Below are 115,343 nucleotides of genomic sequence, written 5' to 3'. Positions count from 1 at the left end.
TAATAATCAAGTTTATGAAAATTATTTTGTAACCGCTATAGCATATATCTAGATTAGTTGTAAATTGAACTATATTCAATCGTAAATATTTTTAAAAAGAGTAATATATTGCTGTTTAATCTGAGAATATTTTATTTACCGCCATCACTGTTGTTTCTCTTCTATAGCTATTAGGAGATACGCCAGTTACCTTTTTAAACACTTTACTAAAGTAATTACTCGAGCTAAATCCAACCTCATGAGCTATCCATTCTATGTTTTTTTCATTCATGGATAAAAACGTAAGCGCTTTATTAATTCTTTTTTTTGCTAGGTAGTTAATAGGTGTATCATTCATGTACTTTTTAAACTCTCTTGTAAAATGATATTTTGATAAATCAGTAACTTCTACAATATCGTCCAAAGAAATATCATTTTTATAATTCTTTTCAATAAATTGAATAGCCTTAGCTATAGAAAGAGGATAGTTGTTAAGTTCCTGCTGACCATATTCTAAGTACTCTATGTATTTCATCATAAACGTATAAGCACTTGCAGAAGCTTCATACCCATGGTTAATACCTAGTGTTTCGACTTTTTCAATTGTTTCTAATATATATTGTATAGGAGCCGAGTGAATGGATAACTTAAATACGTGTCCATAATTATCAAAAATATGCTGTGATAACTTTTCGACCTCTTTACCATATGTCGTGAAATAAAGAAATTCCCATTCGCTTGAATGTTTAGGTAAATAATATCTATGATCACTCGGCACACGAACAAAGAAAGCTTCACCCGGTTTTATACTATGTGTGCGTCCATTTATACTTAAAGCACCTTCACCTTTTAAAGTATATTGAAAAATATAGACATCTCTCTCTCCTCTATGTAAACCATGCCAATGATAGTCATGTTCTTTACGTAGCTCATATCCAACAGAGTTCAATCCAGCTATTTTATTTTGATAGTCTCCTTTAAATTTAAAACCATAAGCATTATGTTTAAACGTCTTTTCCATAGTAATCCTCCCAAATTTCTTATAACTTTATATATTCGAAATCATGAAACTAATAATTAGTATAATAAAATAAGCGTCTGAGACATAACAATTGTAGGGAGTTGCGTCTCTAACGGGCTAGTTATTTCAGTCTTGCACGTTACATTTTCTGATGGGCTAGTGTTTACAAACAAGCACGTTAGAATGAAGCTCGCTGGGGTGGTACTAGGAATTTTCATACAAAATGAGATTTCTGTCCTACTCCCATATAAATAAATTCTCCTAATCCGTTAATAAAAATCTAACGGATTAGGAGAATCATTTTGAGCTAGGGATTTCTCTCCCGCTCCTTTATTATTTCATTACTAAATTTTAAGTTCGTTCTGTTAGTTGACCATCTACCATTTCAAATACTTTATCACAATATTTTGTAAGTCGTTGGTCATGTGTCACGATAATACCTAATTTATTTAATTCTTTAGTTTCTTTTCTTAAAATTTCCATTACTTCAATCGCATTTTCAGTATCTAAAGATGCTGTTGGTTCATCTGCTAGTATAACAGATGGTTTAGTATATAATGCTTTAGCAATCGCTACTCTTTGTTTCTGTCCACCTGATATTTCGCTCGGTAATTGATTTAAAATTTTATCTAAGCCTAATTGTTTTAATAAGCGATCTAGTTCATCTTTTGACATGACATCTTTTTTCACTTTTTTCAAAAGCTCAAATTGCTGGTTTATAGTTAAAAACGGTATTAAATTACTCGTCTGTAAGATAAAACCTATTTCTCTTAATCTTAATTTTGATAAAGCTTTTTCGTTAAAATGATTAATTTCTTTCCCATTTAATAAAACTTTTCCTTCAGTAGGTAATTGCAGCGCACCTGCCATCGTTAACAATGTACTTTTACCTGATCCAGAAGGACCGATTATTGCTACGAGTTCACCTTTTTCTAAACTGAAGTTTGTTGACTTTACTGCTTCAATAGTATCATTACCGTCTTTAAATGATTTCGTAACATTTTCAAATGATAACATCTAAGTCCCTCCTATCCTATAACTTTTAATGGTTCTACTTTTCTAATGCTTAATACTGAGAATAAGCTACCTAAAATTGCTACGATTATTAATACAATTGCATATAGAAGCATCGTTAAATAATCAAATTTAATCGGGACTATCTCAGGTAGAAATGTTCCTGTTAGCACTGTTAAACCAAAACCAATTATTGTACCGATTAGTGCGATAATGATAGTTTGACTCATCACTGAACGTGCTAAGAAACCATTTGTAATACCTTGTGCTTTTAATACACCAAATAAGTTTTTCTTTTGTAATGTAATAATGTATAAGAAAATACCAATTACCATTGCTGAAATTGCAAATAAGAATACAATCATAAATGATAGTGTTAGATTTTGTTCTTTATAACCTGGTAATTTCGTAATAAATGATTCAATTTCATTTACTTCTAAATCATTATTTAATTTAACGTCTTTCCAATTTTTATCTTTAACAACAAGAGCATTAATATTATCACCTTTAAGCATTGGGTTAAGCTTTTCAATCGTATCATTGTTTGTAAATAATACAGGTGAAGCGTTAAATTTTGCACTTTCAGAGAAACCTACTATTTCAAGTTTTTCATCACTATTTGATAATGTAAGTTCATCACCGATTTTAAAGCCTTTCGTTTTTAAAGTGTGATCTGCTACAACTTCATTATCTTTTTTAAATAACTTCCCCTTTTCTAATTTGGGCATAAGGAAACCTTTAGAATCTATACCAAACACCGTAGCATTTTCTTTATGCTCTCCATTTGATGTAATGACAGCAGTTTGTTTCAAGCCTTCGCTATTTTCAAATTTACCATCAACTTTATCTGTATCAATAGAAGATTGAGCAATTGTTTGGTTAGCATCTTTATTCAATACAATTGCATTTGCTTTCCATATATCAATACCTTCTCTGTTCATATTCATTAAACCGTTTGCCAAACCTGACAATAAAAACAGTAAATAACTAATCATAATTAGTACGCCAATAATTAAACCGAATTTCAATTTATTTCGACGCATTTCGTTCCATGCTAAGAACATTCCGTCAACTCCTCCATAAGTAAAAAAATAATCCAATAACAATTATAGCATTTTCATATGGCAATTAATTAAAAGACGTAATATTGTAAAAAAATAAACTATACTGTATAATTGAGAATAATTATCAATTAAGGAGGTACTATATTGACTTTAAAAGAAATATGTATCGTAGGTACACCTCACATTAGACTCGACCAAGGTTCTGATACTTTCAAAGAATCATACGAGAAATACATAGAAGAATCTTCGATTATTATAAAGAAAATTGCACATTATTCACCCGACCTCATCACGATTGAATGGGATATGAGAGAGTCACTTCGCTTAAAGAAAGAATTTAAACAAATAATTAACCAACAACTTCCTCACCTATTAAACGAGCATCATTTCATAGCTATGCCTTTAGCACATCGACTAGGCTTATCTGAAGTGTTGCCAATAGATTTTAATCAAATGCAAACACGTAAAATTCGCGCAAGTTTTGCTGACGAATATTTAGAAAATGCAGACGAAAAACTATATCAATATATGAATAATGCAAAAAATGAGCACCAACTTTCCAAAAATCAACCCACTACATTATATGAAAAATTAACAGAACACAAAGAAGGACCTATACCTTTAGAGCAAGTATTTGCAATTCGTTCATTAGCAGATAGTCCAGGAATAGCTTTTGCATTAGAATGGTCTGAAAGAAATCACATCATGGCGACAAACATTATCAAAGCAGCATTAAATCATGAAAGAACTATAGTATTTACAGGTATGAGCCACGTTAGATTTTTAGAATTCATTATTGAATCAACTGGATTATTTAAAGTAATCCCTTCACAAGACATACTAAAATAGGAGAATAAAATGAAAAAATTAATCATATTTCTAGCACTTTGTTTAGTATTAGCGGCATGTAGTCAAAGTAATGAAAATAAAGCTCAAAGTAATGATAAAAAAGAAACTGTTAAAATAAAACAAAAGTATGAACTACGCGGTAAATATAAAGATGGCCGAGATGCAGAGAATAAAGAAGAAGAAGTAACCGTGCCCAAAAATCCACAAAAAATCGTAACATTTGATTATGGAGCTGCAGATATTATTAAATCACTTGATAAAGAAAACAGTGTCGCCGGTATCTCAATAGGTTCAAGCACTTCGATGTTACCTGAAGAACTTAAAAACTTCACAGATGATAAATATAAAAATGTTGGGGAATTAGGAAAACCAAATTTTGAAAAAATCGCTGAAATCGATCCAGATTTAATTATATTTTCTAACAGAACAGCAAGTAGCGAAACTTTAAAAGAATTTAAAAAAGCCGCACCTGACGCAGCCTTAGTTTATATAGGATCAGACGACAATAATGTAGTAAAATCAGTCAATGACAACACGAAAAAATTAGGTAAAATCTTAGATAAAGAAGATAAAGCAACAGAATTAACAAATCAATTAACCAATGAAGAAACTAAGGCTAAAAACCAAGCGAAAAAAGTCGATGATTCCATTATGTTATTACTTGTAAGCCAAGGAGAATTATCTACATACGGACCAGGCGGAAGATTCGGCGGTTTATTATACGATCAACTAGGATTTAAACCAGCAGATAAAGATATAAAACCAAACCCACACGGACAACCCGTTAGCTTTGAATACGTCTCGTCTAAAAAACCAGAAGTTATATTTGCGATGGATAGAGATGAAGCCACTGACGGGAAAGGAACGAGCGAGAAAGTGTTATCAAATGATGTATTAAAAAGCGTACCCGCAGTTAAAGACGATAATATCATCAATCTAGACGCAAAATCATGGTACTTCTCATCAGGCGGTATCAAATCAACAATCAAACAAATACAAGAAATACAAAACATCGCGAAAAAATTACAAGAATGATAAGAAGAAGAAACGACTAATCCAAGTTGGATTAGTCGTTTTTTACTTTTATTAAATATATACTTTTATTATCTAACTACATTTGTATCTGTGAATATATCTAATTCATCTCTACTAGTTGTAGAAAACTCGGAAATAACTGCACCTTTTGAACCTGCTTGAAACCAGTGTTTCGTATTAGAAGGTATAGTATATTGTTCTCCTGGATGAAGTTGGATTTCATGAAAAACTGTATAAAAATCCTCTTTACCTTGCGGGATAGTGGCTCTAATATGATTAGGATTACTTTCTCCTTCAACATATAAAAATACTTTCCCTTTTCTACACCTAAATGTTTCGATTTTTCCAGGTTCATTGACAAGATTTGGATGAATATGTTCAGGACAAGTCTGATGAGGTAATAAGACCATTTCTTTTGCACAATAACCATTTTCATTAATATAAACAATTAAATTTAATCCTTCAATTTCAATATTATTTAGTCCAAAATCTGCAAATTCAATATTTTTAATTTCTTTTTCAGTAAATACTATATTCGAATTTTCAAATTGATATCTCACTTGCTTTTCATATTCTTGATTCATTATTATCACCTTTTATGAAATTTTAAGATCATCCCATGAAACGTCTTCTTCTTCTTTCTTTTCCTTAATTACGATTTCTTCATTTACATCAACACGTTTTTTTAAGATTAAAATTGTGATTGCTGTTGCCAATGATCCAATTAGTAAAGCGAATATAAAACTTAAAGGTTTTGTCATAGTAGGTAGTGCAAACATTCCTGATGCTGGAATATGACTATCTGCTCCCCATAACATGCTTAATCCACCACCTATTGCTCCACCAATCCCAGTTGCGATAATATTTCTACCTAAATCATTAAGTACAATCGGGAAACAACCTTCTGTTATTTGACAAATCCCCATAGGAAACGCTGTTTTTAAAGTAGTAATTTCTTGTTTGTTGAAAATATTTTTCTTCACTAACTTTCCTAAAAAGTATGCAATAGTTAAACCAAACGGAGTAACCATTGAAGCGAGTATTAGTACTGTTACAGGTTCATAAATACCTTCCGAAAATAAAGCGAATACAAAAGCAAATACAACTTTATTTATAGGACCCCCGTAATCTATGGATGATAATACACCTATAACAGCTCCATATAAGAATAATGATGATGTATTCAAATTACCAAGATACGTAGTAATCAGCTCTGTAAACCAAGTAATTGGTGTTCCAACAACATAATACATGATGACACCAGCTATGAAGGTACTAAGGAATGGGAATACAAGGGTTGGCATTAAACCTTCCATCCAATTTGGAACTTTAATATAAGTTGTTAAAAGTATTACTACAACACCCGCAATATAGCCACTAACAATCCCTCCTAAAAATCCTGCTTCTATACCTGATGCAACCATTCCAACAATTAATCCAGGAGCAATCCCCGGCTTATCGGCTATTGAATATGCTATTGCAGTAGAAACAATCATAGGCAATAAACTCAAACCATATCCACCCATGGTTGTCATTGCATCAGAGAACTTAAATCCATTTTTAAAGTTCTCAATTTCTTCACCACCAGTTAAATTACCTATAGCTAATAAAAAACCAGATGCTACAATAATTGGTAAAAAGAAAGATATTGCAGTCATCAAATGTTGTTTAAACCCTATTTCTTTGAGTATCATAAATTATCAAACCCCTCTATTGATTTAAATCGTCAATTCTTCTAATTTTTCAACTAATTTTGTCGGAGATTTAACAACTAAACTTGTGGGTACTTCAACTACTTTTTTCCCTTCAAATCTTTCGCGGCCACCTATTTTAATATCTGCTGCTATTAATACTACATCTGCATTATCTATATCTTTTTGTTCTAATTCATCTTGTGTCCCCGATAAACCTTGAGTTTCTAAACTAATCACATGCCCTCTATCTTCAGCTACATTGGTCAATTTCTCTTTCGCTATATAAGTGTGTGCAATTCCAGCTGTACATGCCGCAATACCTACAATATTCATAATTTTTCACTCCTTAATATAAATTAGCTTTATCAACTGAATTGAATAAATTTATTTTTTCTACAGCTATTTTCTTAGTTTCTTCTATACAAGAAGGAAATAAAACATTTGGTTCTCTTGCTTCGTTATCTTCCCCTTCAAGTACTTCACGCAACTTATTTGTGAATGCAATTTTGATATCACTTGATATATTGATTTTATTTATACCTAATTTGACTGCTTCTTGTATTTCATTATCAGGATTACTAGATCCTCCATGCAGTACTAATGGAATATCTGTCAAATCACTGGTTTTTTTCAATATATCTAGTTTTAATTCGGGCTTCATATTTTTGGGATATATACCGTGTGCAGTTCCTATAGCAATTGCTAAACTATCCACTCCCGTTCTTTCTAAAAACTCTTGAGCGGTAGAAGGATCCGTATATATAACTTCAGAGACGCCCCCTTCTACAGTATTACCAGTGTCACCAATCGTTCCTAATTCCGCTTCAACCGATACACCGACTGGATGCGCGATACTAACTACTTTTTTAGTCACTTCTATATTTTCTTCAAACGATAAATGAGAGGCGTCAATCATTACCGAAGTAAAACCAAGTTGAATCGCATGTATAACTTGTTCATAACTTGCACCATGATCTAAATGTATACAGACTGGAACATTGCTGTTGTTTGCAAAATACTTCACTTGTGCTACAAAGCTATCTGTTAAAAATTTTAATTCATCTGGATGAATAGCAATCATTACAGGTGATTTTGTTTCTTCACATGCCTGCATAACTGCATCAAGTAATTGTCCTGAACCTGCATTAAAAGCTGGAACTGCGAATTTATTTTCATTTGCTACCTTTAAAATTTCTTTACCACTGATTAACATATATATATCTCCTTATGAATTAATGATTAAATCGTATAACTCTTCTTTATTTTCAATGTTTTTTAACTGTTTTATAAATGTTTCCCTTGCCAATAATGTAGCTACCTTTTGTAACAAGACTATGTGTGTTGTGGTTGCGTCTGTATCTTTTACAGCAAATAAAATGACTACTTTAACGTCTTGGTCATCTAAAGTCTCCCATTCAATTTCATCTTTAAGAACTGCTATGGCTACAGTTGTTTCATCTACGGATATAGACTTGCCATGAGGAATGGCAATACCATCTCCTATACCTGTTACGCCTTCTTTTTCTCTCAAATAAATATCATTTAGAAACGATTGATAATCGTTAATATATTTTTTTTCTTGTAGCAATAAACAAAGTTCTTTTAAAATTGTATCTTTATCAGTTGCTTGACTATTTATAATCATTAAGTCTTTATTTATAATTTTTTTAAAATTAATTGTATCTTCCATTTAGTTCAGCTCCTTTAATGAATAATCAATCAGATCTATGTCTTTATCAGAAAGTACAGGGCTAATACAAATAACTGGTTTTTCAAAATGCTTATTTTCTACTCTTATCGTAGAAAAAATAATATCCACTTCTTCATCAATAAATTCACTATTTTTTTGCATTTGTCTATGACTCATAGTAGAAACGATTTTCAAATTAGGGAAACTGTTTTTTAGCCTAATTTGTAGTAATTCTGAAGTACCGATACCAGTTGAACATACAAGTAACACTTTTTTTCTATGTTCCTTTTCTAATTTGTATTTTTCAAAATATAAAGAAATATACCCCACTTCTGCTTCATCTATATCTCCATATTCATTTAAATTTTTATTAATTTTATTAGAAATTTCTAACACTTTTAAAAATGTTTCTTTATATTCTAAGATCAATTCTTTTAACATATTGTTCTCAAGTTTAATTCCCATTCTTATTCTTCCTATCATAGGTAAGATATGATTATATAAGTCTTGATATAATTTTTCATTTTCATTTACTTCTTCTTTATTTATATCAAAAAACCGAGATACAAATTCTATTGTTATCTTATTCGCGTTAAGCTTGTCTTTTTTTATGTACTCTTTTTTTTCAATATTTAAAGAATACAAATTTTGAAATATAAAAAATGATTCTAGTTCATGCAGATCATAGCAAAGGTGTTTACTTAAATTTCGAGTTAAAATATCTGCAATAGTTTTTATTTCTTTATTTCGATTCATTTTATTTTTTTCTTCTTCATCCAATGCATCTTGATTTTCCAACTGATTAACTCTACCTTCTCGATATCTCTTTAAGACCATATATAAATGTGTGAAGATGCTGACATCATATGGATAATAAAGATTTACCTCTAAGTTTTCTTCAATTAAAGATATTTGCTTATCTAAAAAATGTTTATCAGAAGCATTTATATCTAATCCTAAATCCCCAAGCACTTGATTTTTATTAATAGTAAGTAATATCGAATTTATTGCTCTTCTAATATCTATCTCTTCACCTTTTACATATAATAAATTATGCATGTTGTAGACATCGATATTAAATTCATTTAAATATTCAATAATACTTCTGATGCGCCTTTCTTCAGTACTTTCACTCATATAACTATCACAAAAAATATGATTCTTCCTTAACTTTTTGGGATGTTGAAAAAGTAAGGTTAACATTGTCTCTAGTAAAAAATTTTCTTCTTTAATTGTTACAATTGAGTAAATATTTTTATCAATATAAAATTTATTAATTTTATAACCTTTACCAGTTTCTGACTCTATCATCCTTTCTCCATATTGATCTTTGGTAATTTCATTAATTTTTTTAACAAGTCTATAAATCGTTTTAGAAGACACCAATAATTTATCGGATATTTCATTTGCAGCAACAAAATCATAAAAGTTCAAATAATTAATTACTTGTTCTTCCTTGGAACTAAATAACATATCATCACCCCCCGATATGTAATATTATACTTAATTTGTAATCGTTTACACTTCAATCTATGTCCTTAACTATGGACAATCATTATTTGTTAAAAGTTTCTAATTTACTAGCTTATCTATAATAGCAATATTAGAAAGTGATAACACCACAGTTTTTAGCAATTATTACTTAGTGTTTTTCAATAATTTAATTGAGGTTATTAATAAAAAGGCAATTAAGGGGAGCGACATGTTATTGTTAAAGACATGTTTTATGAGTTGTGACAATAAGACTATCCTTATTGACACGTTTTGCGAGTTGTGACAATATGCCTACCCTTGTTGACACGTTTTGCGAGTTGTGACAATATGCCTACCCTTGTTGACACGTTTTATGAGTTGTGAAAATATGGCTACCTTTGTTGACACGTTTCGTAAGTTATGACAATAAGACTATCCTTGTTGACACGTTTTACAAGTTGTGACAATATGGCTATCCTTGTTGACACGTTTTACGAGTTATGACAATATGGATACCCTTGTTGACACGTTTTGCGAGTTGTGACAATATAGCTACCCTTGTTGACACGTTTTGCGAGTTGTGACAATAAGGACATTACACCTGATATAATTCATCGTATTAAAAATAAAAACAAAAATAAACGAGTCCGAGACATAAATAGTAGTCTCGGACTCGTTCCTTATTAATACAATGCTAATGGTTCTTTAGTTGTTGGCGGCGGGAATTCTGAATCGATTTTTTGAATGTCTTCTTCGGTTAAATGAATATTACTGGCTCCCATATTATTTTCAATATGAAGTTTGTTAGATGATTTAGGTATAGCTAGTGTATGACCATCTCTAATATTCCATGCTAACAATATTTGAAATACGTCAACTTCATATTTTCTAGACAATTCTAGAAGAACAGAACTTTTAGTTAAATTTTTACCTAGTTTATCTCCTCTAGCTATAGGTGCATATGATATTAAGGCAATGTTATTTTCTCGCATAAAAGGTTTTAAATCATATTCTATTCCTCGATCACCTATATTATATCTAACTTGGTTAGCTACACATTCATGACCATTAGGTAAACTAAGTAAATGTTTCACATCGCTCGTATCAAAATTTGATACGCCCCATTCTTTTATTTTCCCTAACTTTTTCGCTTCTTCAAATGCGCTAATTGTTTCTTCTAAAGGATACTGGCTTTTCCAATGTAATAAATATAAATCAATATAATCTGTACGTAATCTTTTTAAGCTGTTATCTATACTGGTTAAAACTTTATCCTTTGATGCATTTTGAGGATGCACTTTTGAGATAATATATAATTTTTCTCTATCATAAGATTCTATTGCTTCACCTATTAACTCTTCTGATGCGCCATCGCCATACATTTCAGCCGTATCAATAACATTTGCACCTTGATTTATAGCGAATTGAATAGCATCTATCTCATCTTGATGATTATTTGAATCGTCGCCCATTTTCCAAGTTCCTAATCCAATCGGTTCTATACTCATATCTTTTATATTTACCATAACTACACCTCATTTTGTATAATATGCATTAGTTTCATACTTTAATGGTAAATGTTTTAGTGTATTATTACAAATACCTGTTTTACATAAAGAGTAATGCTTATAGAGCATAGTTAGCAATTTGCTTAATCGTTATTTAACTTTGGATAATCTATTACTCTCGTTATATCAATAAGATCTTGAGAGCCCATGTTTTCTTCTGTTATATTTTCCATTTGTTTTAAAATAGCGTTTCTTTTTTCTATTTCTTCATCATTTTTAGGATATAAAATTGATGAACCATCATTTTCTACAGCATTTTGGTTTATCTCTGCAAATGGTTTCATATATTTTTCGTAAGCAATAAAAGCATCTTTAATACTATTGTTGTTCTCTAATTCATCAGCTAAAATATATGCTCCTATCATTGCTAAACTTGAACCTTGTCCTGTTAAGAAGGATGGTGCATGTGCTGCATCTCCAACTAATACTGCTCGATTTTCCGCCCATTGATCCATAATAATTTGAGTTGTCGTATCAAAATATATATCTTCAGTTTGTTCTAATGTTTCTAAAAGATTTGGAGCTATACCACCTACGTCTTTAAATTTATCTTTGACTAATTTTTTGTGACCTTCTATATCTCTATGGTTTACAGAAGGTTCTTCTTCATCACTAAAGATTAAAAACGCATGTACTGATTCTTTGTTTTCAGTAGCATACATGATAGCTGTTCTGCCTGGTTCAGAATAAATCATACCTTCTTTATACATATCTAAATAGTTCTCTACTGTAAATCCAGTAAAACAATGTCCTAAATAATTTGTGAATTGGCTTTCTTCGCCAAATGTTAATTTTCTTGTATTAGAATGTATACCATCTGCTCCAACTACTAAATCATAGCTGCCTTGCTTTCCACTTTCTAATTCAATTTCAACTCCATCATCTAAATGGTTCATTGTTTTAATAGAATCATTAAAAATGAGGTTTATATCATTTTCTTCAACACATTTATACAAAGCTGTTGTTAAATCACCTCTTGGTATTTCAATATCTTCGTTAGCTTTCATAGTAGCATCTGTAAATTGCGAGATTACACTATTGTCATTATCAAGAATTTTAAATTTCATATTGTTTAAATTTTGAGCTTTTAATTCATCATATATGCCCATCATTTTAACGATATTAATGGCACTACCTCTCACATCTATAGGGTAACCTCCACCTCTAATTTTTGATGCTTTTTCAACGATTGTTACCTCAAAACCTTTTTTATTTAGCCAATATGCTGAAGTAAGTCCTGCAATGCTAGCGCCAGAAACTAATATTTTTAATTTTTTCATGTTTCATCATCCTTTATTATTAATTGACACTCAGTGCCACTAATTAAAATATAACTTATTTGGCACTTAGTGTCAAAACAAAAAGATTATGCTATAATGTTGTTAAAAGTGTTGGAGGACAATTAAATGAAAGAAGATACTAGAAAGCAAATACTTGAAATTGCAGATAAATTATTCGAAGAAAACGGATATGATAAAACAAGTATGGATAAAATTGCTAAAGAATCAGGTGTTTCAAGACGTACACTTTTTAGATATTTTGAATCGAAAAGCGAAATTTTGTTTCTAAGCAATAACGATTTATTAAAAAACACTTTAGATGAATTTTTAGATGGAAGTTATACATTGGAAAGTATTACGCAAAAATTAATTAATGTATTAGATAATGCATCACACGAAGATAAAGTGAATTATATGGAATCAATGAAGAGACTTAAAACAGAACCAGATTTCCAATCTCAAATACTATATAAAATATTAAAAATACTACCACAATTTCCTTCAAGCGAGTCAGACTCCTCGGATGTATTAAAAGGCGCACTATTCGGAAATATACTCGTAGCTTGGTCTAAAATCATTGAAAATCCTACAGTTGATTCATTAGATTTAATAAAAGAACAAATAATTGAATTTCAAAAAAGGTTTTTAGAAAACTAAATAACCCCAATCAAATGGATTGGGGTACACCTATATATTTGACTTTAAACGTGATTTTTCTACTGCTAAATTTTTGATTAATAAAACTAATAAAGAAATTAAAATTGTAATAATAATAGTGACGAATATGGCACTGAGGGCATAGTAACTACCTATTAAATGATACTTTTTAATAATATTTTCTATTACACTTATTATTGGTAAATGAATAATGTACATAGTAAAACTGCATTTACTCAGTGTTTTAATAAAAGCATTTTCTTTATTAAAATATTTATAGAACAACTTGAAAATAACTAACATGATACTCACACCGAATAAAGCTTCCCAAAATGAATACAATATAGAAGCTGATGATAAACCACCTGAAAATGAAAAGTCAGATATACCGATAATTACTGCGGCTAAATATATTGGCAAACTTAATAAGATATAAAAAATACTTGATTTCCATTTAGTATTTTTTATTTTTTCTAATAAATTAAACTTAAATGCAACAATCCCTAACATGAAAGCAATTAAATATTGCGGCAGATCCCCTATACTTGGTGTGAATTTTAATAACCAATCGTAAATCACTGTACTGATTAATGGTTCTCCTCCAATTAAAGGCATAAATACTCTCCAAACAAAGAGAACAAGTGTATATAAAATAATAAAAGAAATTATATTTAATTTTAATATTGGTATTTTAAAATTTGTGTATTTTTTAAATAATACATATCCGAGATTAAATATAAACAACATAGCAATAAACCATAAAGGACCTATATTCATACTCTTGAAAAATACATTTATATCGTATGTTTTGTTAAATATAAAATATTCACTTATAGGTTGAATTTGGCTAAGAATAATAAAATAAAAAATAATAGGTAATACTAATTTTTTAAAACGCTTCTTTAAAAATAGTTGACTACCCTTCCGATTATATGAGTTTTCAACAAATAACCCTGAGATTAAAAAGAATCCACCCATAAAAAATGCTTGGTTAAAACTAACGATTAGAGAACTAATCCCTTTTATAGATTCATTGACCTCCCCAGATAATACATAGCTCATTAAAGAATGATGAGTGATAACAAGCATTGCGAAAAATAATTTGATATTATCTAGGTATGTTATATGCTTTTGCATAAACTACCTCCTTCAAAAGTACACACTAACTTTAATACAGTTGTATTAAAAATTCAATAAGTTTATAATATTAATCGAGGTGAAAAATAATTAATAAAAAATCTGAACAAAAGAAAAAAGAAATTAGTAATGTAATAATAAAGCTTATATATAGGGATGGATTAGATACTGTAAGCTTTAGAAAAATATCTAATGAATCAGGATGGTCATTAGGATCTATTCAAAATTTCTTTGGAAATCAACAAAGTTTATTAATTTTTATTTTTAAAATAATCAGTGAAAATGGCCAAAAAAGAATGGAAAAACAAAATTTATTTGTAAATAAAATAGATTTTGAAGAATTTATAAATTTTGCATTACAACTGTTACCTTTAGACAAAGAAAGAGAAATTGAATTTGTAGCGTGGACAGCGCTAGTAAATAAATCGTTATCCAATGAAGATATGAGGAAAGTCGCTCACGACAATTTATTAAAAAATTACGAAGGTATAAAACAAGTTTTTAAATTAATGGTCGACTCTGGTATTTTCAAAGCAACTTTAGATATCAATAAATCGACTAACGAGTTTTACTCATTTTTAGAAGGCTTATCACAGCATAGCTTATTATTACGTGACTATTATAATTATAAATTGTTAAAGGATCTTGTTGAAAAGTTTGTAGAATCTAATTATTTGGACAAAGACTTAAATAATTAGACTAGTGAAATCATAAAAAATTTATCATGTTAAAAAATCTTTAAAATTTCCCTACTTTCTAACCACTATCACTACACAAAGGTACGATTTTTAATACTATGTATTATTATTTTGCCTTCTACCATATGAATACTGAGTGGTTTAATATGCTATATATCATAAAGCATTAAATTAAGAGAGGGATTAATAATGGATGAAACTATAAATTTATTACAGAATCACAGTTCAGTACGAAAGTTTTAAAATAAACCTTTAACTGATGAACAAGTAAACCATATTTTTAAATCTGCTAATCAAGCGTCATCGTTTAAGTTTGCTTCAAGCTGTTTCTATTATAAGAATCACTGATGAGGATACAAGAAAGGCTATTATGGAATTAAGTGGCCCTCAAAGTTATATTCAAGAAGCTTATGAATTCTGGATATTTGTTTCAGATTTCAATCGAAATCATCAAATTGCACCAAATGTTGATATAACTTATACAGAATTTTTACAAATAGGTGCTGTAGATGTTGGTCTAATGGCTCAAAATGCTATGATTGCAGCTGAATCAATGGGATTAGGTGGCGTTTATATCGGTGGAGTAAGATTAAATATTGAAAAACTATCAGAATTACTCGAACTTCCTAAGTATGTTATTCCATTAGTTGGTCTATGCATTGGTTATCCTGCTGAAGAAAAAGCACCGTTGAAAACTAGGTTACCAAAAGAAGTTGTAATGCATCATAATAAATATGAAGAATTCAGCTTAGAAGATATAGAAGATTACGATCAAGAAATGAAGAAATATTATGAGAACAGACCAATAAGAACGTCCTTTACAGCTAAAAAAGTTAAAGGTTGGAGCGACCATATTGACGATCACTTGGAAAGAAGTATTCAACCGAATATGTTGAGTTACCTTAACAAGCAAGGATATGCTGTAAAGTAAGTTTTTAAAGATCAACAATAAAAAGAGCCTTAAATTTAAGGCTCTTTTTATTGTTACTCTTATATAGTTATTTAACACGTTTAACGACATTACCGGTTATTATTAAAATAATCCCAATTACACATCCAATTATTACAGGAATAGAAAAAGATTCTTCAAGGAATAATATATTAATTAAGCCCCATATAAAGAAAATCACTATAATAGGAACGCCATAAAACAAGAACTTTTTAGATAACTTTTCTATCTTCATTTATAAATAACCTCATGACAAAATTTTTATACAGCTAAAAACTCTAAACGTTGTCTTTCATGTTTATCAATTACAATTTGTGAAACATCAACGCCCAATTCGATTAAGTTTTTAATGTTTTGAGCTACGAACTCATCACTGCCTACAATATAAAATAGGTCATTCTCTTCTGGTTTAATACTATTCACTTCTTCATAGTATGCTTGTCTACTATCCAAAAATGTTGAAGTAAATTTTTTATCTGGAACAGATTTAAATATATCATTAAATAAAAATTCTGAAGATGAATCAACGTTTATAGAATGTATTTTATGAACGCCTTCATTATCTTCTAAATACTTAAGTACTAACGGTCTAAACGTTGCTAACCCTACTCCTGAAGATAATAAGTAGACATTTTTATTTTCTCTCTTTAATGGAACGTTAGAATGCGTTTTAAAAATCGCTACTTCATGGCCAACATCTAAATTTCTTAAAATTTGTTTGAACTCAGAACATTGCTCTCGTATTCTCGTAGTAATCCCGATTGTGTTCTCATTAGGTACAGTGGATATGGACATATGTCTCACCAAACTCTTATTTGGTTTTTCACCTTCATTGAACCCTTTCAAACCAAAGTGCGTATGTGCGCCTTCTTCCCAAGTAAACCCTTCTGGACAATCCAGCAAATAAGTCTTAATTTCCGACGTTTCATCTATAATTTTATTTATTTTAGTCCAATATATCTGCATTAATATATCCTCCTGTTCATTTATATCTATCTACTCAATATACCTTAGATGATAATGATTATCAATTAAATTGAATAGATATTTAAATATACTTATAAAAATTATTAGGGTAAACTGATATATAAGGAGAAGGTGATTGGATGATAACGCGCGAAGAAATTTTTGATTTTGTTAAGGATAAATATAATATAAAGCCAGATTACCCTTGGGAAAAGTATTCTAATTATGCTGCTTTGAGGCATAAAGATAATAAAAAATGGTTCGGTTTAGTTATGGATATTACTTCTGATAAAATCGCTTTAAATACTGATGAACATATTGATGTTATTAATCTTAAAGTTAGAAAAGAGTTTATAGGCCCTTTAAGAAAAAAAGAAGGATTTTATCGTGCTTATCACATGGATAAATCTAATTGGATTACGATTAATTTGGAAGAGATAAATACAATTAATGAAATTAAAGGTTTAATTGCTGAAAGTTATGAATTAACGACATAAAGTTTTAACTAAATAAACAAGAGCCTGGGCTAAGCCCAAGCTCTTGTTTATTTAAATTATTAATTATACTTCGTTACAATCAAAATGTTTTTGTTAGGATTTTTCTTTTCAATCACTTTATAATATTTATCAGTAGATTTTGAATAGTATTTATAAACACCATCAGAAAGTTCATCGACCTTCTTAGCATCTTTCTGCATAAATTCTTTTGGCGATACATCATCATTTGATTTGTTGATAACTTTTATAATAGTATTGCTTTCACCTAAAATATATTTTGTTTGTGTTTCTTCGTCATAATAAGCGCCTTGTTCTTTATAATCACTTAAAGTAAGGTCTCCATATACAACGTTTTCTTGTTGTTTAGGTTCTTCTTTTTCTTCAGATTTAGAATCTGTCTTACTTACTTTTTCTTCTTTATTAGAATCTTGATTCTCTTGTTCACTCTTATCATTGCTTTCTGAAGTACTACATGAAGCTAATAACAATAACGCTATTAACGTAGTAAAATAAAGTTTTTTCATCTACAACACCTTTTATTATTATTTATTCTGCAGTTTCTCCGCCGTCTACTGGAAGATTAACACCGGTAATAAATGAAGATTGTTCTGAACATAACCAGACAGCCGCGTTTGCTTGTTCATTTGGTACGCCCATGCGTCCCATTGGAATACCCGCTTCAAATGCTTTCGCTTGTTCTTCAGCATTTTTACTCCAAGTTTCAACTGCTGAAGTTCTTGTCATACCTGGGCAAATTGAATTAATACGTATATTTTGCTTACCAAATTCTAAAGCAGCGCTTTTAGTTAAACCGTTCACTCCATGTTTAGCTGAGATGTATGGTGATAAACCAGGTGTACCAACTAAACCTCCCGTAGAAGCTGTATTGACGATAGCTCCTCCACCAGACTCAAGCATAGCAGGTATTTCATATTTTAAACATAAAAATGTTCCTGTCAATGTAACATCTATCGCACGTTGCCATTGTTCTGTTTTAATTTCTGTTACTGGAGCTGTTGGTGCCCCAATTCCAGCATTATTGTGTGCCCAATCTAATCGACCAAATTGTTCAACAGTTTCGTTTACTAAGTTTTTAACATCTTCTTCTTCAGCAACATTACATTTAATAAATTGAGCTGTTCCACCTTGTTCTTCAATTAATCTAACCGTTTCATTTCCACCCGCTTCAGAAATATCCGAAACGACTACAGTAGCACCAGCTTTCGCAAAGGCTAACGCGCTTGCTCTACCAATACCGTCTCCTGCACCAGTTACAATTCCGACTTTATTTGTCATTAAGTTTTCCATTATTTACCCCTCTATCTCTATATTTTTAATATAATTTAATACTGCCGCCGTCTACCATAACTGTTTGTCCTGTAACGTATTGAGAATCACTACTAGCTAAAAATACTGCTACTGGGCCAATATCTTTTTCTACATCTCCAAATTTTTGTAACGGGATACCTTTGACGACTTGGTTATAATATTCTGGATTTTCTTTTCTCCATTGATCAACGCCTTCAGAATATGCAATAGGAGAAATGATATTCGCATTAATTCCAAATTCTCCAAATTCATTTGCAATAACACGCGTCATACCTCTAATAGCTTCTTTAGCTACAACATAAGCACCTTGATTTTTATCTCCTTTAACAGCTGCTCCTGAACCGAAGTTGATGATATTCCCTTTTGTTTCTTTTAAATGAGGTATCACCATTTGACATAAATAGAATGACGCATAAAATCCTGTATTTAAAGATAGCTCTAAATCTTCTTCTGTAATATCTAAAAAACTGCTCATTCTTGATGCATGTGCGTTATTTACTAATATATCAATTTGACCGTATGTTTGAATTGTAAGATCTACACACGCTTGTAATGAAGCTTTATCACTTAAATCTGTTTTAATAAATAAAGTTTCATAACCTTGATTATTTAATTCTTCGCTTAATGCTTGTCCTTTTTCTTCAGCAATGTCCGCAATAACAACCTTTGCATTTTCTTTAACATAAGCACGTACAATACCAGAGCCTATGCCACCTGCTCCACCTGTTACAATTGCAATTTTATTATCTAATTTAGTCATATAAATCACCCTTCTATTTAGAATTCCAATATCCTTTTTCAACTAGTACTTCTTTATTTTTGAAAGCTAAAATAATAGAAATAATATTTACAATAAACAATATAATGATAATGATTAGGCCTAATGTATAACTGCCTGATACATCGTATATAAATCCATAAGCTGGTAAAGCAACAATTGATGCTAACGCCAAACCGATTGATGAAGATGAATAAATTTGACTGTAATCTTTACTTCCAAATAGCGATGAAGCCATAGCAGGCGCTATCGTTCCAATTGAAGCGGTAAACATGCCAAATAGGAATAATGCAATTGTTACTACAACTACTAAATCAGGAAGGCTAATTAATAACACACTTGCTAACAAGCCTAATGTCATAGCTAGTAGCCCAACTTTTTTAGCACCAATTTTGTCTGTTAAATAACCAAAAATAAGCGATCCAACAAAGACACCTGCCATAAGTGCAGACATCATAGCACCTGCAACACTAACTTTTTGACCATGGTTAACGAGATATGTTGGGACATGCATAGTAAAACTTGAGATTGCAGTAATAATAAAGAAAAATAGTCCCAACAAGAAGAAAGCTGGTGTTTTTTTAGCAATACTGTAATCAATACCTTCTACCACTTGTTGTTGTTCATTTTCGTTACTGTCATCACTTAAATCGCCATAAGCTTTCGTATTTTTATCTTTAGGGAAATTACGAATTAATAACAGAATGATAGGTGCAACAATAATCATTACCCCTAAACCAGTAATTAAGTATGCCGTTCTCCAACCAAACTGGCTAATTAAAGCACCTACTATAGGTTGTGCGAAGACACCGAGTAATCCACCAATGGCTGATAAAATACCAAGAGCAAGTCCTTTTCCTTTGCTAAACCATCTTTCAATTAAAATAGGGCCACCTATCACTGTAATAAAGACGCCCCCGATAGCAAGAGGAATAGACAATACGTACCAGCCCCATACAGAATTCATTACTCCGAATAAAGCGAACGAGCCTGCTTGTAGAATAATTGCAATAAACAACACGATACGCGCACTATATTTAGATAATATCTTTCCTCCAAACGGAAGGAATAATAATGTCACTATTGAAGAAATACTTAAATAAATCGTTAAACTTCCCATACCTACATCTAAATCTTTAGCTACAGGGGATAAGAATAAACCAGATGAATTATTCAGTGCTGATTTACCTAACCCTACAGCAACACAGAGTCCAATTAATATTAACCAAGCAAAATGTATCTTTCTTTTATTCATTTAGTACACTCCAATAATTTTATTTGTCGTCTTTATTTAATTGTTTTACACGTTCATATAGTTTTCTTTGAATATTTAATAATTGTTCAACTTCTTCAGTATTTAAGACAGAATAAACTTCATTCCTCATATTTTGCCCCTGATGTTGAGCTTCATCAAGCACTTCTAATCCTTTCTCTGTAATCGTAATTAAAATCACGCGACGATCATCCTCTTGATGTTCTCTTAAAATATAACCTTCTCTTAATAGGTTATTGGTTAATTTTGTAATTGCTCCAGATGTATAACCTAAAGATTGTGCAAGAGATGATGGTCGTTGAGGACCCTCTTCTTTTAATTTTGATAACGCTAAAATTTGAGAGATGTTAACGTTCAGCCCAAATTTCTTCATAAAGAGCGTCATTGTAGCATCGTTAAATAATTCAGCATTATGAATAAGTTCAAAAAAATTGTTATTTTCCATACATATTCCTTTCTTTAATCAAATTATAGTGATAGTATACCAGTAAAAGGTTTACCGGTAAACCAATTAAGGAGTGGAAGAAAAAATGAAAAGATTAGAAAACAAAGTAGTAGTTATTACAGGTGCGGCACAAGGCATGGGTAAAACGCATGCTGAGAAAGTTTTAAGTGAAGGTGGAAAAGTTGTTATTACTGATATCAATGAAGAACTTGGGAATAATGTTGCACAAGAATTAGGAGAAAATGCTATATTTATTCGACATGATGTTTCCAACGAAGATGACTGGAAAAACGTAATAGATACAGTGGTTGATAAATGGGGACGCATTGATGTGTTAGTGAATAACGCTGGTATTACGACTAATACATCGCTAGAAGAATTAACTTTGGATTCTTACATGAAAATCGTTAATATTAATCAAGTATCTGTATTTTTAGGCATGAAAACTGTAGCTCCAATTATGAAAGCTCAAAAAGAAGGTTCAATTATCAATATTTCATCTATGAATGGATTAGTTGGCGGCGCAATAGGTTACACAGATACTAAATTCGCAGTAAGAGGTATGACAAAAGCAGCATCAAGAGATTTATCACCTCATAACATCCGAGTAAATTCAGTACATCCAGGTGTTATTCAGACGCCGATGTTAGAATTAGAAGAAGTTAAAGAACAAGTAGAACAATTCAAAAAGACGATTCCAATGAGACGGGTTGCTCAAACTGAAGAAGTTTCAAATATGATTGTCTTCCTTGCTTCAGACGAATCAAGTTATTCCACAGGATCTGAGTTTGTAATCGACGGTGGAATTACAGCTTTATAACGGTAAATATAATCTCATTAAGTAATATAATTAAACTTGTAGATGAAAATCGACGTAATACTTACGTTCGAATTGATTATTCTACAAGTTTTTATTTATTATTTGCAGTTGTTATTTCTTTAATATTTTGTATAATTGAGAAGTGTTATCAATTAGAAATGAAGGAGAACGAAATATGAGAAAATACATAACTCTTGTCGTTTGTGCACTTTTACTATTAACTGCATGTAGTAATAATGACAATAAAGCAGCAAAAAGTGAGAAAGAAACAGTAACAATCAAGAAAACATTTGAATATAAAGAAAAGAACCAAGATCACAATCGAGGTAAGAAAAAGACTGAAACTGTGACAATTCCTAAAAATCCTAAGAATGTAATTGTTATGGACTATGGCGCACTGGATATTATGCAAGATTTAAATTTAGAAGACCATATCACAGCAATACCTAAAGGAGAAAACGGTAGCTTTTTACCAGACTATTTATCAACATTTAAAGATAAAAAGTATACAAATTTAGGCAATCCTGGAAGACCTAATTTCGAAAAAATTGCAGAAAAAGATCCTGATTTAATTTTGATTTCATTTAGACAAGCATATACTAAAAACTTAGAAGAATTTAAGAAAGCTGCACCAAACGCTAAAGTGTTGTATGTAAGTCCTGATGATGATCAATATATAGATTCTATTAAAGAAAATGCTACGAACATTGGAAAAATATTTGATAAAGAATCAGAAACTCAATCACTTATCAAAAAGCTCGATAAAAAAGTTTCATCAGTAAAAGAAGTCATCAATGACGACAAAGTTATGTTCACAAATGTAGATAATAAAGGTATTAAAACTTACGGCTCAACTGGTAGATACGGTGGATTTTTAAATGGAGATTTAGGAATTAAACATATCGATTCAAAAATGCCAGCCAACTCAAGCGGTCAAGTCGTTTCGTATGAATACATAGCTAAGAAAAACCCAGATAAAATCTTCTATATAAATAGAACAGATAAAGAAACTAAAGGCATACCACAAGAATTAAAAAATCCAGTTATCAAAAATGTAAACGCAATTAAAAATAACGACATTTTAGAGTTTGATGCTAACACATGGTTCTTCGGTGCAGGCGGTATCAATTCTACAATTAAACAATTAGATGATATTGAGAAAGCTTATAAATAAAATTAAAAAACTGCTCTCCATTAATAAGTTTTTATTGGAGAGCAGTTTTTCTACTACTTTAATAAATCCATTAAAAAGTTCGTAAAATATGTTTCTAAAAACGCAGCGATAATACTAAGTGGTAGTACTAATAATATGTATACTTTAGCTACTGTGACGATACTTTTTAAAATAGATACTTTTGTCTTTTTGTTTTTGCGAAATAAATTACTTATCGTTCTAATAATTGATTTATTAAGTAAATATAATGACGCAGCAAATACTGCGTAACTTAACAGCTCTATTACTGTATGAGGAATTGACGACCCTACACCTATTAATCCTAAATGTAAGTCGACCCTTATTAATAATGTAAAGACAAATCCAGTTAATATGGATGTTGATATTAAGTTTGCTGAATATAAGAATGGTATAGGAATAATTGATAATATTAACATTTGTAATGGCACTTTAAACCCATTATTTATAATATATTGCCAAACTTTCTCTAATCCTTCTGCCCGTTGTTTATCCTCAGGTAAACCTTGTATATTTTTTATTATTTCGATATTAGGATTCACAATATATGTAATAATTCCTGATATTAGCATAAGACTCATTGATATACTAAAAAATATTATAATCCTTTTAGTCATTGGTTTATCTAGAATTTTCAATGCTATCCACCTTTATTTTTATATTTATTTCTATTTAAACATAGTATTTTTCAAGTTTGTTAGACTGTCGGCAGACTGCTTTTAAGTTATGATGTTTCCGGGTATACAAAGAATAGTCGATTTAAAAGAGGTGAAAGAAATGAGTAATATTTCTTGTAAACGTGTATTAGCAACAGGAGTCGTTGGTGGATTACTCGCTGGAGCTGTGAAAATGGGCTGGGAATCTCTACTCCCTCCTTGTACTCCCGAACGTGAAGAAGAACCACCACCTGTAAAAATGATGAAACAATTTAATGTTCCAGAAAACGTACAAAATTTCACAGTCACTTATAATGAGAATGAAATACCTATCCCTGTAATGGGCATTCATTATGGTTTCTCTGTTGGAAACGCATTACTATATGGTTTAATAGCTGAAAAATGTAGCAAGATTACTTTCGGCAAAGGTATATTATTTGGTGTAGGTGTCCATGTTATATTCCATGAATTTGTATTACCAAAATTAAACTTAACACCAGCAAAAGAAGACTTACCTGCTGAAGAACATTTATCAGAATTACTCGGTCACATTATATGGATGAACACGATAGATATTGTAAGAAATTCAGTAAAATAAGCATTAAGAAGAGTCCGGACAAATACTTGTCTCGGACTCTTTCATTGTGTTAGCAGGAGCTGTATATATTGGAAATAGGATTATGTCCAGTTTTTCACCCCTTCTATCTTCTTGGAGCTGCCTTATGTTGCACGTGGGAGGCGTCTTGCAACATTCGAAGGCCTTATGTTGCACGTGGACCTTCTCTTGCAACTTTCAGGGGCTTTATGTTGCATGTGGATCTTCTCTTGCAACTTTCGGGGGTGCTATGTTGCACGTGCTCCTCGTCTTGCAACATTCGAGGGTAATATATTGCACGTGCTCCTCGTCTTGCAACATTCGAGGGTAATATATTGCACGTGCACCTCGTCTTGCAACATTCGCAACTTTATACCATATTTACTAAAACAAAAAAACTGAGACAATTTAACTGCCTCAGCCTCTTAATTATGAGCAAGGATTCAAATCCAAGCTCCAGTATTTACTTAGATTAATTTTTGCTTTGTGTTTTGTTTTTTATTTTCATTAAGAATCCGAATAGTCCTATACCCCACAATAAAAATAGAGGGTCCCATACCATCGCTTGGCCAAATGTAGTATAAAAATCATGATACTGGATAACTTGCAACAACTTTAACCATCCTACACCTGTATTTAAACCTCCATATATCATTAAAAATACTGAACCTATACATGATATATAGAATAAAATTTCATTATATGTTTTCAATAAATACAAAGGTGCTAATGTTGCTATTCCTTTAAATAAACCGACCACAATTAACATGAGGTTCATCCATATTCCCCACTGTGCATTAAATGTAAAAACCCAAGAACCGACTGATAATAATCCAGCTGTTCCTCCAAATGCCCAATACAACGAGAATAATGTATGTACCAGCCCACTAACAACGAAAATTGAAATAAATTTTTTCACTTTATCACCTATTTTGAACAAATATCGTCTTATTTGCTAAGCGACTTGCTTTCTAAATTTCAATAATTTGAATTGTATTTTGTATTTCTTGTTTTAAATCTTTAGAACGCCATTCTCTCTGATATCCTAAGCATGGACAAATAAAATTGACACCTTTTTCTTCTATATTATTACGAAAATGTACGTGTCCCATTATGCTATATTTTATCGGATACTTTTCATAAAATAAATCAAAATCTGATGTTCCTATAAACGCATTAAAATAATCAAATATTCTATGTGGCATAGGTACAGCAAATTGTTTGTGTGTGACGATGTGCGTCATCAAAATAATATTTTTGTCTTTAACTTTTTCTAAATCTCGTCTTACTGAATCTGCTGCTAGTTTAGACATTTCTAGATCAGACTTACCCCAATCTATTCTTTCTTTATCTAACCAAGTTGAGCCGTAATATTTTCTTCTTTCTAAACGCTCTAGGCTAAATTTTTCACTATCAGCAAAACTGTAATCATACCAACCACTATGACCTACAATCGCCCATTCCTCATTGATTATATATGGGTCTGCAATTATACTTTCTGGTTGTGATTTATAATACTCAAATATTTCATAAGAAGTCTTTTCTTCCGCTTCATTTTTCCAATAATCATGATTACCAGGAATAAATAACACTTCTATATTTGTTTGATGCTTAACATTTTGTATAAATGGCATTGTTTGCTGATAATGGTTAGAAATATCGCCTGCTATGAGTAACATATCTAGTTTCAATCGCTTCACTTCATCAATTAAAACATCTTCAAAATCTTTCGGGAAATAATGATTACTTCGATCGATATGCAAGTCAGAAATCGCACCAATTTTCATACTTATTACCTTACTTTCTATTGTATACCCTTTAACTTCAATCTTATATTAACATATAAATGTAAACTATCCTTTATAATAGAATTAATAATAATTATTGGAGGCATATAAATGGATATTCAAAAGTTTGAAGAATATTTAAAAATAGATTCTAAAAATTATAATCAAATTAATTTAGAAACTTTAAATCATTATATAACACGCTTTATGTACACTGTTCCTTTCGAAAATATTAGCGTACAAAATCAAAAACCTATTTCCGTTAATATCGATGACTTATATGAAAAGATTGTTATAAATCATCGTGGAGGATTTTGTTATGAAATGAACACTATATTTCAGTTTTACTTAGAACAAAAAGATTTTAGTATTACTTGCGCATCCGCTACTATACACACACCTGATGATGGATGGAGTAACGATGGTTCACACATGACAACTATCGTGCAATTAGATAGACCATATATAGCTGACGTAGGATTTGGAGACTTACCTATTAACGCATTACCCGTTCACCATGAATCTGAAAATATGACTGTCACTACTGTATCAGGTAGCTATCGTGCAATCTACGGAGAAAACGAAGAAATTCTTGTTCAAAAACTACAAGACGATAATTCTTGGAGAACTTCATATAAAGCTAAAAATATATCCAGACCATGGTCATATTTTGTAGAACATTTAGAATTTAATGAGCATAACCCAGAATCTATATTCGTACAAACATTGCTCATCACAATGGCTAAAACTTATGGCCGCGTTACAATGTCACAGGATCAACTAACGATAACTAAAGCTGATGGTAAAGAACAATCACCAGTAACACCACAAAATTACAAATCCATCTTGCAAAAATACTTCGGGTTAAATGTAACGATACAAACAATTGAAAATAAAGTATAAAAAAGGGAGTGGAACAGAATTCTCATTTTATTAAAAAGATTTCGTATCCCCACCCCGCCAAGGATGACTAGAGTTGAAAAAAGCTTGATGTAAGTGTATTTTTAACCCCGTCAGCTACTGCCATTATAATGAATGAGGCTGGGACATAATCAATGTCCCAGCCATTTTTATATCTATCGGATTAACCATTCGCCTTAATAAATCCAATCACTCAGCTTCTTTTATCAATACCATTCATTAAATGATTATTGTTTACTATTTTCTTCTTTCTTCAAAAATATCTTTAAATATGGAATAAACGGCAGAATTGTAAATGAAACGCATATTAATAAAACAAGTTTAATACTAACAAAATTTAATAATACTCCTGCAAGGCTTATTCCCACAAAAAGTACTGCATCATAAATAGGTAAAGTTATACTATGATAATCAGCGAGTTGACTCTCTGTTAACTTTTTGTGTAACAAAGTGTAATACGCAATAAAGCAAATAGTTTCAGGAATACCCGCCATTATTAAAACTATAAAACTTAATATAACTCCACTACTTGTATTCATATTTTCTGAGAAGATTAATAAACTTAACAATAAAGCTTCTAATACACTAGTCAATATGTAAATTAATTTAAGTTGTGAATCTTTAATTTTATTCGAAAGTGACACACTTAAACTGGCACCTATTAATGCACCAAACCCTTGTGCAGACAGGAATAATAGCCATAGATTTTCTCTATCCCCTAAACTATCTGCTAACCATAACAAGTATATTTTCAGTCCGCCAAATGTAATCATATATCCTAAGCCTGTAACAGTAAGCCCCATTATTAATTTATTATTTTTCATAAACATAAGGAAATCTATCAAAGTCTTATACACACTTTTTATATATTCTTTTATTTTTATATTTTTATAGTTGGATACAGTTTTCATATCACTTTGATCTTTAAATCCTTTTAATAAAAATACAGCTATTAAAATAAAAGCAAAAATGAAATACACTTCTGCTTTTAAACCTATGAATTTTAGTAGTAAGGCCGAGAGCAATGGACCTATAACTTTAGATAACCTGTTGACGCCTTGAATTAGCGAATTACCTAGCATGGCTAAATCTTCAGGAAAAGCTTGTGTTCTAAGAGTGAGAGAAGCCGGACCTCCAATAGCATCATTTATCCCCATCAACAAAACTAATATTAAAATAAGATATAAATTTGTAATATTAACTAAGATAATTAGAGCAACGCCATAACTTAACATACTTAAAATGGTAGCTTTTTTAGGCCCGATATTTTTTATGAATGTTCCTATAAAGGGTCCTAAAAAAATATTAGGTGACCAACGCAATCCTATAATAGCAGCTACTTGATTTCCTAAACCGTACACATGAGTAGCATAAATCGGTATGATTGTAATGCTTACCCATGAAGCTAGATGCCATATTGAAAAAGCAACGAAATAATTTTTAAAATCTTTATATTTAAATATTTTGTATAATTCTTTCATCGCGTATCACCTCATATGCTTTTTCAATAAACGTCACAATTTTTTCATTTCTATAATTTTCTTTAATGAATCAACTATACTATATTTACTTATTATATGTGTTTTTTCCTCAAAATTGCATAAAATAATCTCCTAACCCGCTTCTTAATATACAACGGGTTAGGAGATTTTTTATGAGAAAAGGATATGTCTCAGTCCTTATTTCTCTTTTATTTGTAATTCTTGTTCTTTCCACCATAATGCTTCTTCAGCATTTTTAACAACGTGGTTAAATTCTTTTTCATTTGATACAGTAGGATATGAGCCTTTTAAAGCTTTTCCTGAAGTTGTTTCAAATAATACAAGAATCGTTATGAAACCGATAAGACTGACAGCTGTTAAGTAATATGCTGGTGCTAGTGGGTTTTGAGTAACGTGCACTAACCATGTTGATACTAACGGTGTTGTACCACCAAATATTGATACTGATACGTTAAATGTAACAGCTAGTGTGCGGTAACGTACGTCTGTAAAGAAAATACTCGGTAATAAACTTGGCATAGAACCTTCATAAGTTGAAAGGAAGAATCCAAGTATTAAAATACCAAGCGATACAAACATTAACTGATTCATGCCCATAAAGTAAAAGGCTAGTAATGAAAATGCAGTTAATCCAAATGAACCGAATAAGACAACTTTCTTATTACCGATTTTATCACTTAGACGTCCGAATAAGAATGCTAGTGGAACCATTACAACCATAACGCTCGTAATAAGAACTGTACTTACAGTTGTTGAGATGCCAATAACTTCGTCTAAATATGATGGCATGTATGAAAGTAACATGTAGTTCGTGATATTAAAGAATGCCACTGTAATAAAGCATAAGATAATATCTTTTTTATGATTTTTAATAATCGATACAAATGATTCAGGTTCTTCTTCATTTTCTTCGATTTCATTTTCAAATATAGGTGTTTCGTCTAAATGTCTTCTTAAATAAAGACCAATTAATCCAAGTGGTGCGCCAAGAATAAATGGAATTCTCCAGCCCCACGCTAGCATTTGTGCATCAGATAAAGCAATAAACATACCACTCGCTAATAAAGAAGCAAGTATGTAACCTGCTAAAGTTCCAATTTCTAATCCACTGCCTAGTACACTTCTTCTGTTATCAGGAGATAATTCAGCAATATATACCATTGCACCGGCATATTCTCCACCAGTTGAAAACCCTTGAATAATTCTAGCAATTAACAAAAGAATAGGAGCCCATATACCAATTTGATCATATGTAGGTAAAAGACCGATTAATAAAGTTGAAGCAGCCATTAATATAATGGTTGTCGTCAATACTGTCTTACGACCAAGACGATCACCAATTCTACCAAATATGACGCCGCCTAACGGTCTCATTAAAAATGCAATCGCAAATGTTGCGAATGTAAATACTAATTTTAATTCATCGTTCTGTACGCCAGTAAAAAAGTTTTGGCTAATAATAATTGCTAAATAAGAATATAGACCGAAGTCAAACCATTCCATAGCATTACCTATACCTGTTGCGTAAACACTTTTCTTAGTTTGTTTCATATCAACAACATTAATTTTGTTTTTGTTAAATTTCATGTTTGATTAAACACCCTTTCGATATAGTTATGTATCTTAGCATATCGACAAATTAACACAACTGTAATATTACACTTATATACCTTGTCGTAAATTGTGAAAACCGCCACAAACGTTATAACTTATACCGATTGAAACTGGTCGACCAATGGTGTAAAATTATATTAATTTTCTCGAAATTTGTATTGATTTTCTATAGAAAGTTACTTTATTTATATAGTAAACAAATGTTATCTTTCCTAAAATTTGTATGATGAAAGAATAAATTAAACCGAAAAAATCATCTCCTTTGAACATAAAAAGTCCCTTTAAAAGTTAAGTGAAATTTAACTTTTAAAGGGATAGATTTTATAAAACTATTTAATTTCTATTTTTGTACCTTCTTCTATATTAGCAAGAGGCTTGTCTTCTAAATATAATGTTCCAGATTGTTCAGCTTCTATGCTCCCATCAAACTTTAAAGTAATATGACCTAAATCATTTAAGTTTTTATTAACAGCAGAGCCTACTTTTGTAATTTTATATTCATTATCATCTAAAAATAGCGTTTGTGATTCAGTTATTTCTCCATCTATCTCATTTATATCGATTATATAACAAAAATCGACTAACTCATCAGGTGCATTATCACCAAATAATATAACCATCTTTTCAGCTTCGAATGCTGATGCATCTTTTCCTATACGCTTTATTTCTGTCTTGTACATTATTTATGCACTCCTTCTTATTTATTTATATAATCCAAAGCTTGCCAGCCATGCTACAAATACCCGTGGTACACCGTTTAAGAAGCGTGAATACAGTACGGATGGCACACCGACTTCAATTGTTTTCGTTTCTGCTTCTGCTAAGCCTAGCCCTACTGGAATAAAATCAGCAGCATTTTGAGTATTGATTGCAAATAATGCCGGTAATGCTAAGTTTGGCGGTATATTCCCTTTACCAATTTCTACACCAATTAAAGTACCTAATACTTGTCCTATTACGCCACCAGGCCCTAACAACGGACTTAAAAATGGAAGTGAGCATATAAACCCAATTATAAGCAGACCCCAAATGTTACCTGCTAATGGTGACATAACTTTAGCAAATACATCTCCAATTCCAGATCCTTGAATAATACCGATCAATAATGCTACAAATCCCATGAATGGTAAGATTGTATGCAACATTGTATCTACTGCATCACGTGCAGCTTGATAGAAAGTATTAATAACTTTACCTGCTGCAAGACCAATTTTCGTTAATATAGATTTATTTTCTTGTTCTGCTCTTGTTTCCATAATTTTTTTATCTTTAGAATATGAAGCAGTTTCATTACTTTTTGCTTCTTCAGTTGAAGCAGTTGATTCCGCTGTTGTTTCATTAGAATCACTTTCTCCTGCTACGCTTACTTGATCTACATCCACATTCGAAACATAAATATCTTCTGTAATATGTTGTCTCAAAGGACCACTTTTACCTGTTGCCATAATATTTACAGTCGGGATACCTTTTTGAGGGTAAATACCACATCTCAAAGTACCACCGCAATCTATAACAGCAACCATAATTTCATCTTCAGGTACTGATGTTTCGAAACCATTAACAGGTGAGCCACCAGTAATTTCACAAATTTTATCTACTATTTCAGGTCTGTGACCACCTGTAACATACATAACTTTGTCTTTCTTGCCTTCTATTCCAATTTCTAAAGGGCCACCAAAGCCACCTGAACCTTTAACAATTCTAGCTTTTTTACTCATGTTGCTCACCTCATCCTTCTAATTTAACTTCTGTACTTAATTTTACTTTTTGTTGTTTTTCTACGTAACTAGTTGTAAAGTCAGTAACCCATCCACCAATAAAGTTCATAACTATACCAACAAGTAAATATCTTACTGCTAAATCCGTCATCGGTAATCCTAATTGTTGAACCCCGTTTGCGATACCTAAGAATATAAATAATTCTGCTGGGTTAATATGCGGAAACAGACCGTTACTCGTATGTGCGAACTGAGCTGCTGATGCAAAATAACTTGGTTTATACTTCTCTGGCATAAATCTTCCTAGAGAGTGGACCATCGGATTTGCTAACATAAATGAACCTAAAAATGGTAATACTAAATATCTTAAAAATGGGTTTTTAGATGATTTTTGTGCGATTATGTTAATTCTTTTTTCACCTATTAATTGGATTAATGTGTTCATCGCAATTAATAACATTAGTACTAAAGGTACAATTGTTGTCATCCAGTCTATAAATGTATCTGCGCCTGTTTGAAATAAATTGATAAAACCTTCTGCTAACTTAACTATGAAGTCCATGTTGATTTACTCCCTTCTTTTTTAAACATTCCATTAATTTTTTTAACTGCTTTCATCATTGGAGAAGGTATTTTTTCAATTTCTCCTCCAGATTGAATAATATTAAATGTGTGTTGAGCGTCTAAAATAGCTTTAATTAATAATTTGTTATACTTTTTTAAATCTGTATCTCTTAATTTCTGAATCTTATATCCTTCTAAACCTTTTAATTCCTTGAATTTAGAAAATACTGTGACACCTTGCATATAGCGTGCATCTTCTATTTCATTACGGTTATTAATTTGAAGAAGTACCAACGTACCCGATTTAAAAATAGCTGGTCTTCTTCCAATAGCAACGCGACCATTTTCTCGCAATTCCGTATAGTGTTTAGTGAAATTTTTAATTTGAAGCAAACCTAGCAAGTATTGAATTATAAATCCAACAGCTAATATGACAATCAATATGATGAAAAACATAGCTAACCCCTCATTTCCTTATTTAATATATGTGCAAGCGCTATGTAATCCGTATCTTTACTTATCTGATTGATAATATAACTATTGGTCGTAATAGCTAAAATCTCTTCATATAATCGGATTAGTACCGCTTCATTCACTTCAGTTTCTGGTGTCGCAACGAGCACAACTAGTTTTACCTTTTCACAATCATTCAATGGTTGGTTAATGATTGCTAATTTCAACCAAATACCATGAAAATAGTGACTAGTGTGTGGGAATCCCAGAAATCCTGTTACTGTTGATTTATGCTCTTCTCTCTCTAAAATTTTAGAAATAAAAGTATGATCAACTTTATTCTCATTAATCAGTTCATTTGATAAATACGCGATTACTTCTTCATACGCCATACTTTCATTAATTTGATAAACATCTTGTTCACTTAAAAAATCTACTATAATACTTTTGTTAAACAGCTTTTTATTGCTGACGTCTTTATAAATCATGAATTGTTCGATTTTAAGTTTTAACGCTTGTTCATCTAATATGTTGTCTATATAAATTATTCTGTTAAACAATCTATTTGTTTTAATGGTTGATACCGTTAAGTCATAATCATCAATTTGAAATTGATTTAACTCATTTTCACTAATTACATCAATCGTTATTTGATTACCAAATATTTTTTCTAATTGAACTCTCATTAATTTCGCACTACTCAAACCTTGGTTTGTTATAAATGCGACTGAATGAATTTCTTTAAATTTTTGTTCTAACTGCTGTAAATAGACACTGAAATAAATTGATAAAAATCCAAGTTCATTTAAAGGCACTTTAATATTGATTTCTTTTTCAATATTCGTAGCTAACACTTTAGAAAGCTCATATGCAAACGGATATCTGTACTCAACTTCATTAATAAAGTCATTTTGTATTCTAATATCAAATATCAACCTATTTATAAGGTATTTAATGTGAAGTTGTATATCCGTGCTAAATAATTCTTCATCTATTTTGATAGTGTAATAAAAATCAATATCATCAATCGTTTGTTGAATAATGCGATTTAAAATAGATTGATCATCTTCTGAAATGATTTCATCTAACAATGAAGCTCTTCTACCTATAATTTGAAATACGATTAGTAAAATTTCTAAATTTGGAAATGTTATTGAGTACTGATGACTTAAATATTCTTTAATTTCGCTTAAAGCTATAAAGTCTTCAGACTCAAACACTCTTTCATCGATTTGTACATTTTGTCTTATTTTATAATCATTTTCTATTCTTGATAAAACAACTTTAGTTGCAGTGATAAGTCGGTCAAACGTTGCGTGGTCTAAGTTATATTGTGTTTTCGTCTTATCGAGAATTGCATATATGGAATCTGGTAATGTGTAAGAACTATACTTTCTATTGAACAGTTCTATTAAAACTTTTCTCACTTCTAGTTCATTACCTTCTATACGTAAACCAACATTTTGAGTACCTTTAATGCTAACTCTATAATGTTCTAATTTAGTTTTAATACCATTAATGGTATTATTGACAACACTTTTACTTAGAAATAAATCTTCAGCTATATCATCTATTGTACAAACGCCGTTATAAAGCAAATAATGAAATATGTTTTCTTCACGTTCCTCTAATTCATCAAAATGATAATGAATATGAGATTCTAAATCTTTGAGTAAATTAAAAAATTTCTTTTCATCTGCTACTATCATTGAAATCGATTGATTTTGCTTAAATATACTAATAGAACCTTCAAAATAAGTTTGAAGTTGATTAATGTAATTCGTTAAAGTTCTTTGAGAAATAGAAAGTTTATGGGAAAGTTTATCAATTGAGATACTTTGCTTTTTAAGCGTTTCAACAATTAATAAATGTTTTTTATTTAATATCAATACTTTCCCTCCTTCCTCTATTTAAAGTTATCCTCGTGATTTACCACCTGAGATATTAATCGTTGTACCAGTAATATAACTTGATTTGTCTGAGCTTAAATAACAAACTAAATCAGCTACTTCTGACAACTTACCAACTCTACCTAAAGGAATAGATTTTGAATAATCACCATTCAATTTATCTACTGTCGTATTTCTACTATAAGCTAGTGCTTCTTCATATTGTTTAGTTCTTAGACCAGTTTCTTCTAAAATTCCTGGTGCTATAGCCACAACCTTAATGTTATGTTTCCCTAGCTCTTTAGCCCAACTTCTCGTAAATCCGATTAAAGCTGCTTTTGTAGCAGAATAAATACTTTGCCCTTCTGATCCTTCTTGGCCAGCTTCACTAGCAATATTTACGATAATTCCTTTATTTTGTTTCACAAAATGTCTACTTACTTCTTGGCTGAATAGAATTGGCCCTTTCAAGTTTACACCGAACATTAAATCTAAATCTTTCATATTAATTTCATACTCTGGCTTTTCGCCTTTAACATCTACTAATAATCTTGGTAAATTAATGCCAGCATTATTAATTAATACGTCTATGCGAGATTGTTCTTCAAAAATTGTATTCACTGTCTTTTCAACAGCTTCTTTATTCGTCACATCAGTCTCTATAAAATGATAATTCCCGTTATCAATTGGATTGTCTTTTAAATCTACATTATATACAACTGCACCATTTTCTAATAATGAATTTACAATTTGTCTACCGATACCAGAAGTACCACCTGTTACGATGATTACTTTTTCATTTATTTCTAACCAATTTTGAGCCATGACTTTTCCTCCTAATGAATGTTGTATATTCATTATAGGTTCAAACGCTTACATAATTAATTTTGTCTTTTGTGCACTTATAAGAAATTAAGAAAATAATACCTTAAATTCAAAAATTTCATAATATTTTTATAAAGTACTATAATTGATTATAGAGATTATGAAACGGAGGTTTTATATTATGAAGCATTATGACATGTTAGTAATTGGTTTTGGAAAAGCTGGCAAGACGCTTGCTAAAGATTTTGCTGGTCAAGGAAACCAGGTTGCTGTAGTTGAGCAAGATTCAAATATGTATGGTGGTACGTGTATTAATGTCGGATGTATACCTTCTAAAACGTTATTACATGAAGGTAATGAAAATCACACCTTCATTGAAGCAATTAATCGTAAAAAAGATGTCGTATCGGCATTAAATAAGAAAAATTTTGATAATCTAGATTCTGATGAAAATATTAAAGTTTATACTTATAAAGCACAGTTTAAAGATAATGAAACTGTCGATTTGTTAAATAAATCAAATAAAGTTGTTGAATCTATTCAAGCAGACCATATCATTATAAATACAGGTAGTCGCTCAAATATACCTGAAATAGAAGGAATTGAGCAAACTGAGAACATTTATGATTCTAAAGGTATTATGGAATTAAGTCATTTACCAGAACATCTCGTAATCGTTGGTGCAGGTTATATCGCATTAGAATTTGCGACTATTTTCTCAAGTCTCGGTAGTAAAGTTTCGATGATTCATAATCGTAAACATATATTAGGTACTGAAGATAAAGATGTAGCATCTCATATTTACGACCAGTTGTTGAACCAAGGTATAGAATTTATAGATGAAGCGGAAGTTCACGCATTTTCAACTGTAGACAATCGTCCTGTCGTCCATACTAACCAAGGTGATATTGTTGGCGATGCTGTCCTACTGGCGACTGGACGCAAACCAAACACTGATCTCGCATTAGAAAATACCGATATAAATATAGGCGATAAAGGTGAAATTAAAGTGAATTCTTCACTAGAAACTGCTGTAGAAAATATTTATGCAGTTGGTGATGTGAAAGGTGGCCCTCAATTCACTTACATTTCTTTAGATGATTACCGAATCGTTAAAGATCAAATTTCAGGAAATAAAAAGCGTTCAACTAAAAATAGAGGTCATGTTCCATATACAGTATTCTTAGATCCACCATTAGGACGTATCGGAATGACAGCTAGTAAAGCTAGAAAAGAAGGCTTCAATGTAAAAGAAGGTATGATTGAAGTTAAAAATATTCCTCGTCACAAAGTTAATAACGACGATAGAGGTATATTCAAAGCAGTAGTAGATGTAGATTCACAACAAATATTAGGCGCTAGTTTGTACGGCAGAGGATCTGAAGAAATTATTAACGTTCTTAAACTCGCTATGGATATGGATGTGCCTTATACAAGATTAAGAGATAATATTTATACGCACCCTACTATGGTCGAAGCATTTAACGATTTATTTGATATATAATAAAAAACTTTTGGTCAATAAAGGTCAAATTATTTGAAATGCACTTATATATCATTCACAATAAAGTTAAATATTATGATAGGAGTGATTTCATGTCTGAAGAAAAACAACAAGAAAAAGACATACTAACTGAAAAACTATTAGAAACACGTACGATCATTATAACTGGTGAAATTAATGATAAAGTTGCAAAAGAAGTCGGTAACCAACTTTTATTACTAGAAGCAATGGGAGATGAACCAATTACTTTATTCATTTCCAGTCAAGGTGGTCATGTCGATTCAGGTTATTATATTCATGACATGATTAATTTCGTGAAACCAGAAGTAAATATTATCGGTTCTGGTTGGGTAGTAAGCGCAGGCGTAATTATTTATCTAGCTAGTAAAAAAGAAAACAGATATAGCCTGCCAAACACGAGATTCATGATTCACCAACCTTCAGGTGGCGTACAAGGACAATCTGTAGAAATGGAAATTACAGCTAAAGAAATTATACGCACACGTCAAAAAATCAATGAATTAATCGCGAAAGAAACAGGACAGCCTATGGAAAGAGTCGAAAAAGATACAGGGCGCGACTACTGGTTAAGCACAAAAGAAGCTTATGATTACGGCTTTATCAATAAAATTATTAAATCACGCGATGAAATCGATAAATAAATATATTGTTATTAAATAAGAATCTCTCCATTAGGTTTAAGTCTGATGGAGAGATTTTTATAGATTTTATAAACTTATTTCTTCGAATCTATCAATTGTTTCAAAATGGAAAGTGGCCCTCTAGTTGAAATCGTTACGATATATTGTACAAGTTCTTCTATAGAAACACGATTTTCGTCGTGCACCCAATATTTAACCATAGACATTAAAGCACCTGATACATATCTTAAGTAATAATCGTCTGGTACACCATAAACTGTGTTATTTTCTCCAATTAAATAATTAATATTTGAGAGAATCATATCTGTAATACGTTCTTCGATTTTACTAGTTCTATCTAAGTTTAAAATAGCATGATAAAATTCTATATTTTCGCTAATGTGTATAATCACTTTTTTAATAACTTCATTAGAGAATATTTCAATGAATTCTTCTGCAGTTTTTTGAGCAAGATTTACTTTTCGGATGTCGACTAATTTTTTTAAATCTGCAATTTGTTCGTCTTCCATTTCTTCAAGGAGTGCGTATTTATCATCATAATTTAAGTAAAAGGTACCTCTATTAATGTCGGCTTTATCAGAAATCTGACGTATTGTAATACGTTCTATTTGGCTATCTTCTAATAATTGTATAAAAGCTTTCTTTACAGCCGCTTTACTTTTTCTTACTCGACGGTCTTCAGCCATTTCATTAATTCCTTCCATAGAAAAGTTTATTTGTTAAATATCATTATAATCAACACGATTATAATTAATCAACAGATTGTATATTAACAAAGAAAGAGTCCAGGACATAGATAATTGTCCTGGACTCTACTTTTGTATGGCAGTAGCTGACTGGACTGAAAATATGCTTATATCAAGCTTTTCAATTCTAGTCATCCTTGCTCGAGTGGGACTACGAAATCTTTTTAGCAAAATAATATTGCTGTTCCACTCCCTTATAATATTTCTTTTGCTGCTAGTACTGCTTCTTGTGTAATTTCATGACTGTTCACCCAAGTTTCATGTACTTCTGCACCGCGTTCTTTAAATATTTCAATCACTCGTTCACTTTGTTCTTGTGTAACGATTGGGTCTTGTTTACCCATTGATAGGAATACTTTAAAGTTTGATAAATCTTTTTGATTATCTTGTAAGTCTAAAGGATATAATGGTGCGAATAATAATGCTTTTTGGAAAGGTGTACTTTCTCTTAGTATTAAGTTAATCGCCATATTCGACCCGTTTGAAAAGCCTACTGGTATAACATCTTCTAAATTAAATTCATATTCTTTTGATGATTCTTTAATAAAGTCATATAATTCTTGACCTCTATACTCTAAATCTTCTAAGTCATAATCGCCTTCTGCACGTCTCTTGAAGTAACGCGCCATACCATTTTCGGATATTTCACCTTTTACACTCAACGCATTATAACTTGGATCAAGCATTTCTGCTAAAGGTAGTAAATCTCTCTCGTCTCCACCTGTTCCGTGTAATAAAAGAAATACAGGTTTGCCTTGTTCACCTTGTTTAAATATATGTTTCACTTCTAGTCAACTCCATTCACTTTATGGTCTTTCTATTGTAAATGTGCGCCCTATTTCAGCGTAATCATTACCTGCTAATCTACTTACTGCACTTAATTCATCTTTATTAATATAGCCATCGTTATAAATAGCATCATCAAAATGATAATGTTTTATTTCTAATAATATTAAATCAGATACAGATTTATCATCTTTTTTAATAGCCATTGTATCGTGTAATACAGCTTCAAAGCGTACCTTACTTTGTTTCAATCCTGGTACTGAGACACTTAACGATTCTACAGTATCAAATGTTGTACGCGTAAGTTCACTTTCATTTCTATTTAAAAGCGCAGCGGTTTCATTTGTATTTTCAACGTTTTCTGTATCTACAATGTGTACGACTGCTTCTTTTTGCTCCAATATATTTCGAGCCGTGTCTTTCGATTCTCCATTTACTCTTTGTACCGCTATAGATAGTATAGGAGGTTCTGAAGAAACAACGTTAAAGAAACTAAAGGGTGCAATGTTTAATATACCGTCTTCAGATTGTGTCGTAACTAATGCAATTGGTCTAGGTATAACAGACCCTATTAATAATTTATAGTTTTCTTTTTGCGTTAATTGTTCTGGACGTAACACTTTCATCAGAACCACTCCTTTTCTATTTAATTAGTCATGCTTTCTTGTCGTATCAAAATGTTTAATTTCAGATTCAATATATTCACGCTGAGACTCTAAGAATGGTGGTAACGCAAGACTTTCCCCTAATGTTTCATAAGGCTCGTCTCCCATAAATCCTGGGCCATCTGTAGAAATTTCTATTAGTATATGTCCAATTCTGGCATATAATGCTTCAAAGTAGAAACGATTAACATTTCCAGAGTTACCAATGCGTAGTTCTTTATATTTTTCTTCCCATGCTTTGATAGCTTCGTGATCTTTCACTCTAAATGATACGTGATGAACTTCACCGTACCCTTGTCTAGCTTCAGGTGTTTTGTCATCTTTTCTTAAAATAACTTGACCACCGTTACCACCTTCGCCAACTTCAAATAATGTTACATCTTCTTCTTCAACAATTGGTTTCATACCATATATTTGTTTCAATACAGATTTGAAATCGTCATAATAACTAACTGTAATTTCAATTGGTCCTAAGCCATATATCGCTTTATCTTCAGGAACTGGTCCATTTTTCCATGGTATGCCTGGTTCAACACCTTTATTTAATTCATCTGAGAATAATTGATATCTTTGACCGTCTTTCTCTTCAAATGGTAAAACTTTTTTACCAAACAGTTCTTGAATACCGTCATTTTTAACACCAAATTCTTCAAATCTCTCTAAATAATATTCTAAAGCTGCATCGTTTGGCACTCTGAAGCCTGCACGACTAATAGAATTTGTACCTCTTTGACCTTTAGGACTATTTGGGAAATCAAAGAATGTCATGTCTGTCCCTGGTGATCCTTGATCATCTGCGAAAAATGTATGGTACGTATATATATCATCTTGGTTTACTGTTTTTTTAACTAAACGCATTCCTAATACTTCTGTAAAGAATTCATAGTTTCTTACTGCATCATCTGTTATAGCAGTTACGTGATGGATTCCGATAAGTTCGTTATTACTCATTATAGATTCCTTCTTTCTTTATTTTTTATTTCGAATTCGAAATAATAACGCTAAAAAAAATTTGCGTGACTTACTCATTAGACATTGCGCTAATTTTTTTTAATGCTCTTCTTAATATAGCAAGTTCTTCATCATCTAAGATAGAAAAAGCATTCGCAATTGTTTCAGCATGCTTTGGAAAGATATTTTCCATTAACTTATGCCCTTCATCAGTTAATACTGCATACGTGATTCGTTTATCTTTCGTATCTTGACGACGTCTCACATAACCTTTCTTAACTAATTGATCAATGACATATGTTGTACTACTACTTGCTATTAAAATACGTTGTTTAACCTTTTGAATAGGCTGATCACCTTTATGAAATAACAGTTCCATTACGGCAAATTCAGTAATATTCAAACCATAGTTCTTCATGTCTTGCTTAACAATACGATCAATCGTATCATTCGAGCGTTTAATACCTACCAATGCCTTTAAAGATTCATCTGTTCTATTCATGTCATCACCTATCCACATATTATTTCGATTTCGAGATAATTGTAACGCGATTTTAGATGTAAGTCAACAGTTTTGAGTATATTAATTATACTAAGTATAAAAATGATAAATTAAAAGCCTGAGACACAGTATACGTCTCAGGCTGATTCAATATAATGGCAATAGCTGACTGGTATGAAGTTGCACTTATATCAAACTTTTTTCATACCTAGTCCCACTTCGCTTATTTTAAAACTTTAATTTATCTGGTCTATAGAACACTAATATAACCGCCGCAAATACGAAGAAACCTATCGCAACGTACATTGGGAAGTTGATATCTATATCGAACACTACTCCTGCTACTAACGGGCCAACTAAGTTACCGACGCTGGTTGCGGCAGAGTTTAAGCCACCCGCTGTTCCTTGATTTTTTCCGGCCAATTTCGAGAAGTAATTCGTCATTGATGGTCTTATTAAATCAAATCCTATAAATATAATAAAACTTACAAGCATAACGGATAAATAACTCGAAGCGAAAATAAATGCGAATAACACGATTACTGAATATATAAGTGAGAACAATGTAAGTCTAATTTCTCCAATTCTTCCTACGATTCTTTCAAATAGGAATAGTTGGAATATAACCCCTACAATAGCTCCACCTGTAATCGCAATAGAAATATCTTTCGGTTCGAACCCTACTTTTTCTGCTGTATATAATGAGAACATCGTCTCAGTTGAAGATAAACCGTAAGATAAAATCAACATCACAACGACAGGAACGACGAACAATTTATATGGGAATGGTTCTTTTACTTTCGGTTTGTCGACATCTTCTACTTCTTTTTCTTCTTTTAATAAAATAATAGAGAAGAGTAGCGCAATGATACCTAATACACCGGCAAAATAAAAAGGCATTCTATGCGATATTTCTGCTAAGAATCCTCCCACTCCTGGTCCAATAATAAATCCTGTGTTAATTACTGCTGACATGTAACTAAAGTTTCTTGCTCTATTTTCCGCGGTTGATAAGTCACCGATCATACCATTAACACCAGGCATTACAAACGCTGCACTAATACCACCTAACACTCTTGATAATAAAAGTATTGAAAAAGTATTCCCTACCGCAAAAATAAATTCTGATATGGAGAATAATAAAAGTCCAATAATGATGATGATTTTCTTACCAAACTTATCTGCAAATCTTCCTCCAAATGGAGAAGCAATCATTTGAAACAACGCAAACACTGCTACTAATAATCCTAAATCACTACCGTTCAAATCTAAATCGTACAATATTGTTGGTAGTACTGGGATAACAATACTAATACCTAAAAACATAAGAAATATATTAAAATATAAAATGTTTAACTTATTCTTCATATTAGACCTCCTTATTCATTACTTTATTAAATATTAAGTGATTTTCACTATATTCTAATCTATTTGTTTTCATTTTCATATCAAAAAACACCTTTAATATATTAAATTTAAAGTGTATAGTAACTATATAGTCAAGTGGAGGAATTCAATTTATGCAAAAAATTAATCATATACCTATAAGCGAGTTTGCAAGTCTAACAAATGTTAGCCGACAAACATTGATTTACTATGACAAAATAGGCTTATTTAAGCCGGATTTTAAAAATGAAAGTGGCTATCGTTATTACTCAGTTAAACAAATCGAGTTTATTAGTGTCATTACATTATTGAAAGAATTAGGTATGTCCTTAAAAGAAATTAAACAATATACACAAGACAAATCACCAGAACTTTTCCTAGATCTCATGCAACAACAAAAGAAAGTCATACAAGCACAGAAACAACAATTAAATTTTAATGAGCTCGTAATAAACGATAAAATCAAATCTATCAAAGATGCTATCCATACAGAATTCGATAAAATTGAACTTCACGATATAGAAAACACTACATTTTATATTAGTGATAACATCAATAATGTTTCCGAGCTAGATTTTCTAATGTCAATAAACCAATTTGTAGATGAGCTCAAGCATCACAATTTATTCTCTAGTCAGCCAATAGGCGTTGTGACAAAGAAAAATGAAATTTTAAATAAACAATATAATCAATATAGCTATCTTTATGTTGAAATACCCTCAAATAAAAGTGACTATACAAATACCATTACCCTAAACGGACAGTACTTAGTCGGGTATCATGTCGGTTTAGATCAAACAATTTATGAAACTTATCAAAAGATGTTTAACAAAATAGAAGAGTGGAATTTAGAGATCGGTCAATACGTTTTTGAAGAATATGTATTCGACTCAGTGATTAAAAATAATGAAAAAGAATATATTACGAAGATTATGATGGAAATTACTTAAGGGAGCCTGAGATGTTTATATGTCTCAGCTTTATTTTTAGATTTGGGTCAGAATAAAAGTTAGTTTGTGTATTTATGTAATAATTAATCCAATAAAATGTAGTCTAATTGGATTTTCCGCATCATTAATCCAATAAAAGGTGGTCTAATTGGATTTTCGACTTAATTAATCCAACAAATGCCACTCTATTTGGATTTTCGACTTAATTAATCCAACAAATGCCACTCTATTTGGATTTTCGACTTAATTAATCCAACAAATGCCACTCTATTTGGATTTTCCGCATCGTTAATCCAATAACAGTATCAATTCTTACTTTTACCAGTTCCATTCCAAAAAAGAGCTCAGGATTTATGTCCCAAGCTCTTCAGTTATTATAAATATTCACTCTTTCATTCTAGCTTTTATCATTATAGGGTATATCAAGAGCGCTGCTATTACACCAACTGCTCCTAATATATGAAATGTTTCATAAATATGATTCATTATCCATTCTACAAGTGGCATAATATCACCTAAAACAGACCAAATGAATACAATTACGCCAAGAGCGAATACACCTAATGCAGTTGGAATAATACCAACTCGATACATAATAGCTGCTAGTAAGAAACATACTCCTGCGATAAATAGTATAGCTAGGAAATCAATCCAAAAGTTATCTAACACACTCGCATTTGGTATTAAGTCTCCTGCTCTCAATAATACTACTGTACTTTTTGAAGAGTCTGTAATTAATCGAACGATATAGCTAACAACTTCTTGTACGATAAGCAATGCAACCATGAATATTAGGTAACTAGACCATACGCTAAAAATATATTGTTTTCTCGTTGCACCTAGTTCAATAGATGCTTTAAACGGATCGTGAAATAAGAACAATGGTAAGAATCCTAATATACCAAACACAGGACCTGATAATAGTGGTCTAAAGTCTTCTGGTTCTCCAAAATAACCAATAGCCACATAAAGCGCTGCTAGAAGTATAAGCACAACCGTGAATATATAAAGTTGAAGTTTCAGTTCCCTAAATACAATTGAAAATGAACCTTTAAAATTATTCATGATGGGCCTCCTTCGTCATCGTTATATTAACTAAATAATCTTGTATATTCGCTTTATCCACTTTAATATTTAAAGCTTCACATTGCTCTATCAATGAATCACTATACGAAACATCCACCATTACTTTATGCTGACTGAGTATTGTAGATTGTTCGATAATATCTTTGTCTGATACAACTTGTTTAATATCTTCTAACTTGCCAAGTAATACTGCACCTCTTGATTGGAAATACTCAATAGGTTCATGTAACTTAACATCACGATTAGAAATGATAATTAGCTTTTCACAAATTTTTTCTATTTCTTTAATATGATGAGACGCAATCATTATATATCTTGGGTCTTCATCATATGACTTTATTAATGCTTTAACGAATACCTTTCTCATATATGCATCTAAACCATTCGTGGGTTCATCTAACATTGTCACAGGTGCATGGCTCGCAATACCAATCACACCTTGTACCATAGACTGCATACCTTTAGAGAAAGTCTTAATTTTCTTCTTTCTTGGTAATTCAAATAAATCAATTAAATAATCCGCCTCTTCTTGATCCCAATTCGTATTAAACATCGCTGCAAACTTCATCGCCTCATTTACTGTCCATGATTTTCCAAAATAATGATTCTCTCGCAAATAAGTGATTTCTTCCGTTGCACTCGTATTGTTAAATGGCTTCTTATCCAATACAGATAGATGACCTGCGTCAGGACGCTCTTGCCCAGAAATTAATTTCATTAAAGTTGTTTTACCAGAACCATTACGTCCCCATAATCCAACAATCATAGGTTCGTCTTCTTGGAGTGATAAATGCTCTAGAATGTTTTCATCCTTATACTTAAATGACATATCTTGAATATCAATGATTGTCATAATCTTGTTCCACCCTTCTTATGAGTTCTTCTTTACTTATATTTAGTCTTTTAGCTTCTTTAACCATATTCTGGATATAAGAATTAGAGAATGCTTGCATTCTTGTATTTACAAGCTTGTCGCGCGCGTCTTCAGCTATAAATACACCAATACCTCTCTTCTTAACAACAATACCTTCATCAACCAACAGTGTAATACCTTTTTGAGCCGTCGCCCTATTGATATTATAAAAATTCGAAAGTTCTGTTGTAGAAGGTATTTGTTCACCTTCTGACAAAAGTCCTTCAACTAAATCATCTTTAATCATATCTGCAATTTGCAAAAATATAGGTGTTTCATCATTCAATGTAGGTTTCATATTCATTCTCCTTATCCTATAACATGATTGGTTGATTAGTTGTGTAATCAACTATAATACTTACCATGTTATTTGTCAATCAATTTTATGTATATTTACTCTCATAATACTGCAATATTCCCATTATATCAGTATTTTAAAGTTATGAAATTTTTATAAAAGGTTGGTTAGTCATCTTGTCGAAACAATAAACAGACTGAGACATAAATAATTGTTCCGGACTCTATTTTTGTATTGGCAGTAGTGGATTGGATGATTATGTTGCACGTGGACCTTCTCTTGCAACATTCGTTATCTTATTTACACAAACAAAAAAGCTGAGACAAATAAAAATTGTCTCAGCCTGTTTCATTACATTGGCAGTAGCCGATTAATACAATATTTTATTAATACCTTCTGCAAAATACGTTTCAAAAAAGTGGTGACGATGTATACCTTCAGGATGTGTTACAAAAGTTAAACGAGAATCAGGGTTAACTAACTTCTCTTCAAGAATTTCTACACCCTCTTTAGTACAAGGAACCATATTCTTTAATATATTTGGATACTCAGCACCCTCTAACTCACCGACATACCAATAAACATCCCGAGGATATTCAATATTATCAGCCTTTTTAAGAAAATCAATAAATCCCGGATACCACATTGAAGCAGACATTACTAAATACTTACCAAACAAATGTGGTCTTGTAACTAAAGCATAAATAGATAGTAATGCACCAAACGAACCGCCACCAATAGTTAAATACTCAGACTCATCAAAAATATGATACCTTTCCTTTAAGTAAGGGATTAATTCAAATTCCAGTAAATCTAAATACTGCTCAGCTTCCCCACCATAATGCTGTCCACTAACATCCTCAATCCAAGGCGTATATTCCCTATTACGCTCTACTGGTTCAACACCAACAAACATGACATTACTTGGATATTCTTCGACAAGCTTATCAAAAAGATATGAACCATCCTGTACAATAACAGTGTGAAAAGGCACAGGATCAGAATTATCATCTTCATAATGTTCAGGAAGTGCAATCGTTAATAAACGACCGTTCCATAAAATTTTTTGTACCTCTTGCAAACCCATCCACTCCTATCATTCTCAATATTATCAATTGAGAAATATTATCATTTATAACATCATAACATAAAATACTTTCATACGTTATAGCACAATCTCTTGCAGTTATCGTTTGCATATCAGTTATATTTATATCAAGATAAAACAAAATACTTTCATAAAAAAATACAATAGAAATAAGGAGCCAATAAAATGACTCAACATAATGAAATTATTAAATGCGCAGAAAAGTATCAATTGCATATCCAACCTCAAACAATCTCATTGAATGAATCAGGACTAGATTTCCAAGTTGCATTTGGAGAAGATGAACAAGGCGTAGAATGGGTTTTAAGACTACCAAGAAGACCTGACGTTTATAAGCGAACAAAATCCGAAAAACAAACGGTAGACTTCTTACAAAAGAACGTTTCATTTGAAGTACCAAAGTGGAAAGTACACGAAAAAGACCTTATCGCTTATCCAAAACTTACCGGTAAACCTGCAGCAACAATAGATCCGCAAATACAAAACTATGTATGGGAAATTGAACACAAACCAGTATCAGAAAACTTTGTTAACACATTAGCTGAAACACTCGTAGACTTGCACAACATACCAGAAGAAAACATTACCGCACATCATATAAATATCAAAACTATACAAGAAATTAGAAATGACTTTCAAAGAAGGATGAATAAAGTCAAAGAAACTTATGGCGTAGCAGATGAGTTATGGAACAGATGGCAACAATGGTTAGAAAACGATGAACTATGGCCACAACATGTAACCATGATACATGGAGACTTACACCCAGGACATATAATGGTAGATAACGAAGCAAACGTCACAGGACTCATAGATTGGACCGAAGCCACCCACTCCGATCCTTCAATGGACTTTATGGGACATCATCGTGTATTCGGCGACGAAGGATTAGAGCAACTTATAACAGCATACGATAAAGCTGGAGGAGAAACATGGCCACGAATGAAAGAACATATAATAGAACTCAATGGAGTATTCCCAATGTTTATCGCTGAGTTTGCTATGGAATCAGGAGAAGCGGCGTATGAGAAAATGGCATTGAAAGAGTTAGGTATGGAAGAGTAGAAGTTATAAAATAAGATATTTATAAAAAGCTCCCTTTATGAGTTATAAAGAGAGCTTTTTATATTGATTTCCGTTTTTAAATGCTGTTTGACCCTACTGAATCAAGCGTCTTATTGGTAGAATTGTTTGTATTTCTATATTTGTGTAATTCATAATGAGTTAAAGAATTTACATTTCCTACGAAATATTTTCCATATTTACTTAAATTAAAACAATAAACTACTTTTTAAATCATATTTATAAAATATTTAGAGACTTTAATTCTTTTACTATTCGTTCACTATTTTTATTATCATTAAATTCATTAATTTTTTTATATTTTTTCATAACATGTTGAGGTATTTCATAATTAGTTCTTATAGCATGATTTACTATGTCTACTAATTGTTCTCCCGAATATGCGATTTCACCTGGTGCGTTATATTCATTAACTGGTGGAATAGCCTTATAATTTTCAATTAAGTACTCTTTTTCTTCCCAATAAAATATTGGGTAAGCACCTCTATATATACTGTCATATATTGCTGAAGAATAATCTGTTATAAATATTATCGATTTAGTTAATGCCACACTCGGATTAGGCTCTATTATATTTTTATATTCTGGTAGATTATCAAATATAAATTCCGAAAACTTGTTATGAGGTACGACTAATAATCTATCTTTCAATCCAGCTCTTTCAAACTCTTTAATGACTTTAATTATAGATCTAAAGTAGCTTGTTTTAGTTATATCTCCAGAATATATTAATCGTTCTTCCCAATATCTATAGGTAGGCATATAAGCAATTTTATCTGCACCTTCATTTAATTTAATATTGTCAAATGTAGCTAGTCCGGTCTTAATTAAATCATCTTCTTCATAGCCCATTTTATAAAATTGTTCAGCTTCAAGATCTGATGATATAACATTTTTTATATTATTATACTTATTATAATTTTTATGGAAGCCATAGGCCATAGGATTATCTACTGGTTTAGCAAACATAATACCATGTTGTAAGAAAACACTTGGTGTATCCATTATTTTTTCTCTTAATGAATCTATGTATATTCTATCATTTATAATATGGTTAGGAAGTTCAGAAGAAATAAAATAATCAGATTCATATAATTTCAAATAATGTTTAAAACTATATTTTTTTAATAAATATTTCTCGTATTTTTTTTTCAATTCTCTAAAGTAACTTGCATTTTTATCTAGAATAAAATAATTCTCTGAGCTAATGTTAGTTTCTTCTTTTACTTTGTCAAATACCTTTATGGACGACTCTTCAGCTCTTTCACTTTTTTTCTCGAAATATAAATTAGTAGTTTTATTCTTTCTTTTTCTTGAAAGAACGCTTGCTAATTTTATTTTGAATTTATTGAATTTACTATACTCTTTTGAATATGGCATTGATGTTAGCGTTAAATTGCTGCCTAAGTTATTCCTTAACACTAGAACATTATCATTAAAAACAGTAATTTTTAAAGTTTTCATTGGTTTTGTCAAATTTGACAAAGCAACATTATGCAATACAAATTCATTATTACCACATAAAATATTCGTATGTATTCTATCTAACTTTTCTATTTCTTTGAAAGGTATTTTAGCTATGACAAATTGATTTAATATCTTTAAATTCTTAAATGGTCTTTTAAAAGAACTAACTTTAGTATTTTTATTTTGCAAATATATATCATCATACTTATGTTTAGCTTGGTAACCATTGTGTTTAAATCTTCCCATTAAAACAAAATGTCTTTTAGTTTTTAGAGGATATAAAAACGAAGTATATTGAGAAATCAGCTTAGGATTTGACCTTAAAACATGTACCCCTCTACTATTATTAAAAATAAAATATTTTTTACTATTGAAAGTAAAATATACTAAAATATGTTCTTTTTTGATACTTTTAGTCATTCTTAATTCTTTAATTATACTAGGAGACAAACCAATTTTGTTTACATTCAGAATGGCACTATCATTATTTTGATTATTTTGTACAAAAATATTGTTAGAATTAATTAAACTAATGGTAAAATCTTCGTGTTTATAGTGAATTTCATATAGAAATTTATTATAAGTTATTTCTTTTAGAAACCTATCGTAAGTGATAATAATTATTACATTATTAAACTTCAATTTAGCTAAACTAACGTACCTTTGTCTTTCCGAAGTTATTTGTATATTTAAACTTTCTTTATAAACAACAACTTTAGATTCATTTTTCTCAACAAATAAATCTTCTAAAACAAACAGCAAATGCTCCTCAAAATAAATCTCGCCAATATATCTTTCTGACACACTAAAATCCAAGTAATTATTATATATTATTTCATATTCGAATATATTATCCTTATTATTAGAAGAATCTATATAAATGTAACCATCTTTAGCATAAACTATTATATCCTTATCTATTTTAGCAATAATTTGATTGTTCATTTCTGTTATACATAACGCTTTTTTATTATTTGATGGTATTTCAACCAATCTATCTTCATTAACTTTAATATCGCTATATAAAATAGCATTCCCTTGTATTTCAAAATCAAATTTATTTGAAAATCTTTTTATTTTCAATGTTTTTCCTCCAATAATTTTATATTTATAAAAATAATACATTATTTTATTTGTCGAGATTATAAAAAGAACAACCCTCTATTAATTTTATTAACAGAGGGTTTATACGGGGTTCCTTACAAAAACATCTTACAATCATTCTGATTTTTTGTAAATATATTTTTTATAATTAAATTTAATATCGAATTTAATTATACGATTTTATATTTTTCTTCATTTAATTAAAGATTCAAAAGCAGATTAATTTATTCTTTTTCACATTCGATGTAATGTACAAATATTGGAACTAATATAGAACTTAAAAAATTCCCTCTTCCGACTAGTTATTATCAATATTAATATTAAACTACAAAATGTTAATTTTGTAAAATTGAATTTTTTCTTTTTTGTTTTAAAATTAATATAACTATAATTTAAAATATTTTCCTTTATTGATATACCATTAAATGTTAATATAACTATTATTAATATTACTTTCTTTAAATAATAAATTTATTAAAGCTGTATTATACATTAAAGCGTAATCCATCAAGTATTTTTACAATCTTAGTGTTATTAACACATTAAAAGGTCGTCAATATATAGTAGCTATAAGAATATAAAGATTTATACAATTTTTATCCCTTTAAATTTCTGTGTGAATTTACAGCTTATTTTGATAAAGAAACATATTTACTATTGTTATATAAAGTTACTAGTTATAGTGAATTATTAAAATATATTTTTGGAAATATAGAACTTCCAATTATTCATTTAAAATTCTTTTATTAAATATTTATTACAGAGGTAATTAAATTGTTAGTAGTTTACATATTTGTACTTAACTACTCAAAAAGAAATAAAAAAACTGATTACATACTTAGTATGTAATCAGTAAAATTCAAATTATTATGTTAGTGACAGTTACACTAATTTTTCAAATTGTAATTTCGTAAAAACTCTTCAACTACACCATCAAAATCTTCTACATCAAGCGAGAAATACAATTTCATTTTTGGTTCTGTCCCTGATGGTCTGACTGCGATGAATCCTTCTTCAAATATGAATTTAATTAAATCTGCTTGAGGTAAATCGATTTTACTTTGTTCGCCTGTTTCAATATTTGTTCTTTCTTGCTTAATATAGTTCTCTATAAATAAAGGCTTTAAATTTCCTACTTTAATTGTTGTAAGGCGATTGAAGTGGTCCATTATTTGTTTAATTTGTGCTTTGCCTTCCATCCCCTTAAAGGTTGGAGATAACGTCTTATCTTGATAATGGCCAAGCGTTTCATATATTGTTTCTAATACATCTTTAAACGTTTGATTCTCTTGTGTCAGCTGTTCTTTATATTTAATTAATAAAGCAGCTGTTTGAATGGCATCTTTATCTCTAGAAAAATCATTTAATAAATAGCCATGACTTTCTTCGAAAGCTAATACAAGTTTAGCTTCATCATTTTCTAACGCTTTAAGTTGTTCTGATATATATTTAAATCCAGTTAAGACATTAATTACATCTATATGTAAATGTTCCGCTAATTTCTCACTTAAAGCACTTGTTACAACAGATTTAATCATGTAAGATTTTGTACTTTGTAATTCATCATGTCTTAATTTCAGAAGTAACAATCCAATTTCATTACCATTAAAGTAACGGGTTGTACCGTCTTCATATCGTTCTACAATACCTAATCTATCTGCATCTGGATCCGTAGCTACGATTAAATTCGCACTCTCTTTATCAGCTAATTCCTTCCCTAAATCAAATGTATCTTCCATTTCTGGGTTAGCAATATTAACCGTTGGAAAATCGCTGTCTGGCTCTGACTGAGATGTTTCAATTACAAAATGATCATAAGATAAATCATGTAAAATACCAGAAAGTATTGGCAAGCTTGTACCATGTAAACTTGATAATACAGTTTTTGAGTTTTGAGTTTTGAATGTGCCAACTAAATCGCAGACTGCTTTTTTATAAGCTTCTGTCGTCTCATTTTCAAATGGTATAACGATATTGTTTTCTTTCAGTGTCTTTAAGTCATTCACTTTAATATTTAATGGGTCATTTACTTGATCAATATATTCACTGAGCTTTAATGATGGTTCTGTTAATAATTGTCCACCGTCGGCTCCGTATACTTTAATGCCATTATAGTTTTTAGGATTATGACTCGCTGTTATCATAATACCTGCGGTTGTATTTAAATGACGAACTGCAAATGATAATTCTGGTGTCGATTTATAAGTATCAGGTAATACCACTATCACACCATGAGTTCCGAGAACTTTAGCGATTTCTTCTGAAAATTCTTTTGATAAGTATCTTGTATCAAAGTGGATTACCACTGTTGGTTCATCTGAAATATCCTTTAAGTAATTTGCGAAACCTAAAGCAAATTTTTGTATCGTAAATTTATTTAACCTGCCTGGCCCAATACCGAAAGTACTTCTAATACCGGCTGTACCGAATGCCAATGTATCTTGAAATCCTTCATCTATTTCTTGTTCAGTGAGTTCATTATGAAACGATTCAACTAAACTCTCAGAAAGCTTATCTTCCCATGCTTGTTTCACAATCTCGCCGCCTTTCTACACTATGTAAGTAACTCTATTCTAACCTTTTCAATTATATTTGTCTTTAATATCTACTATGCATTGAATGTTTTTAATAGTATTTTTATATTGGCCTGTAACTTTATATTTCTTTAATTTTATTCACAATAGTTTCTCTTATATTTTGTTTCACTTCATACAGTCTTTCATAAGAATTTTCATATTTAGGTAATAATGCGAATTGATTATCTTTAAACTTGTTTAGCGTCGCAAATAATTCTTCTAAATTTGCCACTACTTCCCCTATTTCTTCATATCTAATTTGTTTTGAAGGTACATGATGAGAAGCATATTTATTGTACTGATAAAACACAACATTCTTTTTTTGAAACAGAAAGTCCACAGCTACAGATGAAAAGTCTGTAATAAGAAATTTACTCTTAGCAATTAAATCAGGTATTTCTACTTTAGTTGTACTTTGAAATTTCACATTTTCATCATTACCTGTTAGCTGTTCAGAATATTTTTCAAACTGAGGGTGCATTAATACATTTAATGTTAAATTATTATCTTTTAAGTAATTATAAAGTAACGGGTGATTAATAAAGTGATTTAACTTCTTGTAATATTCTGTCTGTAAAAATTGAGAGTGACTTAAATTTTGTAACCCTCTTTGCCAAGTAGGCATAAATAATATTTCATTACTCATTTTAGAAGTTTCAAGTAAATTATCATGACGTGCCATTCCTGTTATAAGGACTTCATTATCATTATATCCTAATGTTTCCATTATAATTTCTTTCTCATATTTGCTATTTGCAGTAATATAATCAACTTTATAATAGTTTTTACTTAAGTATGGCGATATATTGTGAATAATCATACCATGCTGGATCGAAATAACTTTTTTATTCAGTAGTTCTTGTTTATATATTTTCTTATAGAGGCTCTGATTAAATGGTGCCATTGTTTCTTCAAAGGTAAAGGATGTAATGTATTTATCAGCTACAAGCATTAATATTTTATGTTTAAATGATTTAAGATATATCGAATTTTTATACTTTCTTAATTTTTTTATTGCTGATGTTGCTTTTTTATCTATTAAATAATAAGCATCTAAGTCTGTTCTATTTTCCTGGATATATTTATATAAATAGTATGAATTATCGGAGGCACTATTAATCCTTTCACTTATTAACCATACTTCTTTTTTATTTTTAAATTTATACACTTTGGCACAAATCTTAAGTATATTTTTCTCAAAGTTAAATAGGTGTTCTTTAAGTTTTATTCGGGTGTCTCTAAATTTTTGTGTTTGTCTCCAAGCATTTGTTTGTTTAATATCTTGTGTTAAATCAACTGGTTGATCTAAATATTGTGCAGTTTTTTCTTTCCAATAACGTTCGCTTTTAATTAGGACTAATGCGCTTAATGCCACTTCATCATATCCTTTCATAACAAGCTGATAAAAGAAAGAATATGGCGTATAGTTTTCATTTTGAAATAGCCTATCATTTTTCAGAAACTTACGTAACGTGTCTAAATAAGCTTTTTGCATATCTTTTTCAACATTATGCTCAAAATATTTATTATCTATAGCAAAATCAATAAAACCCGTAAATTCTAAATCACTTTCGAATGCATTTAATACGTCTTGATATTTCACATGATTCATCAACATCATGTATAAATTCAAGAGATTTTCTTTATAATCATCATTTCTTACACTTTTACCCATATACTGCGATTCAACTAATATATAATCTTGGTTAAATAAATTCATTTTTGTATTTAAATAGGTATCTACTAATGAATTATTTTTCACTAGACTGCTCTCAATCATCAATGTTGAAAATACATCTCTATAATTACTTAAATTGTATTCATATTCTTCAATATCGTATTTATCCCTTAAAGTAAATTGGGATATTTTTATATTTTTTTCTTTCATTTCACTGATTGTTGTCGTAATTAATTGTTTTGATATAGAAAAATTAGGATTTGTATACACGATATAATCATAATGCTCAACGTCATCATAAATTTCAAATTCATCTTGAATAGTATCTACAATTATAGTTTTTTCAAAAATCTCATGATTTAATTGTTCATTAAATAAATCTACGTCTTTGTTCTTAATATCAAATAATACTTGTAGTAGTTTCATGTTGATCTCCTATTTAAACTTTCTCATTTTACTTAGTATTCTATACAACTTTATACTTTTACTTTTTTTAAACTGATTATATATTCTATAATTTCTCTCTAGATTTTTACCTTCATAAAAATATTTTCTTCTTGATGTTAATAGTTGTGCATATGATATTCCTAATTGATACTCTTCTTTTTGAATTAAATTAATAATTGGTATTTCATTTTGTAGATACATATTAAAAACTGCTTTATTATAATTCAAAATAATATTTCTTATTTCTTTAAATATAGTAATTTTCGTGTTTTCATCTAATTCTTTAAAATCTTCATCTAGCACTTTCCAAAATATTGATCTCAGAGCATTAATTTTAAAAAACTCTAAACATTCATCGTTATAATAAGAGCGACAAGTATTATATGCCTCTATATCATTGTATATAGATGGCTTTATAGCTTGGTGGGTTAATGATTTATTAGCGTCTTCTTCTCTATTTCTATATCTATAAACGATATCTGGCGTGTATGAGAAAGATTGAGCTTTTGTATACAGCAAAGTATCTACAAGTTTGTCTTCTCCATTTTTCATATCTTCTACAAACTTAATTTCGTTATCTAAGTAAAATGACGTTCTTATTAATTTAAGGACAACACCAATTTTCACTTGTGCAAAAAATGGTGTATCTAATAAATTTGTTGATTTATAAGTTTTCATTAACTTATGTTCTCTGAAAGTAGGGTGAAGAAATTCTGAACCATCTTCGTTTACAGAAACCATTCTCCCCATAGCAAAATCATCTTTTTCATCCATAATACTTAACAATACTTCATATGTATTTTCCTCAATCGTATCATCAGGATCCATAAAATGAATATAATCTCCCGTAGCCATTTCTACTCCAATATTTCTAGGTTTTCCAGGAGAACCTTGATTTACAGGAAGTTTATAATATATTAAATTAGTAAACTTGTGTTTATTTTCTTGTATTATGTTAGCAGTATTATCTGTAGAACAGTCATCTACTAATATGATTTCTAAATTTTCTTCACCAATGCTTTGGAATAACAAAGAATCTAGACATTCTTCTATATAATCCTCAACGTTGTAAATTGGTAAAATTACTGAGATTTTCATTTCTTTGCTCCCTTTTTCATAATTCTTCTGTATAACCTTTTAACTAGCGCATCATTTTTTACCCAAATTATTGTATTTGTTTCGATATCTTCAACTTTGAATCTGCATCCAAACAATAAGCATTTCAAAGGAACTTTAGCTATATATTTAGCCATGCATATATCTTCTAGAGGATGGCCTAATAATGTAACATCTCGTAATTCTTTAACAGTTGCAGTCGTAACTTTTTTCTTACCAAAATAAACGGAAACACAAGACCGGTAATCTAAACCACACATGTTTTTAGAGAAAGAAAATACCATTCTTTGAGTTCTCCAATTATATTCATTGATAACTAATTGAATATCCTTATAATGCTTAAAATAAGGAAACTTCACACCTTTCAAAGAATATAAATAGGCTTTATAAACATTCAAACAGCTTAAATTATCTATTATTTTCAAATCTATATACTTAAACACTTTTTTTGAATAAAATTCAAAAGACCTGTCAATATTTGTGTGCATTTCGTTAATATATTTCTGATTATGCTCTACTAAATAATCTAAATAATGTAATGCAATTAAATATTGAATATATGGTATTACACGACCATGTATAGCAATTGATTTTTGAATTAAAGAAAAATAATTTTCTTTAATATGATATGTGTAACGCTTTTCTGAAGACCATATTTTGCGACTTAGCGAAGTCTCATTATTACGGTCATAATAATAATGACTGTCCTTTAACAACCCATACTTTAGCTCACTTAAAATAATAGAGTTAAACATGTCTGCATCTTCCCAATAAGATAGGGATTCATTAAACTTTAACTGACCACTCTCAGACAACTCCGAACTAAAAACAATCCCACCAATATGGAAATGAATACACTTATAATCTCGCATAATATCAATAAAGTTCTGCGACCTCTGAAACCTATAATTCAGTACATGATCATATGTCTGTTCATTTCTTATAACCTTAATTGGTGTAATAGCTACTTTAATGTCTTTATGCTCACTGAAGAAATGCTTAGTAACTTTTACAAAATTTTCACTAATTAAATCAGAGTCATCAATAAAAGTAATCAAATCTGTATCTTTATCAATAGAATCTAATCCTTTATTTCTAGCAACACTAACACCCTTATTTTCTTGATGAATAACAATAATATTATCTAACTTTCCATAACCATCTAAAATATCCTTTGTACGGTCTGTACTACCATCATTTACAATGACAAGCTCATAACGTTGGTTCTCACAACCCTTTAAAATACTTTCAATTGTATTTCTTATCGTATCCTCAGCATTGTATACCGTAACTATAATTGAAATTTTCAAATCATCTTTCACATTAATTAACCATCCTATAATAGTTTTTTCATGTTGTGTTTATCTTAATAATCCAAATAACTTAACTTAATTATACATATTTCCTATTAATTTACAATTATATTTTCAGTTTATCTATATTTAAAAATAATTATATATTTTTAATATGTAATAGCATCTACTTCTTAATAAAAAAGCTCTAACCTTAGAAAGGCCAGAACTTTTTAAAATTGTTATTTTTACTTTCTGTTAGATAATCGTTTACATTACGTTTGCAATATATTAACATTTATATAATGTTATAAGGAGGTTCATTATGAAAAGAGTCATTACTTATGGTACATATGATTTGCTACATTACGGACATATAGAATTACTTAGAAGAGCTAAAGAATATGGCGATTATTTGATTGTGGCACTTTCTACAGACAATTTTAATAAATTAAAAGACAAAAAATCTTATTATAGTTATGAACAAAGAAAGATGATGTTAGAATCTATTCAATTCGTTGATCTTGTTATTCCTGAAAATGAGTGGGAACAAAAAGTAAAAGACGTTAAAGAATATAATGTAGATACATTTTTAATGGGTCATGATTGGGAAGGTGAGTTTGATTTCCTTAAAGACCTATGCGAAGTTATATATTTAAATCGAACAGAAGGCATTTCAACAACTCAAATCAAAAAAGAATTATATGGAGAAAGTTGATTAAACACAACACAAAAGCCCTGCACACGCTTCTATTCTAAATGCGTGTACAGGGCTTTTAATATTCCTTCTATTCACTTTTACTTTCTTTAATTTGCACTGATTCTTCATATGCGTAAACCGCTTCTTGGTAATTATTACTGCGCGGTAATATTTTCTTTTCGACTGCTTGGTTATATGCATCCATTTTTGTTTTTTCATCTTTTTTGCTATAGATAATTTCAGCTAAATCTTGTTGATTATTTATTTTCATTTCTGAATCTTGTTTTTCTTCCTTTTCCTCTTTCTTTTCTTTAGATGATTTAGCATCTTTCTTTTGTTCTGTAGCTTTATCATCTTTTTCATCGGTACCCATTTCCCCCGTTATCATTAAATAACCCGTAAATATTGTGAAACATATTACTAATATAACTGGTATCAGATTTTTCATTTGTATACCTCTTTCTCTAGTTTCTATTATCATTAATATTAAACTACAAAATATTGATATACAACTATAGTCAGTTACTTATATAATGATTACCAAAAAACGTTTAAGAGTCCGGGGCATAAATCCGTCTCGGACTCTTAAATTATATTGCATCTTTATTAATACTGTTATACCCTTCTGGATGCTTCTTATGAAATGCCCATGCTGTTTTTATAATTTCTTCTATATCTGTATATTTTGGTTTGAAGTTTAATTTTTCGACTGCTTTTTCTGTTGAAGCAATAAGTATACTTGGATCGCCTGCTCTTCTTTGTTCTACTTTGCATGGAATGTTATGACCTGTTACTTTTCTTGCTGCTTCAATAATTTCTAGAACGGAATACCCTTTTGAACTGCCTAAATTTATTGATTGGCTCTCGCCACCTTCATTTAAGTATTTCAACGCTTTTATATGTGCGTCCACCAAGTCTGATACGTGTAAGTAGTCCCTTATACATGTTCCGTCTTTTGTTGGATAGTTATTTCCGTATATAGCAATTTCTTTTCTTTTTCCTAATGCTACTTCTAATATTATCGGTATTAAATGTGTTTCTGGGTTATGGTCTTCGCCTATTGTTGCACCAGCTTTTGCACCGGCTACGTTAAAGTATCTTAATGCTATATACTTTAATCCATATGCTTTGTTTGCCCATTTAACCATCTTTTCCATTACTAATTTTGATTCACCGTATGGATTTGTTGGTTGTAATATCGTTTCTTCTTTAATAGGTACTTGCTCTACTTCGCCATACACTGCTGCAGTTGATGAAAATATTAATTTGTCGATTGAGTATTTTTTCATTATTTCGAGTAAAACCTGCATACCATACATATTATTATTAAAATATTTAAGTGGCTTTTTCATAGATTCGCCAACTAGTGAGTATGCACAGAAGTGCATGACTGCATGAACTTTCTCGTTTTTAAATACATTTTCCATAAACGCTATATTTCTACAGTCCCCTTCATAAAATTTAGCTTTATGATGTATGGCTTCTTTATGTCCTGTTTCTAAATTATCGACTACTACTACATCAAACCCTTCCTCAATTAATTGATCTACTGCATGAGATCCAATATATCCTGCACCACCTAGAACTAAAACTTTCATTTTCCCTTCCTCTTTTACTTTTTAGTTATATTGTTTTGCAAGTTTATTTATATGTTCAATAACAATACTCAATTGTTCTTCTGTCATATTTGAGCCTGACGGAAGACAAACCCCTGTTTCAAATAGTTTTTTCGAACTATCTTCTTTTTCAAATATGTAGTCATACCCTTCATACAATGGTTGCAAGTGCATCGGTTTCCACACTGGCCTCGCCTCAATATTATGTTGATGTAGGTATTCTATTAACGTTTCAACAGTAAATCCTGTCTTTTCTGAGTCTATCGTTAAGGCTGTTAGCCATCTATTAGATTTACTGTTCTCTAATTCTGGTTGGAATTGAAATCCTTCTATTTTATTTAATACGTCGTAATAAGTATCAAATATAGCTCTTCTTTGATTTACTCGTTCTTCTAATACTTCCATTTGGCCTCTACCTATACCTGCTGAAATATTACTTAGTCGATAATTATAACCTAACTCACTATGTTGATAATGCATGGCTTTATCTCGTGCTTGAGTCGCTAAATATAATGCATGCTCTATACTCTCTCCATTGCTTGAGACAAGCATGCCTCCACCGCTCGTTGTAATAATTTTATTCCCGTTGAATGAAAATATCGCGTAGTCTCCGAAGCTACCGCTTTTCTTACCTTTATATTCTGACCCTAACGACTCTGCTGCGTCTTCTATTAACTTTACGTTGTATTCTTCACACAACGCTTGAATTTCATCCATTTTGGCTGACTGTCCGTATAAATTCACAACTATAACTGCTTTAGGTCGTTTACCTACCTCATTATATTTTTCTAAAGCTTTGCGTAAAGCATGTGGCGACATATTCCACGTATCCATTTCAGAATCTATAAATACTGGTGTCGCTTTTTGATATAAAATAGGATTAGAAGTTGCGCAAAATGTTAAAGAAGAACAAAGCACAATATCTCCTTCACTTACTCCACATTCTATTAATGCTAAATGTAAAGCGAATGTCCCACTTCCAACTGCTAAAGCGTGTTCTACTTGGACATAATTTTTAACAGTGTTCTCGAATTCAGTTACATTTTCTCCAAGCGGTGCAATCCAATTTTGTTTGAAAGCACTTTCTATATATTTTTGTTCATTTCCTCCCATATGAGGCGATGATAAATATATTGTTTGATTCATTCTACCTACCTCCTAATAGGCTTTGCAGGTGTCCCAACTACTATTTGATGATTTTCGACATGATTTACCACTGTAGCGCCAGCCCCAATAATTGCGTCGTCGCCAATTTTTAATGCTGGTAATACTGTAGCGCTAGCACCTATTTGTGATGCTTCTCCAACTTCTACGCCTCCTGTTAGCGTTGAATTCGGTGAGATATGGACATAGTCTTTAATGACGTTATCATGCTCGATGATGGATCCTGTGTTGATAATGTTATGTTTACCAATTGATGTTTCTGCGTTTATAACACTATTTGCCATCACGACTGTCCCGTTCTCTATTTTCGCTGATGAACTAACAATCGCTGATGGATGTCTCAGAACAGGAAATTGTTCAATTGAAATTGCTAGTCTATTAAACAATCTCTTTCTTATATAATTATTACCTATAGCAATATGGAATAAATATTCCGCTTTATATAAATGAATATTTTTCAGATTATCGTATATTAAATTTTCTTCTTTGTGATATTCTGTTATGTCATCCGTTAAATAGCCTTTAAGCTCATATTCATCATTTAAATCAATTATTTCTTTAACTACTTTCGCCTGGCCGCCATTTCCTATTAACAGTATAGGTTTCATAGTGGATTACCTCTAAATTTCTCCATTGTTACATGGTTAGTAGCTGTAATATCTTTTCTTTTGATGACATTCATAATCGTCTTATATAAGATAAACATATCTAATTTAAATGATTGATTTTCCACATACCACACATCTAATTTGAATTTTTCTTCCCAAGATATAGTGTTACGACCATTCACCTGTGCCCATCCTGTTATACCAGGTTTTACGAGATGTCGCTTTCTTTGTTCTTCTGTATATAACGGTAAGTAGTCCATCAAGAGTGGTCTTGGTCCTACTAGACTTAAATCACCTTTTAATACATTAATTAATTGTGGTAGTTCGTCTATACTCGTTTTACGAATGAAATCCCCTGTCTTTGTCATTCTATCTTTATCAGTTAACAGCTCACCATTTAGGTCTCTTTCATCAGTCATTGTTCTAAATTTTAAAATCTCAAATGGCTTTTCATCTTTACCTGGTCTCGTTTGCTTAAAAAATATAGGTTTGCCAATCTTTTTGTTGATTACTATTGCAGTTCCTAAAATAACAGGAGCTGAAACTATTAAAGCAGAGAATGAGACCGTTATATCTAATGTTCTTTTTAACATTGAATCACGCCTTTGTTTATTTTGATAATACTTTATCGTATATACATTTCATTTGTTCTAGCACAGTAGTTTCGGAATATCTTTCTTTAATTTGTTCATTATTCAAGCCCATATTATGACGTAAATTTTTGTTCTGAATTAACGTTATAAACTTATCTATTAATTCTTCGTCATTATCTAATTCGATTGTGAAACCATTAATTCCGTTTTGTACTAAATCCATATTACCACGTATATGACTTACTATTAATGGCTTATGTAATGCCATGCCTTCTAATACACATCTCGGTAATCCTTCTTGAGTTGATAATAAAGCAACGATGTCTGACTGATAGATTATTTCTTTAATATCTTGTCTATATCCTGCAAATATAACGCCTTCAAGGTTGTGATTTGCCACATATTCTTTATATACTTCTCCCATTTCCCCACTACCGATGAGCACTAACTTTGCACGTGGACATTTATACGTAATCTTTTTCCAATTTTTAAGTAAGTATAGCTGATTTTTTCTTTTACTCATTTCTGCCACGTAACTGATGATGATATCATTTGAATCTAAGCCTAATTCCTCTCTAATACTCGTATGATTATCGATATTAACAGCATTATATTCACTTAAATTAACACCGATACCATTAATAAAATGAACATTTTCTTTATTAAAAAATTGTTGTGCGCTTTTATAATCTTCTTCGTTCATAACTGCTATTTCGTCTGTCAATTTAGCAGCAAACCTTTCCATGTTTTTATAAAGTGTATTTTTCACTACACTACCACCTTTATAAAAATGAAAGCCGTGAGCTGTATAAATTAATTTAGTATGCTTCAAATTTACGAGTCGAATCAAAAATGAAATAAATGGTGTATGTGTCGTAATTAAATCAAAATTATTTATTCTTAAAATACTTTTTAATTGAAAGTATGCCTTTATATTACTTAATTTAAATGGCGATCTTTCAATATCTATATCTATACATTTAACCCCTAAATTTTCGATAACATTTTTATTGCCATCATCCTTTGCTACCGCATATACTTCATGACCATTATTTAAAAAGTATTGCATATACGGAATATGAAAAGCTGCTAAATGTCTATAAACTGATGCACTAAACAGAATTTTCATGTCGTTTCTCTCCCATCTTACTAATTGCTAACACGATTAACGGTAACCAACCTAATATTCGAACTCTTGTAGCTGTACCTAGATTATCGTTAATTAAGCTAATTTCTAAAAACAATATAAAGGAAGCCACGATGATTATAATTTCACTTGTTGACATCGATTTAATATTTCTCATTAAATATATAAATATGATTAAAAACGGAATGCTCTCAGCATACATCAATACGAGCATAGCAACCGATTTAGCCTGCCAAATGAAAGGTCCAAATACAGATGATACAAAGGAGTAGAAATAATCTATGTAAAAATGAAATAAATCATCTTTAGCTAAATTAATATTGAGTTGCGAGCCCCCATTTAATGTTTCCATTCCGGTTTGTCGAAATAACAGTGCATCTGAAATAGACATATTAAATATCGGAAACTTATAATCTTTAATAAATACAAAACATAAATTCAGTATTACAAATAGTAACGTCAATATTATTTTTAAGTTCATTATTTTTTTCAAAAAATAAAGTACGTATACTACTAGTAGTGGTAATATCGCATAATCACGATATAAAAACAGCGGTATTAAATTTACAAGAAACAGCACATTGTAAATAAGTGAGTGCGTCTTTATATATTTTATTAACCAGCATAATCCCAATATATAAAACACGAGTATCCAATTGTCTCTATAAATAGATGTTGTTGATAATATCAATAACGATGGATAAATTAAGTTCAATAAAATGATTAAATATTGTTTACGATATTCAACTTTTTCAGTTAATAAATAAGATAAATACATCGTTACTAACGCTAATAAAACATTACCTATTTGGTTAAACATCTTTAATATAAATAGATTTCCTGTCCCAAATATTTTCAAAATACATCCTAAAATAGGTGTATGTATTGATGTATAAATATATGGTCTATTTTCAGCAAATTTCACCGCTTCTTGTGCATATAATGATCCATCTGAACCACCACCAAACAGTTTTGTGTTAAATCCATCTAAACCAATGTGAAGGCTATATAAATAGAATCCTGTATTCAAAGTAAATATGATTAACATAAATATTAAGAAGTAGATTATCAATTTTAACTGATTGCTTTTCATGTATAATCACCTACTTTTCTATTTATAAAAATCATTTTAATAACATACATGACTAGCTCTGTTATTAAAACTGCTAATATTGCGCCGAAGATACCTTGATATAACGTTAAGATAAAAGATAATGGTGCTATAATCAAGAAATAAAATAAATTAAACCTCATTTGTGCTTTATATAATTGGTACGTGAGATATACATTTTCTAAATTGATGTTTAAATACTGTATTAATGCGATTAATATGACAAATATGAATTCTTTCTTATAGCTCGCTATTTTTTCATTGAATATTATTCCGATTATTAAATCGCCATACAGTAAACTGATTACGAATATCGGTAGCACTAATAAGAAAATAAGCATATTTAATTTTTGATTGAGTTTCTTCACTTCTCTAAATCCTAATTTATGTCTCATTTCAGATTGCCCAGGTAATACTGCATTATTGATCGCTATAATGATGTAAGTTCCTGCTGTAATAAGATAAAATAATGAGCCGTAAACCCCTAATTGCTCCGCGTTTCCAATATACTGCAAGCTATATCTTGGTACATTGACGTTCATGCTTGTTAAAAAATGAGCGACACCAAGTGGAATTGTAAGTGCCAATAACTTCTTGGTATCAAAGTTTTTCATTAATTTAAAATCAATATATTTATTTAACTTTCTATATTCGATTACTAAGAACAATAAATGAATGGTAATAAGCGACATAAAAGCCATTACAATGTCTTCAAATATAAAATAAGTCATCATAAATAAAATAATAGTTAATGTTACTTTCCATAAATTAATGTAAAAAACTACGCGCATATTAGTCTTTTTCTGAAAATATGCATATATCATGTCTGAGATTGATTCAATTGCTTTCCAAATTACAATTGAATAAATGAAGCATTCATCTTTAAAAGGTAATGAAAAAAATTGTATTACGATAAATGATAGTAAAATATATAGAACTGTAAGCATAATTCTTAATGTATGATATTGGTTAAAGGTAAATTCATTTAAATAATCAGAATTGTAAGCAGACCTTAAATTCAATCTTGATAACAACAGTATTGGCGCTGTTATAGCCAAGCCTAAAGTCAACAATCCTACACTTTCTGTACTATCAAACTTGGATATCACAATTAAGATGACCAATTGTAATAATGTTATGAGAACAGTAGTTAAGATATTATAGATAACATTCATTTTTAAATTACTGATCATTTAGATGAACCCTCTTTATTATTAGCAAACGTAATAATCTCTTCAGCTTTACAACTTTTGTTATAAATTTTATCCATTAATGAAGTTAAAAGTCTTTTATCTGGCAAGTTCACCTTACCTCTGTATATTTTTTCATACACTTGTTCAGGATGAATTTCATCTTCATTTAACAACTCTTCAAAAAGTTTTTCTCCTGGTCTAACGCCACTAAATTCAATCCCAATATCATCTTCTTTATAACCACTTAATCTAATTAAGTTTTTAGCTAAATCGACTATTTTTACTGGTTTCCCCATATCTAGTACAAACACTTCTCCACCCGTTGCCAATGCACCCGCTTGTAGCACTAAACGTGATGCTTCTGGTATCGTCATAAAGTATCTTGTCATATCAGGATGTGTAACCGTTACTGGACCTCCTGCTTCGATTTGTTTTTTAAACAATGGTATAACTGAACCACGAGAACCTAATACATTTCCAAATCTGACTGCTACAAAATCGGTCGTACTTGATTCATGATTCATACTTTGGATAACCATTTCAGCTATACGTTTGGAAGCTCCCATTATGTTAGGTGGATTTACTGCTTTATCAGTTGATACCATTACAAATTTACTAACACTTGCTAACTTCGCCGCTTCAGCTGTATATTTCGTTCCCAATATATTATTTTTAATAGCTTCTTCTGGATTAAATTCCATCAATGGAACATGTTTATGTGCTGCTGCATGATAGACAACATAAGGTTTATAAGTCTTCATCACTTCCATCATACGCTCTTTATCTTGAACATCCGCAATAACGGGTACAACTTCTATCTTATCTTTATACATTTCTACTAACTCACGATGAATATGATATATACTATTCTCCCCGTGACCGAGTAAGACGATTCTTTCAGGATTAAATTTACATACTTGTCTAGAAATTTCAGAGCCAATAGAACCACCAGCGCCAGTAACAAGTATAGATTTATGTGTTAATTCTTGAGATATTAGCGCCATATCTAATTCAACAGGTTCACGACCTAATAGATCTTCAACTTCTACTTTCTTTAGTTGTTTCACTTCAACAACACCAGACATGACATTTTCGATGTTAGGCATAATAAGTACTTCCCTCTTCAACCCTTCGCATAAAATATTGATTTCTCTCAATCTCTGTCTTGAAAGCGTTGGTATAGCAATGATGATTTTCTTTATATTAAATCGTTTCACTAAATCCGGGATATCCTTTATGTATCCTTGAACTTTAATTCTGCCAACTATCGACATTTTTTGTTTATTCGGATCATCATCTACTACGAGTACGGGTTCCATACCCATATCAGGTGTATTAATCATTTGTCTAATAAGTAAAGAGCCGCCGTTTCCAGCTCCTACAATTAATGTAGGTAATTTCTCAAATTCTTTCTTCATAAATGACTTCCTAAATATTCTCCATGACAATCTTGAACCACCTATTAGCAATAAATGCATCATCCAAGTTATAAAATATAACCTTATAAACGGTGACTCTTGAGTCAATATCGGAACAAAAATTACAGTTGTTAAAATTGAACCTGTGACTGCTTTAACTATCAAAATAAGTTCTCCAACACTCGCATATTCCCAAGCACGATGGTATAAATCAAAGAGTTGTGCATAAACGTGATGTGATATAAGCAACACTATTGAAGAAAGTAAAAGCAATTTAATAGAATAATCCTCAAAAAATGGCTTTAAAATGTAATAACCTAAAAATACAGACAAAGTTACGATGATTGAGTCGATAATAAGTAAAATTGCTAGTCTTTGCTTTGATGTGATAAATTCCAATTTGCTTCACCGTTTTCTTCTTAAAATAAACCAAGGAATTTTTTTCTCTCATACTTTAATGGTTTTTGGATTAAAATCTTTTTGTTATTAATAATAGCTTCATTATTTGTTAATAAATCTTCTATATCGCTTTTTAGATATTTAATCTTTGGGGTTGTAAATAAATTATCAAACCCAAAAGGTCTCTTCTCTGCATGGTGTGCATCTGAAGCTATAAAATGTACCAATCGATGCTCAATCATCTCTATAGATATTTTTTGTACACTTTTCCCAAAATCTCCAGTTAGCGATGAGGCCGTTATTTGACTCAAAGCGCCTATATTTATAAGTTCGAACAACAAGTTAATATCTTTAGCAATAGCTTTATTTCGCTCTGGATGTGCAATAATAGGTACAAACCCTTTGTTTTGTATTTCATATATTAATCTTGTTGCGAAAGCTGGTATATGATCTGAAGGAAGCTCTATGAGTAAATATTTAGAGTAATGAAGACCTTGAATATCTTTATTTTCTATATCTGTTAATATGTCATCTGTAACGCGAATTTCTTGTCCAGGATATAAATCAATACTTAGTTGTTTAACTTCAGGATTTTCTTTTAATTCTTTTAATAAATTTTCTACTTTTGGGAATTCATTTTGATATCTCGGATGTAAGTGATGCGGTGTGACTATAATGCCTTCGATACCTTGTCGTTTTGCTTGCCTTAATAATTCAATCATCTCATCAATACTTCTAGGACCATCATCTACGCCTACTAATAAATGATTATGTATGTCTATAATCATTCTTCTTCACCATAATAACTATAAGTAGTTGAATCATTATCTTTTGTTGCTTTATTTAGAACAACACCTAATATTTTAGCGCCAGCTTTTTCAATTAATTCTTTACCTTTCTTAATTTCATTTCTATCATTTTTCCGAACATCAATTACATACACAACATACCTTGCAATTTCAGCAAATAATTGTGCATCTGTAACTGCATTAACTGGTGGCGTATCAATGAAAATATAATCATATTCTTCTTTTAGTTCTTCAATTATTGATATTAAATTTTCTGAACCTATTAATTCAGAAGGATTTGGAGGTATTGGTCCTGAAGTTATTAAATCTAAATAACCAATTTCAGTAGATTTTATTGATTGATGTATGTCTGAATTATTCACGATTAAATTTGAAAGTCCATCTAAATTAGAAGTATTAAATAAATAATGTTGAGTAGGCTTTCTCATGTCTCCATCAATCAATAACGTTTTATAACCAGCTTGAGCGCATGTAATAGCAACATTAGCAGAAACTGTAGATTTTCCTACATTTGCTTTTTCGGAAGTGAAAGTCACAACTTGTAAATTTTCATTAGCTACTGAAAACATAATATTCGTACGAATACTTTTGAATTTTTCACTAATTACCGACCGTGGTTTATCAAGCACAATTAAAGCATTATTTGCCTTGCTTCTTTTCATATTTTATTCCCCCCTTCGTTATTGGTTAAAATCTTGTATTGTCCCAAGAACTGGCAACCCAAGAATTTCTTCTACATCACTTTCCGTCTTTATACGTCTATCAAGTAGTTCTTTTAAGAAAGCAATAACTAAAGCAGAAATAACGCCTAAAAATGTAGCAATTACTCCATTAGTAAATGGTTTAGGAAACACTTTAACACCTGTACCCCCTGCGTTAGACAAAATAGAAACATTATCAACGCTCATTATCTTCTTAATATCTTTCTTAAATACATTTGCCACTTCATTTGCAATGATGCTTGCTTCTTCACTGTCCTCATTCTTAATCGCTATATTAAGAATTTGTGAATCAGCTTGATTACTAACCGTTAACATCGCTGAAATTTCTTCACTAGAATATCTGTCTTTTAAATTATGAGAAACTTTATCCAATATTCTAGGGCTTTTAATAATTTCAGAATATGTATTTATGAGTTGTAAATCAGATTGGACTTGTTGAGCAAATAATTTAGAGTCTGATTCCTTTTGATTAACCAATACTTGAGTTGAAGCAGAATACTTAGGCGTTAAAATAAAAAAAGTTATAGCCATGCTTAAAATAAATAAAGATATCGGTATAAAGAGTATCCATTTCCAATTCTTCTTTAAAATATTTAACACCTTACGCAAATCAATCGTTTCTTCCATACTAACCTCCATAAATTTTTATAATGTACTTTAATACAAATAGACATTTCACAATTTAAAAATCACATTAACTTATAAAAAAAGAATTATGCTTTCCATAATTATGCAATGTAATTCCATAAATTTCAATATTTTTACAATAATTTTATATAAAATATTCTTATGAATTTTATAATAAATCCAAACATAAAATTTATAATTGTATAATATTAATATACAATTCTTGTTAACCATAAATTACAAAATTTTGATGAATTTAAATAAAAAAATTCCTATTAGATTTAAAAATCTAATAGGAATTCTTATTCAAGTGAAGAATATTAAATTAAAGAGAACCATTTAAAAATTGTGCTTCTCCATTAAAGAAACTCCAGTTTTCATCTGTATTTTCTATTAAACTAAACATTATATCTTCTTTACGTATACCTACTTTGTCATGAAGTTCATTTACCACTTCGCTATAAAATGATAGTTTTTGTTTTTCTGTTCTCGGTCTTGTGATAATTGTAAAAACAATCACTTCATTTGTTCGTTCTACACCTAAACCTGTATCCAAAATTTGCATTTCATAATCTTCATGTTGATTAACTATTTGATATCTATCTCCTTCAGGTGCATCAAATGTCGATAACATTACTTCGTAAGAGATTTCTAATATTTGTTTAATTTCTTCTTTCGTTCTTCCTTTTATTAAATCAATTTTCATTAAAGGCATAATGTTTTCCTTCTCTCTATATAATTTTTATACACGATTATGAGATGTACATTTATGAATAATAGATTTAACAGTTTCTATTATAGCTTCTTTACTTGGATTTAAGATTTGTTGTGGATTAAACAATGACACGTCTTCATTAAGAGTTTGTCTTATTTGGTTACTCCAAGCTATATTGATTTCTGTATTAAAATTAATTTTTGCATGACCTAAATGTATTGCTTTTAATAAATCTTCGTCTGAAATACCTGAAGCACCGTGTAATACTAGAGGTATATCAATAGCCTTTTGTATTTCTTCCATTTCGGTAAATCCTAAATCTGGTTCTCCTTGGTACTTACCGTGTACTGATCCTAGGGCTGGTGCTAATGTATCTAATTTTGCTTCTTTAGCTAAATTAATACAATCATCCAAGTCTGCATATTTTACAGTACCAATAATGCCGTCTTCATTACCTCCTATTGCTCCAACTTCACCTTCTACGATGACGTTATTTTTATGTGCATAATCAACAACTTCTTTTGTTTGTTTAATATTTTCATCAATTGATAATTTTGATCCATCAAACATCACAGAGTCATATCCAGCATCTACTGCTTTTTTACAATTTTCTACAGTCAAACCATGATCTAAATGAATAATAACCGGTATCGTGATATCCATTGCTTTAATTTTATTTTTAATTGTTGAACATATAAATTGATAACCACCAAGAAATTCAATCACCTTATCAGTAGTTCCTAATATAATGGGGGAACGTGTTTCTTCAGCTGCCTTCAAAATACTTTCTATCCAAATTAACCCATTTACATTTATTTGAGGTATTGCATAATGTTCTTGCTTGGCTTTTTGTATAAATGAATTCATTTATTAGCGTTCCACCTTTCTTTCTATTTATATTCTTTTTGGTTGATTTGATATAAGCGATTCTTTACATTTCAAGGCGATTTGTTGTGCTTTATATCCATCTTCTATTGAACATAATACATCCGTGTCATTAAGAATTGCATCTATAAAGCCATCCATTTCTACTCTGTAAGCATCACTATATCTTTCTAAAAAGAAATAAGGAGGATTATCTCTTCTGATGCCATCTGTACGATGATAATTCAACGTTGAAGATTGTTCATTACCTACATCTATAGCGCCATTATCACCTAAAATTTCTATACGTTGATCATATCCGTAAACACTTCTTCTACAATTTTCAATCATAGCAATTGAACCGTTTTCGAATTTTAATGTAATCAATGCAGTATCTATATCATCGTATTCTGCAATTTCAGGATTCACTAGTGCCTCTCCAGTTGCATAAACTTCCACAATTTCCGACTGCATTATATACCTTGCCATATCAAAGTCGTGAATAGTCATATCCATAAATAATCCACCAGAACGTTTTATATATTCAATTGGAGGCGGCTCCGGATCTCTTGAAGTTATTCTTAATGTTTGAATTTGCCCTAATTCACCTTTGCTCAAAATATTTTGAAGTTGCTTAAAATTTTTATCAAATCTTCTATTAAAGCCCATTTGAAGTTTTATGTTAGATTTTTGTACCGCTTCAACTGCTTCTTCGGCTTCTTCTAAAGACAAGCTAATTGGTTTTTCACAAAAAATATGTTTACCTTTTGCCGATGCTTCCTTGATAATATCAACGTGCGTGTCTGTAGGTGAACAAATGACAATAGCATCTACTTCTGGGTCATTAATAATATCTTTATGATCTTTCGTTTTATTTTGAATACCCGATTTTTCAATCCATTCTGACATCTTGTCGCAATTTAAATCTGAAATCCATTTAATCTTTACATCTTTATGTGTTCGTAAATAATTAATGTGTAATTGGCCAATTCTACCAGCGCCAATCACTCCGAATGTTAGTGTCATAATTTTCCTCCTATTAAGCTAAACCAAGTGGTGAGAATAAGATATAAGTTCCGATTACAACAATTATGATAATACTGCCTACTATATATCTATATTTCCAAGGCGTAATATCTACTTTTGCGTAATTAACACTGAAATCAAACTCATCTGAAGGTTTTAATTTGTTAAATAACATTACTACAAATAAATCTATGAAGAATAATACGCTTAATACGTATAAATAATGTATATCTGTTAAAACAACTTTTGAAAGCGCATACACTACTATGTGTAAAATAAACATCACTTTAGCACCAAGATGTGATGTACGTTTAACGAAAAACCCTACAAGTATAAGAACTAATAATGGCATGTTATAAATACCATTAAATTCTTGTACTACAGCATATAGGCCTTGTGGAAATATCGAAATCATTGGCGCAATAATTACAACAATAATTCCTACAAGAACTGTTACTATTCTTCCTACTCTAGAAACTTGTTTATTTGTTGCTTCTTTATTAATAACGGATTTATAAAAATCAAGTGAGAATAATGTTGCTGTACTATTTAGTGATCCTACAAATGAACTTAAAATCGCACCAAAAATAACTGCACCAAATAATCCATAAGCCCAACCTGGTAATACTTCGTTAACTAACATAGGGTACGCATTATCAGGATTTGTAACTTTATCACCTAACATATTGAAAGCTAACACTCCTGGGAATACTAAGAATAAAGCTCCGAAGATTTTAAATACACCAACATACATCGCACCTTTTTGAGCTTCTTTTAAGTTTTTACCTGCTAATGCTTTTTGAACAATCATTTGGTTAGTACACCAGAAGAATAAGTTATTAAAGAACATCCCAAAGAACAATGTTGGCCAAGGTACGATATCTGAGTCTATTGCACCAATTGAATTTAATTTTTCAGGCGTGTTTTGAATAACTTTATCGAAACCTTTTAACATACTGCCATCACCAAATAGAATCAACCCTAAAATTGGTATAGCAAGCCCACCTATAATCAGTCCAACACCATATATAGAGTCACTGTGAGCACTTAATGAAAGTCCTCCAATGAATAAGTATAGAATTCCGAAGATACCTATAAACGTTGAAATTAATACAACTGCAGTCATATCACTTATATCTAACATTTCACTAATGTTAAATATTTTATTAAATACAAGTGCACCTGAATATAGAACAACTGGTAAGAAAGATACAACATATGTAAATATGAATAGTAATGATACCAGTCTCTTAGTAAAAGTATCGAATCTCATTTCAATAAAATCAGATATCGTATCTACACCATATCTAAAGTATCTTGGTAAAAACACAAGGGCTAATATTACAATTGCAACTGCTGCAGTTACTTCCCAAGCCATTACTTCCATACCTGCCATGAAACTTTGACCATTTTGTCCTACTATTTGTTCAGTAGATAGGTTGGTCATGATGATGGTAGAAGCAATTGTAAAACCAGTTAAACTTCTACCACCCATGAAGTAACCATCAGAGTTTTTCGTGTTAATTTTTCTACTTCTTAAAAACGCATATAACCCAACTAGTAGTATTACTACTATAAATGAAATTGCTGCAAACATACTCATGATAACTCTCTCCCCTTTGAAGCATAGATTACTCCTAATCTTTTATATTACTGAGTCGTTATTGATATTGAGACATATAATCTTTTGCTTTTTTAGCGTATATAAACGGATTTGCTAATGATGGATCTTGTTCAGCTTCAACAACTATCCATCCACTATAATTTGATTGATATATAAGGTTTAAGATAGGTTCAAAATCAATTACCCCGTCCCCTGGGACAGTGAACATACCTTTTCTAACACCATCTAAAAAGCATTGGTTATCTTTATCTACTGCTTCTGTAATTTCTTGTCTTACGTCTTTAAAGTGAATATGTTTAATTCTATCTTCGTATTTTTTAAAAATTTCTATAGGATCTTCTCCTGAAACGACAAGATGACCTGTATCAAATAAGAGAGAAACGTTATCTTTGTTTGTTCTTTCCATTAACTCATCAATTTCTTCTGTAGTTTGTACACCAGTCCCCATATGGTGATGGTATACAATTTCCATATCTTTTTCGTGAGCTAGTTTACCTAACTTTTCTAAACCTTCTATCAATAACTTCCATTCTTCCTCTGTGAAAACGGGTTTTTCTTTAAATAATGCTTTGTCTAATTTTCCTTGAATACTATTACCTTGCTCAGAGACTACAATAACTTTGGCTCCCATTTCATATAGGAAATCTCTATGTTTAATAAATGCCTCTTCCGTCACTTCATATGGCTCAGATGTTAAGTACAAGCTAATCCATGCACTAGCTACTGATAATCCTCTTGGTTCAAGGTAGGACTTTAACACTTCAGGGTCTCTTGGATATTTATTGCCTATTTCTGTGCCTTCATATCCTGCTAGCGCCATTTCACTTATACATTGTTCGAATGAATTGTTACTGCCTAGTTCTGGCAAATCATCATTCGTCCATGCTATTGGAGCGCATGCATAACGAATATCTCTAGTCATTCTGTTTCACCTCATAACGTAATAATGTTCTTAGTTTCAAATGATTCTTGCATGGCAATTGCGACTTGTGTACTTTTCAGACCATCTACACCTGTAACAGATGATTTTTCTTTATTTTTAATTGAGTTAACGAATGTATTCAATTCATTAATAAATGCAAATCTGAATCTTTCTGGGAAATGACCTGATGTAGGTCTTACAACACCATTTTTATCATATAAAGTTACTAGATTTTTTTCTGGTGCATTACCGATTCTAATCATGCCTTCAGTTCCAATTATTTCTGTTTCAACATGGTAACCATGGTGAGCATTTCTTCCCGCTAAAAAGTAGGCGATTGTTCCATCTTCTAGTTCTGATAAACATGCCCCTGTTTCTAATTCTTCACACTCAGAAAGTTCAGGTGCTGCGATGTTATTTCCTAGGGAATAAACAGTTTTAAATTCTGAACCAGTAAACCATCTCACTAAATCAATATCATGTATTGACATGTCTAAGAAAATACCACCACTTGCGCTGTTTTTAGCAAATTGTATAAAGCTATCTAAGCCTGCGCTCGGATCAATACCATAACAACGCATTGCTGTAATTTTTCCTAAACTACCACTATCTACCGCTTCTTTTGCATATAAATATGATTCATCAAATCTGCGCATGAATCCTAATTGGAATACTTTGTCTGGGTTGTCATTAATTTTATCTACTACTTGTCTAATGTTTTCTAACTCTAATCCGATTGGTTTTTCAGAGAAAACATGTAAACCTTTTTCGAGTGCTTGAGTGATTTGTACTGCATGAAATCCACTTGGAGAAACAATCACAACAGCATCTAATTCATCATTTTCAATCATTTCACTGTAAGATTTATAACAATTTTTAACGCCCAACTCTTCTTTTGCATACTCTAATTCTTTATCTACTACACTTGCGACTGCATATAATTCAGCATCATTAACATGATTCACAATATTTGATGCATGAACTTGGCCAAGTCTACCTAGTCCGACTTGACCTATTTTAATTTTCGTCATAGCTTTCGCCTCCGTTTTAATAATGTTTCGCTGTTTTCATTACTTTTTCTTTATTTGAAAATGCTTCTTGAATGGATGGCTTATCACTATACTCAGAAACACCTACATTCCAAAACGATTCATATCCATCTGTCATAGTTTTTGGTAATGTTTTAATTTCAATTAATGTAGATTTCGTTTCTTTTTTCGCTTGTTCTATAGCTTCTGCTAATGACTCCACATTATTTACTCTATAAGATATTGCGCCATAACCTTCAGCAACTTTTTTATAATCTATATTCAATATATCTCCGTTGTAATCTGTAAATTCAGTACAGAAACTTTCACTACCGTTATCCATTTGTAAATTGTTAATACAACCAAAACCACTGTTGTCGAATAAAATAATATTAATTTTATAGTTATATTGAAGTGCTGTTATTAATTCTGAATGCAACATTAGAAAACTTCCGTCTCCAACTAGTGCATACACTTCTTTATCTGGCTCAGAAATTTTAGCCCCAACTGCTGCACCTATTTCATATCCCATAGTTGAGTAACCATATTCCATGTTATAAGTGTTGAAAGCATCTGTTTCCCATAATCGTTCTAAATCACCAGGTAATGAACCTGCTGCTGCGACAATAATTGCATCCTTATCTAATGTTTTATTAACTTCTATTAATGCGTTCGTTTGTGGTAATTCAGTCTGCAATGTTTCCACGTATTTATTTATTTTTTCTTTATCAAAATGGTCAGCGATTTCAGGTATATAACTAGCATCATTTATATTAATTTCAGCTAATCTATCGCGTTCATTGTTCCATTGATTTTTAATATCGCGAACAGTATCCTCTGTATTAAATTGATGATTCTTCAATTTTTCCATTAATTTAGCTATAGATACCTTTGCATCACCAACTACTTGTGTCGCATCTAATTTGTATGCGTCTACTCTATTCACATTAATATTGATAAGTTTTGCAGAATCGAAATTTATAGCTGTCTTAGAACTCGTTGTAAAATCAGAGTATCTCGTACCAATGCCTACAATGACATCAGCATCTTTAGCATAAATGTTTGCTGCTAAGTTTCCTGTAACACCTAAACCACCTAAATTTAATGGATGAGAAGTTTCAATTGTTGATTTACCAGCTTGTGTTTCAGCCATAGGTATATTATGCTTTTCCATCAATTGTTTAATTTCTTCTTGAGCTTCTGAATATTTAGCACCGCCTCCAACTATTAATAAAGGCTTTTTAGCATCTTTAAGAATTTCAATAGCTGCTTCAATAGAACGTTTAGACGGTTCTAATCTATCTACATAATGTACACGTTTCTCAAAGAATGTCTCAGGAAAGTCAAATGCTTCTCCTTGTACATCTTGGCTTAAAGCTATCGTTACCGGCCCAGCTGTTTGTGGGTTTGTCATAACTTCAAATGCTCTAATTAAAGCTGACATAATTTGTTCCGGTCTCGTTATGCGATCAAAATATCTAGATAAAGGCTTCAGTGCATCGTTAGTTGTGATACCAATGCTTTGAGGATTTTCTATTTGTTGTAGCACTGGATCAGGTTGACGTGTAGCAAATGTATCACCAGGAAGGAATAAAACTGGAATATGATTAGCTGCTGCAGTACCAGCAGCGGTAACAAGATTGGCTGAACCTGGTCCAACAGAACTTGTTACAGCAAATATTCTCTTTCTTAAACTTTGCTTACTAAAACCAATTGCAGTATGAGCCATACCTTGTTCATTTTTACCTTGAATAATTTTTAAATCTTCTTGGTATTTTGATAGCCCTTCGCCCATACCAAGTACATTTCCATGTCCAAAAATATTCATTACACCTTCTACAAACTGTATCTCTTCTCCATCAACATAAATATATTGTTTCGTTAAAAACTTAACGATAGCTTCACCTGTCGTTAATCTCACTGTATTGACCATGTTTCAACACCACCTTATGATTGTTCTTTAATTAAGTTTTCTATTTTTTCTACAGTAGGCATTGCTTCTGACGAACTATGACTACTTACAACTATAGCTGCTGATGCCGCGCCATATTTCAGTGCTTCTTCTACAGTTTTGCCTTTTACGAGTGCGTATATAAATGCTGCTGCATATGAATCTCCAGCACCAAATGTTTTTACAACATTAGCTTTGAATGCTTTTCCTTCATAAACGTTACCTTCTTTATCAAATGCAAAAGAACCTTGCACACCATGTTTAATGACAACTAAATTTGGTGTTTTTTCAAATAATACGTTGCTAATTTCTTGATCTGAAATGTTTTGATAGCGTTCAACCATATCAAATTCATCTCTCGTACCAATAACAACATCTGATTGTTCAGCAATTAATTCATAGTAAATTGATGTTTCTTCTGTATTCGCCCAGCTATAAGGACGATAATCTAATTCAAAAATAACTTTTACATTATGCTTTTTAGCAATTGATAAAGCTTTTAAGACCGCTTCTCTTGATGGTGATTGTGACAGCGCAGTTCCAGAAATGAGCAAATATTCCGAATTTTCGATGTATAATTCATCAACATGTTCTGGAGCAAGATATAAATCAGCTACTTCTTCTCTATACATCAAGATGCTTGATTCTTTAGGACTTTTTATTTCTGTGAAAGTTAAACCTATTTTATGACCATCTTCATCTACATGAATTTGTGAAGTGTCTACGCCTACTTCCTTAAAATAGTTTGTGACAAATCTTCCATGTTGATCATCAGATACATTGGCAATCATTCCAACATCTAATCCTAATTTTGAAGCACCAATCATTATATTTGCTGGAGAACCACCAACATATTTACTAAATGTCGATGTTTCTTCCATTGGTCTATTGATTTCTTTTGCATTTAAATCTACTGCAGCACGACCGATTGCTACGATATGTTTCTTATTAGCCATTTATGTGCACTCCTTTTATTTGCGATCAATAATCCATTCGTGATCTGGTTGATTATAAAACTTCCAAACTTTTTTAGGTCCTGCCATTATATTTAAGTAATAACCATCGTATCCATCAGGAACAGCTACCGGATGATAACCTTCAGGAACTACGACAACATCGCCATTTTCAACTGTCATAGTTTCGTCTAATGATAAATCATCTGTAAATACTCTTTGGAAAACAAAACCTTTACTAGGGTTCATTTCGTGATAATAAGTTTCTTCTAATAATGACTCATTTGGTAAATTATCTTGGTCATGTTTATGTGGAGGGTAACTAGACCAATTTCCTTGATCTGTATAAACTTCCACAACTAATAATTTTTCGCTCGCTTTATGCGTATCTGGCAATATATTGTGTACATGACGTTTATTCGAATATTTACCTCTATCTTCAACAGAGTTTTCACTTGCTGGTATTAATTGTGTTGGTCTTTCTTCATCTGCAGGTGAATAGCATAAAATCACTCTTGCGTCTTTAGTTGCTTTAATTTTTATATTGTGATTTTTAGAAATATAAACGCTATCTGTTGGGATTCTTTCGAATACTGAATCTCTTGTACCTAAATCATCAAAAGTTTCGTTTCCATCTGAAACATTTATTTTTCCTGTTAAAGCTACAACACATAATTCAAAATCCTCAGTTGATTCTTCGTAAACGCCATTTGCTTTAATATCTAATATTTTCAAACCTATATAATCTAAATTTATGTCATTTGGTTTTAAATCGTGTATAACTTGTACATCATCACTTAATGGATGATGTACAGGTTTATTTAATAATTGAGCCATCTCTATATTCACTCCTTAAAATTGTGGGTCTCCGTGACGTGCTGTAACGACTTTTCTATGTGTATAGAATTCAATACTATCTTTACCATTAGCATGTAACGATCCATAGAATGAAGATTTCCATCCTGAGAATGGGAAGATTGCCATAGGAGCAGGTACACCTAAGTTAATACCTAACATTCCTGCATCAATATTTTCTCTAAAGTATCTGATTGAAGAAGCACTATCTGTAAATAAGCAAGCACCGTTCGCAAATTCAGATTTATTCGCTAATTCGATACCTTCTTTTAAATTTTTAACTTTAACTAATGATAGTACTGGCGCGAAGATTTCATCTTGCCATAATTTCATATCAGTTGTTACATCTTCAAAAATCGTTGGCTTCACGAAATAACCATCCTCTTTATTGCCTTCTCTACCGTCTAGAACAAGAGTTGCGCCTTCTTTTACACCTTCATCAACGTATTCTATAGTTCTTTCTTTATTTTCTTCTCTAATAACAGGTCCTAAAAATACGTTATCTTCTAATCCATTACCGATTACAATATCTTTAGAAGCTTGAACTAATTTCTCTTTAAATTCGTCGTAAACATTTTCTTGTACTGCTACAACTGCTGCTGCCATACAACGCTCACCCGCTGAACCAAATGCTGCACCGATTACATCTTTAACAGCTGTATCAATATTTGCATCGTTCAATACAATTGTGTGGTTCTTAGCGCCTGTTAAACATTGAGCACGTTTTAAGTTTTCTGTAGCTTTTTTATAAACGTATTCTCCTACTGGTTTAGATCCTACGAATGAAACAGCTTTAATATGTTCATTTTCACAAATTCCATTAACAACATCGTGTGCACCATGAACAACATTAAATACACCTTTAGGGAACCCTGCTTCTTCAACTAACTCTGCTAATTTATTAACAAGTAGTGGTGTCTTTTCAGAAGGTTTAATTATAAATGTATTACCTACTGAAATAGCCATTGGGAACATCCAACATGGAACCATCATTGGGAAGTTAAATGGTGTAATACCACCAACAACACCTACTGGATATTTATAACTTGTACCTTCAATGTTAGTTGCAATACTTGATAAAGAATCACCCATCATTAATGAAGGTGTACCCGCTGCAAACTCAACATTTTCGATACCTCTTTGTACTTCACCTAAAGCTTCAGTTGTGTTTTTACCATTTTCTTTAGTTATGATTTCCGCTAGTTCATCTTTATTATCAATGAGTAATTGTTGTAACTTGAATAATAAGCGAGCACGTTTTGGAACAGCTACTTCTTTCCATTCTTGAAAAGCATCATGTGCTATTTGTGCTACTTCATCTAATTCTTCACGTGTTGAAAGTGGAACCTTTGCAATCACTTCTTTAGTTGCAGGATTTAAAACATCCAGTGTTTCTGTACTCTTTGATTCTTTCCATTCACCATTAATATAGTTCTTCAATATTTCTGCCATTATAAAATCCTCCAATTAATTTTTATAAGTAACCGCTTACAATGATACTTAAAAAAATGAGCATATTTTGATAATCTATTGGTTACTTCTTGGAATTATCTTATAATATTGTGAATAGTATGTCAACTTTTGAGTAAGTCTTTATATATTAGGTTGTTTATTTTCCGAAAATTGGGTATATTGTAATAAATGGGGGAATCATATATGAAATCTAAACGTATTTATGAAATTGAATCTTTCATAAAAGAAAATAAAACTGCTTCTATAGAAGAATTGAGACAAATATTTAAAGTTTCAATCAATACAATTAGACGCGACGTTAATCAACTTGTAGATATGAATGTCGTCAAGAAAGTCTATGGTGGTATAGAACTCATTGAAGACTCGCATAGAGCTGTAGATTACTATAAGAGAAATATTGAAAACTACAAATCTAAAAAGCATATCGGAGAACTAGCATCTAATGAAATTAAGACTAACGACATTATATATATCGACACAGGTACAACAACGATACATATGCTAGATTATGTAGATAAAAATCTGACTTTTACTATCATAACTAATAGCTTGGACATTATGAATAAAGCATCACAGTTTGATAATGTCACATTATTTATTATTGGAGAAAAATATAAACCTAGAACTCGATCCTTTATAGGCATTGGTTCTAATATGTTATTGGAAAAATTCAATATTAATAAATGTTTCATGGCAGCAACAGGCGTTAATGTTCAAAATGGATTATCTAATTCAGAAATGGAAGAAAATTTAATAAAACAATATATTACTAGTAAAGCAAACGAGACATATATATTGGCTGATCATAGTAAAATGGGAAAATCCACTTTACTAACATATTGTGATTTAACCGATATTAATAAGATGTTTACCGATAAACTTCCTCCAAAAGATATTAATCAGTTTTGCAACGAACAAAACATTTCTATTCATTTTTAGGAAGTGACATATAAAGTTCATCGCAACTTAAAAAAGCTCCATCTAACCTTTTCACTCTAAAAGTTGATTTGTTGGATGGAGCTTTTTTGTATTTGAGTCATGCTATTGATAAATAAGGCTGTATTTTCGTCATTATATTTTCGTATATGCAAAATACGGGCCAATAATTATAAATTATCGAACCGCAAATCAGAAAAAAGCAGTAGAAATCTGGTTTTGACCATGATTTCTACTGCTTTTTATTTTACTAAGTATTTCTCTCCACTAGTATATTATATAATCACATTATCTATCAATCGTGCTTGTGAGAATTTAACGGCTAATGATATGAAGATTTGTCCATTAATGGTTTGTTGTTCTACGAGTTCGGGATAGCTATATACTGCGACTTCTACTATCTCTCCGCTCACATTTTTTTCTAAATATGTTGTAATAGCTTCTATTAACACGTTGCTATTTCTTTCACCTGCTTCATATAGTTCTTTAGCTTTTTGTAAGCTTTTAGATAAATGTATTGCTTCTGTTCTTTCTTCTTCTGTTAAATATACATTTCTTGAGCTTTTGGCTAAACCGTCTTCTTCTCTGACTATATCAATAGGTACAATTTCTATATTATGATTAAAGTCTTGGACCATTTTTTCGATAATGGCTAATTGTTGTGCATCTTTTTTCCCGAAGTATGCTTTTGTGGGTTCTATTATGTTAAATAATTTATTAACGACTGTTACTACACCGTCAAAATGTCCTGGTCGTTTCTTACCTTCCAATACAGTAGCTAAATATCCTACTGTAATAGACAAACTTAATTCTCCTGGATACATTTCATCTACTGTGGGATGGAAGACATAATCTACACCTATTTGTTTCAGTTTATTTAAGTCTTCTGCAAAAGGTCTTGGATAATCGTCAAAGTCTTCGTTTGGCCCAAATTGTAATGGATTTACGAATATACTCACGACTGTTATGTCATTTTCTTGAATAGATTGTTTCATCATTTTTAAATGACCGTCATGTAAAGCACCCATCGTTGGTACAAGTCCAATGGTCTTATTTTGTACTTTATATTTTGAAGAAATATTCATCATTTCTTTTATATATTCAATTACTTGAGTCACTTACCTGTCTCCCCCATCACTTTCTTTTTATACGTAAATTCTTCTGAAGGGAAAGCGCCACTCTTAACTTCTTTATGATAATTATTTAACGCATCTACTCCAGTTGAAAAGTCTCCATATTGTTTAACGAACTTAGCAACATGTTCTGAACCGTAGTTTAATAAATCGTGATATACCAATACTTGGCCATCTGTTCCTTTACCTGCTCCGATACCGATAACAGGGATAGTCAGCTTTTCACTAATGACTTCTGCTAAGTCACTCGGTATTGCTTCTAATACAAGCATAACTGCTCCTGCTGCTTCTACTTCTTGTGCTTGTTTAATTAACTGTTCTGCATCTTCTTTAGAACTTGCTTGTAACTTATATCCTGTTATGCCAACACTTTGTGGTGTTAATCCTAAGTGGGAAACGACTGGTACGCCGATTTGCGTGCAACGTTCGATTAAATTTGTGTGCATGCCTTCTATTTTGATGGCATTCCCTTTTGTTTCTTTATATAAATCAATAGCATTTTTGATATCTGTTGCATCGTCTATTCCGATAGCGCCAAATGGAACATCAACTACTACAAAAGTATTTGGTGCACCTCTTCTTACTGCCTTAGCATGATGAATCATATCGTCCATCGTTACTTCAACTGTACTATCGTATCCTAGTACAACCATGCCTAATGAATCCCCGACTAATATCGTATCAATTTGTGCTGCTTCTGCTTGCTTAGCACTTGGATAATCATACGCAGTAATCATTGAAATTTTTTCTGTTTGTTCTTTCATGGCTAACAATTCTTTAATTGTTTTCATCCCGTACCACCCTTAAATTTTTGTTATTATATATATAATAACACCGAAAGGAAAATAATAAATGAAAAAGTTTGGAATAATTGGTCCAGGCGCAGTTGGTACAGCAATTGCTTTTGCCTTACTAGAAAACGCTCTTGATGTTACATTATTAGGCAGAGAAAATTCAGAAGTTCAATTTCAAGATTACAATGAGCAAGCAATTCATACATTGCCCGTAGCGTCACTTAAATCCTCAACAGAAACATTTGATATTTTATTTATAGCTGTTAAGACTACTCAACTCGATCAAATTACACCTCATTTAACAAATATCACACATGATAAAACAGTTATTATACTAACTCAGAACGGTTATGGTCAGCTTAAACAGATTAACCATTCTCATGCATATCAAGCGGTTGTTTACATTAGTGGTCAAAAAATAGATCAACAAGTTACCCATTTTAGAGATTGGACATTAAAGTTACCTATCAATAATGATACTTTGTTACTAAAGAGTTTAACTAAAGATAGCATTTTAAATATTGAATGTATCGAAGACTACTACGAACAAGTTTGGTATAAGCTACTCGTCAATTTAGGTATTAACACTGTAACAGCTATAACTCGTCAAACAGCAAAAGTACTCAAATCAGATGGTATAGAAAATCTTTGTCGCAACCTTTTAATAGAAGGAAGACGAATTGCTTCTGCTGAAGGTATTCATTTTAACGAGCAATTAATTGATAGTATCATGAATATTTATGCAGGATACCCAGATGATATGGGTACCAGTATGTACTATGATGTCATCAATCATAAATCACTTGAAATTGAATATATTCAAGGTTATTTGCTAGAACAAAGTAAAAAACATCAACTTTCAACACCTCTAATAGAAAACTGTTATGCAATATTAAATACATTTCAACCTGAAGCCTAAGCTGTTTTATTTTTCATTGACCGGGTATGTTAAATAATAACCATTAAATGAAAAGGTGATGATTTTTACATGAAAGATAAATTTGAAAAGAAACATGAAGAAATCGAAGGTTACACGCAAGATGTACAACCAGGCGTTGAACATGAAATGGAACCGAAGCCTATTATAGAAGATGAAGATTATAAAGCTGGCGGCAAATTAAAAGGTAAAGTTGCTTTAGTGACCGGCGGAGATTCTGGCATTGGAGAAGCTACAGCTATTTTATTTGCTAAAGAAGGCGCTGATGTTGCGATATCTTATTATGACGAAGATACTGATGCGCAATACGCTATAAAAAGATTACAAGAAATCGGTGCGAAAGCTAAAGCTTATTCACACGATCTAAAAAAAGACAATCATGCAGAAGAATTAGTAAATAATGTGATACAAGACTTTGGCAAAATTAATATCCTCGTTAACAACGGTGGTATTCAATATCCACAAAATAATTTTGAGGATATTTCTAAATCACAATTACAAGAAACATTCGAAACAAACTTTTTCGGAATGTTCTATTTATCCCAGGCAGTCTTACCGCACCTTAATAAAGGCGATGCTATCGTTAATACAACGAGCGTAACAGCATATCGAGGTTCGGCTCACCTTATTGACTATTCAGCTACTAAAGGTGCTATCGTATCATTCACAAGATCACTTGCAACTACACTAGCTGATAAGGGTATCCGAGTGAACGCTGTTGCACCTGGTCCGATATACACACCATTAATTCCAGCTACATTCGATGAAAGTAAAGTTGAGAACGCTGGATCTGATACGCCACTAGGTCGAAGAGGACAGCCAAGTGAAAACGCCCCTGCCTATGTATATTTAGCATCACAAGATTCCACTTATGTAACAGGACAAGTAATTCATGTAAACGGTGGAGACTTCATGACAACTTAATAATTACACTGAATTTTAAAAAAATTTAAAGAAAAAAATTCTTTTTTCAAAGCGCTTATTTTAAATATGAAGAAACACGTCTTTATGTCTAAAAATTAAGCGCTTTCTTTATTGTTATTAATACTGGTTTGAGCATTTAATATCTTATAAAATTAATTAACTTTTTATGATTTTTGCACGTAATAATTTAAGTTTAATACGTTATAAATTGTGCAATATCAATTTGACTATAAAATTTTACTGTGCTAGTGTAATATAAGTCGATTAAATAGATAAGGACTGGTTATTTTGAGCAATATACAAATCAAAGACGTTACAAAAGTTTTCGGCGATTACAATGACCAAGTTAAATCACTATTAAAGGAAAATAAGTCAAAAGACGAAATCCTTAAAGAAACTGGTTCTACTGTAGCCGTTAAAAACGCTAACTTTACTATTGAAGATGGTGAGGTATTCGTAGTCATGGGGCTTTCCGGGAGCGGTAAATCAACGCTAATTCGCTTGATTAACCGATTAATAGACCCAACTGATGGCGATATCTTAATCAATTCAAATAATATTTCTTCTCTTAACAAAGAAGATTTAAGAAACTTCAGAAGAGATAACTTAAGCATGGTATTCCAAAGCTTCGCATTATTCCCCTTCAAAACTGTTGTAGAGAATGTTGCTTTTGGTTTAGAAGTTAAAGATGTTCCGAAAAAAGAACGATTAACAAAAGCTGAAGAATCATTAAAATTGGTTGGACTTGATGGTTACAAAGACCAATATCCAAATCAATTATCTGGTGGTATGCAACAACGTGTTGGTTTAGCTAGAGCTTTAGCTAATGACACAGATATCCTATTAATGGATGAAGCTTTCTCAGCATTAGACCCATTAATTCGTAAAGAAATGCAAAATGAACTATTACAATTACAACAAGATATGAAAAAAACAATTGTTTTCATTACACACGACCTAGACGAAGCACTACATATCGGGGATCGTATCGCATTAATGAAAGATGGTGCTATCGCTCAGGTTGGTACACCAGAAGAAATCGTTATCAACCCTGGTAACGACTATGTTAAAGATTTCGTTAAAGACATCGATCGTTCTAAAGTATTAAAAGTTAAACATATTATGGATTCAGTAGAAAATGTTGAAATGACAGACGATAAGACTTTCATAGATGCAGAATCACTACTGTTTGAAACATTTCCACATTTCAGAACGGGAACACATGAACTTTGGATTAAAGAGAACGACAAAATTATTGGTAAATTAAACTTCAAAGAAGTATTCGATGTGTTAGCTCAAGGAAATGAGGTGATGGATCATGCTTAATCTATTACCTATCTTACCTCTTGGTGAATGGGCAGATTCGTTTGTTGAATGGTTAACTGATACGTTTAGTTTTATTTTTGATCCTATTAAAACGTATTTAGGAAACTTCATGCAGTTCATCATTTCATTATTAGATTTGTTACATCCATTCGTATTTATCATCATTGTTATGATATTAGCTTACTTCATTATGAATAAGAAAATCGTCGCACCTATTCTTGTAGGTATCGGTTTGCTCTTTATTTATAACCAAGAATTATGGGATCAATTACTGAATACAATGACGTTAGTTATTATCAGTAGTTTATTATCAGTTATTATTGGTGTTCCACTTGGTATTCTAATGTCTAGAAGTGATCGTTTCCAAGCAATTATGAAACCAATATTAGACTTTATGCAAACAATGCCTGCATTTGTTTATTTAATTCCAGCAGTAGCATTTTTCGGTATTGGTATGGTTCCAGGTGTATTCGCTTCTATTATCTTTGCGACACCACCTACTATCCGTTTAACAAACTTAGGAATTAGACAAATATCTGCAGAACTAATTGAAGCAAGTGACTCATTCGGTACGACTTCAATGCAAAAATTAATTAAGGTACAACTCCCTCTTGCTAAAGCGTCAATTATGGCCGGTGTTAACCAAACTGTCATGTTAGCTTTATCAATGGTTGTTATAGCATCAATGATTGGGGCACCAGGTTTAGGTAGAGACGTATTAAGTTCTCTACAACGTGCAGAAGTAGGAACAGGATTTGTAGCAGGACTAAGTATCGTTATTCTTGCTATCATCATTGACCGCTTCACTCAATCATCTAAAAACAAATAAACTTAGGAGGATTCAGAATGAATAACAAATGGCGTGTACTCGTTCTTATGCTATCATTATCACTTGTATTAGCGGCTTGCGGGAATGGCGGCTCAAGTGAAGATGGAGACTTAGGTAAAAAAGATATTAAATTATCTTACGTTGAGTGGGATTCAGAAGTTGCCTCAACACATGTAATACAAAAAGTTTTAGAAGATGAAGGTTATAACGTAGAAGCTACACCTTTAGATAACGCAGTAATGTGGGAATCTGTAGCATCAGGTGAAACTGACGCAACAGTTAGTGCGTGGTTACCAGGAACTCATGGTGACTTATACAAAAAACATAAAAAAGATCTTGATAACTTAGGTGCAAACCTTAAAGGAGCTAAAATTGGTTTAGTAGTTCCTGAAGACTTCGATGGTGATTCAATCGAAGACTTGAAAGATCAAGCTGGTAAGAAAATTGTAGGAATTGAACCAGGTGCTGGTGTTGTTAAAGCATCTGAAAAAGCAGTTAAAGATTACAACTTAGATGGATGGGAAGTTGAAACTTCATCTTCAGGTGCAATGGCTACTACATTAGGTCAAGCAATGAAGAAAAAAGATGACATTGTAGTTACTGGTTGGTCTCCACACTGGAAATTCCAAAAATATGATCTAAAATACTTGAAAGACCCTAAAGGTTCATTCGGTGAAGCAGAACATATTAATACAATGGCTCGTAAAGACTTGAAGAAAGATAGTCCAAAAGCTTATGAAATTTTAGACAACTTTAACTGGAAGACAAAAGACATGGAAGAAGTTATGTTAGACATCCAAGAAGGTACATCACCTAAAAAAGCAGCAGCTAAATGGGTAGATGACAACCAAGATAAAGTTAAAGAATGGACTAAAGATTCAGACTCAGATAAATAATAGAGCGCGTGGTATAAACCATTAGCTCAAAATAAAGCTCCTAACCCCTAGTTTATTGAACTAATGGGTTAGGAGCTTTTATTTATATATGCTTTGGGTTATGTGTTGGATTAATGAAGTAGATAATCCAATAAGGGTATGTCTAATTGGATTAATGAAGTAGATAATCCAACAAGAGTGTGTCTATTTGGATTATTGTTATAGATAATCCAATAAGGGTGTGTGTAGTTGGATTAATGTGATAGATAATCTAATAAGGGTATGTCTACTTGGATTAATGTCGTAGACAATCCAATAAAGGTGCGTCTATTTGGATTAATGAGATAGTAAATCCAATAAGAGTATGTCTACTTGGATTATTGTTATAGATAATCCAATAAAGGTGCGTCTACTTGGATTATTGTCATAGAAAATCCAATAAGGCTGTGTCTACTTGGATTATTGTCATAGATAATCCAATAAAGGTGCGTCTACTTGGATTAACGAGTTAGATAATCCAACAAGAGTATGTCTATTTGGATTAATGAAGTAGAAAATCCAATTAGAACTTCCCTATAATGACACGTATCACAAAAATTATTCCATGGTATAAAGAGGAGGCTGGGACAATTAATTTGTCTCAGCCTCTCCTTATCAATTAAAAAATCATTTTATTTTTGTTCAATATCTTCTATTAATTTAGGTAATTCTCCTAAGTTAAGAATCGTATAATCAGCGCCTTCTTCTTTAAACGTTTCTTTAACTTTTTCTCTATGTTTGTTTTTATCTTCGTCGTTCATTTCGTTAAACTCTTCTTCGTTTAATCCCATTATTGAGCTACCGTCAACAACGCCTACACTGATTAATCCTGCATTTTTAGCTTCTTTAATATCCGAAACTGTGTCTCCTACTTTAATAACTTCATAAATTGAAGGTATACCGAGTTGTTTAATATTTTCAAAAATCATATATGGATATGGTCTTCCGTACCCGCCTACATCTTCTGCTGTAGCTAGATAATCTGGTGCATAGCCTTTTTTCTTAGCTTCTTCAGTTACTACTTCCATCATTTCTCTCGTATATCCTGTCGTCGAACCAATTTTAATACCATTTTCTTTTAATTTATTGATTGTTGTAACGACATGTTCAATTGGATCTGTATATTTTTTTAATGATGACATAAGTTCTGTTTCAAATGCTTCATATAATTCTTCAACATCTGTTTCATTTGGTTTTCTATTATATTTTTCGGTCCATTGCTTTTCAATATTATCCATTTCTAACATTGTTCTAATATGGTCTATTTTCAACATACCCATCGGTTTTCTAGCTTCTTCTATTGATACGTCGATGTCTTTTTGTTTAAAAATGTTAATAAATACTTCTAATGGCGCGAAACAACCAAAGTCTACTGTCGTACCTGCCCAATCAAAGATTACTGCTTCTATTTTATGCATATGCTCTTTCCTCCATGTAATGATTAATATGTTGAACTAACTCTTTGAAATCTTCTTCGTGTAAATCTCCAATATTACCTATTCTAAATGAATCAGCATCCATAAGCTTACCTGGATATAGCGTAAATCCTTTTTCTTTAATTTGATTATAAAAGTCACTAAAATCAAAATCTGCATCTGGGAATAGATATGTCGTAATTATTGGTGATTGTTTATCCAATGTAATATATGGATGGAATCCTAATCGTGTCATTTCTTCTCTAAGATATAAGTTATTATTTTTATATCTTTCATATCTTGCTACAACTCCACCTTCTTGAATCAACTCTTCAATCGCTTGTGAAAATGCAGCAACGACATGCGTTGGTGATGTATATCTCCATTTACCGTCTACATTCATTGTCTTCCATTGATCATATAAATCTAATGAAAGACTCTTCGAATTGCCTTTTGTTGTCATAAAATGTGATTGTTTCGCTATAACAAAGCCAAACCCAGGCACACCTTGTATACATTTATTTGCGCTACTAATTAAATAATCAATACCTAATTCTTCTATATTCATCGGTACACCACCGAAACTACTCATAGCATCTAATATGAATACTAAATTATGCTTTCTAGCAATTTCACCTACATTTTGAACGGGGTTCAGTATGCCAGTCGTCGTTTCACAATGAACCATAACGATATGCGTAATATCAGGATTAGATTGAACATATTGTTCGATTGTCTCTTCATTTGGCGCTTCATCATAAGGTACATTATAGACAACGTGATTATGTCCAAGTCTTTTTGTCATTTTAATGATTCTTTCACCATATGCGCCATTCGAAATAATAAGTAATTTATCATCAGATGAAATAGCTGTGTGAAGAACCGCTTCAACTATAAAACTTCCGCTTCCTTGCATTAAAATTGTAGTATATTCTTGTTCGTCAACTTCTGCTAGTTTTAATAACGATTGTCTAATGTTTTGGGTTATCGATTTATAATCCTCATCCCATGTACATCTATCAGTATTCATTTGTTCTTTAACTGTTTGCGTCGTTGTTAAAGGACCTGGTGTTAATAATTTCATTTTATTTACCCCTCTCTTTGGTTTCAGCATTCTTTTTAGCTTCTTTATAAATAACTTGATGCTTATCTAAAAGTTGAACTGTTAGTTTATCGTCCCAACTTTTTGGATATTTCGGTAATTGACTCTTCTCTACTTTCTCTCCTTTATAGATAGCTTTTGGATATTGTTTTATTAAGTCTTTTCTAGCATGCTTTTGTATTGCTTTAGTCATATCAGCCGCCTTTTTCTGCTTTTTACTTCCTTTATCAACAACTGCTAGCGATTCTATTAAAGAATAATTGCCTTCTTTAGGGTCAATATTTTTAATATATTGGCTCTTTTTAGAAGCTTCTATAGCTTGTGATCTTAATCCAATACCGATAGCTACTTCACCAGATTGAACTTTTTTCAATGGACCAGATCCTGAACTTTCTAAATGAGGTCCAATATTTTGAAATAGTTTCGTTAAAATTTCTTTGCCCTCTTTTTCGCCATATTGATCAAAAATACTTTGTACGACTAACCAACCAGTAGAAGAATCTAACATATTCGCCATAGCAATTTGATTTTTATATTTGCTTTTAGTTAAATCTTTTATACTTTTAGGTACGGGCAAGTTTTTGTCTTTTAACGCTTTTTCATTTATAAAAATAGATCCAGTGTTACCTAATAAAGGTAATGTATAATCTGAAGAGTCCTGTGTCGGTTCTTTGTCTGACTTTATATTTTGAAACATTTTATGCTTTTCTTGTGCGCTGTCGATATAGTAAGAAGCTTGTGTTATGACATCAGCTTCTATATGTTTACCTTCAACAAGAATTTTCCCACCTAGTTCAGATGTTGGTTGAGGTTGAATGATGTATTCATCTTTATAACCTGCTTTATCTAAAGCGTCTTCCATCATATCGATAGCCTCTTCATCTGCGTTTGAATAAATAATTACTTTATCACTTGATGAACCAAATCCTGTTAAAGATATTGTAAATACGAATAAGTATATTGCCACAAGTAAAATAATCCATTTTTTCATTAGGATACCTCTTTTCTTTTGAGATATTCTAAACTGAATGTACAAATCATTTTAATAACTAAATTGGTTACAAATATGAAAATTGATAATAAAAATATATCGTTAAATGCATTAAAATGCTGTAATACGTTAATTTGAGTCGAGACTAACATGGTCGAACTTGTGATAAGGAATATTACACCACTTATTGTGACCATCGCGTTCACGAAGTAATACTGGAATATATTTATGATTGTGCTTTTCATATTAGGTAAAATGATTCTAAATATTGTCTGCAACCAAGTATCTTCTAGCAATGTACTTGTCACATCCCAAGACATATCTAATTTTTCTAATGCCCCTTTCGCCATTAAATAAGGCGTCGTAAAGTAATGGACAATGTTGCTGAGAATAATAATGAGTAACGTTCCTTTTAAACTACTGTTATTAAATAGCAATAGGTAGCTCAAACCTAATACCATACCTGGAACTGTATTGGTTACAATAGACAATAAGTTAAGTGATTGCCGACCTTTTACATTTGTACGCACTGAAATTAATGCACTTGTAAAACTGATGAGCACACCGAAAATCGCCGTACCGAAAGCTACAAATAGTGATTGTAAATATGTTCTAATCAATATGTCATCTTTAAATAATTGAACTAAATGACTGAAAGTAAATGTTAAGTCATAAGGATATCCTTTTGTAAACGGAATAATAAACATGACTAAGAACAATAATGCGATAAACGTCACAATGCAGATAGATACACTTCCAAATGCGTAGTCATGAAATTTCCTTTTCTTCAATTCAACATATTTCTGTGATGAATTCTCTACGTTAAATCGTTCGATAACTGTTAATAAAATAAATCCTAGCAATGCAGGTATGAGCATAATAATCGCAATGGCTGCACCTTCTCCAAATTTAGGAAGTGATCCAAGCATTGCTTGATATAACGATAGTGCAATAACCGGATAATCAGCACTTAATGATGCTGGAATTCCGAAGTCTGTAAAACTTAAAATAAATGATAATACGAACGCTCCCATAACAGGTACAAACATAGGTCTAGCAATTGTGTGATAAAACGTCCGAAACGGTTTATCTCCCATTAGTTCAGAAATATAACAAAATCGCTTATCTATATAGTTAAATGCGTTAGATATAACAACAAATACTATCGGTAATGTGTATATAACATAGCCCATCAATAATCCATTTCGGCCATATATTGTGAAAGGTGCTTCACCGAAAACTCTAGCTAAAATACCTTCATTACCAAAAGTGTAAATGAGTACAAATCCATAAGTAATCGTAGGTATAAGCATCGGTATTAAAATCAAAGTATTACAAAAAGATTTAACCCATTTATTAACCATCGTTATATGAATGGTATAAGCAATCGTAAACGCCAAAATTGTCGTGATAATTGCTGCTAAAAGTGATACTTTAATACTATTAAACATTGCTTGTATAATTTCTGAATCTGATAAAATCGTTTGAATATGTTGTAATGATATATTTTGTTCAAATATAAATGCACGTGATATCAAAACGACAATAGGTAAAATTAAAAATGCTATAAAGAATAATATAAGCAATGTAAATAAAAGCTTTTGACCTAAATTTTTATGCACCATTTGCTTCTCCAAATAACTTAAATATATTTTCACGTTTAATATTTAATTGGTTAATAATGAATTTTTCAATAAATGGACTATTAGGTTTATATAAAATATTTTCTGGTTTATCAAACTGAGCAATATATCCATTTTGTATAACAACCACTTTATCTGAAATCGTTAAAGCTTCTTCTGGATCATGCGTCACTATAATCGTTGTTAAATTAAACTTTTTAGCAATTTCTTGAATTTTATCTTTAATACTTTCTTTAATAACACCATCTAAAGCACTTAAAGGTTCATCCATTAATAATATTTTAGGTTGCATAATTAATGTTCTAGCTATTGAAACACGTTGTTTTTGCCCACCTGATAATTGATGAATCTTTTTATTTAAATGAGGTTCTAATTCTAAAATATCTATTAATTCTTCATATAATTGATGATCGATTGATTTTTTATTTTTTAAACCATAAACAATGTTTTGATATGCGTTTAAATGAGGAAAAAGACAAAAATCTTGAAAGACTATATTAAAGCCTCTTTTCTTCATTGATACGTTATGAATTGGCTTACCTTGATAGATAATTTCCCCGTCAGTTACATCCGTTAATCCCAATATCATATTTAAAATTGTCGTCTTACCACAACCACTTGGTCCTAATAAGGTCACAATTTCGCCTTGTTCAATACTTAAATTTATATCATTCAATACTTTATTGTCTTTAAATTGTTTGTTAACATTTCGTAATTCTAGCAAAACAAACCCTCCTTTTTGTTATACTTCAAATATAAAGGAGAAATGTTAACTCACAATCAATTTAGTGTAAATAATTATTAATTTATGACTACATCATGACCAATTGTTGTGTTTTACCCATATTCCCTCTTAAATTAATTTATATACTATGGAGGTAGATACATTGTTACCATCGAAAAGAAGAGCATTAATCGTAGAAAAATTAAAAAAAGAAAAAGTGTTAACAATGAAAGCCATATGTCGTGATTTTGAGATATCAATGGAAACATTAAGAAGAGATATAAATGAATTAGCCAAAGATGGCTTGATTATAAAAGAATATGGTGGCATACGTATTAAAGAAGAGCAAAGTGGCGAATCCATTATTGAACAACGTTTAGGATTAAACTTAAATAAGAAAGAAGCCATCGCACAACAAGCGGTAAACATCATTCAGGATGGAGACTGTATTTATTTAGATAGCGGATCGACAACATTACAAATCGCTCGTTTCCTTTCACAGAAACAAGGTTTAACAATCTTTACAAATTCTATACCTGTAATGTTAGCTTGTAAAAATACTAACAATGACATCATTTCAATCGGAGGTCGATTCCGAGCATCAGAACAATCTGTTACATCTTATGACTTTTTATTCGATTTTGATAAAATAAATATCGATAAAGCTTTCCTATGTGCAAGTGGCTTATCAATAGAAAAAGGTATAACAGACTTTAATATAGATGAAGTCGCAACAAGAAAGAAGATTATGTCCATTTCTCAAAAAGTATTTTTAACATGTGATAGTACTAAATTTAATAAAGTCGTAACAGCACGTGTCTGCGATATAGATGATATAGATGTATTGATTACAGACAAAGAAGCTGACAAGAAATTTCTATCACAATTAAAATCACATCACGTAGAAATTATTACATAGAACAAATACAAAACCCCCTCACTATTCGTAATAGTAAGGGGGGATGTATTTATGCACGAAACAATTAAAACTTAAAGTCTCGTCATTATTTTAAATTATTTTCCTTCATTTTGAGTGGTAAGTGGAAATGTTCACAGTTCTTCCATTCAAGATCGTCTTTAAAAATACTATAAGATTCATAAAAGAATTTTACTACATCTTGAATTGTATCATTATTATAGTTTGAAACTTCAATAATAAATTCACCTAAATTTTCATCAAAATAGCTACCTTTTGGAAATTTATCATTACCTTCAAATTTCTTATCAGCAAAAGGATAAGGTAATACAAAGAATGTAGGACCTTTAAAATTATCATCACCAAACCAAAAACCAAATTCAATCATTTCTTCATCAAAAGCAGCACGTTCAATAATTTTCGAATCATCTTCAAAAGGTTGATGTGAGTTATTAACTATTATGCTCGAAATATCAAATGTACCCCAGAATAAACCAGGTTTAACCCTCCTTGTACGTAAAGAAGAAATAAATTCAGCTTCAGCATGATAAGCAAACTTCATTAAATCAAGCACTTTTCCAGAGATTTCACTATCGTAATGATGATGGTGACTATCTTTTTCAAAAGGCGTAGTATCAGGAAACTCTTGAGGTGTTGTATTAATTTGCATGTCTAATCCATGTTTTTCTAATACTTTCTTGATTTCTGAATAATAGTACTGAATAGATAAGCCATTTTTTAATTCAATAGATTCCTTATTTCGATCTACTCTTATCTCTATTACATGATCAATTAAATTAACTGTTATATAAAAATCTTTATCTTTATAGTGAAGCATTCCTGTAGTAAAGCCCTCTACAGTAATATCTAATATCACATGCTCCCATTGCGGCTCTTGATATGAACATTCAAGTTTATACTTACCTAATATTTGAGAAAGTAAATGCAACGTTTCCTTTTCATTTTCCCATTCTTTTAATAACATGTTGCCCCTCCTATAAAATTTTCTAATTTTCTATTTATATACCACTAAAACAACATAATATTCATAACGAGCGTATCCCCCTAATCAATTGTTATCTTAGTTTTAAGTAATTATAAACATAAAAAAACCAACCCAAATAATTTTGGATTGGCTCTATCTTACAAACATATACAACAATTTTTAAATTTCTTAAAAGAATTGTATTAATATTGTTCCCTTTTTTAATATGAAAAAACATTGAATTTAAATTTATCAGTTAAAAGTGAAATTTCTTTTTAAAGAACGAGATAAAATTACATAATCTAACTTATCAAAAGTAGATGCACATACTTATAACGCGAAAAATTTCTGAATAAGAAAGTCCGGCTAAAAATTAAGTATTTTGTTGTTTGTTAAATTTATAAAATCTTATTAAATAAATAATGTAAGCAATAAATATAAATGTATTGGCAAAAATTATTTGAGTGGTATTGCTATTACCAAATTTTACGCTTAATACCGTCCATGATGTTATTAAAATTAACAGCATTAAAGCAATCCAGATATTAAAATTTTTTCATGATATCACCTCTAATTATTAGCAGATGTAGCAGTAGCACCATTCTCCTCACTATTGCGAGTTTTACGTTTTGGATAAACAATCATAATAAATAATAAGACATAGCTTAACAAAAAGCAGACATCTTAACAGTAAGATGTCTGCTTTTGCGTTTACCCATGAACCAAAGATTTAATTTGTTCCAAAACCTTTTTACCATCCATCATCCCATACGCCATTTGATTTATTATATCAACTTTAATACCTTCTGGTTCCAAAGCAGATTTTATCTTACTTTCCAGATATCTGACTTGAGGCCCAATCAACACCGCGTCTAAACCTTCTTTTTCATTTTTTAACTGATTTTCAGCAATTGCCTCTATATCAATATCAAAACTTTCTTTTTCAGCCTCTTCTCTTACCTTCTTAACTAACATAGAAGTAGACATACCCGCAGAACATACAAGTCTTATTTTCATTTTCCTTCCTCCAATACTGTTATTCTTTTATACATTTCAATCATTTCCGTTGCCATCTCCTTAACTGTCATAGCAGTCATAAGATGATCTTGCGCATGTATCAATATTATGGATAAGTCATGGCTTTTCCCTTGTGACTCTTCCTGTAGTAATGTGGTCTGTTTGTTATGAGCTTTTACAAACTCTTCATCAGCAGATTCAATTTTCTCAAAAGCTTTATCAAAATGTCCATTTCTCCCCATCTGCAACGCCTCCATACAATTTGAACGCGCGTTACCTGCATGCATAATGATGGAAAAAGAAATCATTTGCAAATCTTCTTTAGTGCTCATTTTTATTGTCCTCCATTTCTTTATTCATCGCTTTATACCCACTATATACAAAAGGTATATAAAGCAGAACTGCGATTATAATATTTACTACTTGAAGCGCTATACCTTGCCAACTTCCTCCTGTAACGAGATATCCACTCAAAATAGGAGGCGTCGTCCAAGGGATTATTGCTACGGTTTTTGGCACTAATCCAAAAGCAAGTGCCAGATAAGAAATAACCGTGAGTAGCACTGGTATTAAAATGAAAGGAATGAGCATTGCAGGATTCAATACAATTGGAAGTCCGAATATAATCGGTTCATTAATATTGAATACACTAGCAGGCGCAGATAATCCAGCAATTTTTTTATATGGATGATTTTTATTTGACCTGATAACGATGAAAATTGCAATAATCAATGCAATTGTAGTTCCAGATCCTCCCATAAATACAAATGCATCCAAGAATGGTTTTGTAACTATATATGGCACTTCAAATGCCGACATTCCCGAACTGAAAGCATTCATATTTTCTTCTATCAACGGTAGATAAAGTGGTTCAATTATAGAACCAATTATATTTGTTCCATGTAGTCCAAAGAACCAAAGAACATGATTGGACAATGAAATTATGATAGCTGCAGGCAAGGTATTTCCCAAACCTTGAAGCGGTTCCTGTATAGCATTGAAGATTACTTCGAATATACTCATTCCCACAAATACTGTTATTAAAGCTTGGAATATCCCAATAATAACAAGAATAAGTGATGCTGGAATCAGCGCTTCGAAAGAACGCACAACTCCATACGGCACTCCTTCAGGCATTTTAATAGTCCATTTAGAACGAACTAAAACTTTAAATAACTCAGTTACTAGTAATGCTATAATTATCCCAACAAATAACCCCTGAGCGCCGAGCCATTCAAAATTCAGCCCCCCGTCTTTTGTTATAGGTACGAGCATAATATAGGAAGCAGCAGAAATGATTGCTGCTGATAACCCGTCTATTTCGTATGAAATAGCTAGATTATACGCAATCGTAAAAGTAGCAAGTAATCCAAGTATCGCAAAGGTGGCATTCCAGATGACACTGCCGACAGTTTGCCAATTACCTTCACCAAAAATATTATTCAAAAAGCTAACAATATCAATAAATCCAATTGGTGGAAAATTATTCAACAGAACAGCAAACGAGCCAATAATAATCAATGGCATAATTGCAACAAAACCATCCCTGATTGCAACTAAGTGTCTTTGAGACCCAATAGCTCCTGCAATTTCTATAAATCGATTCATACCATATATCCCCCTTTATTTAAATTGTGGCAGGTATGCCGAGTGCGCTTCTAATAATTCATCTAACATAGTTTTTGCATCTATTTCATCACGTACTAGAATATTATTCATCATAGCAAGATAAGCAATGTTATAATCACCTGTTATGGCACTTTCTATTACTAGCTCTTCGAAATGTTTCATCTGCTTAATCCATCCTGCTACGGCTATTGGTAAAGTACCTATCTTCACAGGCTTCGGACCATTTTTTGTGATAATGCAGTTCACTTCAATTACTGTATCATCTGGCAGATCATCTATTGCGCCCTCGTTCATGACGTTTACTGTCTGAATATCTCTTCGATCATTAAAAAGACTGTCCATTAAAGTGCAAGCCACATCACTATAGTAAGCGCCACCACGCTTTTCTAATTCTTCAGGTTTAATATCTAGTGTTTCATCTTCATACAACTTGAACAGGGAATTTTCCAACTCCATGACTTGCTCTGCGCGTGTTCCGTTGTTTGTATATGCTTCCAGATCATTTTTAAGTACATCATTTGTCTGGAAATAGTATTGATGATAAGGGTTTGGAAGCATTCTGAAAGTATCCAAGAAAAGTGATGACCAGCCTAGATTCACAATATTCGCCGGTGAATATCCTTCGTTCCCTTTTTTAAGTTCTTCCAGAACTTCATCGATTCGGTCTTCACCATCCACTTGAACCTTAGTGCCGAATACAAAATGGTTCATCCCCGTAAATTCAATAAATACTTTTTCTGGTGCCACTTTGAGTATTTCACTGACGGAATGCTTCATGTTATATGGAATATTGCATACCCCAATCACTTTGGAATGTTGCCCATGTTTCAATAACGCTTCGGTAATGATGCCAGCAGGATTGGTGAAATTAATCATCCATGCATCTGGGCATATTTCTGCAATGTCTTTGGAAATGTCCAATAAAACAGGTATTGTACGGAATGCTTTAAAAATTCCGCCTGCTCCATTAGTTTCCTGACCGATGTAACCGTATTTTAGAGGAATGCGTTCATCTTGTTTACGTGCTTCTAATCCCCCCACTCTAATCTGTGTTGATACAAAATCAGCCTCCTTCAATGCTTCTCTACGGTCCAAGGTCCAGTTTAAACGAATATTTATTCCACTCTTTTTTATCATTCTCTGGGAAAGTTCACCAACTATATTCAGTTTCTCAATACCATCTTCTACATCCACAAGTGTGATTTCAGATATAGGCAAAGATTCGGATCTTTTAATAATTCCTTCAATGATTTCAGGGGTGTAACTTGATCCTCCCCCAATTACTACTAGTTTCAATGACATAAAAAAAACTCCTTTTGAAAACGTTTCCTAAAATGTATCATACAAATTTTTAAATGTCTATAACAAATATTAAATGTATTACTTTTGGTATTTTTTATTTTAAAAAATGTGTATATGTATTATGATTGAGTATATAGAAACTAATGTGGAAAAGAGCGTGACATTATGTCCAAACATGGAAGAATTAAAGAGATAATTCTAAATAGAATAAAGGATGAGACCTATAATCCTAACGACCGTATACCAACTGAAAAAGAACTATGTGAAACTTTTGAGGTCAGCAGAACAACTGTGAGAATCGCTTTAAATCAACTGGAAAAGGAAGGATATCTGTACCGTGTACAAGGCAGAGGGACCTTTGTCTGTGAAAAAAAAGTGACTCAGGCTTTGACTCAAACAGTCAAAAAGTACAGTGATCAAGTGGCTGTACAAGGAAAGACGGCTGAAATTAAAGTGATTAACTTGCAAGTCGTGCCTGCCGATGACATCCTCTGTAAACATTTGTCTGTTTCTAAAAATGCCCCTATACAAAAAATCGAACGTATTAGACAAGCAAACAGCAATATTACTCAGTATGAAGTTTCTTATATACCGTGGGAAATAGCACCAGCTATCACACAGAGAGATGCCGAGGATTCGCTATATCGAACATTGAAAGAAAAGTACCATCAACCTATAATGCGTACTGTAGAAAAAATAGAGATTACATTTGCTGATGATAGCATTGCTAAATTATTAAATTATGAAGTGAATCATCCTTGTTTCTATATAGAAACAACAACATACGGGCAAAACGAAAAAGCGATTGAATATTCCAATTCGTATTTCAGAGGTGATATTACAGATTTTGTAATAGAACGTAATTATATTAATAAAGGAGATGCGTAAATGAAAGTAATTATTAATGCTGATGATTTTGGACTGTCACGAGGAGTTACTGATGGTATTATAGAAGCTCACAAGAATGGGGTTGTCGATTCCACTACCCTTATGATGAATGGTCTAGATATCGATTATGCTGTACAATGCGCCAAAGAAAATCCTCTTCTTAAGACAGGAATTCATCTTGTACTGACCTGGGGACGCCCTGTACTGCAGAAAGGAATTCCATCTTTAATCAATTCTGAAAAAACGTTTCGTTTAAATAATAATTACGAAAATCTTGCTATTCCAAATACGGGAGAAGTATACAAAGAATGGAAAGCACAGATAGAAGCTTTTCTTGCTACAGGTTTGTCCCTTCATCATATAGACAGTCATCATCATATACATGGATGGGAACCGCTGGCTGAAGTTTCTCTTGCACTGGCAAAAGAGTATAATGTCCCACTCAGATATCAAGATTCTTTAGCTGGAAACGATAATTTTCTACTTACTGATTCTTTATATACAGGGTTTTATGGTGACCATTTAAGCAAGGACTTTTTTAATGAAATTAAGTCAGAAGACATAGAATCCGTGGAAGTTATGACTCATCCTGCCTACATAGATAACACACTAAAAAACAACAGTTCATACTTAGAACAACGTGAAAAAGAACTGGAGATACTCACATCTGTCAGCAGACCTAAATGGTCTGAAAAGCTATAATAATATTAGTAATCCAACATAGATATTGTTATATAAGTATAATGAAAATAATTGCTAAAGCAGAGTGGTTTTTGCAGTGAAAATTCAGGTTTAAGAGGTGAAGTAACATATGATAAAAACAGAGGATTATTCCTCCTAAACATAAAAAGCAACTTAAAATTTAGGAGGAAATTATAAATGGCTTTTAATATTATTAATTTAGAAACTTGGGATAGAAAAGTATACTTTAATCATTATTTTAACCAACAAACCAGTTTTAGTATTACTAAAGAAATTGATATTACTTTGTTTAAAAATATAATAAAAACGAAAGAATATAAACTTTATCCTGCTTTTATTTATGTGATTATGAGTATTGTAAATAATAATAAAGTGTTTAGAACAGGTATTAATAGTGAAGGAAAATTGGGTTATTGGGATAAGTTGGACCCATTATATACAGTTTTTAATAAAGAAACTGAAAAATTTTCTAATATTTGGACTGAATCAAATGATGATTTAAATTCTTTTCATAATAGTTATGAAAATGATTTTTAAAGTAATAACTTATAGGCTCATTTAAATGGTCTGAAAGAAGTGCTTCATCCATTCTTTCTAAGAAAAATGGTGCAAATTCTCCCCAATGTCCAATAATCATTTGTAAGTTTGGATGTTTGTCAAAAACACCGCCTAAGACAAGGTGAATCGCATGAATACCGACATCGATGTGCCATCCATAACCATAGGATGCAAATGAAGCTGCAGTAGCATCGGAATAAACATCACTCTTATAATAAGCTTGGTAGATATCCGCATTAAAAGGTGCAGGATGTAAATATATAGGTACACCTAATGCTTCAGCTTTAGCAAAAATAGCATCATATTTTTCTTGTTCTAAAAAAACATCTACAGGTCTCCCTGGTATCAGCACATCCTTGAAATTTAATTGCGTTATAGCGCGTTCTAATTCATCGGCAGCTGCTTTGGGTTCATTAATAGGAATAATAGCAAATTCAAGAAAACGGTCTGGGCACGTTTGAATATAGTCATACAATTTATCATTAGCGTAACGACAAAGTTCAATCGCGTTTTTCGTGGTTTTGTATTTCATCGTCATCAGAGAACCCCGTTTTACTTTCCAATGCACTTAACATTGCTTGCATAGGAACGCCATCTGGTTCAGGATGTATAAGATCAACCATTTCATCTTGAACTTCTTTTAATATAAAGTGTTCTTCAAATGTAATACTTTTCATATAAAAGCCTCTTTTCTATCAGTTAATTCAAATCATTTATTAATTACGGTAACGATTTTTTTCCTTTAAAGGACTCTATCTCCACATTTCTACTAATACTTTACCAAAGTATTCAGGTTTTTGAACGTAACCTAAGTGTCCGCCAGGAATATCTAAAATTTGTATACCTGTTTGTTCAGCAATATAAAAATTAACATCTTGTGGAAACGACCCTTTAGAATCTGTACCGTTTAATAAAGTAACAATATCTTTATGTTTTGATAAGTCTTCTAAAGAGATATCAGAATGAGTATATTGTCTGATTTCATATTCAACCCAGAACAGCATACGTTCATATTGTCTTTTTTGTGCTTCATTATCTTCAGATACAGTTTGAGTCATACTTTTAGCATCTAATGTGGAAATTTTAAGCGTTTCCCCGAAAACTGTCATCGCTGATTGTAAACCATCGGTTAATGCAATATTGACGATTTCATCATTTTTATCTTTCCAATATTTGCTATCTGGTAAAAATGTGTTGATTGGTGGTTCATGAAATGCAATTTCTTTTACAACTTCAGGGTAGTCTTTCAATACATGCATTGTAACGATTGAACCAGAACTAGAACCTAAGATATAAACAGGTTCGTCACTTAAGTATTTTGCTAATTCAGCAATATCTTTGGCATCACGTTTTACACGATAATCATCATCGCTATTTTGAGTACGTTCAGGAAGCGATTCAGTTAATTCGCTGTGACCATAATCACGGCGATCTACAGCAACTACTGTAAATCTATCTTTTAACTGTTCAGCTAATGGTAAGAAGATGTCGCCTGTACCGTTTGCACCAGGAACAAGTATGAGAATAGGACCTTGGCCAATTTTATAGTAATTTAATTGGGCCCCTTTTAATTCTAATGTATTCATAATTGAATCCTCCTAATTTCAATAAAATAAATAAACAATTTAATCACTAAGTTGTTTATTAGACAAATCTCTTTCATTTACCTGGTATTTATATTCTAGGATTGTGAGTGAATTTAAAACTATAACTGTTTCAAACATGTTTGAACAATTGGCTATTCCTTTCTTTAAATTTTAACAATACTATTTTTTAACCAAGACTCATTAAATGATGAGAAAGCGTATTTATTTATTACCATCTAAAACTTCTCTTAATGTCTCAGCTAATTCAAATGGTGCACGATCACCAAGTAATATATCAAGGAATTCATCTGCATTCGCTGCCGCTGCTGTACTACGTGGGAACATGGGTGCTTCATATGCAGCAATTGCTTCTTCAACATTATCAAGATTATCCGCGATAGCTTCGCCTAATTTCGCACCATCAAACATCGCTAAGTTTGCACCTTCACCTGCTGGTGGCATAAGATGCGCCGCATCCCCAATGAGCGTTACCCCAGGTACATGATTCCAACGATGACCAACTGGCAAGGCATATACTTTACGTAAAACAGGTGCTGTTTCACTATCATTAATTAATGCTGTCAGTTCTTTAGGCCATCCTTCGAATTCTGCTGCAATTTGAGTTATCGCAGTTTCTGGGTTTTCAAAGTCGATTTCATCAAACCATGCTTTGGAACGTTTCAGTGAGACATACGTATGAATAATATTGTTAGGCTCTCTGTGTGCTTGAAATCCTTTGCCTGGTGATAATGCATACATTGCACCCTTTCCTACTATGTTTGCCGCATCGGCATGTTTTTCATCAACATCATATAAATACGTTTCTACAGATGCGATACCGACATATTCCGGTGTTGCTTCTGACAATAAAGGACGTACTTTAGAAAAAGCACCATCTGCACCTACTAGCACATTTGTAGTCACCGTAGAACCATCCGCAAACGTCAATTCATGTTGACCGTCGATAAGTGTTTGGATATTTGTCAATTTTTTATTCCACTGAATTGTGCCTTCAGGTAAAGAAGCTAGTAAAATATTCCGTAAATCTCCACGAAGCACTTCAGGACGACCTTGTGTGCCATCATCTGGATCATCGAGTAGCACTTTTCCGCTTTGATCTACCACACGTGAGGCTTCGCCACCTTCTTGAATAATTGATTTAAATTCGTTTGTTAATCCTGCGATTTCCAGTGCAATTTGGCCATCACGTTCGTGAATATCCAATTTGCCACCTTGTGTACGTGCTGCTGTTGAAGCTTCAGCTTCATAAATTGTGACTGGAATGCCTTGAAGATACAGCACGCGTGCTAAGACAAGACCTCCCATACCTGCGCCTACAATTGTCACGGGTGCTTTGATTTGTTTAGATGTAGTTTCAATTGTCATTTTTAAATTACTCCTTTTCAATAATAATTAAATAAAAATAGCTCATTTTCATACAACAGTTATATTGTATGAAAATGAGCATGACTAACATTAAAATGAAATATTAGTGATTTAGTATTACTGGTACAAGTAGATGTGAATCATAGTTTCCACCTGTATAAATGTTGTGTATACCTTGATTTACTGTTTCGTCATGTTCATAACGTGTTTTTAGTCCTGGTGTACTGTTGCCTTTAACAACTTCACTTGCTTTAACGACAACTTGGATGCTTTCACCTTGTTTGAATAATGTACCAGAAGGTAGAATTTCAACTTCTACAGGTACGATTTCATCTTTATTAAGTTTAGCTTCGTTTTCATGTGTATGCCATGGTTGTAGTGGCGTAGATTTATCTTGATCTAATTCTCGGTGAGATACACGTAACCAACCTGTCGCAACTTGTCCATCTTCAATATGATTAAAGTCTGGAAAGTTCACTTCTTCGCCTTGGCGATTTATTTTTTTAATACCTACGAATAAATCCATATCATCGGATTTGTCGGCAGAAACCCATAGCTTCAATTTCATATTGCCTGTAAGTTCTGTATCTTGGTCAAACGCAGTGCTAAATCTGGCTTCATCATTACCTTCAGCTTCACTGTCATAAGAAACTTTAGCTGTATCTTGAGGTTTTGAAGTGTTGAGTGACATTGTTTGACCATCTAAATATAAAGCTGTTTCTTTTGTATTTGGAATTGGGAAATTACTTGTATGTTTTGTGTAACCTTGATAAAATTTATCTCTTACTTCGTAGCTCACTTTAGGTGTATCTTGCCAATCGTTGTCGATACCTTTGAGATAATAATCAAAGAAATCTTTTTGTTGTTCAAGAGATTCACGTGCATAATATGTTTCCCATTCTTTACGTCCGTGGATTTTAAGCCATTTATCTTTGGAAGAAGCTTGTTTAAATCCTTCGAATGTACCACGGTTATGCAAACCTTGTGTTGACCAACTTGCACAAACAAATATTGGCACTTTAATTGCAGAAAGATCTGCTTGTTTGCCTTTCCAATAATCATCAAATAAAGGATGGTTTTTTTGGGAACCTTTTAAATCTTCAATGTCTGAATTTGGCCATCTATTGATAAGCCCATCGTGCCAAAATCTGTAAAATCCTGTATCAGGAATACCGCCATGGAAAGCAACTTCACGATACATATCGTTTAAACCTTCCCAAGGGATAATGGCTTTAAGATGAGACGGGTTTAATGAAGCCACCCACCATTGTGTAACTGCTAAATAAGAAACCCCGTTGGTACCAACGTTACCGTTACTCCATGATTGTTGGCCAGCCCATTCAATCACTTCGGCATAGTCTTTCGCTTCTGAAAGGCCCCAAGGATACAAAGAACCTTTAGATTTAGCACTACCACGTAGTGCAACTTTGACAACAACATAATCATTCGGAACCCAGAAGCCAGGGTCGGGAGACTCTTCTGGTGTTAAGCTTGAAGTTGGGATTGCGCCAAGCGTTGGCCAAAGTGGGCCCATATTATTAATGTTTGGTTTGTTGTCTTTACCGTATGTGTCTGCAGACATCACAACTGGGAATGTCCCTGCTTTATTAGGACGAATGACGTTAACGTATAATTCTGCACCATCTGACATTGGCACCGCAATATCTTTTTCCATAACCATTTCTTGATTACCATATTGAATACTATCAACAACGATGTGATTTGTACCTTCTTTAATCTCTTCAATTGGAGTTGCAGTTAATTTTGAATTACCTAACATTTGTTTAGTCATTTAAATCATTCCTTTCGCATGAGGTAATGCTTTATTTTTATTACAACTTCATTTTAGCCTATACTTACACCTCCAAACAATATGCATAGTATCCCTTATTGTATGAAAATGAACAGTCTACTCTATTTTGTGCAGTAAATGACGTATTGTCATCCTATATAATAAAAAACCCCCTAAACCAACGTTTAGGGGGTTCTGTTCAAAATAAAATATTTAATATTTCTTTGTTAAACTAAGTAACTCATAAATGAAGTCGCAAGACCAAAATATATCAACATGCTTACTATATCATTAATGGTAGTAATAAAGGGGCCACTTGCTACGGCAGGATCAATGCCTATTTTATCCATAAATAACGGGATAAGCGACCCAATTGTTGTACCTACTGTCATAGCTACTGTTAAGCTTATTGCGACGATTGTTGCTAACAAGGGTTGACCGTAAAGAACTATAATAATAGTAAATAAAATAAGACTACATATTAATCCAGAAATTAAACCACTGCCCAGCTCATGTAATGCATGTTTTAATTTATTTTCTTTTTGTATTTCTCCTGTAGAAATACTACGCACCGAAACGGCTAACGCTTGCGTTCCTGTGTTACCCGACATACCACTAATTATAGGAATGAACGCTGCAAGTAACCCAACTTTTGCAAGCGTATCTTCAAATGAACCTAATATCGTTGCCGTTATCGTACCTAGGAAAGTAAGTAAAACCAGCCAAGGTAAACGTTGTTTTGCTGTCTGAAAAACAGATTCTTTTGTTTCTTTAACGTCATTAACACCTGCTAATTTTGAATAATCTTCACTAGCTTCTGCTTCAATTACATCTAAAATATCGTCAACTGTAATTATACCAAGTAAATGCTGTTGATAGTCTACGACAGGGATGGCGATTAAATCATAATCTCTGATTGTTTTAGCTACAGTTTCTTGATCTTCTGCAATATCTGCGCTAATTATATTCGTACTCATCACATTTTTACATAATCCTCCATGTCCGAATTAATTAAATCACGTAAAGACATGACTGCTATTAACTTTTTTGATCATTGATTACGTAAAGAGCATAAATTGTTTGAGCCGACGATGATAAACTTTTAACGTGCATGAGCGCTTCTCTTACATTCATCTCAGGGGACAACGAAACCTATTCAGTTGTCATAATTCCGCCTGCAGTCTCTTCTTCATAATTAAGTAATGACTTTAAGTGAGAGGCTTTATACTCATCCATAAGTGTTAATAGGCTAACCCGCTGTGTTTTACTTAATAGATTAAGTACATCTACTGCGTCATCATCCGACATATGTTCGAGAACTTTGCTTGCATAATTTGGATCCATTTCGTCGAATATTTTCTTCTCTTGATTGCTACCTAAATCTAAATAGCTCCAAAAATGTGCAATCTCCTTTGGAGATAATACTTCAAATGTTTTTTTCTTTCTTCTACAGTAAGTAAATCAAAATATTCACTTTGTTCATATGCATGTAGCTGTAGCAATTCTTTTCTAAATTCACTAACTTCATTATGATTTAGTAATTCGATTAAGTATTTATTAATGTTTTTAACCAATTTTATTCCTCCTTTAGTTTAATAAGATTAGTATGATTTTCATTTTAAGTCATATTACTAAATTAGCAACAAAAATTATAAAAAAGAAATAAGATTAAAATATTTTTTAATCGCTATCGAATATTAATATGCTATATTTTACTTAATGAATAAGTTTAGGTATTTCACATAGCTATTTAAATCTCTAAAACATTGCAATATACTAGATGATAAAATACTTGTGTTTAATATACACAATCTGTAGGTGAAAATATATGGTCCAAGATAGAAGAATTAGGAAATCTCAAAATGCTATCAAGATGGCGTTTTTAAGTTTATTAAAAAAAGAAAATTTTCATAATATCACCATTCAACAAACCATTGATTTAGCTGATGTTAGTAGAGGTACTTTCTATGCTAATTACGCAGACAAGTACGATTTGTTAGAAAAAATGGAGAATGAAAAAATTGATGATTTACAAAATTTTATAAGCGAACAAGATATAGTCGAAACAATTTTTTCAAAAGAAAACCTTAGAAGTATTATAGAATATTTAATCAATCATATTGATCAACATATAACTTTTTATTATACAATGTTTAACATGGGAAAAGTCTCTATGTTAGAAGAAAAGCTTTATCTTCTGATACATAATCATTTAAGTTCTTATAAAAACATGAATGACGCAATAGGAAACATGCCCTTTTCCTACTTTATGAGTTATGTGTCAGGGGCAGGTATCTCCCTTATTAAGCATTGGGTTCAAGATGAGTCTAGGATTTCTAAAGATGAATTGATTTTCCATTTTTATAACATTGTAGAAAATGGCACAGCAGGTATAATAAAAAAACAAGAGTAACAAAAAATACTGAATATCATAGTTTTTCAATAATTTTCTTTTGTTTAACAATCATTATATTGACTTTTCAGAAAAATTAGATTAATATTCGTTTTTGGCACCGTTTACATATCATATAGAAAGAGGTTACAAATGAATATTGAAATGTTGAAGAATTATGTTAACAGCGGTCAACTTTCAGTAGGCATTGAATTTGGTTCCACAAGAATTAAAACTGTAGCAATCACCCCCGCTTGCAACACAGTTGCCACTGGTTCTTATGAATGGGAAAATCAATATGAAAATGGCTACTGGACCTATTCAATGAATGATGTTTGGATTGGTATTCAACAAAGCTATAACGAAATGGCTCAAAAAATCAAAAATTTATGTGGTACACATATTACTAATTTGTCATCTTTAGGCATTAGTGGCATGATGCATGGTTATTTAGCTTTTGATGAAAACGATGACTTATTAGTACCTTTTAGAACATGGAGAAATAACAATGCGAACGAAGCCGCTGAATTGTTACGGAATCATTTTAATGTAAATATTCCTGAGCGTTGGAGTATTGCCCAACTTTACCAATCTGCCTTGAACAAAGAAGCTCACGTATCAAAAGTACGTTATATGACAACCCTGGCTGGTTATGTTCATTGGTATTTAACAGATAAAAAAATATTAGGTATCGGCGATGCATCGGGTATGTTTCCTATTGATACTGATCAAAAAGTGTTACGCCAAGATTTATTAGAACGCTTTAATACACTTTTTCAAGATTTAGGTTACCAACAAGATATCAATGATATTTTACCAGAAGTTATTGTAGCTGGTGAATTTGCTGGTTATTTAACTAACACAGGTGCTAAACTCATTGACCCTAATGGCCAATTACAATCTGGTTGTCCAATGTGTGCCCCAGAGTCAGATGCAGCTACTGGTATGGTTGCAACGAATAGTGTCGCTCCTAAAACAGGTAATATTTCAGCAGGGACAAGTATCTTTTCCATGATTGTCTTAGAACAACCCATCAAAAATGTATATCCAGAAGTAGACATCGTGACAACACCGGATGGTTATGACGTTGCTATGATTCATGCGAATAATTGTACTTCTGATATCAATGCATGGATTGGACTTTTTGAAGATGTATTTAGAGTAATGAATGTGAAATACGATAAAAATGAGTTATTTACAAAGTTATTTGAAAGCGCTTTTAATGGAGATGAAGATCTAGGAAAACTATTATCATACGGATACATCTCAGGTGAATTTATCACAGATGTAAAACAAGGCTATCCAATGTTTTTACGTCATGTTGATAGTGAATTTAATATAGAAAACTTTATGAAAACACATATTTATACTGCCTTCAGCACCTTGAAAATAGGTATTGATTTATTAAAGGAAAAAGAAAATATTCAAATAGATACCATGTTAGGTCATGGAGGAATTTTTAAAACAGAAAAAGTAGCGCAATCATTTTTAGCAGCTGCATTAGAAAGTCCGGTTAGTGTGATGAAAACAGCAAGTGAAGGTGGCGCATGGGGAATAGCTGTTTTAGCACGGTATTTGGTAGAAAAACAGCATTATACCCTACCAGGTTATTTAAACGCATATGCTTTTAATAATACTGACCAACTTACATTAGATGCTAACGAGAAGGATATTGATAGCTTTAAAAAATACATTCAACGTTTCAAATCATATCTTCAACTTGAACAACAAGTAGATGAACACGCTTAATTAAAGGTGTTATTTGCAATGAACAGAATACTTTTGAATCTATATAGTAGGAGAGATTATTGTGGAATCATTAAATCCAAATAGCTCCAAGCAATTTTTAGGGCTCCCCTTAATCTTAATTTGGGGTTATATTGCCGTCGCCATCTTCATGACAGGTGATGGAATAGAACAAGCTTTTTATCTAAATACATTGTTAATATTGGTGTTGAAGCCCATCAAGCTTCTACTATATTAACACTTTACGGCTTAGTAATAGCAATCGCGTCATGGTTATCTGGTATTTTAGCAGAAATTTTCAGCCCCATAAGAATTATGGTATTATCCTTCATTATTTGGATTGTCTTTCATAATGCCTTCTTGACTTTAGGCATAGAGCAACATAGTTATACAATGATGCTCATTATGTATGGTATTCGTGGGTTCGCTTATCCAATGTTTATTTACAGCTTTGTAGTGTGGATTACTTATTCTGCACCTAGACATCGCTTGGCTTCTGCAATGGGATGGTTCTGGGCCATGTATTCTGTTGGAATAGGTTTTCTGGGGACATATTTACCTAGTTTCACAATCCCTTGGATTGGCTTTATGGGGACATTATGGTTATCAATTGTTTTTATTTTAATCGGGGGCTTAATGGCGATGTTCTTAGTCAAAGAAAAAAGGCAAAGACAAAGAAGCAGACAAATTAACATCTAAAGAAATGTTAATCGATTTTGCTAGAGGTATTACAATCTTAAAAAAACCACAAATAGCGATTGCTAGTGTTGTTAGAACGATTAATCAATTGGTACTCTTTGGTTTAGTCGTTATCATGCCGATTGTATTTACAGACACTGTAGGATTTACAACATCAGAATGGCTACGTATATGGGGACTCATGTACATTGTAACTATCTTCACTAATCTTTTTTGGGACGTTGTTGGTGATAAGATTGGTTGGTTTGGATGTATAGGTATGGTCATTTCAACATTAGCCTTTTATTATTTACCAATTTGGACGGGACCTAACGTTTGGTTTGCTAGTTCTGTAGCTGTTGTATTCGGTTTTGCTGTTGCAGCTTTTGTACCGATTTAAAATCATTTATTATTTCTGAAATGTTCCAAGAAAAAAGCAAAGAAATACTAAATTCTTATGAATAATATTTTTTTAAAAATTAATATGTATTCCAATCAATAATTTACTCGCATAAATGTGCGTTCATGTTATAGTCGACACATAAAATACTTTGGCAAGTAATCGTAAATTCATAAGCTAATTGCGTTTTATAATGTATAAACATCATCTCTGTCATTCATCAGTAGCTGTGTTATTACGTATTTTGCTTATTGGCTAAGCAAACGCAATCAAAATAGGTGACATTAATCCACACTAAAAACCCCTCACTATTACTATTAGTGAGGGGTTTTGATGTATAAAGTGATACTAATTTTCGTTACGCATATTATAACTTCATCCTGTTACTAACTCAACCACAATAGCATGTATATCTCTAAAATGTACTCCTTTACGAACTTAATAATTTGTTAAATCTGTAGCGTTGAGAAAGCTTTTTTAATAGATTTTTTATGTTTTCGGATTTAACTTTCAAAATTTCGTTATATACCATTCTCAAGTTTTCAAACCTTCATTAATTTATTTTTATCTTTGCTAAAACGACTGCTTAAAGTTTAATAATATAATTACTCCTAATTATTAAAAGTTTTTAATTTCATTTTATTAAATAAAAACACGCCAAGCACCATAAATAAAATGGCGAATAAAATTGAAAATTTAAAGTTTATAAAGCTTGTTACTAATAAAGTGGCAAAAGTTATAATTCCATTAAATAATGCTATTGGAATTTGAGTTTTATTATGGTCTTTATGGTCACACCCAGCACCTGTAGAAGATAAAATAGTTGTATCTGAAATTGGTGAACAATGATCTCCAAAAATCCCCCCTGATATTACTGCTCCAATACAAACAGCCATCGGTATATCTAGTTGAAATGCTAATGGCATAGCTAACGGTAGCATGATGGCAAAAGTACCCCACGACGTACCATTGGCAAATGACATACCAGCTCCCACAACAAATATTAATCCAGGAACTATAGCAATAGGAATATTGCCATTAATAATTTCGACAATATAATTTGCAGTTCCTAATTTGTCTAATAGTAATCCAAGGGACCATGATAAAATTAAAATAATTAATATATCCGTCATTTTTTTCATACCTGTTGTATAAGATGCTATTGCTTCTCCAAGTTTACGTATTTTGTAAATTACTAATAATACGACTAAAGTTATGGATGCAAAGAAGTAAGAAAGAGTTAAAGCTATTCTAAAATCTATTCCTTCAACACTTTGAAATGGAAAGCCTTTAGGAGCCAATAAAGAAATTAAGCTTACTATCAAAACTAATATTGGTAACCAGATCATAATTGGACTACTATTTTTAGAAACTTCATCATCTTCTAATATACTTTCTCTTAAAGGTTTTGATTCTGGCCAATATATTTCTCCAGTATTTATACTTCTTTCTTCAGCTTTCTTCATAGGTCCAAAATCTAATTTTAATATAACAATTAAAGGGACAATTAAAACTGCTAGAATAGGATATATGAAATAAGGAAGTGCTTCAATGAATGCATCCCAAGAACTCATCTTTATATTTAAGCTATTAAATTGACTCTCAATCAATCCCATAATATAGACGCCCCAACCTATGAATGGAACCATAACAGATACAGGAGATGAGGTAGAATCAATAATCCAAGCTAGTTTTTCTCTCGATATTCTGGCTTTGTCAAACAGCTTTTCATATATCGGTCCCACAATTAATGGAGTACCCATCTCTGAGAAAAAAATAGCTACACCACTTATCCAAGCAAAAAGTTGTATCTTAATTCTACTTTTTACATTACCTACAACTTTATTAGCAAATGCTTTACCTCCTCCAGATATTTCTAAAAGAGCAACAAAGCCTCCTATAAAGATTAATAATACTAATACTCCTAT

The 115,343-nt window shown here is 31.4% G+C and carries 110 protein-coding genes and 5 pseudogenes (1 of these 115 cut by a window edge); 30 read left to right on the top strand and 85 right to left on the bottom strand.

The window, feature by feature from the left end; all coding sequences use genetic code 11:
* Nucleotides 1-115: 115 nt before the first annotated feature.
* From ACO6VN_RS01720 to ACO6VN_RS01710, 3 genes are all read right to left on the bottom strand, one after another.
* Nucleotides 116-1,000, bottom strand: a complete 885-nt coding sequence (locus ACO6VN_RS01720; protein WP_422404169.1) for an AraC family transcriptional regulator — start codon at nucleotides 998-1,000, stop codon at nucleotides 116-118.
* Nucleotides 1,001-1,351: 351 nt separating this feature from the next.
* Nucleotides 1,352-2,017, bottom strand: a complete 666-nt coding sequence (locus ACO6VN_RS01715; RefSeq protein WP_194201095.1) for an ABC transporter ATP-binding protein — start codon at nucleotides 2,015-2,017, stop codon at nucleotides 1,352-1,354.
* An 11-nt stretch (nucleotides 2,018-2,028) separates the two neighbouring features.
* Entirely contained in the window at nucleotides 2,029-3,078 is a 1,050-nt protein-coding gene (locus ACO6VN_RS01710; RefSeq protein WP_194201096.1) for an ABC transporter permease, read from the bottom strand.
* A gap of 144 nt (nucleotides 3,079-3,222) precedes the next feature.
* On the opposite strand from ACO6VN_RS01710, the gene ACO6VN_RS01705 reads away from it, so the two are divergent.
* Together ACO6VN_RS01705 and ACO6VN_RS01700 are read left to right on the top strand one after the other, a co-directional pair.
* On the top strand, nucleotides 3,223-3,927 hold the full coding sequence (locus ACO6VN_RS01705) for a DUF5694 domain-containing protein (protein ID WP_422404168.1): 705 nt from the start codon (nucleotides 3,223-3,225) through the stop codon (nucleotides 3,925-3,927).
* Nucleotides 3,928-3,936: 9 nt separating this feature from the next.
* A complete protein-coding gene (locus tag ACO6VN_RS01700; protein ID WP_282862675.1) occupies nucleotides 3,937-4,962 on the top strand; it encodes a siderophore ABC transporter substrate-binding protein in 1,026 nt (341 codons plus the stop codon).
* A 68-nt stretch (nucleotides 4,963-5,030) separates the two neighbouring features.
* On the opposite strand, the gene ACO6VN_RS01695 is transcribed toward ACO6VN_RS01700, so the two are convergent.
* The 8 genes from ACO6VN_RS01695 to ACO6VN_RS01660 form a co-directional block, all read right to left on the bottom strand.
* Nucleotides 5,031-5,546 (bottom strand): D-lyxose/D-mannose family sugar isomerase, encoded by a 516-nt coding sequence (locus tag ACO6VN_RS01695; protein ID WP_216683437.1) that lies wholly within the window; start codon nucleotides 5,544-5,546, stop codon nucleotides 5,031-5,033.
* A gap of 12 nt (nucleotides 5,547-5,558) precedes the next feature.
* Nucleotides 5,559-6,656, bottom strand: coding sequence for a PTS fructose transporter subunit IIC (locus tag ACO6VN_RS01690; RefSeq protein ID WP_016998467.1), 1,098 nt, complete (start codon nucleotides 6,654-6,656; stop codon nucleotides 5,559-5,561).
* A 24-nt stretch (nucleotides 6,657-6,680) separates the two neighbouring features.
* Nucleotides 6,681-6,989 carry a PTS fructose transporter subunit IIB gene (locus tag ACO6VN_RS01685; protein WP_016998468.1) on the bottom strand — a complete coding sequence of 103 codons (309 nt, stop codon included), beginning with the start codon at nucleotides 6,987-6,989 and terminating at the stop codon, nucleotides 6,681-6,683.
* Between the two features lie 13 nt (nucleotides 6,990-7,002).
* Complete coding sequence (locus ACO6VN_RS01680; RefSeq protein ID WP_016998469.1) at nucleotides 7,003-7,869, bottom strand: ketose-bisphosphate aldolase; 867 nt, start codon at nucleotides 7,867-7,869, stop codon at nucleotides 7,003-7,005.
* A gap of 12 nt (nucleotides 7,870-7,881) precedes the next feature.
* On the bottom strand, nucleotides 7,882-8,346 hold the full coding sequence (locus ACO6VN_RS01675) for a PTS sugar transporter subunit IIA (protein ID WP_422404167.1): 465 nt from the start codon (nucleotides 8,344-8,346) through the stop codon (nucleotides 7,882-7,884).
* The gene (locus ACO6VN_RS01670) at nucleotides 8,347-9,819 is read right to left on the bottom strand and encodes a BglG family transcription antiterminator (protein ID WP_216683439.1); all 1,473 of its coding nucleotides are present in this window, start codon (nucleotides 9,817-9,819) and stop codon (nucleotides 8,347-8,349) included. It lies immediately after the preceding gene.
* 683 nt (nucleotides 9,820-10,502) lie between these two features.
* Entirely contained in the window at nucleotides 10,503-11,345 is an 843-nt protein-coding gene (locus ACO6VN_RS01665; RefSeq protein WP_216683440.1) for an aldo/keto reductase, read from the bottom strand.
* Nucleotides 11,346-11,470: 125 nt separating this feature from the next.
* Nucleotides 11,471-12,667: an FAD-dependent monooxygenase gene (locus ACO6VN_RS01660; RefSeq protein WP_422404166.1), complete on the bottom strand. Its 1,197-nt coding sequence runs from the start codon at nucleotides 12,665-12,667 to the stop codon at nucleotides 11,471-11,473.
* 126 nt (nucleotides 12,668-12,793) lie between these two features.
* Here ACO6VN_RS01660 and ACO6VN_RS01655 point away from each other — a divergent pair, with 126 nt between their 5' ends.
* Nucleotides 12,794-13,324: a TetR/AcrR family transcriptional regulator gene (locus tag ACO6VN_RS01655; RefSeq protein ID WP_017001087.1), complete on the top strand. Its 531-nt coding sequence runs from the start codon at nucleotides 12,794-12,796 to the stop codon at nucleotides 13,322-13,324.
* Nucleotides 13,325-13,354: 30 nt separating this feature from the next.
* Here the strand turns inward: ACO6VN_RS01655 and ACO6VN_RS01650 are convergent, their stop codons facing one another.
* Complete coding sequence (locus tag ACO6VN_RS01650; RefSeq protein ID WP_422404165.1) at nucleotides 13,355-14,461, bottom strand: acyltransferase family protein; 1,107 nt, start codon at nucleotides 14,459-14,461, stop codon at nucleotides 13,355-13,357.
* Nucleotides 14,462-14,757: 296 nt separating this feature from the next.
* On the opposite strand from ACO6VN_RS01650, the gene ACO6VN_RS01645 reads away from it, so the two are divergent.
* Both ACO6VN_RS01645 and nfsA read left to right on the top strand, forming a co-directional pair.
* The gene (locus ACO6VN_RS01645; protein ID WP_422404164.1) at nucleotides 14,758-15,159 is read left to right on the top strand and encodes a TetR family transcriptional regulator C-terminal domain-containing protein; all 402 of its coding nucleotides are present in this window, start codon (nucleotides 14,758-14,760) and stop codon (nucleotides 15,157-15,159) included.
* A 370-nt stretch (nucleotides 15,160-15,529) separates the two neighbouring features.
* Nucleotides 15,530-16,090, top strand: a complete 561-nt coding sequence (gene nfsA / locus ACO6VN_RS01640; RefSeq protein ID WP_369964312.1) for an oxygen-insensitive NADPH nitroreductase — start codon at nucleotides 15,530-15,532, stop codon at nucleotides 16,088-16,090.
* A gap of 67 nt (nucleotides 16,091-16,157) precedes the next feature.
* On the opposite strand, the gene ACO6VN_RS01635 is transcribed toward nfsA, so the two are convergent.
* On the bottom strand, nucleotides 16,158-16,343 hold the full coding sequence (locus tag ACO6VN_RS01635; protein ID WP_422404163.1) for a hypothetical protein: 186 nt from the start codon (nucleotides 16,341-16,343) through the stop codon (nucleotides 16,158-16,160).
* Nucleotides 16,344-16,369: 26 nt separating this feature from the next.
* Complete coding sequence (locus tag ACO6VN_RS01630; protein WP_216683445.1) at nucleotides 16,370-17,074, bottom strand: dihydropteridine reductase; 705 nt, start codon at nucleotides 17,072-17,074, stop codon at nucleotides 16,370-16,372.
* A 140-nt stretch (nucleotides 17,075-17,214) separates the two neighbouring features.
* On the opposite strand from ACO6VN_RS01630, the gene ACO6VN_RS01625 reads away from it, so the two are divergent.
* On the top strand, nucleotides 17,215-17,571 hold the full coding sequence (locus ACO6VN_RS01625) for an MmcQ/YjbR family DNA-binding protein (protein ID WP_422404162.1): 357 nt from the start codon (nucleotides 17,215-17,217) through the stop codon (nucleotides 17,569-17,571).
* A gap of 59 nt (nucleotides 17,572-17,630) precedes the next feature.
* On the opposite strand, the gene ACO6VN_RS01620 is transcribed toward ACO6VN_RS01625, so the two are convergent.
* From ACO6VN_RS01620 to ACO6VN_RS01600, 5 genes are read right to left on the bottom strand one after another with little or no spacing between them, the layout of a single operon-like run.
* Nucleotides 17,631-18,095, bottom strand: coding sequence for a hypothetical protein (locus ACO6VN_RS01620; RefSeq protein ID WP_422404161.1), 465 nt, complete (start codon nucleotides 18,093-18,095; stop codon nucleotides 17,631-17,633).
* A gap of 22 nt (nucleotides 18,096-18,117) precedes the next feature.
* Nucleotides 18,118-18,879 carry an SDR family NAD(P)-dependent oxidoreductase gene (locus ACO6VN_RS01615; RefSeq protein WP_135031373.1) on the bottom strand — a complete coding sequence of 254 codons (762 nt, stop codon included), beginning with the start codon at nucleotides 18,877-18,879 and terminating at the stop codon, nucleotides 18,118-18,120.
* Between the two features lie 25 nt (nucleotides 18,880-18,904).
* The gene (locus tag ACO6VN_RS01610; RefSeq protein WP_422404160.1) at nucleotides 18,905-19,660 is read right to left on the bottom strand and encodes an SDR family NAD(P)-dependent oxidoreductase; all 756 of its coding nucleotides are present in this window, start codon (nucleotides 19,658-19,660) and stop codon (nucleotides 18,905-18,907) included.
* A 13-nt stretch (nucleotides 19,661-19,673) separates the two neighbouring features.
* Nucleotides 19,674-20,933, bottom strand: a complete 1,260-nt coding sequence (locus ACO6VN_RS01605) for an MFS transporter (protein ID WP_422404159.1) — start codon at nucleotides 20,931-20,933, stop codon at nucleotides 19,674-19,676.
* 19 nt (nucleotides 20,934-20,952) lie between these two features.
* Nucleotides 20,953-21,396 carry a MarR family winged helix-turn-helix transcriptional regulator gene (locus tag ACO6VN_RS01600; protein ID WP_194201110.1) on the bottom strand — a complete coding sequence of 148 codons (444 nt, stop codon included), beginning with the start codon at nucleotides 21,394-21,396 and terminating at the stop codon, nucleotides 20,953-20,955.
* An 85-nt stretch (nucleotides 21,397-21,481) separates the two neighbouring features.
* Between ACO6VN_RS01600 and ACO6VN_RS01595 the strand changes: the two genes are divergently transcribed.
* Together ACO6VN_RS01595 and ACO6VN_RS01590 are read left to right on the top strand one after the other, a co-directional pair.
* Complete coding sequence (locus tag ACO6VN_RS01595; protein ID WP_017000000.1) at nucleotides 21,482-22,216, top strand: SDR family NAD(P)-dependent oxidoreductase; 735 nt, start codon at nucleotides 21,482-21,484, stop codon at nucleotides 22,214-22,216.
* A 175-nt stretch (nucleotides 22,217-22,391) separates the two neighbouring features.
* Nucleotides 22,392-23,390, top strand: a complete 999-nt coding sequence (locus ACO6VN_RS01590) for a siderophore ABC transporter substrate-binding protein (protein WP_422404158.1) — start codon at nucleotides 22,392-22,394, stop codon at nucleotides 23,388-23,390.
* A 53-nt stretch (nucleotides 23,391-23,443) separates the two neighbouring features.
* Here the strand turns inward: ACO6VN_RS01590 and ACO6VN_RS01585 are convergent, their stop codons facing one another.
* Nucleotides 23,444-24,046 carry a stage II sporulation protein M gene (locus ACO6VN_RS01585; RefSeq protein WP_257504136.1) on the bottom strand — a complete coding sequence of 201 codons (603 nt, stop codon included), beginning with the start codon at nucleotides 24,044-24,046 and terminating at the stop codon, nucleotides 23,444-23,446.
* A 139-nt stretch (nucleotides 24,047-24,185) separates the two neighbouring features.
* Between ACO6VN_RS01585 and ACO6VN_RS01580 the strand changes: the two genes are divergently transcribed.
* A complete protein-coding gene (locus tag ACO6VN_RS01580; RefSeq protein ID WP_422404157.1) occupies nucleotides 24,186-24,662 on the top strand; it encodes a DUF1440 domain-containing protein in 477 nt (158 codons plus the stop codon).
* A gap of 469 nt (nucleotides 24,663-25,131) precedes the next feature.
* Here ACO6VN_RS01580 and ACO6VN_RS01575 read toward each other — a convergent pair whose 3' ends face one another.
* Together ACO6VN_RS01575 and ACO6VN_RS01570 are read right to left on the bottom strand one after the other, a co-directional pair.
* Nucleotides 25,132-25,578, bottom strand: coding sequence for a DUF3995 domain-containing protein (locus ACO6VN_RS01575; RefSeq protein ID WP_422404156.1), 447 nt, complete (start codon nucleotides 25,576-25,578; stop codon nucleotides 25,132-25,134).
* Nucleotides 25,579-25,630: 52 nt separating this feature from the next.
* Entirely contained in the window at nucleotides 25,631-26,446 is an 816-nt protein-coding gene (locus ACO6VN_RS01570) for a metallophosphoesterase (RefSeq protein ID WP_194201115.1), read from the bottom strand.
* Between the two features lie 111 nt (nucleotides 26,447-26,557).
* Here ACO6VN_RS01570 and ACO6VN_RS01565 point away from each other — a divergent pair, with 111 nt between their 5' ends.
* On the top strand, nucleotides 26,558-27,349 hold the full coding sequence (locus tag ACO6VN_RS01565; protein WP_422404155.1) for an arylamine N-acetyltransferase family protein: 792 nt from the start codon (nucleotides 26,558-26,560) through the stop codon (nucleotides 27,347-27,349).
* Between the two features lie 245 nt (nucleotides 27,350-27,594).
* On the opposite strand, the gene ACO6VN_RS01560 is transcribed toward ACO6VN_RS01565, so the two are convergent.
* From ACO6VN_RS01560 to ACO6VN_RS01525, 8 genes are all read right to left on the bottom strand, one after another.
* Entirely contained in the window at nucleotides 27,595-28,848 is a 1,254-nt protein-coding gene (locus tag ACO6VN_RS01560; protein WP_422404154.1) for an MFS transporter, read from the bottom strand.
* 198 nt (nucleotides 28,849-29,046) lie between these two features.
* A complete protein-coding gene (locus tag ACO6VN_RS01555) occupies nucleotides 29,047-30,456 on the bottom strand; it encodes an MFS transporter (RefSeq protein ID WP_194201118.1) in 1,410 nt (469 codons plus the stop codon).
* 356 nt (nucleotides 30,457-30,812) lie between these two features.
* Nucleotides 30,813-31,163 carry a PTS glucitol/sorbitol transporter subunit IIA gene (locus ACO6VN_RS01550; protein WP_194201119.1) on the bottom strand — a complete coding sequence of 117 codons (351 nt, stop codon included), beginning with the start codon at nucleotides 31,161-31,163 and terminating at the stop codon, nucleotides 30,813-30,815.
* Nucleotides 31,164-31,184: 21 nt separating this feature from the next.
* Entirely contained in the window at nucleotides 31,185-32,201 is a 1,017-nt protein-coding gene (srlE, locus tag ACO6VN_RS01545) for a PTS glucitol/sorbitol transporter subunit IIB (protein WP_194201120.1), read from the bottom strand.
* Nucleotides 32,202-32,211: 10 nt separating this feature from the next.
* Entirely contained in the window at nucleotides 32,212-32,763 is a 552-nt protein-coding gene (gene srlA / locus ACO6VN_RS01540; protein WP_194201121.1) for a PTS glucitol/sorbitol transporter subunit IIC, read from the bottom strand.
* Nucleotides 32,751-33,221: a transcriptional regulator GutM gene (locus ACO6VN_RS01535; protein WP_194201122.1), complete on the bottom strand. Its 471-nt coding sequence runs from the start codon at nucleotides 33,219-33,221 to the stop codon at nucleotides 32,751-32,753. Before ACO6VN_RS01535 ends, srlA begins: the two co-directional genes overlap by 13 nt.
* Nucleotides 33,222-33,223: 2 nt before the next feature.
* Complete coding sequence (locus ACO6VN_RS01530) at nucleotides 33,224-35,107, bottom strand: BglG family transcription antiterminator (protein WP_422404153.1); 1,884 nt, start codon at nucleotides 35,105-35,107, stop codon at nucleotides 33,224-33,226.
* A gap of 27 nt (nucleotides 35,108-35,134) precedes the next feature.
* Entirely contained in the window at nucleotides 35,135-35,932 is a 798-nt protein-coding gene (locus ACO6VN_RS01525; protein WP_194201124.1) for an SDR family oxidoreductase, read from the bottom strand.
* A 181-nt stretch (nucleotides 35,933-36,113) separates the two neighbouring features.
* Between ACO6VN_RS01525 and merA the strand changes: the two genes are divergently transcribed.
* Both merA and ACO6VN_RS01515 read left to right on the top strand, forming a co-directional pair.
* Nucleotides 36,114-37,436 (top strand): hypothiocyanous acid reductase MerA, encoded by a 1,323-nt coding sequence (merA, locus tag ACO6VN_RS01520; RefSeq protein ID WP_216683786.1) that lies wholly within the window; start codon nucleotides 36,114-36,116, stop codon nucleotides 37,434-37,436.
* Between the two features lie 92 nt (nucleotides 37,437-37,528).
* Entirely contained in the window at nucleotides 37,529-38,098 is a 570-nt protein-coding gene (locus ACO6VN_RS01515; protein ID WP_017000329.1) for an ATP-dependent Clp protease proteolytic subunit, read from the top strand.
* A 74-nt stretch (nucleotides 38,099-38,172) separates the two neighbouring features.
* Here ACO6VN_RS01515 and ACO6VN_RS01510 read toward each other — a convergent pair whose 3' ends face one another.
* From ACO6VN_RS01510 to norA, 6 genes are all read right to left on the bottom strand, one after another.
* A complete protein-coding gene (locus tag ACO6VN_RS01510) occupies nucleotides 38,173-38,784 on the bottom strand; it encodes a TetR/AcrR family transcriptional regulator (RefSeq protein ID WP_422404152.1) in 612 nt (203 codons plus the stop codon).
* Between the two features lie 254 nt (nucleotides 38,785-39,038).
* Nucleotides 39,039-39,629, bottom strand: coding sequence for a methylhydroquinone degradation carboxylesterase MhqD (gene mhqD, locus ACO6VN_RS01505; protein WP_422404151.1), 591 nt, complete (start codon nucleotides 39,627-39,629; stop codon nucleotides 39,039-39,041).
* 21 nt (nucleotides 39,630-39,650) lie between these two features.
* On the bottom strand, nucleotides 39,651-40,256 hold the full coding sequence (locus ACO6VN_RS01500; RefSeq protein ID WP_194201128.1) for a flavin reductase family protein: 606 nt from the start codon (nucleotides 40,254-40,256) through the stop codon (nucleotides 39,651-39,653).
* Nucleotides 40,257-40,280: 24 nt separating this feature from the next.
* Nucleotides 40,281-41,246: a ring-cleaving dioxygenase MhqE gene (gene mhqE / locus ACO6VN_RS01495; protein WP_017000326.1), complete on the bottom strand. Its 966-nt coding sequence runs from the start codon at nucleotides 41,244-41,246 to the stop codon at nucleotides 40,281-40,283.
* Nucleotides 41,247-41,316: 70 nt separating this feature from the next.
* Nucleotides 41,317-41,748 carry a MarR family winged helix-turn-helix transcriptional regulator gene (locus tag ACO6VN_RS01490; RefSeq protein WP_017000325.1) on the bottom strand — a complete coding sequence of 144 codons (432 nt, stop codon included), beginning with the start codon at nucleotides 41,746-41,748 and terminating at the stop codon, nucleotides 41,317-41,319.
* Nucleotides 41,749-41,976: 228 nt separating this feature from the next.
* Complete coding sequence (gene norA / locus ACO6VN_RS01485; RefSeq protein ID WP_017000324.1) at nucleotides 41,977-43,116, bottom strand: multidrug efflux MFS transporter NorA; 1,140 nt, start codon at nucleotides 43,114-43,116, stop codon at nucleotides 41,977-41,979.
* A gap of 152 nt (nucleotides 43,117-43,268) precedes the next feature.
* Between norA and ACO6VN_RS01480 the strand changes: the two genes are divergently transcribed.
* Nucleotides 43,269-44,084, top strand: coding sequence for a MerR family transcriptional regulator (locus ACO6VN_RS01480; RefSeq protein WP_218688130.1), 816 nt, complete (start codon nucleotides 43,269-43,271; stop codon nucleotides 44,082-44,084).
* 384 nt (nucleotides 44,085-44,468) lie between these two features.
* Here the strand turns inward: ACO6VN_RS01480 and ACO6VN_RS01475 are convergent, their stop codons facing one another.
* From ACO6VN_RS01475 to ACO6VN_RS01460, 4 genes are all read right to left on the bottom strand, one after another.
* Nucleotides 44,469-45,149, bottom strand: coding sequence for a hypothetical protein (locus ACO6VN_RS01475; RefSeq protein WP_216683791.1), 681 nt, complete (start codon nucleotides 45,147-45,149; stop codon nucleotides 44,469-44,471).
* Nucleotides 45,142-46,023 carry an ATP-binding cassette domain-containing protein gene (locus tag ACO6VN_RS01470; RefSeq protein ID WP_422404150.1) on the bottom strand — a complete coding sequence of 294 codons (882 nt, stop codon included), beginning with the start codon at nucleotides 46,021-46,023 and terminating at the stop codon, nucleotides 45,142-45,144. The genes ACO6VN_RS01475 and ACO6VN_RS01470 overlap by 8 nt, the downstream gene beginning before the upstream one ends.
* Entirely contained in the window at nucleotides 46,010-46,381 is a 372-nt protein-coding gene (locus ACO6VN_RS01465; RefSeq protein WP_017000320.1) for a GntR family transcriptional regulator, read from the bottom strand. The genes ACO6VN_RS01470 and ACO6VN_RS01465 overlap by 14 nt, the downstream gene beginning before the upstream one ends.
* Before the next feature lie 370 nt (nucleotides 46,382-46,751).
* A complete protein-coding gene (locus tag ACO6VN_RS01460; RefSeq protein WP_246566963.1) occupies nucleotides 46,752-47,468 on the bottom strand; it encodes an alpha/beta hydrolase in 717 nt (238 codons plus the stop codon).
* A 186-nt stretch (nucleotides 47,469-47,654) separates the two neighbouring features.
* On the opposite strand from ACO6VN_RS01460, the gene ACO6VN_RS01455 reads away from it, so the two are divergent.
* Nucleotides 47,655-48,554 carry an Mph(C) family macrolide 2'-phosphotransferase gene (locus tag ACO6VN_RS01455; protein WP_194201133.1) on the top strand — a complete coding sequence of 300 codons (900 nt, stop codon included), beginning with the start codon at nucleotides 47,655-47,657 and terminating at the stop codon, nucleotides 48,552-48,554.
* Between the two features lie 237 nt (nucleotides 48,555-48,791).
* Here the strand turns inward: ACO6VN_RS01455 and ACO6VN_RS01450 are convergent, their stop codons facing one another.
* The 5 genes from ACO6VN_RS01450 to ACO6VN_RS01430 form a co-directional block, all read right to left on the bottom strand.
* The gene (locus ACO6VN_RS01450; protein WP_422404149.1) at nucleotides 48,792-51,122 is read right to left on the bottom strand and encodes a CDP-glycerol glycerophosphotransferase family protein; all 2,331 of its coding nucleotides are present in this window, start codon (nucleotides 51,120-51,122) and stop codon (nucleotides 48,792-48,794) included.
* A 908-nt stretch (nucleotides 51,123-52,030) separates the two neighbouring features.
* Complete coding sequence (locus ACO6VN_RS01445; protein ID WP_422404148.1) at nucleotides 52,031-53,677, bottom strand: phospho-sugar mutase; 1,647 nt, start codon at nucleotides 53,675-53,677, stop codon at nucleotides 52,031-52,033.
* Between the two features lie 121 nt (nucleotides 53,678-53,798).
* Entirely contained in the window at nucleotides 53,799-55,823 is a 2,025-nt protein-coding gene (locus tag ACO6VN_RS01440) for a CDP-glycerol glycerophosphotransferase family protein (RefSeq protein WP_282862635.1), read from the bottom strand.
* Nucleotides 55,824-55,832: 9 nt separating this feature from the next.
* Nucleotides 55,833-56,942 carry a glycosyltransferase family 2 protein gene (locus tag ACO6VN_RS01435; RefSeq protein ID WP_422404147.1) on the bottom strand — a complete coding sequence of 370 codons (1,110 nt, stop codon included), beginning with the start codon at nucleotides 56,940-56,942 and terminating at the stop codon, nucleotides 55,833-55,835.
* Nucleotides 56,939-58,282 (bottom strand): glycosyltransferase family 2 protein, encoded by a 1,344-nt coding sequence (locus ACO6VN_RS01430; protein WP_422404146.1) that lies wholly within the window; start codon nucleotides 58,280-58,282, stop codon nucleotides 56,939-56,941. Before ACO6VN_RS01430 ends, ACO6VN_RS01435 begins: the two co-directional genes overlap by 4 nt.
* A gap of 295 nt (nucleotides 58,283-58,577) precedes the next feature.
* Here ACO6VN_RS01430 and tagD point away from each other — a divergent pair, with 295 nt between their 5' ends.
* Nucleotides 58,578-58,970: a glycerol-3-phosphate cytidylyltransferase gene (gene tagD, locus ACO6VN_RS01425; protein WP_282862632.1), complete on the top strand. Its 393-nt coding sequence runs from the start codon at nucleotides 58,578-58,580 to the stop codon at nucleotides 58,968-58,970.
* Nucleotides 58,971-59,040: 70 nt separating this feature from the next.
* On the opposite strand, the gene ACO6VN_RS01420 is transcribed toward tagD, so the two are convergent.
* The 22 genes from ACO6VN_RS01420 to ACO6VN_RS01315 all read right to left on the bottom strand — a co-directional run bounded on the left by ACO6VN_RS01420 (nucleotide 59,041) and on the right by ACO6VN_RS01315 (nucleotide 81,749).
* A complete protein-coding gene (locus tag ACO6VN_RS01420; RefSeq protein ID WP_214269722.1) occupies nucleotides 59,041-59,400 on the bottom strand; it encodes a hypothetical protein in 360 nt (119 codons plus the stop codon).
* Nucleotides 59,401-59,542: 142 nt separating this feature from the next.
* Entirely contained in the window at nucleotides 59,543-60,550 is a 1,008-nt protein-coding gene (galE, locus tag ACO6VN_RS01415) for a UDP-glucose 4-epimerase GalE (protein ID WP_422404145.1), read from the bottom strand.
* Between the two features lie 21 nt (nucleotides 60,551-60,571).
* The gene (locus ACO6VN_RS01410) at nucleotides 60,572-61,714 is read right to left on the bottom strand and encodes an aminotransferase class I/II-fold pyridoxal phosphate-dependent enzyme (protein ID WP_422404144.1); all 1,143 of its coding nucleotides are present in this window, start codon (nucleotides 61,712-61,714) and stop codon (nucleotides 60,572-60,574) included.
* 5 nt (nucleotides 61,715-61,719) lie between these two features.
* Nucleotides 61,720-62,340: an acetyltransferase gene (locus ACO6VN_RS01405; RefSeq protein WP_422404143.1), complete on the bottom strand. Its 621-nt coding sequence runs from the start codon at nucleotides 62,338-62,340 to the stop codon at nucleotides 61,720-61,722.
* Nucleotides 62,337-62,933 carry a sugar transferase gene (locus ACO6VN_RS01400; protein WP_369964694.1) on the bottom strand — a complete coding sequence of 199 codons (597 nt, stop codon included), beginning with the start codon at nucleotides 62,931-62,933 and terminating at the stop codon, nucleotides 62,337-62,339. Before ACO6VN_RS01400 ends, ACO6VN_RS01405 begins: the two co-directional genes overlap by 4 nt.
* 16 nt (nucleotides 62,934-62,949) lie before the next feature.
* A complete protein-coding gene (locus ACO6VN_RS01395) occupies nucleotides 62,950-64,062 on the bottom strand; it encodes a glycosyltransferase family 4 protein (protein WP_422404142.1) in 1,113 nt (370 codons plus the stop codon).
* Nucleotides 64,046-65,173, bottom strand: a complete 1,128-nt coding sequence (locus ACO6VN_RS01390) for a hypothetical protein (RefSeq protein ID WP_194200670.1) — start codon at nucleotides 65,171-65,173, stop codon at nucleotides 64,046-64,048. The genes ACO6VN_RS01395 and ACO6VN_RS01390 overlap by 17 nt, the downstream gene beginning before the upstream one ends.
* Nucleotides 65,170-66,384: a hypothetical protein gene (locus ACO6VN_RS01385; RefSeq protein ID WP_422404141.1), complete on the bottom strand. Its 1,215-nt coding sequence runs from the start codon at nucleotides 66,382-66,384 to the stop codon at nucleotides 65,170-65,172. Before ACO6VN_RS01385 ends, ACO6VN_RS01390 begins: the two co-directional genes overlap by 4 nt.
* The gene (locus ACO6VN_RS01380) at nucleotides 66,381-68,201 is read right to left on the bottom strand and encodes a nucleoside-diphosphate sugar epimerase/dehydratase (RefSeq protein ID WP_315293795.1); all 1,821 of its coding nucleotides are present in this window, start codon (nucleotides 68,199-68,201) and stop codon (nucleotides 66,381-66,383) included. The genes ACO6VN_RS01385 and ACO6VN_RS01380 overlap by 4 nt, the downstream gene beginning before the upstream one ends.
* 20 nt (nucleotides 68,202-68,221) lie before the next feature.
* Nucleotides 68,222-68,986 (bottom strand): tyrosine-protein phosphatase, encoded by a 765-nt coding sequence (locus ACO6VN_RS01375; RefSeq protein WP_257504232.1) that lies wholly within the window; start codon nucleotides 68,984-68,986, stop codon nucleotides 68,222-68,224.
* On the bottom strand, nucleotides 68,986-69,672 hold the full coding sequence (locus ACO6VN_RS01370; protein ID WP_422404140.1) for a polysaccharide biosynthesis tyrosine autokinase: 687 nt from the start codon (nucleotides 69,670-69,672) through the stop codon (nucleotides 68,986-68,988). The genes ACO6VN_RS01375 and ACO6VN_RS01370 overlap by 1 nt, the downstream gene beginning before the upstream one ends.
* Nucleotides 69,673-69,690: 18 nt before the next feature.
* Nucleotides 69,691-70,359, bottom strand: coding sequence for a Wzz/FepE/Etk N-terminal domain-containing protein (locus ACO6VN_RS01365; RefSeq protein WP_070045318.1), 669 nt, complete (start codon nucleotides 70,357-70,359; stop codon nucleotides 69,691-69,693).
* Between the two features lie 325 nt (nucleotides 70,360-70,684).
* Nucleotides 70,685-71,074 carry a tautomerase family protein gene (locus ACO6VN_RS01360; protein WP_422404139.1) on the bottom strand — a complete coding sequence of 130 codons (390 nt, stop codon included), beginning with the start codon at nucleotides 71,072-71,074 and terminating at the stop codon, nucleotides 70,685-70,687.
* A gap of 27 nt (nucleotides 71,075-71,101) precedes the next feature.
* Nucleotides 71,102-71,941 carry a class II fructose-1,6-bisphosphate aldolase gene (fba, locus tag ACO6VN_RS01355; protein ID WP_064211647.1) on the bottom strand — a complete coding sequence of 280 codons (840 nt, stop codon included), beginning with the start codon at nucleotides 71,939-71,941 and terminating at the stop codon, nucleotides 71,102-71,104.
* A 27-nt stretch (nucleotides 71,942-71,968) separates the two neighbouring features.
* On the bottom strand, nucleotides 71,969-72,967 hold the full coding sequence (gene iolG, locus ACO6VN_RS01350; protein ID WP_422404398.1) for an inositol 2-dehydrogenase: 999 nt from the start codon (nucleotides 72,965-72,967) through the stop codon (nucleotides 71,969-71,971).
* Between the two features lie 10 nt (nucleotides 72,968-72,977).
* The gene (locus tag ACO6VN_RS01345) at nucleotides 72,978-74,567 is read right to left on the bottom strand and encodes a solute:sodium symporter family transporter (protein ID WP_017000290.1); all 1,590 of its coding nucleotides are present in this window, start codon (nucleotides 74,565-74,567) and stop codon (nucleotides 72,978-72,980) included.
* Between the two features lie 58 nt (nucleotides 74,568-74,625).
* Nucleotides 74,626-75,510: a myo-inosose-2 dehydratase gene (iolE, locus tag ACO6VN_RS01340; RefSeq protein WP_017000289.1), complete on the bottom strand. Its 885-nt coding sequence runs from the start codon at nucleotides 75,508-75,510 to the stop codon at nucleotides 74,626-74,628.
* An 11-nt stretch (nucleotides 75,511-75,521) separates the two neighbouring features.
* On the bottom strand, nucleotides 75,522-76,541 hold the full coding sequence (locus ACO6VN_RS01335; protein WP_422404138.1) for a Gfo/Idh/MocA family protein: 1,020 nt from the start codon (nucleotides 76,539-76,541) through the stop codon (nucleotides 75,522-75,524).
* A gap of 16 nt (nucleotides 76,542-76,557) precedes the next feature.
* Nucleotides 76,558-78,471 (bottom strand): 3D-(3,5/4)-trihydroxycyclohexane-1,2-dione acylhydrolase (decyclizing), encoded by a 1,914-nt coding sequence (gene iolD / locus ACO6VN_RS01330; RefSeq protein ID WP_369964700.1) that lies wholly within the window; start codon nucleotides 78,469-78,471, stop codon nucleotides 76,558-76,560.
* A 14-nt stretch (nucleotides 78,472-78,485) separates the two neighbouring features.
* A complete protein-coding gene (gene iolC / locus ACO6VN_RS01325; RefSeq protein ID WP_422404137.1) occupies nucleotides 78,486-79,445 on the bottom strand; it encodes a 5-dehydro-2-deoxygluconokinase in 960 nt (319 codons plus the stop codon).
* Between the two features lie 15 nt (nucleotides 79,446-79,460).
* Nucleotides 79,461-80,279, bottom strand: a complete 819-nt coding sequence (gene iolB / locus ACO6VN_RS01320) for a 5-deoxy-glucuronate isomerase (RefSeq protein WP_422404136.1) — start codon at nucleotides 80,277-80,279, stop codon at nucleotides 79,461-79,463.
* 15 nt (nucleotides 80,280-80,294) lie between these two features.
* A complete protein-coding gene (locus ACO6VN_RS01315) occupies nucleotides 80,295-81,749 on the bottom strand; it encodes a CoA-acylating methylmalonate-semialdehyde dehydrogenase (RefSeq protein WP_422404135.1) in 1,455 nt (484 codons plus the stop codon).
* A 204-nt stretch (nucleotides 81,750-81,953) separates the two neighbouring features.
* Between ACO6VN_RS01315 and ACO6VN_RS01310 the strand changes: the two genes are divergently transcribed.
* Nucleotides 81,954-82,709, top strand: a complete 756-nt coding sequence (locus ACO6VN_RS01310) for a DeoR/GlpR family DNA-binding transcription regulator (RefSeq protein ID WP_017000283.1) — start codon at nucleotides 81,954-81,956, stop codon at nucleotides 82,707-82,709.
* A gap of 272 nt (nucleotides 82,710-82,981) precedes the next feature.
* Here the strand turns inward: ACO6VN_RS01310 and panC are convergent, their stop codons facing one another.
* Together panC and panB are read right to left on the bottom strand one after the other, a co-directional pair.
* Nucleotides 82,982-83,824, bottom strand: coding sequence for a pantoate--beta-alanine ligase (gene panC, locus ACO6VN_RS01305; RefSeq protein WP_422404134.1), 843 nt, complete (start codon nucleotides 83,822-83,824; stop codon nucleotides 82,982-82,984).
* A complete protein-coding gene (gene panB, locus ACO6VN_RS01300; RefSeq protein WP_194200662.1) occupies nucleotides 83,821-84,630 on the bottom strand; it encodes a 3-methyl-2-oxobutanoate hydroxymethyltransferase in 810 nt (269 codons plus the stop codon). Before panB ends, panC begins: the two co-directional genes overlap by 4 nt.
* 61 nt (nucleotides 84,631-84,691) lie before the next feature.
* Between panB and ACO6VN_RS01295 the strand changes: the two genes are divergently transcribed.
* The 5 genes from ACO6VN_RS01295 (at nucleotide 84,692) to ACO6VN_RS01275 (ending at nucleotide 89,545) form a co-directional block, all read left to right on the top strand.
* Nucleotides 84,692-85,552: an oxidoreductase gene (locus tag ACO6VN_RS01295; RefSeq protein WP_422404133.1), complete on the top strand. Its 861-nt coding sequence runs from the start codon at nucleotides 84,692-84,694 to the stop codon at nucleotides 85,550-85,552.
* A 69-nt stretch (nucleotides 85,553-85,621) separates the two neighbouring features.
* Nucleotides 85,622-86,494 carry an SDR family oxidoreductase gene (locus tag ACO6VN_RS01290; protein WP_064205268.1) on the top strand — a complete coding sequence of 291 codons (873 nt, stop codon included), beginning with the start codon at nucleotides 85,622-85,624 and terminating at the stop codon, nucleotides 86,492-86,494.
* Nucleotides 86,495-86,782: 288 nt separating this feature from the next.
* On the top strand, nucleotides 86,783-87,820 hold the full coding sequence (locus ACO6VN_RS01285; RefSeq protein ID WP_194200660.1) for a quaternary amine ABC transporter ATP-binding protein: 1,038 nt from the start codon (nucleotides 86,783-86,785) through the stop codon (nucleotides 87,818-87,820).
* Complete coding sequence (locus ACO6VN_RS01280; protein WP_064205266.1) at nucleotides 87,813-88,649, top strand: ABC transporter permease; 837 nt, start codon at nucleotides 87,813-87,815, stop codon at nucleotides 88,647-88,649. Before ACO6VN_RS01285 ends, ACO6VN_RS01280 begins: the two co-directional genes overlap by 8 nt.
* Before the next feature lie 17 nt (nucleotides 88,650-88,666).
* Nucleotides 88,667-89,545, top strand: coding sequence for a glycine betaine ABC transporter substrate-binding protein (locus ACO6VN_RS01275; protein ID WP_216683691.1), 879 nt, complete (start codon nucleotides 88,667-88,669; stop codon nucleotides 89,543-89,545).
* A gap of 650 nt (nucleotides 89,546-90,195) precedes the next feature.
* Here the strand turns inward: ACO6VN_RS01275 and phnX are convergent.
* Genes phnX through ACO6VN_RS01250 form a run of 5 tightly spaced genes read right to left on the bottom strand, consistent with a single transcriptional unit; the run spans nucleotide 90,196 to nucleotide 95,438 of the window.
* Nucleotides 90,196-90,981, bottom strand: a complete 786-nt coding sequence (gene phnX / locus ACO6VN_RS01270) for a phosphonoacetaldehyde hydrolase (protein ID WP_194200659.1) — start codon at nucleotides 90,979-90,981, stop codon at nucleotides 90,196-90,198.
* Nucleotides 90,974-92,062, bottom strand: a complete 1,089-nt coding sequence (phnW, locus tag ACO6VN_RS01265) for a 2-aminoethylphosphonate--pyruvate transaminase (RefSeq protein ID WP_422404132.1) — start codon at nucleotides 92,060-92,062, stop codon at nucleotides 90,974-90,976. The genes phnX and phnW overlap by 8 nt, the downstream gene beginning before the upstream one ends.
* Nucleotide 92,063: 1 nt before the next feature.
* Nucleotides 92,064-93,071 carry an extracellular solute-binding protein gene (locus ACO6VN_RS01260; RefSeq protein ID WP_422404131.1) on the bottom strand — a complete coding sequence of 336 codons (1,008 nt, stop codon included), beginning with the start codon at nucleotides 93,069-93,071 and terminating at the stop codon, nucleotides 92,064-92,066.
* Complete coding sequence (locus ACO6VN_RS01255; RefSeq protein ID WP_422404130.1) at nucleotides 93,071-94,696, bottom strand: ABC transporter permease subunit; 1,626 nt, start codon at nucleotides 94,694-94,696, stop codon at nucleotides 93,071-93,073. Before ACO6VN_RS01255 ends, ACO6VN_RS01260 begins: the two co-directional genes overlap by 1 nt.
* On the bottom strand, nucleotides 94,686-95,438 hold the full coding sequence (locus ACO6VN_RS01250) for an ABC transporter ATP-binding protein (protein WP_135031469.1): 753 nt from the start codon (nucleotides 95,436-95,438) through the stop codon (nucleotides 94,686-94,688). The genes ACO6VN_RS01255 and ACO6VN_RS01250 overlap by 11 nt, the downstream gene beginning before the upstream one ends.
* Nucleotides 95,439-95,601: 163 nt before the next feature.
* Here ACO6VN_RS01250 and ACO6VN_RS01245 point away from each other — a divergent pair, with 163 nt between their 5' ends.
* Nucleotides 95,602-96,357: a DeoR/GlpR family DNA-binding transcription regulator gene (locus ACO6VN_RS01245; protein ID WP_194200656.1), complete on the top strand. Its 756-nt coding sequence runs from the start codon at nucleotides 95,602-95,604 to the stop codon at nucleotides 96,355-96,357.
* A gap of 85 nt (nucleotides 96,358-96,442) precedes the next feature.
* Here ACO6VN_RS01245 and ACO6VN_RS01240 read toward each other — a convergent pair whose 3' ends face one another.
* The 5 genes from ACO6VN_RS01240 to ACO6VN_RS01220 form a co-directional block, all read right to left on the bottom strand.
* On the bottom strand, nucleotides 96,443-97,339 hold the full coding sequence (locus ACO6VN_RS01240) for a DUF5996 family protein (protein WP_422404129.1): 897 nt from the start codon (nucleotides 97,337-97,339) through the stop codon (nucleotides 96,443-96,445).
* Nucleotides 97,340-98,050: 711 nt separating this feature from the next.
* Nucleotides 98,051-98,356, bottom strand: coding sequence for a PTS sugar transporter subunit IIB (locus ACO6VN_RS01235; RefSeq protein WP_194200654.1), 306 nt, complete (start codon nucleotides 98,354-98,356; stop codon nucleotides 98,051-98,053).
* Complete coding sequence (locus ACO6VN_RS01230; protein WP_422404128.1) at nucleotides 98,353-98,688, bottom strand: PTS lactose/cellobiose transporter subunit IIA; 336 nt, start codon at nucleotides 98,686-98,688, stop codon at nucleotides 98,353-98,355. The genes ACO6VN_RS01235 and ACO6VN_RS01230 overlap by 4 nt, the downstream gene beginning before the upstream one ends.
* On the bottom strand, nucleotides 98,678-99,964 hold the full coding sequence (locus ACO6VN_RS01225) for a PTS sugar transporter subunit IIC (protein WP_422404127.1): 1,287 nt from the start codon (nucleotides 99,962-99,964) through the stop codon (nucleotides 98,678-98,680). Before ACO6VN_RS01225 ends, ACO6VN_RS01230 begins: the two co-directional genes overlap by 11 nt.
* 15 nt (nucleotides 99,965-99,979) lie before the next feature.
* A complete protein-coding gene (locus tag ACO6VN_RS01220) occupies nucleotides 99,980-101,287 on the bottom strand; it encodes a 6-phospho-beta-glucosidase (protein WP_194200651.1) in 1,308 nt (435 codons plus the stop codon).
* 165 nt (nucleotides 101,288-101,452) lie between these two features.
* Between ACO6VN_RS01220 and ACO6VN_RS01215 the strand changes: the two are divergent.
* From ACO6VN_RS01215 to ACO6VN_RS01200, 4 genes and pseudogenes are all read left to right on the top strand, one after another.
* A pseudogene (locus tag ACO6VN_RS01215) lies at nucleotides 101,453-101,638 on the top strand (GntR family transcriptional regulator); the annotation flags it as partial.
* Between the two features lie 36 nt (nucleotides 101,639-101,674).
* Entirely contained in the window at nucleotides 101,675-102,175 is a 501-nt protein-coding gene (locus ACO6VN_RS01210) for a GntR family transcriptional regulator (RefSeq protein WP_306667852.1), read from the top strand.
* Nucleotides 102,176-102,877, top strand: a complete 702-nt coding sequence (chbG, locus tag ACO6VN_RS01205) for a chitin disaccharide deacetylase (protein WP_194200649.1) — start codon at nucleotides 102,176-102,178, stop codon at nucleotides 102,875-102,877. It abuts the gene before it with no gap.
* Nucleotides 102,878-103,054: 177 nt separating this feature from the next.
* A pseudogene (locus ACO6VN_RS01200) lies at nucleotides 103,055-103,408 on the top strand (CatA-like O-acetyltransferase); the annotation flags it as partial.
* Here ACO6VN_RS01200 and ACO6VN_RS01195 read toward each other — a convergent pair.
* The 5 genes and pseudogenes from ACO6VN_RS01195 to mgtE all read right to left on the bottom strand — a co-directional run.
* Nucleotides 103,398-104,112, bottom strand: a pseudogene (locus ACO6VN_RS01195) (amidohydrolase family protein); the annotation flags it as partial. The pseudogenes ACO6VN_RS01200 and ACO6VN_RS01195 sit on opposite strands and share 11 nt — an antisense overlap.
* Before the next feature lie 75 nt (nucleotides 104,113-104,187).
* Nucleotides 104,188-105,021, bottom strand: a complete 834-nt coding sequence (locus ACO6VN_RS01190) for an alpha/beta hydrolase (RefSeq protein WP_422404126.1) — start codon at nucleotides 105,019-105,021, stop codon at nucleotides 104,188-104,190.
* A 222-nt stretch (nucleotides 105,022-105,243) separates the two neighbouring features.
* A complete protein-coding gene (locus ACO6VN_RS01185; RefSeq protein WP_228086124.1) occupies nucleotides 105,244-106,407 on the bottom strand; it encodes an FAD-dependent oxidoreductase in 1,164 nt (387 codons plus the stop codon).
* 103 nt (nucleotides 106,408-106,510) lie between these two features.
* Nucleotides 106,511-108,199, bottom strand: coding sequence for a CocE/NonD family hydrolase (locus tag ACO6VN_RS01180; RefSeq protein WP_194200646.1), 1,689 nt, complete (start codon nucleotides 108,197-108,199; stop codon nucleotides 106,511-106,513).
* A gap of 227 nt (nucleotides 108,200-108,426) precedes the next feature.
* Nucleotides 108,427-109,779, bottom strand: a pseudogene (mgtE, locus tag ACO6VN_RS01175) (magnesium transporter).
* 248 nt (nucleotides 109,780-110,027) lie between these two features.
* On the opposite strand from mgtE, the gene ACO6VN_RS01170 reads away from it, so the two are divergent.
* The 4 genes and pseudogenes from ACO6VN_RS01170 to ACO6VN_RS01155 all read left to right on the top strand — a co-directional run bounded on the left by ACO6VN_RS01170 (nucleotide 110,028) and on the right by ACO6VN_RS01155 (nucleotide 113,697).
* A complete protein-coding gene (locus ACO6VN_RS01170) occupies nucleotides 110,028-110,612 on the top strand; it encodes a TetR/AcrR family transcriptional regulator (RefSeq protein WP_194200645.1) in 585 nt (194 codons plus the stop codon).
* Nucleotides 110,613-110,744: 132 nt separating this feature from the next.
* The gene (locus ACO6VN_RS01165; protein ID WP_422404125.1) at nucleotides 110,745-112,340 is read left to right on the top strand and encodes a xylulokinase; all 1,596 of its coding nucleotides are present in this window, start codon (nucleotides 110,745-110,747) and stop codon (nucleotides 112,338-112,340) included.
* A gap of 61 nt (nucleotides 112,341-112,401) precedes the next feature.
* A pseudogene (locus ACO6VN_RS01160) lies at nucleotides 112,402-113,412 on the top strand (MFS transporter); the annotation flags it as partial.
* 213 nt (nucleotides 113,413-113,625) lie between these two features.
* Nucleotides 113,626-113,697, top strand: a complete 72-nt coding sequence (locus ACO6VN_RS01155) for a type I toxin-antitoxin system Fst family toxin (RefSeq protein ID WP_194200680.1) — start codon at nucleotides 113,626-113,628, stop codon at nucleotides 113,695-113,697.
* A 329-nt stretch (nucleotides 113,698-114,026) separates the two neighbouring features.
* On the opposite strand, the gene ACO6VN_RS01150 is transcribed toward ACO6VN_RS01155, so the two are convergent.
* Nucleotides 114,027-115,343, bottom strand: the 3' portion of a protein-coding gene (locus ACO6VN_RS01150; RefSeq protein ID WP_194200643.1) for a Na+/H+ antiporter NhaC family protein. 198 nt of this gene lie beyond the right edge of the window; only the last 1,317 of its 1,515 coding nucleotides appear in the window; its start codon lies beyond the right edge, outside the window; its stop codon occupies nucleotides 114,027-114,029.

It is taken from the genome of Mammaliicoccus sp. JADD-157 (assembly GCF_049310805.1).
GTDB classification, from domain to species: domain Bacteria; phylum Bacillota; class Bacilli; order Staphylococcales; family Staphylococcaceae; genus Mammaliicoccus; species Mammaliicoccus lentus.
The sequence above is the reverse complement of the archived record's forward strand: the minus strand, read 5'-3'. Positions and strand labels throughout refer to the sequence as shown.

Bases quoted from the DNA above. Each gene is read 5' to 3' on its own strand.
- ACO6VN_RS01570 (WP_194201115.1), bottom strand. From the start codon at position 26,446: ATGAAAATTGGTGCGATTTCTGACTTGCATATCGATCGAAGTAATCAT.
- ACO6VN_RS01190 (WP_422404126.1), bottom strand. From the start codon at position 105,021: ATGAATACATTAGAATTAAAAGGGGCCCAATTAAATTACTATAAAATT.
- ACO6VN_RS01680 (WP_016998469.1), bottom strand. From the start codon at position 7,869: ATGTTAATCAGTGGTAAAGAAATTTTAAAGGTAGCAAATGAAAATAAA.
- ACO6VN_RS01290 (WP_064205268.1), top strand. From the start codon at position 85,622: ATGAAAGATAAATTTGAAAAGAAACATGAAGAAATCGAAGGTTACACG.
- iolE (WP_017000289.1), bottom strand. From the start codon at position 75,510: ATGACTAGAGATATTCGTTATGCATGCGCTCCAATAGCATGGACGAAT.
- ACO6VN_RS01280 (WP_064205266.1), top strand. From the start codon at position 87,813: ATGCTTAATCTATTACCTATCTTACCTCTTGGTGAATGGGCAGATTCG.
- ACO6VN_RS01360 (WP_422404139.1), bottom strand. From the start codon at position 71,074: ATGCCTTTAATGAAAATTGATTTAATAAAAGGAAGAACGAAAGAAGAA.
- ACO6VN_RS01510 (WP_422404152.1), bottom strand. From the start codon at position 38,784: ATGGCTGAAGACCGTCGAGTAAGAAAAAGTAAAGCGGCTGTAAAGAAA.
- ACO6VN_RS01490 (WP_017000325.1), bottom strand. From the start codon at position 41,748: ATGAATAGAACAGATGAATCTTTAAAGGCATTGGTAGGTATTAAACGC.
- ACO6VN_RS01295 (WP_422404133.1), top strand. From the start codon at position 84,692: ATGAAAAAGTTTGGAATAATTGGTCCAGGCGCAGTTGGTACAGCAATT.
- ACO6VN_RS01365 (WP_070045318.1), bottom strand. From the start codon at position 70,359: ATGGAAGAAACGATTGATTTGCGTAAGGTGTTAAATATTTTAAAGAAG.
- srlA (WP_194201121.1), bottom strand. From the start codon at position 32,763: ATGGACTTCATAGTTAAGTTAGCAGAAGGTTTTATCAATTTATTTCAA.
- ACO6VN_RS01500 (WP_194201128.1), bottom strand. From the start codon at position 40,256: ATGAAAGTGTTACGTCCAGAACAATTAACGCAAAAAGAAAACTATAAA.
- iolD (WP_369964700.1), bottom strand. From the start codon at position 78,471: ATGGTCAATACAGTGAGATTAACGACAGGTGAAGCTATCGTTAAGTTT.
- ACO6VN_RS01315 (WP_422404135.1), bottom strand. From the start codon at position 81,749: ATGGCAGAAATATTGAAGAACTATATTAATGGTGAATGGAAAGAATCA.
- ACO6VN_RS01590 (WP_422404158.1), top strand. From the start codon at position 22,392: ATGAGAAAATACATAACTCTTGTCGTTTGTGCACTTTTACTATTAACT.
- ACO6VN_RS01615 (WP_135031373.1), bottom strand. From the start codon at position 18,879: ATGGAAAACTTAATGACAAATAAAGTCGGAATTGTAACTGGTGCAGGA.
- ACO6VN_RS01255 (WP_422404130.1), bottom strand. From the start codon at position 94,696: ATGGTGCATAAAAATTTAGGTCAAAAGCTTTTATTTACATTGCTTATA.
- ACO6VN_RS01480 (WP_218688130.1), top strand. From the start codon at position 43,269: ATGCAAAAAATTAATCATATACCTATAAGCGAGTTTGCAAGTCTAACA.
- ACO6VN_RS01400 (WP_369964694.1), bottom strand. From the start codon at position 62,933: ATGTTAAAAAGAACATTAGATATAACGGTCTCATTCTCTGCTTTAATA.
- ACO6VN_RS01535 (WP_194201122.1), bottom strand. From the start codon at position 33,221: ATGTTTTTCATCATATTGATTGTCATATTAGCTGTTGGATTTATAATT.
- ACO6VN_RS01260 (WP_422404131.1), bottom strand. From the start codon at position 93,071: ATGAAAAAATGGATTATTTTACTTGTGGCAATATACTTATTCGTATTT.
- mhqE (WP_017000326.1), bottom strand. From the start codon at position 41,246: ATGAGTAATAACGAACTTATCGGAATCCATCACGTAACTGCTATAACA.
- ACO6VN_RS01645 (WP_422404164.1), top strand. From the start codon at position 14,758: ATGGAAAAACAAAATTTATTTGTAAATAAAATAGATTTTGAAGAATTT.
- ACO6VN_RS01620 (WP_422404161.1), bottom strand. From the start codon at position 18,095: ATGAAAAAACTTTATTTTACTACGTTAATAGCGTTATTGTTATTAGCT.
- ACO6VN_RS01225 (WP_422404127.1), bottom strand. From the start codon at position 99,964: ATGAATCGATTTATAGAAATTGCAGGAGCTATTGGGTCTCAAAGACAC.
- tagD (WP_282862632.1), top strand. From the start codon at position 58,578: ATGAAAAGAGTCATTACTTATGGTACATATGATTTGCTACATTACGGA.
- ACO6VN_RS01335 (WP_422404138.1), bottom strand. From the start codon at position 76,541: ATGACGAAAATTAAAATAGGTCAAGTCGGACTAGGTAGACTTGGCCAA.
- ACO6VN_RS01700 (WP_282862675.1), top strand. From the start codon at position 3,937: ATGAAAAAATTAATCATATTTCTAGCACTTTGTTTAGTATTAGCGGCA.
- ACO6VN_RS01465 (WP_017000320.1), bottom strand. From the start codon at position 46,381: ATGAAACCTACATTGAATGATGAAACACCTATATTTTTGCAAATTGCA.
- ACO6VN_RS01440 (WP_282862635.1), bottom strand. From the start codon at position 55,823: ATGAAACTACTACAAGTATTATTTGATATTAAGAACAAAGACGTAGAT.
- ACO6VN_RS01370 (WP_422404140.1), bottom strand. From the start codon at position 69,672: ATGAAAAGAAGCAAGGCAAATAATGCTTTAATTGTGCTTGATAAACCA.
- ACO6VN_RS01690 (WP_016998467.1), bottom strand. From the start codon at position 6,656: ATGATACTCAAAGAAATAGGGTTTAAACAACATTTGATGACTGCAATA.
- ACO6VN_RS01635 (WP_422404163.1), bottom strand. From the start codon at position 16,343: ATGAAGATAGAAAAGTTATCTAAAAAGTTCTTGTTTTATGGCGTTCCT.
- ACO6VN_RS01275 (WP_216683691.1), top strand. From the start codon at position 88,667: ATGAATAACAAATGGCGTGTACTCGTTCTTATGCTATCATTATCACTT.
- ACO6VN_RS01515 (WP_017000329.1), top strand. From the start codon at position 37,529: ATGTCTGAAGAAAAACAACAAGAAAAAGACATACTAACTGAAAAACTA.
- ACO6VN_RS01655 (WP_017001087.1), top strand. From the start codon at position 12,794: ATGAAAGAAGATACTAGAAAGCAAATACTTGAAATTGCAGATAAATTA.
- panB (WP_194200662.1), bottom strand. From the start codon at position 84,630: ATGAAAACAATTAAAGAATTGTTAGCCATGAAAGAACAAACAGAAAAA.
- ACO6VN_RS01625 (WP_422404162.1), top strand. From the start codon at position 17,215: ATGATAACGCGCGAAGAAATTTTTGATTTTGTTAAGGATAAATATAAT.
- ACO6VN_RS01180 (WP_194200646.1), bottom strand. From the start codon at position 108,199: ATGACTAAACAAATGTTAGGTAATTCAAAATTAACTGCAACTCCAATT.
- ACO6VN_RS01665 (WP_216683440.1), bottom strand. From the start codon at position 11,345: ATGGTAAATATAAAAGATATGAGTATAGAACCGATTGGATTAGGAACT.
- ACO6VN_RS01405 (WP_422404143.1), bottom strand. From the start codon at position 62,340: ATGAAACCTATACTGTTAATAGGAAATGGCGGCCAGGCGAAAGTAGTT.
- ACO6VN_RS01525 (WP_194201124.1), bottom strand. From the start codon at position 35,932: ATGGCTCAAAATTGGTTAGAAATAAATGAAAAAGTAATCATCGTAACA.
- ACO6VN_RS01390 (WP_194200670.1), bottom strand. From the start codon at position 65,173: ATGAAAAGCAATCAGTTAAAATTGATAATCTACTTCTTAATATTTATG.
- ACO6VN_RS01605 (WP_422404159.1), bottom strand. From the start codon at position 20,933: ATGAATAAAAGAAAGATACATTTTGCTTGGTTAATATTAATTGGACTC.
- ACO6VN_RS01610 (WP_422404160.1), bottom strand. From the start codon at position 19,660: ATGACTAAATTAGATAATAAAATTGCAATTGTAACAGGTGGAGCAGGT.
- nfsA (WP_369964312.1), top strand. From the start codon at position 15,530: ATGGAATTAAGTGGCCCTCAAAGTTATATTCAAGAAGCTTATGAATTC.
- ACO6VN_RS01410 (WP_422404144.1), bottom strand. From the start codon at position 61,714: ATGAATCAAACAATATATTTATCATCGCCTCATATGGGAGGAAATGAA.
- ACO6VN_RS01170 (WP_194200645.1), top strand. From the start codon at position 110,028: ATGGTCCAAGATAGAAGAATTAGGAAATCTCAAAATGCTATCAAGATG.
- chbG (WP_194200649.1), top strand. From the start codon at position 102,176: ATGAAAGTAATTATTAATGCTGATGATTTTGGACTGTCACGAGGAGTT.
- ACO6VN_RS01670 (WP_216683439.1), bottom strand. From the start codon at position 9,819: ATGTTATTTAGTTCCAAGGAAGAACAAGTAATTAATTATTTGAACTTT.
- ACO6VN_RS01395 (WP_422404142.1), bottom strand. From the start codon at position 64,062: ATGAAAATTCTGTTTAGTGCATCAGTTTATAGACATTTAGCAGCTTTT.
- merA (WP_216683786.1), top strand. From the start codon at position 36,114: ATGAAGCATTATGACATGTTAGTAATTGGTTTTGGAAAAGCTGGCAAG.
- norA (WP_017000324.1), bottom strand. From the start codon at position 43,116: ATGAAGAATAAGTTAAACATTTTATATTTTAATATATTTCTTATGTTT.
- ACO6VN_RS01240 (WP_422404129.1), bottom strand. From the start codon at position 97,339: ATGTTATTAAAAGAATGGGAAAATGAAAAGGAAACGTTGCATTTACTT.
- ACO6VN_RS01600 (WP_194201110.1), bottom strand. From the start codon at position 21,396: ATGGAAAATAACAATTTTTTTGAACTTATTCATAATGCTGAATTATTT.
- srlE (WP_194201120.1), bottom strand. From the start codon at position 32,201: ATGAGTAAAAAAGCTAGAATTGTTAAAGGTTCAGGTGGCTTTGGTGGC.
- ACO6VN_RS01310 (WP_017000283.1), top strand. From the start codon at position 81,954: ATGAAATCTAAACGTATTTATGAAATTGAATCTTTCATAAAAGAAAAT.
- ACO6VN_RS01595 (WP_017000000.1), top strand. From the start codon at position 21,482: ATGAAAAGATTAGAAAACAAAGTAGTAGTTATTACAGGTGCGGCACAA.
- ACO6VN_RS01685 (WP_016998468.1), bottom strand. From the start codon at position 6,989: ATGAATATTGTAGGTATTGCGGCATGTACAGCTGGAATTGCACACACT.
- ACO6VN_RS01630 (WP_216683445.1), bottom strand. From the start codon at position 17,074: ATGCAGATATATTGGACTAAAATAAATAAAATTATAGATGAAACGTCG.
- ACO6VN_RS01235 (WP_194200654.1), bottom strand. From the start codon at position 98,356: ATGAAAATAAGACTTGTATGTTCTGCGGGTATGTCTACTTCTATGTTA.
- ACO6VN_RS01185 (WP_228086124.1), bottom strand. From the start codon at position 106,407: ATGACAATTGAAACTACATCTAAACAAATCAAAGCACCCGTGACAATT.
- ACO6VN_RS01230 (WP_422404128.1), bottom strand. From the start codon at position 98,688: ATGAGCACTAAAGAAGATTTGCAAATGATTTCTTTTTCCATCATTATG.
- ACO6VN_RS01695 (WP_216683437.1), bottom strand. From the start codon at position 5,546: ATGAATCAAGAATATGAAAAGCAAGTGAGATATCAATTTGAAAATTCG.
- ACO6VN_RS01720 (WP_422404169.1), bottom strand. From the start codon at position 1,000: ATGGAAAAGACGTTTAAACATAATGCTTATGGTTTTAAATTTAAAGGA.
- ACO6VN_RS01560 (WP_422404154.1), bottom strand. From the start codon at position 28,848: ATGAAAGAATTATACAAAATATTTAAATATAAAGATTTTAAAAATTAT.
- ACO6VN_RS01345 (WP_017000290.1), bottom strand. From the start codon at position 74,567: ATGAGTATGTTTGCAGCAATTTCATTTATAGTAGTAATACTACTAGTT.
- ACO6VN_RS01660 (WP_422404166.1), bottom strand. From the start codon at position 12,667: ATGAAAAAATTAAAAATATTAGTTTCTGGCGCTAGCATTGCAGGACTT.
- ACO6VN_RS01460 (WP_246566963.1), bottom strand. From the start codon at position 47,468: ATGGGTTTGCAAGAGGTACAAAAAATTTTATGGAACGGTCGTTTATTA.
- ACO6VN_RS01420 (WP_214269722.1), bottom strand. From the start codon at position 59,400: ATGAAAAATCTGATACCAGTTATATTAGTAATATGTTTCACAATATTT.
- galE (WP_422404145.1), bottom strand. From the start codon at position 60,550: ATGAAAGTTTTAGTTCTAGGTGGTGCAGGATATATTGGATCTCATGCA.
- iolB (WP_422404136.1), bottom strand. From the start codon at position 80,279: ATGGCTCAATTATTAAATAAACCTGTACATCATCCATTAAGTGATGAT.
- ACO6VN_RS01565 (WP_422404155.1), top strand. From the start codon at position 26,558: ATGGATATTCAAAAGTTTGAAGAATATTTAAAAATAGATTCTAAAAAT.
- ACO6VN_RS01220 (WP_194200651.1), bottom strand. From the start codon at position 101,287: ATGTCATTGAAACTAGTAGTAATTGGGGGAGGATCAAGTTACACCCCT.
- ACO6VN_RS01710 (WP_194201096.1), bottom strand. From the start codon at position 3,078: ATGTTCTTAGCATGGAACGAAATGCGTCGAAATAAATTGAAATTCGGT.
- ACO6VN_RS01385 (WP_422404141.1), bottom strand. From the start codon at position 66,384: ATGATCAGTAATTTAAAAATGAATGTTATCTATAATATCTTAACTACT.
- ACO6VN_RS01675 (WP_422404167.1), bottom strand. From the start codon at position 8,346: ATGGAAGATACAATTAATTTTAAAAAAATTATAAATAAAGACTTAATG.
- phnX (WP_194200659.1), bottom strand. From the start codon at position 90,981: ATGCATAAAATAGAAGCAGTAATCTTTGATTGGGCAGGTACGACAGTA.
- ACO6VN_RS01165 (WP_422404125.1), top strand. From the start codon at position 110,745: ATGAATATTGAAATGTTGAAGAATTATGTTAACAGCGGTCAACTTTCA.
- fba (WP_064211647.1), bottom strand. From the start codon at position 71,941: ATGAATTCATTTATACAAAAAGCCAAGCAAGAACATTATGCAATACCT.
- ACO6VN_RS01475 (WP_216683791.1), bottom strand. From the start codon at position 45,149: ATGAATAATTTTAAAGGTTCATTTTCAATTGTATTTAGGGAACTGAAA.
- ACO6VN_RS01580 (WP_422404157.1), top strand. From the start codon at position 24,186: ATGAGTAATATTTCTTGTAAACGTGTATTAGCAACAGGAGTCGTTGGT.
- ACO6VN_RS01650 (WP_422404165.1), bottom strand. From the start codon at position 14,461: ATGCAAAAGCATATAACATACCTAGATAATATCAAATTATTTTTCGCA.
- phnW (WP_422404132.1), bottom strand. From the start codon at position 92,062: ATGAAATTATTAACACCAGGTCCTTTAACAACGACGCAAACAGTTAAA.
- ACO6VN_RS01715 (WP_194201095.1), bottom strand. From the start codon at position 2,017: ATGTTATCATTTGAAAATGTTACGAAATCATTTAAAGACGGTAATGAT.
- ACO6VN_RS01550 (WP_194201119.1), bottom strand. From the start codon at position 31,163: ATGTACAAGACAGAAATAAAGCGTATAGGAAAAGATGCATCAGCATTC.
- ACO6VN_RS01470 (WP_422404150.1), bottom strand. From the start codon at position 46,023: ATGACAATCATTGATATTCAAGATATGTCATTTAAGTATAAGGATGAA.
- ACO6VN_RS01455 (WP_194201133.1), top strand. From the start codon at position 47,655: ATGACTCAACATAATGAAATTATTAAATGCGCAGAAAAGTATCAATTG.
- iolC (WP_422404137.1), bottom strand. From the start codon at position 79,445: ATGGCTAATAAGAAACATATCGTAGCAATCGGTCGTGCTGCAGTAGAT.
- ACO6VN_RS01555 (WP_194201118.1), bottom strand. From the start codon at position 30,456: ATGAAATTTAACAAAAACAAAATTAATGTTGTTGATATGAAACAAACT.
- ACO6VN_RS01435 (WP_422404147.1), bottom strand. From the start codon at position 56,942: ATGAAAATCTCAGTAATTTTACCAATTTACAACGTTGAGGATTATATA.